Origin of the sequence: Bacillus sp. R45, from assembly GCF_021729365.1 — a bacterium.
Taxonomy (GTDB): Bacteria; Bacillota; Bacilli; order Bacillales; family Bacillaceae; genus Bacillus; species Bacillus velezensis.
On sequence record NZ_CP091421.1, the window covers coordinates 2386900 to 2499889 of the forward strand.

Consider the following 112990-nt stretch of genomic DNA (forward strand, 5'->3'; position numbering starts at 1 on the left):
CGTCGATTTCAATCGGATCACCGAGCGCAGTGCCCGTTCCGTGGGCTTCCAAGTAACTGACCGTTCTCGGGTGAATGTCTGTCCGTTTCAACGTCTCTGCGATCAGATCAAACTGCGCTTTCGGATTCGGCACCATATAAGCGTTTGTCCTGCCTGCTGCGTTCAGCATGCTTCCTTTGATAACGCCGTAAATATGATCGCCGTCTTTCTCCGCTTGAGCAAGCGGCTTTAACACAATCGCCCCTACTCCTTCACCGTCAACAAAACCGTCCGCCCTGTCTCCGAAAGATTTGCATTTATCACCGGGAGACAGCATTGAAAAAGCGGACAGCCGCTCATAGTGAGCCGGATCAACGATAAGATTGACTCCGCCGGCAATCGCTGTTTCACTCATTCCGCTCCGCAGGCTTTCTGCAGCGAGATGGACAGCTGTTAAAGAAGAAGAACAGGCTGTATCCACAGCCATACTCGGCCCTTGAAAATTGAACAAAAACGATACTCTGTTTGCGATAGACCAGTCGCTGGGAACTGTCGGGTAATTGCTGTTCATCACACCGACAAAGACTCCGATTTTCCGGCTGTCACAAAGCGTGGCCGGGGTGTACCCCGCATCTTCAATGCTTGAATAAGCAGTCTGCAGAAACAACCTTTCCTGCGGATCCATCCTTTCAGCTTCCGCGGGAGATATACGGAAAAACAGCGGATCAAATTTATCAATGTCATCGAGGAAACCGCCCCATTTTGAATAAATGGACCCCCATTTTCCGCGTTCCTCGTTATAAAACGTTTTCCAGTCCCAGCGATCTTTCGGCACTTCTGTAATAGAATGCCTGCCGGCTTTTACATTTTCCCACAGCTCATCAACGTGATCGGCGCCCGGATACCGGCCTGACAGACCGATGACAGCGATATCCTGGATATAGGGATCTCCGTTTGTCCTGCTTTCTTCCTCGTTTTGAGGAATTACATTCAGGTTATCTGTGTGATCAGACAGCTGCTCCTCACGCACACCCATCGCTTTCATAAATGCTCTCCGCTGAGAAAGAAGCAGGTAATCCGCGATTTCTTCTATCGTCTGATATTCAAAAAAGAGGGTGCTGGTCATTTGGTCAAACACGTTACGAAAAGCATTTGTGAGCCTGACGACCAGAATAGAATCCAAACCGTATGCGGTTAAGGAAACCGACGGATCCATTCTCCTGCTCGGAATCTTTAGCGTTTTTCCTATTAATTCCGTCAGATATGTGATGCCCCGTTCCCTTACGTTTGGAATCGGCGCGGCGCTTTCTGCGGGAGCCTGCATCCGTCCGGCGTTTTCGGAATGAGCCCGTCCATTCCCGAATTGCCGCTCGAGCGCTTCTTTACGGGAAGACAGAAAGTAATCAGCAAGCTCATCAATGGTTTGATATTCAAAAAACAAAGTGCTGCTGACAGAACCGAAGACGTCTTTTAACGCGTTGGTCAGTCTGACGACCAGTATGGAATCCAATCCGTATGCGGTTAAAGGTTCATGGGATAAAAGACGATGCGCCGGCACTTTAAGCGCTTCACCGATTACCTTCTTCATCAGTTCAACGCTTTTTTCTCTCAAGCTGAAATGCAATGTATCATCCGAAAGACCATCTGCGTCATACGGACGGCGCTCCGGTTTTTCTTCTGACGCCTGCGGGAGGGCAAGCCTGACCGTTCCGTCACTTTCAGCCGCTATAATCTGCTGGCCTAAGTCGTGTGCGGCTTCAGCCGGAAACAGAGGATGGACGAACCCTTCAAGTGAAAGCGCTTCCGACCAGCCGGCCGGCTCAACCCCCGGACAGCCCGGAATCCGTAAATCATGATCCTCATACAGCCACCAGCCTTCAAGAAGGCCGAACGTCACATGGTTGAATACGGTGCGGCTGTTGATCTCATTTATAAACAGCTGGCCGTTTTTTTGCAGCATTGCTTTCGCATGGCGCAGCGTAGAGCGGATATTTTTTGTCGCATGAAGCACATTGGTCGCGATCACTGCGTCATACGTGCCGATGTCCGGCGCTTCTGTTGATACCGGCTGCTCAGCGTTGAATATTTTATAAGTGACATAAGGATATTCCGGACCGAATATGTCTTCTGCATGTAAAAGAAATACTTTAGAAATATCTGTGAAACAATATTCGGCAATATGCGCTTCATACGGTTTCAATTTTCTCATGACCGCGGCGCTCGTCCCGCCCGTTCCGGCTCCGATTTCTAAAATGCGGATTTTCGCCTGCGGGTCTTTTTCCAGACGCTCCCGCAAAACTGCAATCAATGTGTCAGCAAGCTTGTCATTGAAAAAATCAGAAATGATATTATTGCGGTAAATGCCTTCCACAAGACGGAAGGAGGAGTCAGGGAACATCACTTCCGTTGCCGGAAGCTTACCGGTTAAAATGTCTGGAAGCACACGCAATGTCTCTTCTGCCAATCTGACATGCGCCCTCATGTCTTTCCGGCGCAGCCAAGTCTCTTTTTTCCGCTCCCATTCCTCCCACACCTCCCCTAGATCCGTTTTTTCCGGAGCAAGCGCTAATTCAGTCAGGAAGACAAAGCTCTCTTTCAGCCATCTGCTGTATTGTTCCGTTATGCCGGCAGCCGATTGAAATAACGGCAAAGTCTCATCAAGCCTTGCGCCCATCTCATAAAGGGTTGATACAAGTATTTTTTCAATGAGGGATTCCATCTCTCTCATGCAGCTCATGACATTTGATGCTTTTACCCGCTCAGCTTCGTCATTCTGCGTGATGTTAACCGCTAATTGTCCGAGTGCGGAAGGAATCTTTTCCGGATAAACCGTTACTTGTTCTTTCAGATCATCTTTCATAAAAACCGGATCTGTCGTTTTGATCAGCGCCAGCTGGTCATAAGGTCCCGAAAGCAGGGTTTCCAGCGTTTTCATCGCTTCGGGCGCCTCAATAGAAGCGATTCCGTCCCGCTCCATCCGTTTCCGGTATTGTTCTGAAGCGACAACGCCGACACTTCCCCAAAAGCCCCAATTGACAACCTTTACGGCATACGGCGCTTTTTGTGAGATCCGCTTAGCAAAAGCGTCTTTAAACGTGCACCCGGCGGCATAATTGCTCTGTCCCGGCGCTTTTTGAAACGACATCATCGAAGAGAAAAACAGCAAGAAATCCAGCGGTTCCTCTTCAGCTACCCGGGCAATCTGCAAGCTGACATCAGTTTTTGCAGAAAGTGAAGCGCGGAACTGGTCCTCTTCCATATTGGCAAAACTCCGGTCTGATAACACGATGGCGGAATGAATGATTCCGCGCACCTTTCCATGTTCCTTCACAATGGTGTCATACGCCCGCTTGAGAGAATCATAATCCGCAGCATCCGCGCTGAAATATTGCGGTGAGGGACCTAAAGCCGCAAGTCTTTTCAGCTTTCTTTCAATCTGTGTATCTTTTTTCCGTCTCCCGATCCAAGCAATTTTCGCCTGATAGGTCTGAATCATGTATTCAGTCCATACTTCTCCTATTCCGCCTGCTCCGCCGATAATCACATAAACCCCGCCGTGCCGGTATAATGAAGGCTCACCTGCATGAGGCTGGCAGACGGCCAATTGCTGGCGGTGCCACTGACCTGCACGAAAGACCCACGGATTTCCCTCGGGGTCCGCCGGTAAAGAGAAGATATCGGGAAGATGCCGGTCTCCCCTTTGAGATTCCAAATCAAGAAGCCGGATGCTCCAATTGCTGTGTTCTTTTGCGAGCGATCCCGCTAATCCGTGTATGCTTGCATGACTCGGATTGACCTCATCATGTTCATGAATCGGCTGTGCTTGAAACGTGCAGATTGTCAATGATAGTTGTTCCGTGTCAAAATTCAGAAGCAGAAGCGATTTTACCAGCCGGAAAAGCTGCATGACCCCGTGCTCCTGTCCGTCGGCCGTATCCGCATCATAAACGGATGGAATCGGATGATCCGGCGCCGCCCATATCATGTGTTGAAAAGAGCCTTGCGCTTTCAGTGTTTCAGCCATTTGTTCCGCGCTGTCCAAAGAAGTGATGTCCGGAAAACGGACATCGGAATACATCTCTTTCAAAGCCTGCTGAAAATCCGGCCCGCCCCCGATGACAATTATTTTTTCTTCACGCATGAAAGACATGCCGGTTTCCGGAATGGTGACGGTGTTCCAAACCGGTGTCATAAGCAATTCCGTTTCACGGCTTTTCTTCGGCATGACGCCGGCTTTTTGGTTAAACCCGGCGCTTTCCTGCACCTCTTTTATGATAAAATCTTTCACTGCCGCATGCAGCACGCCGCGCTCATCACAAATATGCAGGTCAAATTGGTGAACGGAGGCCGCTTTTACCTCCGCATGCACAAATACGGTTTTCGCTAACGGTTTAAAAAGCTGTATTTCTCCGAAGGAAAACGGTACGATAAGCGCAGGCTCTTTTTGAAATTGCAGCACATGCGCCATTGCAGTTTGAACAGCGCCATCCATTAAGGACGGATGCAGGATGTACTGTTTAAAATCCGCTTCCAAGTGTGACGGGAGCGTTAATTTGGCCAGTGCTTTCCTTTCTGTATAAGAGAATTCGCGGATGACCTGAAAACTGTCCTTTTGCACGATTCCCGCCTCAGAGAACGAGTGATAGATGTCTTTCGGCTCCGTTCTCTGCGTAAATGGCGCCGGAAGCTGAAAGACCGGGGCCTCAAACGACGCTCCATTTTCTTTACAAATCACTTCTCCTTGCGAAAAGAGAGTGCCGTCCGCTCCTTTTTCCTTAATGACATAGCTTATACGCTCTTTTTCCGCTTCAAACTCTATCATGACGGATCTTGGGTCTGTCCCTGTCACAATCGGCTCCATATACCACACATTTTGAAGAGAGACGACCGGGCGTTCTCCCCACAATGCCGCGCCGTATGCCGCCATTTCAAGATGACAGACTCCGGGGAGCACATATTTTTCGTTCACTAAATGATCTTTAAAGAAATATTCATCCTTGGAAAATATCTTTTGAAACGTCCCTTTCCGGGCGGATGAAACATTCTCATCAAGCAGCGGATGCAGCGCTTCACGCCTTTTGATAGATTGGGGCTTTTTCGTATACCGCTTTTTTTGGTCGGTCAGCCAGGACGTTTCCTTTAAAAACGGATACGTAGGAAGCGGAACTTTCTGATACGGCGTCTCCGGCTTTTTGAAACCTTGAAGGCCTTTGACCCACAGCGCGGCAAATTTTTCAGGATCTGAAACGGATTGGCCTGAAACGTCCGGCCGTCCGGGTGACGCTTTTCCGAAGTAAATATGCCTGCCGCCGCTGTGACCGCTCACAAAACCGTCCAATCGCTGTTTCAGCTCGGGAAGGGATGACGCAATGACAGCAAGCCGGAAGGAGAAAGGCTCTCTGCCTGACAATAGGGTGGCAGCGATATTTTCCAGGCTGTATCCGCCGGCAGAAGGCGAGTTTTCCAATCGGGCAAGAAAGGAGCTCAATTTTCCGGCATATTCTTTCAGCTGCTGTTCGGAATGTGCGCTTAGTACGACGGCATGCGGTTTTTGCTCAGTATTCCCGTCCGCTTGCCGTTTTGGCTGATAAGCACCTACGATCAGATGGGCATTAGAGCCTCCTGCGCCGAATGAACTGATTGCGGCGATTCTCGGTTTATCTCCTTCAGCCGGCCACGGCCGATTGTTTCGGACGACATAAAATGGCGAATCAGAAAAAGAAATCTTGCGGTTCAGTTCCTCGGCGTGCAGACTGGCGGGAAGCGTTTCATGTTTCATGCTTAAAAGCACCTTGATTAAACCGGCGATCCCTGCAGCCGCTTCCAAATGTCCGATATTGGATTTCACCGAGCCGATTCCGCAGTCATTTTTCTCATCGGTCTGTTTCTCAAATGCCATAGACAGACCGCGTATCTCAATCGGATCGCCGAGTGCCGTGCCGGTACCGTGAGCTTCAATGTAGCTGATATCCGCCGGACTTACCGCGGCTCTGTTTATAGCGGATAAAATCAGGTCCCGGTGCGCTTCCGGATTCGGCACCGTATACCCGGTCGTTTTGCCGCCGTGATTAGTGGCGGACCCCTTAATGACACCGTAGATGTGGTCGTTGTCCGCAATCGCTTTTTTCAATGGTTTTAACAAAACGGCTCCCGCGCCTTCACCGGGCACGTAACCGTCTCCGCCTTCACCGAAGCTGCGGCATTTTCCTTCAGAAGACAGAAAATGCGATTGGCTTAAAAACATGTATTTTTGCGGATGTAAGCTGAGGTTGACGCCTCCGGCAAGCGCCATTTCACAGTCGCCCGACATAATGGCCTGACAAGCCTGATGGACGGCGACAAGCGATGAAGAACACGCCGTATCAACAGCGATGCTCGGCCCATGGAGATCAAGAAAATAAGAAACCCGGTTCGGAATGCCCCAATATAAGGAGCCGGGGCCTTTATACTGATCTTTGAGGAAACCTTCTTCGTGTGCAATTAATGAATATTCATTCCAGGTCACTCCGGCGAATACACCGATTTGATCCGTCGGCCTCGCCGCCGGGTTCCCGTAACCGGCATCCTCCATCGCTTCCCAGCAGCACGTAACATACAATTTTTGCTGAGGGTCCATTAAATCAGCTTCCCACGGGGAAACAGAAAAAAACAGCGGGTCAAATCGATCCGGACGATCAATAAAACCTCCCCATTTACTGTATGACGCGTATTCTGCCGTTTTCTCTTCCGAGTAATAAGAGCTGTCCCATCTGTCCTCAGGGATTTCGGAGACACAATCTTTATTTTCCATTAAATTGTCCCAAAAATCATGCTGGTTTTCCGCTTTCGGAAACATCCCGCTCATTCCGATAACCGCAATATCAGAACTCCTGTCCGTTCCCGGTTCAGGCACCTTTTCAGCCGCCTGTACAGGAAGCACTTCTTCTTCCTGCCGGCTTCCCGTATCAGGCTCCGTTTCTTTGAATTCAAGAACGCTTTCGGGATTTCGTTTCTGCGCACTTAAAAACTCACTCAATTTCTCAATGTTCGGATATTCAAACAGCAGCGTTTCAGAAAGGCCGGTAAATTCTTTATGCAATATGGTCATGATTTCTTCACTGATGAGAGACGTCACGCCAAGAGTAAAAAAAGCGGTTTTATCTTCTGCTTCGGTCACCTCGGCACCCAGCTTTTCCGCTATTACCGTTCTTAAAAATTCGTTAATACATTTCATGAGGATACCATCCCTTGTACAAAAGAATTTTTCTGTGCTTTAACAAGTTAATCCGCCGTCTATTGCCATTGTCTGTCCGGTCATAAAGGACGATTCAGGAGAAAGCAGAAAACGAACGAGTCCGGTCATATCGTCTGTTTCGCCTAAACGCCCCATCGGCGTCCTTCTGATAATCTGCGATTTTTGTTTTTCCGGCATATTTTTCGTCATATCGGTGTCCACAAAACCGGGCGCAAGTGAATTGACACGGATTCCTTTGGACCCGAGCTCCCTGGCCAGGCTTCGCGTCAAGCCGTCAAGAGCCGCTTTGGATGCGCTGTAGACTGAAGTGCCTTTAAATCCTCTTGAACCGATAATGGAGCTTATGTTAACGATTGATCCGGAATTTTGTTTCAGCATGACCCGGGAAACGTTTCGGGTCAGCTTGATGACTGAACCGATATTCAGATTGAGGATGCGGTCAATGTCTTCATCATTGGTCAGGGGCAGCAGCTGATCAAGGTTCAAACCGGCGTTATTGACCAAGCCGTCTATTCTGGAAAACTTGCGGTATACTTGAAGAACAAACTGTTTCATGGCGGCATCATCCGCCGCATCCGCCGCTTCCCAATAAAAGCGGTCACGGTACTTTTCACTCTCTCTCAATGTGTTAATAAAATCAGATTCACTGCGGCTGAAAGCGGCTACTTTGTAATTCTCATCCAAAAGCGCCTGTACAATCGCTTTTCCGAGCCCCCGGCTACCTCCGCTGACGACCGCTACTTTTCCGTTATTCATATTTGCCTCCTGTTTTACACGTTTCTTATTTTTTTAAATCGGTCATTAGACAGTTTCCGATCTGTAACAGAGATGATCTGCGGTATCTGATATGGCTGCAGCTTCTGTCTGCAATGAGCTACGGCCCGCTTTCTGAAAGATTTGATATCTTCCTCTTTTTCAAGTACGGCCTCTGCCGCGACAATCTCGCCCGTAATCGGATTTTTTCGGCCCGTTATGAGAACATCCCGGACATTCGGTATCTCCAGAAAGACGCTTTCCACCTCTGCCGGAAACACTTTCTCTCCGCCCACATTAATGATTTCACTCTTTCTTCCGAGAATTCTTATATATTCGCCGTCTGTTTCCACCTGGTCACCGGTGTCGTACCAGCCGTCTTCATCGAAAGGTGAGGGTGCGTTTAAATAGCCGAGCATCGCCGACTCAGAACGGACCCAAAGCGTGCCTCCGGTAATTTTGGTCTCTGTTCCGGCACCGCCTACTTTCATCCAAGTGGATTGGCTGTCTTTTGATTTCGTTGAGAATATACCCAGTTCAGTTAATCCGTATGTTTGTTTCAGCCGTACATCCGGAAACAGCCGGTGAATGCCGCGCAGCGTTGATTGGGGCATCGGTTCTGTGCCGTAAGTGATCAGCTGGAGTGAAGACAGGTTATAGCCGGCATCCGCCTTGGACATCAGCAGCATGTTTAAAAAAGTAGGGGTGGCGGGGAGCACTTGGACAGCATATTTGTCGACCGCCTGATAAACGGACTCCGGCGTTCTGCTGTCTGATGTGACGATCGTTCCCCCGTTAAACAGAATCGCAAACAGCGTATTAATGCCGCCTATATGATCCAATTTCAGAAAAATGAGCGTACGCAGCGGTTTTCTCTTCGCCGTTTTGTATTTTTCAAGCAGCCGGCCGGCGCTTAACACGGATGCTTTGCTTTTGCCGGAGGTTCCCGATGTGAAAATAATAATGCCTGACTCCCCTTTCTCGCGCAGGTCATCAAGCAGAGGGTGAGAGGCGCTTTCAGAACCTTCACGAAGCGTCCAGCTGTCATTTTCATTTATTTCAATGATTTGATTCACTTTCGCGTCTTCAAACATATCGAGATGCTTTTCCCTTGATTCATTGCTGAGAGGGACAACGATATTTCGGTTTAACAAAAGCGCCATCAGCAAAAAAATGGCGTTCGGGGAATAATCCCCGATAAGCGCCACACATTCTCCTTCACGTATTCCGTTTTGTTCAAGTTCTTTCTGAAAAAAGCTGATTCGTGTCAGCAAATCATCATACGTAAAAGTCTGCCCTTTAAAAATGAGAAACTCACTGTCCTGCGTTTCCCTAAGCTTATCAGTCACCCAGCTGATATCTCCCCTGCTTTCTGTTTTCATGATTGAGCACTGTCCATGTATTTTTGATAAATATCACAAATGCTGCCGACGGTTGTAATGCTGGAAATCGTTTCTCCTTGGGAAAAAGGATCCACTCCGGTTTCCATCTCCATCTGTGCGACTAATTGAGCGATATCCAGTGATGAGAAGCCCAGATCCTCTATGACTCTCACATCATCTCCCGCTTCGACGGCCCGATATGACTGCTGTTCTTGAATATCCTGAATAATTTGAGCGATGATCTGCTTCATTTCCTTGGTTTGTTCCATTTGCTTTCAGCTCCATTCTTCATTTTATAAACTTCTGATGACCCGTTTATAATCCGGAATATGATCTTGTGAAGAGGTCGGCACCGCCAGCAGCTTATCCACCTTGGAAATGGCCAGCAATGTATGATTCCTTTTCATATAGACTTCAATCTGATAGCTGATTTTCGCCACTGAGATCATACCGAGGGACTCACCGTGAAAGTCGGGATCGCATTCTTCAATGTGTCCCGTCATATAAATATCAAGCTCTTCATCTGCAAAACAATTTCCGTAATAATACGTCTCTCTTTCAAGCAAAAATAAATGCCGCGCGATTGAAACCGGAAAACCCGGCTTCGACCGGCGCGTCATCCATTCAAATTCCGCCGCATCCATTATCTTGCTGAATTTCGCAAACACCATGGCATGCCCCGGCGCAGCATCCTGATCAACAGGAACCCGATATGAAACGGGGTCCGCTGTTTTGAGGTTTCCCGGCTTCATACCGAAAGCGTCCGTTCTGACTTTCTTTGACCGCATCAGCGCGTAAGGCGGCTTGGCTAGCTTAGAAAGTTCCGCAATACATTCAGCCTTCGGCGCTGAGACTTTGCGCGTCGAACCTTCTGTTTGTGTGACGTCAACGACAATTAAACTATTGGCTTTCATAGAAGGAAACCGTCCCCGGTCCCACTCGCTTTTATCAGAGCTGACCGCTCCTTTCGGCCCGAACAAATAATCAGATTCTAATATGGTTTCTCCAAACCGGGAGATATCGACTCCGACGGAAACCTCGTCCCATAATCGGTACTGATCAAGAGGCTTATCTGAAGGAACTTTGAGATGTGTCATAAAATAAGCCGGATACAAAATCAGCCCTTGGTGATCGGCCATCTGATCAGGCCGGAATCCCGTTCCGTCCGTTAAATGGTGACTGTGTGCATTGCCGAATAACAGCAGCAGCGCGTACTCATTCAAATTCCCTAATCCGACATGGCTCATCGTTAATTCATGATTTTCAATCAGCATGGTAGTCCTCCGCAGAAAAAATGTAATGTCTGGTCATACTCAGCCTGTAATCGATACCAGCCTTTGCGCAAGAAGGCCGGCTGTTTCTTCCATGAGCTGTTTGCCGATCAAGTCGACATGCCTGTTTCTCCAATTTTCAAGAGGGGTTCCTTTCACCCATTGATTAAACGCGCCGAGCGCAGGGCCGCAATGAATTTGGTAATCTATTTTACTTTCGCTTTTTCCTTCCAGAGCGAGCCTCGTCGTATGGGAAAAATACCATTTAAATACCATCGCCATTTTGTGTTTCGGATTCTGTTCGGCTTTGGCGATCTGTTCAGGAGATTTATCACGTTTCAACTGCTCATACACTTCCTCAAAACTGCGCTGGAAATACTTATCTTCAATTAATGTTTTCGTTTTTTCATCTATTTCATCTAAAGAATTGTATTGTCTGTACAAGTCAAAGAGTTTATTGGCTCTTGCCGGGAAAAACAGGCCTTTTTTCAGCACCTGCACCCTTGCTCCCGCTTCAAACATATCTCCCGCGGGAGCGTATGACGTATCCTGCACGTTCGCTTCCTGAAGCAGATCTTTCACTGAATCACTTGTCCCGGCTTCGACCGTGCATTGATTAATAGAACCGGTTCCGATAAATTCGGCGCCGAGCAGAAACGCGGCAGCAGCCGCTTCCGGAGTGCCGATGCCGCCCGCTGCGCCGATTCTTACTTTTTTCGCATAACCGTGCTTCTCCATCATGCGGTCTCTGAGTCTGATCATGGCAGGCATTAATGTATACGGAATCCCTTGGTCGGTATGCCCTCCTGAATCCGCTTCAACGCAAATGTCATCAGCCATCGGAATTTCTTTTGCAAGCGCCGCTTCCCCGGCTGTCAGCCGATTGTCAGACACAAGTCTTTCCAGCACATGAGCCGGAGCCGGATTCAGAAAGGCCTCAGCGACTTCAGGCCGGGATACTTTCGCGATGATTCTGTTTTGGACTGACACCGACCCGTCATGATTTCTGCTTAATCCCTTTGCCCTGTATATCACGAGAGCCGGGGTTATGCCCATAAATGCCGATGCTTCAATAAGGTGAATGCCGTTTTTTAAATATAAATCTATCATTCTGACTTCCTTGTCAGGTGACATCATATGATGAAGAAGATTCATTCCGAATGTTTCCCCTTGCCGCAGTGCAGACCGGATGGTTCCGATGGCCTGTCCGATCCGTTCGATACTCAATCCGCCCGTTCCGAAAAAGCCCAGCATTCCCGCTTTTGCCGCTTTAATGACCATCTGTTCCGAAGCAATTCCCCTGTACATGGAGCCCGTCATGTAAGCATATTGGATGTTATAATCTTTTTTAAAATCTTCGTTCCCTAATCTCATTCCCGCCGTTTTTTGGGAATCAGCTGCCGATGCTTTAACATCAGCAGTATCAGACTCTTCTTTCGGCATAGGTAATGGGACGGCATCTTTTTTAATCTGCCTCGTCAGTTTTGTCAGCACTTCCCCGGGCCCGACTTCTGCAATTTCATTATTTTCAAGTCCTATCAGACGGCGTATCGTGTCCGTCCACTTTACCTGATTGGTCATTTGCAAAGTCAGATTTGTTTTGATTTCATCATTCTTATAAGGTGCGGCATGAAGATTTGAGATCACCGGAAAACGAAGAGGCAAAAACGCCGTTTCTTCTAAATAATCCGCGAACTCTTTTTCAGCATCTTTCATATAGCGGGAATGGAAGGCGCCGCTCACATTTAAAGGAAGATACATTCTCACGCCGGCTTTTTCAAAGGCGGGGCCCGCTTTTTGAATGTCTTGTTTCGTTCCGGCGATCACAATTTGCGAAGGTGAATTGTGGTTAGCGATATCAATGCCGGTCAGATGATAATCGGATAGAACCTCTTTTACTTGTTCAGCCGTAAACCCCAAAACCGCCGCCATGCCTCCGGGAGCTGCCTTGCTCATGAGCTCCCCTCTTTTTTTCACAAGCTGCAAACCGGTCTTAAAATCAAAGCAGCCGGCCGCAAATAACGCATTATATTCTCCTAAACTGTGCCCTGCGGCGTAATCGGGCTCTCTGCCGGACTCTTTAATCTTCTTTAAATAACTGAGTGCACTTACCGTATATAACGCCGGCTGGGTAAATTGCGTTTTCCCCAGCTGATGATTCGGATCCTCCAGGCACAATTCTTCTATAGAGTAGCCTAATATGTCATCAGCCTGACGTGTCAGATCTTGAAATTCATCAAACAGCCCGGCTCCCATTCCTTTAAATTGAGAACCCTGCCCCGGGAACACAAACGTAAGCATCTTATCCTCATCCTTTCCCCATCGCCAATTTTGTACATCACATGTGGTTCTCCATACAAAAACGTCTCTTATTTCATATATTGACTGGTATAAACACCGCCATAAAAATAAAAACACAAACGCGTTTGCGATTCAGCACAGGTTTAAAAATCGCAAACGCATTGTGTTTTCCTTTTCTAACATAATTTATATTAAAACATCTTGCTTGTTTACTGAATGTTTCGCATGACAAGCTGCAGTGCCAATATGCCCGAAAACAGCCATGACGGCACACTTCTCCCTTATCATGTATATGTAGATATATACACTGCAATCATTTTTATAATCCCTATTTCCTCTTCAACGTGCCGAAACAGCGATTGAAATTTAATAGGTGCTTTACTTTAATTTAATAAATTTAACAAATAGTTGCTATTTAAAGAGAATAATATCAATTTATAGATAATAATGTCAAGGCTTTATTTCGTTATTTTCTGACATTTATTCCACAGTTTTATATTCGGTGGACAGTCGGCATAATTGTTTCGGGATAAATGTCAGATAATTCCCTGAACCCTTTTCATGTCAAAGAAAATTCATCGCCTCTCTGTCAATTGGGTCTATACTTATTTTTCATTTTCATATATTATGTAAAAAAAAGACGAATTAGAAAAATTTTTAATCACTTTAAATACTATCCATTAAATACTTTCTTTGTATAATAATTTCTTATTATTCTAAGGAGGATCCAGTCATGAAATGGTACGCACTTTTTGTAGAGTCGGGAAAAGAAGAAGCAGTTCAAAAATTTCTGCGTCTGCAGTTTGATGAGCAGGCTCTCTACTCAATCATACCCAAGAAAAAAGTCACAGAACGAAAAGCCGGAATTAAATACGAGGCACTCAAAAAGATGTTTCCGGGATATGTTCTGTTTAAAACAAAGATGACAGAGCGGACATTTCATAAAATCAAAGAACTCCCCATTTCATGCAGAATCGTGAATAACGGAGCATATTATTCCAAAGAGCGCAAAACCTATTTCACGACAATTAAGGATGAAGAAATCCTCCCTATTATCAGGCTGATCGGAGAAGGAGACACTGTAGATTATTCAAAAGTCTATATTGAAAATTCAAAAGTAACCGTTGCCTCAGGGCCTCTTAAAGGAATGGAAGGCATTATTAAAAAAATCGATAAAAGAAAAAGACGCGCCAAAATCTGCCTGTCTTTTATGGGGCTGGACAAAATGGTCAACGTCGGAATTGAAGTGCTCTCCAAACCCTAGCATTTCAAAAAAAGCATCAACAGCATGTGCCGTTGATGCCCTTTTTATATAAACAGACGAAAGCCCGACATCAAAATAACCCCGCTCACCATCGTCACGGTCAAATTTTTGTTTTCAAGGCATAGTTGACCTGAAGCCGGGCTGCGCCTATGAGACAAAATCACATTTAGGGGAATCATTTTAATCAAGAGCGGTGAATTGACGGTTGAGCTTCATGACGAAAAGCATGTGCTGACTTCGGGCGATGCCGCACAGTTATTTTCATTCCTCGGAACCGATGACATATTTATTGCTGGTCTATTATCCTGAACCGGCTTAAACGCATATCAGGCTTCTTCAGGCAGAAGCCTGATGGACCGCAACCCATTCTTGTATGCATTGAATCAGTTTCTGGACAGAAGGTGTCTGCGTCTCCTTTGCACGAGCTGTCAAAATGCCGAGCTGCCTGGAGACATACCGGTCGAACCGTTTGATGAGCACATCACCATCATTCACCAAAAGCTGCGGCAAGATGCTGATCCCCAGATTATTCCGCACCATTGCAATAATCGCTTCATCCCCTCTGATTTGATAAGCAACCCGCGGAGTGATCTTTTCTTCCTTTAACACTTTCAGCACATCAAAATGTGTCTCCGGATAAGGCACGATACATTTGACGGACTCCATGACATGTAACGGAACCGTTTCATATTGCGTCAATTCATGCTGCGGGCTCATCACCGCTACAATCGGGTCCTCGGCCAACGGGTAAAAATGCCACTTCTCGCTGTGGGATGTCCCAATCGCCGCATCAATCCGGTCATCTTTCAGCCATTGTTCCAGCTCAGTAGAATTTCCATCAAATAAATGCACCTTAATAGAAGGATACAGCTCATTAAATTCCCTCAAAATTTTCGGCAGCCATTTTACCGCCACGCTCGTAACAGTGCCGAGCCGGACTTCCCCTCTTTCTAACCCATTAATATTATCAACGGTTTGAGACAGTTTTTCATAGTTTTTTTGAATTTCCTTCATAATATGTAACACTTTCAAGCCATTTGCGGTGGGCCTCACTCCATGCCGCTGTCTGATCAAAAGCGGAAAACCGTACTCTTCCTCTAATTTACTGATCATTTGGCTGATGTTCGGCTGTGTGTAATTCAATATGGCAGCGGCTTGGGTCAGGCTGCCGCTTTCTACCGTTTTAATAAAGGCTAAATGCTTCTTTAAATCCAATCGGCTTCATCTCCCAGATATCATTCTTTATTATCCAATGCATTAGTTATATTTAGTTTACTTATACATCAATCAAAAATAAAATGGCAATGTCTCCATCATTATACTTGATAACAAACAGAAGGTGAGCGTTTCAGCATGAGTTTTCTCATTCAATTTTTTATCGGCGGCACCGTTATGGTGGCCACCGCGTATTTAAGCAAGTCGAAATACTTATTTTTATCAGGCGTTATCACATTGCTGCCGATCATGTCGTTACTGAATATTCACTTGCAGCTGAAAAATATGAGCCCCGACGATTTCAGAGCCGCTCAAAAAAACGGAATATTCGGTGCCTTCGGCGCAGTGATCTTCATCAGCAGTATTTTCATCCTGACAAACTGGATCAAAGGAGGCCACGCAGTCATCGGTGCGTTTCTCATCTATATTTGCTATATGATCGGCTGTAAATGCCTGTTATGAAGATACGGCCACGCTGTGTATAAAAAAATGCCCGTCCAGAACAATAAGAACGATCTGTTCAGTTGTGAGCAGTTTATATGACTGAATGATCATGAGTTGTTATAATCAATGTCTAAAAACATTCCGGGAGGCGAAATAAATGGCGAGAAAATTATTCACACCATGGACCGTTAAAGATGTAACGATCAAAAACCGTATTGTTATGGCACCGATGTGTATGTATTCCTCACATGAGAAGGACGGAAAACTGCAGCCTTTTCATATGGCGCACTACATATCGCGTGCAATCGGACAGGTCGGCCTGATTATCGTGGAAGCGACAGCCGTTAATCCTCAGGGGCGCATTTCCGATCAGGATTTGGGCATCTGGAGCGATGATCATATCGAAGGTTTTGCCAAACTGACGGAACAAGTGAAAGCGCAAGGATCTAAAATCGGCATTCAGCTTGCGCACGCCGGACGTAAAGCTGAGCTTGAGGGAGACATTTACGCTCCGTCAGCCATTCCGTTCGATGAGCAGTCCAAAACACCGGCTGAAATGACGACAGAACAAATTAAAGAAACCATTCAGGAATTCAAACAGGCAGCGGCGCGCGCGAAAGAAGCCGGCTTTGACATCATTGAACTTCATGCCGCACACGGCTACTTAATGCACGAATTTTTGTCCCCTCTGTCCAATCACCGTACAGACGAATACGGAGGCTCACATGAAAATCGCTACCGCTTCTTAGGCGAGACCATTGAAGCCGTCAAGGAAGTCTGGGACGGCCCGTTATTTGTCCGTATTTCTGCATCGGATTATACAGACAAAGGGCTGGACATTGCGGATCATATCGGTTTTGCGAAGTGGATGAAAGAACAGGGAGTCGACCTCATTGATTGCAGCTCAGGCGCACTCGTTCAAGCTGATATTAACGTCTTCCCCGGCTACCAAGTGAGCTTCGCGGAGAAAATCCGTGAACAGGCCGAAATTGCAACAGGCGCCGTCGGTTTGATAACGACGGGAACAATGGCCGAAGAAATTCTGCAAAACAACCGCGCTGACCTTATTTTTGTCGCGAGAGAACTTCTCCGCGATCCGCACTTTGCAAGGAGTGCAGCGAAGCAGCTGAATACTGAAATACCGTCACCGGTCCAATACGACAGAGCATGGTGATGAAATGACAGCCGGAGTTTTTCGATCCGGCTGTCTCTTTTTTTATTTTTCGAGAAACGATTGCCGAAGCTTCTCCGTCTTCCCTATAGAACCAATTAGAGGAGATGACTCCAATGAAAGCAGCATGGATGGAAAGGACATATCTGATTGACGGGTGTCCGTTTTATACGAAACACCGTAAAGGTGCCGGCGAAGTGACGATCGTCTTTGAAGCCGGCTACGGCACTTCTTCTGAAACATGGACATCATTACTCGCTGACATAGATGAAGAATTTGGGGTTTTCACATATGACAGAGCCGGAATCGGCAAAAGCGGACGAAGCCGAAACAAGAGAACGGCGGACCATATGGTACAGGAATTAAACGCTCTTCTTCTGAAGGCCGGCGTCAAGCCTCCTTACCTTGTCGTCTCGCATTCATACGGCACGATTATCAGCAGACTTTGGGCGAGCCGGAACCGCCGGGATATTCTCGGGATGGTGCTGCTTGATCCGGTTTCTGAGGATCAGGAGACGAAAGTGCTTCCGCTTCTTCCCGAAGAAATGAAGGCCGCCTATTTGAAACAGTTCAAATTGGAAGGATCACACGCGGAATTTTTAACGAGCCTTAGGCAGATCAAGCATCAGCAGATTCACTTCGGCGATATGCCGCTGTTGATTTTATCATCGGGAGAGCGGGATGAGCGCTTAAAGCACGCTCATGAACAATGGGTGAAACTGCACAGAAGCATGCTTGATGTCTCTTATCAAAGCGGATGGATTCAGGCCAAAAACAGTTCTCATGCCATTCATCACGATGAACCGCACATCGTCCACCTTGCCATTTATGATGTTTGGTGCGCGGTGCGCCAGCAAATGAATGCTCCTGCCTATCAGGCGGTAAACTGATAAAACAAAAGCCATTGTGCAACGGCACAATGGCTTTTGTTATCGTGATCTATTTGGTCTCACGATGCAAAGTATACTTTTTCAACCGGGGTGAATACTTTTTCATTTCTAACCGGTCCGGATTCGTCCGTTTGTTCTTCGTCGTGATATAATTTCTGTCCCCTGTCTCTGTACAGGCCAATGTAACATTCACACGCATCATTTTCACCCCTTATACAAATCGTAATTATTACGTTTTATTATATCTCATCAGAAAAAAATGTCAAGCGTCTATTTTTTAAGACCGCTCCACAGTGACCTCCATGAAGTCAAATGCGATCTTACTGTTTTCAAATACCGCTTTCGCCTCATGTTCGAGACGCTCTATCGGCGATTCACCCTGATACCTTGCGCTGATATGAGTTAAGATCAGCTGTTTGGCGCCTGCTTTTTTTGCCGTTTGCGCAGCCTGTTCTGTCGTCGCGTGATAATAATTATGTGCGAGCTTTGCATCTTCCTTGGCAAACGTCGCTTCATGAACAAGCACATCCGCATTGCGCGCAAGCTCCGTTACCCGCTCTGATGCCCTCGTATCCCCGGAAAAAGCGACGATTCTCCCTTTTTTCGGGGATTCCAGAAAATCCCGCCCGTTAATGATTCTGCCATCGTCAAGTGTGACCGTTTCGCCTTTTTTGAGTTTCTGATAGACGGGTCCGGGCGGGATATTCATTTCTTTCAATCTGCCGGCCTGCAATGCGCCGGGAATATCCTTTTCCTGAACCCGGTAGCCGAACGCTTCCACACCGTGAATGACGGATGCTGCGGTAACAATGAAGTGCTCATCTTCAAAAACCGTCCCCTCTTCGATTTCATGTACGGTAAGAGGATACGTCAGATGAGTCGCCGTCACGTTCAGGCTTGTTTCGATAAAGGCTTTAATGCCTTTTGGCCCGTAAATCGTCAGCTCTTCTTCACCGCCCTGAAATGAACGGCTCCCCAACAGACCCGGAAGACCGTAAACATGGTCGCCATGAAGGTGGGTGATGAAAATCTTTTCTATTTTCCTCGGTTTGATTGTTGTATGTAATATCTGATGCTGAGTGGCTTCTCCGCAATCAAACAGCCATACGGAACGCCTTTCTTCAAGAAGCTTCAGCGCGACGGACGTTACGTTTCTCGTCTTTGCCGGCATGCCGGCCCCCGTCCCTAAAAATAATAATTCCACAATGCTTCCTCCTAGATCTTTGTACTACTAAGGATACAGGATCAGACTGAAAATGTGAATTCACCCGGGCCTTCTCCGGCCTGATTAATTTTTTTCCGCAAACCGCAAAAAACAGGCTGAAATGTTTGCTTTCAATGAATTTTAGATTTAAAATGAAGGAAATATGCGGGGTTTTAAACCATGCTTCAGATAAAGTGAGGTACTCTAAGTGAAAACAAACGACAAACCAAAAGCAGTAATTGTAATATTTGGTGCCACAGGGGATTTGGCAAAACGAAAACTTTACCCATCCATTCACCGTTTATATAAAAATGGTCAAATTGGTGAAGAGTTTGCAGTTGTAGGTGTTGGAAGAAGACCTTGGTCAAACGAGGACCTCCGGGAAACGGTTAAAACGTCTGTTTCTTCTGCCGGGCAAAAAGACATAGACGATTTCACATCTCATTTTTATTACCATCCGTTTGATGTAACGAATCCGGGTTCCTATCAGGAGCTGAATGTCCTGCTTGATCAGCTTGAACATACATATGAAATCCCGAACAACAGAATGTTTTACTTGGCGATGGCTCCTGAGTTTTTCGGCACGATCGCAAAATCACTTAAAAACGAAGGTGTCACAGCGACAAATGGCTGGTCCCGTCTCGTCATTGAAAAACCGTTCGGCCATGACCTGCCGAGTGCGAAAGAGCTTAACAAAGAAATACGCGAAGCTTTCACGGAAGATCAAATTTACCGGATCGACCATTACTTAGGCAAACAAATGGTTCAAAATATCGAAGTCATCCGGTTTGCGAATGCGCTGTTTGAGCCGCTGTGGAATAACCGCTACATCTCAAACATCCAGATTACGTCAAGTGAGGATCTCGGCGTTGAAGACCGCGCGAGATATTATGAAAAATCAGGCGCACTCCGTGATATGGTCCAAAACCATATTTTGCAAATGGTCGCTCTCTTGGCGATGGAACCGCCGATTAAACTGAACACGGAAGAAATCCGCAGCGAAAAAGTGAAGGTGCTGAGAGCTCTCCGCCCTGTCGCTCCAAACGAAGTGAGTGACTACTTCGTCCGCGGACAATACCAAGCGGGAACGATTGACGGAAACTCTGTACCAAGCTATACAGATGAGCATAATGTAGCACCGGATTCCAATACGGAAACATTCGTGTCCGGAAAGCTGTTAATCGATAACTTCCGCTGGGCCGGCGTTCCGTTTTATATCCGCACAGGGAAACGGATGAAAGAAAAATCAACGAAAATCGTCGTTCAATTTAAAGACATTCCGATGAACCTTTATTACGGCAATGAAACGAATGTAAATCCGAACCTGCTTGTCATCCATATTCAGCCGGATGAAGGCATCACACTATATCTGAACGCTAAAAAATTAGGCGGAGCCGCTCATGCTCAGCCGATTAAGCTGGACTACTGCAGCAACTGCAGTGATGAAATGAACACACCGGAAGCCTATGAAAAATTAATCCATGACTGTCTGCTCGGTGATGCGACAAACTTTGCCCATTGGGACGAAGTGGCGCTTTCCTGGAATTTCGTCGATGCGATTTCCGAAACGTGGGCAGCCGACAAAACCCTTTCTCCGAATTATGAAGCAGGGTCAATGGGACCGAAAGCTTCGGACGATCTTCTTGAAAAAGACGGTCTCCACTGGTGGAATATATAAGAAAAAATTTAAAAACCGCGGCGCCGTTCATGACGGCCCGCGGTTTTTAATATCAGAAAAGCCCCCGCAATCAATGCGGGGGCTTCTTCATTACTTCATCCATTCAGTATGGAAAATGCCTTCTTTATCTGTGCGTTCATACGTATGCGCGCCGAAGTAATCACGCTGCGCTTGAATCAAGTTTGCAGGAAGCACTGCCGTACGGTAGCTGTCGTAATATGCAAGTGCGCTTGAGAACGAAGGTACCGGCACGCCTTGGGCTACGGCAAGTGAAATCACTTGGCGAAGAGCGCCTTGGTAGCTTTCTGCAATGTTTTTGAAGTAGCTGTCTAACAGCAGGTTGTCAAGCTCCGGTTCACGGTCATATGCGTCTTTGATCTTTTGCAGGAACGCCGCGCGGATGATACAGCCGCCGCGGAAGATCATCGCGATTTCACCGTATTTCAGATCCCAGTTATATTCTTCAGACGCGGCTTTCATTTGAGCGAAGCCTTGTGCGTAAGAACAGATTTTACTCATGAAGAGCGCTTTTCTGACCGCTTCAATCAGCTCTTCTTTATTTTCAGTGACCGGCTTAACGTCTGGTCCGGACAGAAGGCCGCTTGCTTTCACACGCTCTTCTTTCATTGCGGAAATGAAACGCGCAAAAACAGATTCAGTGATAATCGGAAGCGGCACGCCTAAGTCAAGAGCGCTTTGGCTTGTCCATTTACCCGTTCCTTTTTGGCCTGCTTTATCAAGGATGACGTCAACTAGCGGTTTGCCCGTTTCTTCATCTTTTTTAGTGAAAATATCAGCCGTGATTTCGATCAGATAGCTGTCAAGCTCTCCTTTGTTCCACTCAGCGAATACTTCGTGAAGCTCTTCGGCAGACAATCCGAGCACCTGTTTCAAAATGAAATATGACTCAGAGATCAGCTGCATATCACCGTATTCGATACCGTTGTGCACCATTTTCACATAGTGTCCCGCTCCGTCCGGGCCGATGTATGTCGTACAAGCTTCCCCGTCCACTTTAGCAGAAATGGCTTCTAAAATCGGTTTTACGAGTTCGTGCGCTTCCTTTTGGCCGCCCGGCATAATAGAAGGCCCTTTCAGCGCTCCCTCTTCACCGCCTGATACACCCGTTCCGATAAAGTGAATGCCGCTTTCGGCAAGCTCTTTGTTCCGGCGCTGTGTATCTTTATAGTATGTATTTCCGCCGTCAATCAAAATATCGTCTTTTTCCAGATGAGGAAGAAGAGATTGAATCGTCGCATCCGTTGCAGTTCCCGCTTTAACCATTAATAAAATTTTACGGGGTGTTTCAAGAGACTGGACAAACTCCTCAATGCTGTATGTACCGACAACATTTTTACCTTTTGCCTCTTCTAAAAACTCTTCCGTTTTGCTGCTTGATCTGTTGTATACAGACACAGAAAATCCCCGGCTTTCGATGTTAAGAGCCAGATTTTTACCCATTACCGCAAGACCGATAACTCCGATTTGTTGTTTTGACATATTCTAACGTCCCTTCTTCAAACGTTTAACCATTTTAAAATTTAAATTAAAATAAAATGATATTTATACTAAAGAAATTATCATACATAACCCCTTTTTTCAAGTTATTCACCTTTTCTTTTCATCCTGAAAAAAGTCTCTGTTAAAGCTCGTGCCCCTTGTTTTGCTTTCTTCTTTTTTTATAACGGCGCCTTTTCTGATCAGGTTTTGGCCGTACTTTTCATTCAGCTCGTTCATCATCTGAAAAATCGGCTCATCCTTTGCGTCCTCCTTGAATGAAAACAGATCAAGCTGTTTATACGCCTGCTGTTTTTCAACCAGTTCCGTCCCGGTGATGCCGAGAAGCCTTACCGGGTTTTGGTTCCAGTGCTTGTCAAACAGTTCCATCGCCGCTTCCATGATGTCTTTTTTCTGATCAGCCGGATTGCTGAGGGTCATGCTTCTTGTGACCGTTTTCCAATCCGCATACCGAATCATGATGAACAGCCGGCAGGCCATGACCTCCTTACGCTGGAGCCGTTCGCTCACAGACAGCGCAAGCCGGTCAAACACGCCCGTTAATTCATCCCAGTCAGCCGAATCATGCGACAGGGTGGATGAGTTGCCGACGCTTTTAAATTCATAAATCCGCTCGGGATTGACTTCTGCAGGATGGATGCCGTTCGCTTTATCCTTCAGCCTCGGGCCGTTTATGCCGAGAAGCGTTTTCAGCGCATGTTCATCTCCTTTTGCCAAATCACCGATCGTTTTGATGCCGAGCGTTTTTATTTTTTCCGCAGTTTTCGTTCCTATACCGTGCATCTCTTCTATCGGAAGAGGCCATAAGACGTCCGGCAGCTCTCTTTTTCTTAAAATGGTGATGCCGAGCGGTTTTTTCATGTCAGACGCCATTTTAGCGAGAAATTTATTCGGGGCGATGCCGATGCTTGACGGGAGCAAAAGCTCTTTTTGCAGTCTCGCCTGAATGTCTGCGGCTGTCTCATACGCCCTGTGTCTGTGCGGTGTGTCCGTAATATCCATGTATCCTTCATCAATAGAAACAGGCTCGACTAAATCCGTATACTCCCTCAGAATGCTGAACATTTCTTTTGACGAACTCCGATAGCGGTCAAAATTCGGAGGCACGACGATGAGTTCCGGACAGAGGCGTTTTGCCCGCCACACCGGCATGGTGGTCTTTACGCCCCGCGCTCTCGCTTCGTAGCTGCAGGTGACGATGATTCCTTTCCGTTCCTTCACGTTTCCGGCAACGGCGATAGGTTTTCCTCTTAAAGACGGATCATACGCCATTTCTACGGAGGCATAAAAACTGTTCATATCGATATGAAATATAATTCTCCCTTTTCCGGCCACTCCCGGCGCCTCCTTTCCTTTCATAGACAACCTTATATATATGTAGTAAAATAAGAGCTGAATGGATGTGATAAAATGATTCTTGAGTCAATGAATGACTTTTTATTTTTAGTCGATTTTTTCACAATTATTCTTCCCGCTCTGACCGCGATCGGCATCGCTTTTCTTTTGCGTGAGCGCCGCGCAGGCGAGCATTGGAGAACGAAACGAATAGATGAACATCAAGCAGTCGTTCAGCTGAACCGAACAGACTTTCTTATTATTATATATCATCGCATTACAACTTGGATACGTAAAGTCATCCGCATGAATTCACCGGCGAATGATGATGAAGATGTCAGCTTCCTCCTTTTATAACGGCAAGTGAAGATATAAAGGAGGAAACATAATTGTCTAAAACATATCAAAAGTGGATCGTATTGGGATTATTTTTTATCGTACTGTGCACAGGCCGCTCGGCTTTTGCGGCGACATCTCAGACTCAGACTCAGACGGGAGGCCTCGGGAATATCGGTTTTTTCCACGATTACCTGATCGAGCCGTTTTCGGCACTTTTAAAAGGGGTGGCGGGCCTGTTCCACGGTGAGTACGGACTGTCGATTATTCTGGTGACGATTATCGTCCGGATCGTTGTATTGCCTTTGTTTGTGAACCAATTTAAGAAACAGCGGGTGTTCCAGGAAAAAATGGCTGTGATCAAACCGCAGGTCGACAGCATTCAGGCTAAAATGAAACAAACGAAAGATGCGGAAAAACAAAAAGAACTGCAAATGGAAATGATGAAGCTTTACCGTGAGCACAATCTGAATCCGATGGCAATGGGATGTCTTCCGATGCTGGTGCAATTCCCGATTTTGATCGGTTTTTATTACGCCATCCGCTCAACGCCGGAAATTGCTTCACACTCATTTCTGTGGTTCAGCTTAGGGCATTCTGATATTCTTGTATCACTGTGCGCGGGGGCCATGTATTTCTTACAGGCTTATATTTCCCAAAAATTAAACGAGAAATATTCACCGGCTGCTCAAAATCCGGCCGCGATGCAGTCAGCAAAAATCATGGTCTTTATTTTCCCTGTCATGATGACCGTTTTTTCGCTTAACGTACCGGCTGCGCTGCCGCTTTACTGGTTTACAAGCGGACTGTTTTTGACAGTGCAGAACGTACTTTTACAGCAGACGCATCATAAAAAGAAACAGGCTGCGGCTCAGGCGGAGCCCGCCAAATCATAATACTGAAACCCTGCCGGAACCTATCCGGCAGGGTTTTTTCTTGTATCTGCAAAGCTTTAAGCCTAATATCATGAAGAATGAAAAAAGCACCCAATCAACTGGGTGCTTCGTTTTTAGTTGGCCGCTGTTTCGATAATGGCAACGACCATTTCTGCCGTTTTGACGAGCTCTTCAATCGGCATTTTTTCATTTTTCGTATGGATTTGTTCATAGCCTACTGACAGGTTGACTGTCGGAATGCCGTGGCCGGCAATGACGTTTGCGTCACTTCCGCCGCCGCTTGTCTGAAGTTCGCTCGGACGGCCGATTTTTGCCGCCGCTTTTTTCGCGACTTCCACAACCTGATCGCCGTCCTGATATTTGAAACCCGGATACATGACCGCGATGTCCACTTCCGCGCGGCCTCCCATCTCAGCTGCAGCAGATTCGAAAGCTTCTTTCATTTTCTGCACTTGCGCTTCCATTTTTTCAGGCACTAATGAACGCGCTTCAGCCAGAATATCAACCTGGTCGCAGACGATATTGGTTTGCGTGCCGCCTTCGAAACGGCCGATATTAGCCGTTGTTTCTTTATCAATACGGCCGAGCGGCATTTTAGAGATTGCTTTTGATGCGATTGTAATCGCGGAGATGCCTTTTTCCGGTTCTACTCCCGCATGAGCCGTTTTCCCGAAAATGGTTGCTCTCACTTTCGCTTGTGTCGGCGCGGCTACAATAATGTTGCCGACTTTTCCGTCTGAATCAAGCGCAAAACCGTATTTCGCGGTAATGTCTGAACGATCCATTGCTTTTGCCCCGACTAATCCCGATTCTTCTCCGGCCGTGATAATGAATTCAATGGTGCCGTGCTCGATGTTTTGTTCTTTCAGCACTTTAATGGCTTCAAACATTGCGGCAAGACCCGTCTTATCATCAGCGCCGAGAATCGTCGTGCCGTCGGATTTTACATAGCCGTCTTCCACAATCGGCTTAACGCCTTTGCCCGGAACAACCGTGTCCATGTGGGATGTAAAATAAATCGTATCCGCATCTTTTGTGCCCTTTAACGTACAGATTAAGTTGCCGGCTCCATGCCCCGTCACTTCTTTTGTATCATCTTCTTTTATGCTCAATCCTAAATCAGTGAATTTTTGTTTGAGCACCTTGCTGATTTCCGCTTCATGTTTTGTCTCTGAATCAATTTGAACGAGTTCAAGAAATTCTTCAAGCAGACGTTTTTCGTTTACCATTTTCAGTTCCCTCCGTTTAAAGCGGTATATTACCGTGCTTTTTTTTCGGTCTTTCCTCTTCCTTATGCGCAAGCATGTCAAATGCCTGAATCAATTTTTTCCTCGAGTCTTCCGGCCGGATGATATCATCCACCATACCGCAGGCAGCCGCTTTATACGGACCGGCGTTTTCCTTTTCGTATATGGCTTTTTTTTCGCGCTTCGTTTTCTCCGGGTCCCCAGAAGCCTGTATGTCTCTGCTGTATAAAATCGACGCCGCGCCTTCCGCTCCCATCACGGCGATTTCCGCATTGGGCCAGGCGAATACAAGATCTGCTCCGAGCCCTTTCGAATTCATGGCGACATAGGCGCCTCCGTAAGCTTTTCTGATGATGAGCGTCACTTTCGGCACCGCCGCTTCGGCAAAAGCATACAGCAATTTTGCTCCGTGACGGATGATTCCTGCATGTTCCTGCTGAAGGCCCGGAAGAAATCCCGGAACATCAGCGATCGTCAATAGCGGAATATGAAACGCGTCGCAAAAACGGATGAATCTCGACGCTTTGTCAGCGGCATCAATCGTGAGGCTCCCCGCCAAGTGTTTCGGCTGGTTTGCGACAACACCGACTGTACGCCGTCCGAGTTTCAGAAAACCGACAGCAATGTTTTTGGCAAAATACGGCTGAATGTCAAAAAACGTTCCGTCATCCGCCAGCTCTTTTATTACCTGTAACACATCGTAAGGTTTCGAACTGTCCGCGGGAACGAGGGTGTTTAATAACGGTCTGGCGTCTTCCTTTTTAACGGGTAGCGCCGTCTGTCCGCCGTGCGGGAGATAAGAAAGCAGGGTTTTCACAGCCGAAAGTGCCTCTTTTTCCGTTCGTGCGGAATAGTGGGCATTTCCGCTTATCACATTATGTATTCCCGCACCGCCTAAACTTTCCGCGTCAATCTGTTCACCCGTCACCTGTTCAATGACTTTCGGGCCTGTAATAAACATGTGCGACGTATGTTCCGCCATAATCACAAAATCCGTCAAAGCGGGTGAATAAACCGCACCGCCGGCACACGGCCCAAGAATGACAGAAATTTGCGGAATCACTCCCGAGTAAAGGACGTTGCGCCTAAAGATATGACCGTATCCATTTAATGATACCACACCCTCTTGAATTCTCGCACCACCTGAGTCGTTCAGCCCGATGATCGGGTTTTTGTTTTTCGCCGCCAGATCCATTACCGCCGCGATTTTTTCCGCATGCGTCTCGCCGAGCGTCCCGCCGAGTACGGTAAAGTCATGGGCAAACAAATACACGGGCCGTCCGTCAATTGTGCCGTATCCGGTAACAACGCCGTCTCCCGGAGCATTCTGGCACCCGGGCGTGCGGCTTTTGGCAAACGGCTGCAGCTCTGAAAAACTGTCTTCGTCCAATAGATAGTCAATTCTTTCTCTTGCCGTCAGCTTGCCTTTTTTGTGCTGTTTTTTATTTTTTTCCGCTCCGCCGCCGTTTGTTAAAAAGGAACGTCTTTCGTTTAAGTGTCTGATATGATCACTCATGTTCATCTTGAGTTTCTCCTTTTTCAATTGTTTCACAAAGCTCAATCAGGACGCCGTTCGCCTCTTTTGGAGAGAGAAATGCGATCTTCTTCCCGCCCGCTCCGTTTTGCGGTTCATGATGAAGCAAGGTCATGCGGCATGATTCAAGCTCCTTGATCGTTTCCTTCATATCGGCGCAGCGGAATGCCAAATGATGCAGCCCTTCGCCTCTTTTCTGTAAAAAAGAGCTGACGGGAGACGCGTCCGACAGCGGCTCAATCAGCTCAAGCTTTGTGCCTCCCGCTTCTAAAAAAGCAACTCTCACATTTTGGCCGTTTACCAGCTCGTCTCCCATATACGTAAGCCCGAGCATCCGTTCGTAAAATCCTCTCGCGGCTTCAATAGAGCTGACGGCAATGCCGACATGATCAAGTTTTTTCATAGCGCGGCCACCTGCTTTCCCCCATAGGATATGGCTTGTTCATATAAGCAAAACACGTTAAAATGGTAGACAGTAATCTTAAGGAGTGAAACAATGTCTCAAAAATTTATGAAAAGCGCCGTCATCGTCATTTTGGGCGTATTTATACTTTCAACCCTCCTCTCAGGCATTATGATGTATTTGCAGTAAAAAAGCAGGCGCCTCATTGCAAGGGGGTTTCCTGCTTTTTTATGAGGGCTTTCCGCTCTATTGCAATGTCCTCGAATGAGCGGTTTTCTTTTGTAATCAATACTTTCGTTCCGGGAGGGATAATCCGGAAAATACGGATGACATCCCGGTTTTTCATACGGATGCAGCCGTTTGATACAAACCCCCCGATCAGCTCTTCTCTGTTTGTTCCGTGAATGCCGTATATTCTGCCGTCGGTGCCTTTCGCATCAAAACCGATCCAGCGGACGCCGAGCGGGTTTTCCGGCGCGCCTCCCTCTACATTTTTCTTCCGGTAATACGGATTGACGGCTTTGACCGTTACCGTAAATTCTCCTTCAGGCGTCAAATCATCCGTTTTTCCCGTCGCCACCTGATAAATGCCTTCTATTCGGTTATCCTTTACAACAGCAAGCGCATTTGTGGCTTTATTGACGATAATATAAGGGTCACCCGGCAAAGGGTTCGCGCCAAGCGGCCAAAGCGGAGACAGCAGCAGGACGGCTGACAATAAAAAAAATCGCATGGGCTCCCCTCCTTTTTTCATTAGAATGACCAATGAAAGGAGGACTCATGCGATTGATCCATATGTTTTTTACAGCTTGATGCCTTTGAAATAACTTTTAATCACGAGATATTGTTCCATCTCACCGAGGAGGTGGAACAAAGCCGCCCGCGCTTCAAACTCCTCACGCGTTGCCGGGAGCGGCATTTCTTCAAATTCCGTTCTCATTTCTGCAAGTCTTTTTAAAAATTTATGAGCGGTATTGCCGGGATGAATGGCTTCCCTTAATTCATGGATGAAATGGGCGATTATTTTTCCCTGCTCCACCGTTATTGAAATAGAGGTAATCTTCGGCAGCAGCCGTTCAATGATTTCAAATTGTTTCTGCCTCATCTTAAAATAATGATAGTAGAGATTTTCATGGCGCAAAATATGATTCTGCACGTCCCGATAGGCGAGGTTTTTCGCCTCTTGAATCATCTGATGCGTCTCCGGTATTTCCTTCCCCGTCCAATCTTGCTCACCAGTTAACAAATACCGTTCGATTTCGGCGAAGATGACGGAAAAGTTGTCCTCGATTTTTTTCCTGTACGCTGCGAGTTTTCTGTCGAGGCTCGGCATATACAGATTCATTAACAGCGCGACGCCGATACCTACGGTGATCAGCTGGAACTCATTCCAGATAAACGCCATCGTAATGCCGCCGGACATATATAAATGAAGAATGATTACTGAGCTGGTGACGATCCCTTCATTTATTTTTAAAACGACTGTAGTCGGAATGAACAGCACCAGCAATATTCCGATCGCAAACGGATAATAGCCGATCAGTCCGAAAAAGACATATGAAAAGACGATCGCCAATAAACAGGCGGCAAATCGGGCCCACGAGGCCTGAAGCGACCGCTTTTGTGTAATCTGGATGCACAATATGGTGATGATTCCTGCGGATGCGAAGTTTTGCAGATGCAACAGCTGGGCTAAATAAATGGCCAGCGCCGTTCCAAGTGCGGTCTTTAGTGTCCGGTAACCGATTTTAAACATTGCTTGCTCCATTCTGTTTGTTTCTTTCTCAAAAAAAAGAAGAAGAGCATTCTTCTTCTTTTCTCACAGTTATATTTTATAATATTTTTTCTAAAAAGTCCTGTGCTCTTTTTGACTTCGGAGAAAGAAAAAATTCTTCCGGCTGACCGTCTTCCACGATCGTCCCTTCATCCATAAATAATACGCGGTCTGCGACTTCTTTGGCAAATCCCATTTCGTGCGTTACGATCACCATTGTCATGCCCGTCTGCGCGAGCTCTTTCATCACCTCAAGAACTTCTTTGACCATTTCCGGGTCAAGAGCCGAGGTCGGTTCATCAAACAGCATGATGTCAGGATTCATGGCAAGCGCCCGCGCGATGGCGACCCGCTGCTTCTGTCCGCCTGACAAACGGTTCGGATAGTCGTTCCGTTTGTCAAGCAGCCCGACTTTTTCAAGAAGAGCGCACGCCTTTTCCTCCGCATCCTTTTTAGACTCTTTCTTCACGCTGACCGGCGCGTATGTGATATTTTCAAGCACCGTTTTATGAGGAAACAGATGAAAATGCTGAAATACCATGCCGATATTTTCCCGCACTTTCAGTTTATTCGTTTTAGCTGCGGTGATTTCGTTTTCTTTAATGGCAATCGTTCCGCCGCTCGGGGTTTCCAGCAGATTTAAGCAGCGCAGAAACGTTGATTTGCCGGAACCGGAAGGGCCGATGACGGCGACGACTTCCCCTTCTTCGATCTGTGTTGAAATGTTTTTCAGTACTTCATGTTTCCCGAATGATTTTGACAGGTTGTCGACCTTAATCATTGGCTTTCAGCTTCCTTTCTACGCCTTTTCCGATGAATGCTAAGATCAAAACGAGCACGTAATAGATTAAGCCCGCCACAATAAGAGGTTCTAAATAGTTGTATGTTGCGGCGCCGGACTGGTAGGCCCGTCTCATAATATCGCCGAGACCGATTACCGTGACGATTGCCGATTCTTTCGTCAAGGTGATTAATTCGTTAATAATAGCCGGAGAAATGTTTTTAAACGCCTGCGGCAGCAGCAGATCTTTCATCATTTTTCCGTACGGCACGCCGAGAGCGACGGCAGCCTCTTTTTGTCCTTTGTCAATTGCGTTGATTCCCGCTCTGATAATTTCAGAGACGTAAGCGGCTGAATTGAGCGATAATGCGGTGACCGCCGCCCAAAATTGATCGATCTGAAAGCCGAGAAGCTGCGGCATACCGAAATAGATGATCATCAGCTGCAGCACGAGCGGCGTGCCGCGGAATATCGAAGTATAAAAATCCGCAATCCATTTCAGCGGACTGATCGTGCTGATTTTAAATAAGCTTAGCACGATTCCTAATACAAGACCGATGACCGCTGAAACGAGCACAATTTTTAATGTGACCGCAAGGCCTTCCAATATAAAAGGAATTTGGGGGATTGTCGCTGAGAAATCCAAATTCATACGTGTGATCTCCTTTGTCTTTATTCAAGATAAAAAGCTCAACGAAAAGTTGAGCTTTCTTTTATTTCTCGTTGGTGAACCATTTTTTCTTCAGTTTTTCGATTTCTCCGTTTTTCTCCATTTCTTTCAGCGCTTTGTTAAACTTCGCTGTCAGATCACTGTCTTTGCGGAACGCAATCGCGGAGCCCGATTCGTCTGATTTCGCATCTGCTGACGCAAAGCCCTGCAGATCGTTATTTGAACTGAAATAGCCTTGTGCTACGATGTCTTCGATAATCGCGGCATCAAAACGCCCGGATTTAATCTCTTCCGTTAAGTCTGAGATCCGGTTGCGGTCTTCGAGCTGAAAACCGTATTTCGAAGCGAGCTTCTTGCCTTTTTCCTCTTGAATGGAGCCGAGCTGAACACCGACGGTTTTTCCTTTCAGATCATTCAGGGATTTAATGCTGCTTCCCTTTTTCGTAACGATCATATTGTTAGCAGTATAATAAATATCAGAAAAATCAACTTGCTTTTTCCGTTCCGGCGTAGGTGTCATTCCAGATAAAATCATATCTACCTGCTTGGACTTCAAGGCTGTAATCAGGCTGTTGAAGTCCATGTCCTGCACCTCAACGTCATAGCCGGTCTTTTTGCCCAGAGCTTTTGCCAGATCAACGTCAAACCCGGTGATCTGATCGCCGTCTTTATATTCAAATGGTTTATAGTCAGCCGATGTACCCATAATCAGCTTGTTCTTTCCGCCCTCTGAGCCTGAATTGCCTGATCCGCAGGCGGACAGCGCAAAGGTGATACATGCGGCAGCTAATACCAACAGCCATTTCTTCATGATTCATTTCCCCCATATCTACTGATCTCTTAAAATTGAATATTTATTCGTTAACTTGTATTTTAAACACTTTTTAATTGTGATGCAATACTATTTTTGAAAAATATATTTTCCTTTCTCTGTTTATTATAGTCATTGTTTTTCCGATTAGTGACAGCTGAACGCCGGTGTATAAATATTTATATTTATACAGATTCCATATAAAAAACCCCGGAAGCGCTCGGCTCCGGGGTTTTTCTTTCACTTATACTTCTTCACAATATTCTTCAAATGCTTCCTGCAGTTTTGTGACGACGGCCATCGGCTCATGGCCTTCAATTTCATGGCGTTCCACCATTTTCATGATTTTCCCGTCTTTTAAAATGGCAAATGACGGAGAGGACGGCGGATAGCCTTCAAAGTATTCTCTCGCTTTGGCTGTCGCTTCTTTATCCTGTCCGGCAAATACCGTCACAAGCTGATCCGGGCGTTTATCGTAATGTACGGAATGGTACGCGGCAGGCCGTGCAATACCGCCTGCGCATCCGCACACAGAGTTGACCATGACGAGTGTGGTTCCTTTTTTTGAAAGCGCCTCGTCCACTTCCTCAGCGGTTTTCAGCTCTGTATACCCGGCGGCCGTGATTTCCTGACGGGCTTGACGCACGACATCATTCATAAATAAATTAAAATCCATATTCAACTGGGACCTCTCCTTTTTGATCATCTCTTCTTATGATAGCAAGGAACCTCACTATCGGCAAATGACACCGCTCATATCCAAATTGTTTTTTGTTCCTTTTATGTACCCGATGTAAGTTTATGACCTTTTAAAAACGGGAAACTTGTTAAAGAGATTGTCTGAAATAAAGGAGCAGTCGTATGAGCCAACGGAAAGCAGTATTAATTTATAACGGAAACGCCGGTCAAAAACAGATTGATAAAACGCTCGGCACGGTCGTCCCCATTTTGGCCCAGTCAGCTGACGAACTTTTGATTAAACCGACCAAACATCAGGATGATGCCCGTCAGTATTGTGAAAACCTCGACAGTTCAGTTGACCATTTATATATTTTAGGCGGAGACGGCACTGTGCATCAATGCATCAACAGCATCAGCAAGCTTGATCACAGGCCCGCTGTCGGCATTTTGCCGGGAGGAACGTGCAACGATTTCTCACGGGCGCTCGGCATCCCGCAAAACCTTCAAAAGGCCGCTGAAGCGCTCGCGGCCGGACATAAACGGATGATTGACGTCTGTAAAACGGATGACGGCTATTTTCTGAACTTCTGGGGCATCGGATTGATCACTGAAGCATCGAGCCATATCAATGAAACTGAAAAAGCATGGCTTGGTAAAATCAGCTACTTCACGAGCGCCTTGCGGACGATGACAAGCGCGAACCCGTTTCCTGTCAAATTGACAATTGACGGCGAGGTGAAAGAAGACGAAGCCGTAATGGTGCTTGTCATGAACGGGCATTATATCGGGACAAACAGAGTTCCCCTGCCTGATGCGAGCCTCCGGGACGGCTTAGCCGATGTGTTAATCTGCCGCAACACAAGCCTTGCCGCGTTGCGGGAGCTGATGACGATGGAGCAGGGTTCGTTTGATGATTTCGAAGGGGAGCTGTCCTATATTCAGGCCTCCAGGATTGAAATCGAAACCGGACGTGAAATGGACGCGGATACAGATGGCGAGGTATACGGAACAACGCCTTGTACGATCGAAGTGAAAACACATCATCTCACTATGCTTGTTCCCGAGGATTCACAATGAAAATAAAAAAACTCCTTTTGCCGCCCGGGCAAAAGGAGTTTTTTTTAATAGACTGAAGTATTTTCGTCAATGTTTTCTAGGATTTCTTTGACGCGTCCGAGGAAACGGCCGCATACGAGCCCGTCGAGCACTCTGTGATCTAAAGACAGGCAAAGATTAACCATATCACGCACTGCGATCATCCCGTTATTCATGACAACCGGACGTTTGACGATAGATTCTACCTGAAGAATCGCCGCCTGCGGATGGTTGATAATGCCCATAGATTGAACTGAGCCGAAAGATCCCGTGTTATTGACGGTAAATGTGCCGCCCTGCATATCTTCCGCGGTAAGTTTTCCGTTTCTCACTTTTTTCGCAAGGTCCGTTATTTCTCTGGCTATGCCTTTAATCGTTTTTTCATCAGCATGCTTAATAACCGGAACAAACAGCGAATCTTCCGTGGCAACGGCAATGGAGATGTTGATGTCTTTCTTTTGGACGATTTTGTCTCCCGCCCACATGCTGTTCATCTGCGGGAACTCTTTGAGAGCCTGCGCCGCCGCTTTTACAAAGAAAGCGAAAAATGTTAAATTGAAGCCTTCTTTTTGTTTAAATGAGTCTTTTATGCTGTTTCTGTACGCCGTCATGTTCGTGACGTCGACTTCCATCATCGTCCAGGCGTGCGGAATTTCTGTTTTGCTTTTATGCATATTGGCGGCGATGGCTTTTCTGACGCCTGTAACCGGAATTTCAATATCACCGGCTGACAGAGCTGGCGCCGGCGCTTGTTTTTGCTGTTGTTTCGGCGCTTGTTGCGTTGTTTGAACGGCAGCCGGCGCCGGTGCTTCCGACTTCTGCTGCATTCCCGAATCAATGATCTTTTGAATGTCTTTTCGCGTAATTCTTCCTCCTGCGCCCGTTCCTTCAACTTCTTCAAGCTGAATGCCGTGTTCTCCCGCTAATCTGAGCACGGCCGGCGAATAACGCGCTTTATTTGACTGGTCTTTACCTTGACGGTTTGCATCGGTGTCTGAAGGGGTATTCTGCTCTTCTTCCCGCTTCGGCGCCTCTTCGGTTTCCGTTTCTTCCGTTTCAATTTTGCAGATGATATCGCCGACTGTAAGAGTCTGGCCTTCTTCTCCTACAAGTTCTGTAATCGTACCGGTAAAAGAAGACGGCACCTCCGCATTCACTTTATCCGTCATGACCTCCGCGATGGGGTCATATTTATTCACTTGATCACCGGGGGATACCAGCCATTTGCTGATCGTCCCTTCCGTCACGCTCTCTCCGAGCTGAGGCATAGCCATTTGTTCAATCGCCATGTCAAAAACCTCCTTACGTCTTTAAAACTCCGCTAATTCTCTCATCGCGGCTTCCGCTTTGTCAGGATTCATCATGAAGTATTTTTCCATTGTCGGCGCATAAGGCATTGCCGGAACATCAGGGCCTGCAAGCCGCTTGATCGGCGCGTCTAAATCAAATAAGCAGTTTTCAGAAATAATAGCGGCGACCTCGCTCATAATGCCGCCTTCTTTCGTATCTTCTGTGATCAGCAATACTTTTCCCGTTTTAGACGCGGCTTCAATGATGGCTTCTTTATCTAACGGATAAACCGTACGCAAGTCTAATACGTGCGCGGAAATTCCGTCTTTTTCAAGACGCTCGGCAGCCTGCAGAGCGAAATGGACGCATAATCCGTACGTAATGACAGTAATGTCGCTGCCTTCGCGTTTTACATCCGCCTTTCCGATCGGAAGGACGTAATCATCAGCAGGGACTTCTCCTTTAATCAGGCGGTACGCCCTCTTATGTTCGAAAAACAGCACGGGATCTTCGTCACGGACTGCGGCTTTCAACAGCCCTTTTGCGTCATAAGGAGTTGAAGGCATGACAATTTTAAGACCCGGCTGGTTGGCAAAAATGGCCTCCACAGATTGGGAATGATACAACGCGCCGTGCACGCCGCCCCCGTAAGGCGCTCTGATGACCATCGGACAGCTCCAATCATTGTTTGAACGGTAGCGTATTTTGGCCGCTTCTGAAATGATTTGGTTGACCGCAGGCAGAATGAAATCGGCAAACTGCATCTCGGCAATCGGGCGCATGCCGTACATCGCGGCGCCGATTCCGACACCCGCAATCGCTGATTCCGCAAGCGGCGTATCCATCACCCGCTCTTCTCCGAACTGTTCATAGAGACCCGCCGTGGCTTTAAATACGCCGCCTTTTCTCCCGACGTCTTCCCCGAGGACAAAAACGCGCGGATCTCTTTCCATTTCTTCTTTCATAGCTGCATTAATACTGTCAATATAAGACATTACAGACATAAGTATTCCTCCCTACTTCGCATAAACGTGATCAAGCGTTGATTCAGGAGATGCGTATGGCGCTTTCTCCGCTTCGTCTGTCGCTTCGTTTACGATAGCCATGATGTCATCCAGCATGGTCTTTTCTTCTTCTTCACCTAGAAGCCCGGCTTCTTGCAAGTATGCTTTGTATAAAAGAAGCGGATCCTGTTTCTTTGCTTCTTCTACTTCTTCGCGTTCTCTGTAGCTGCTGTCGTCGTCATCACTGGAATGCGGCGTCAACCGGTAGGAAACCGTTTCTATTAATGTAGGTCCTTCGCCTTTAGATGCCCGTTCGCGCGCTTCTTTCACGGCCCGGTAAACTTCCAGCAGGTCGTTTCCGTCAACTGTGACTCCCGGCATGCCGTAGCCTGCCGCCCGGTCGGAAATATTTTCGCACGCCACCTGTTTGTCATACGGAACGGAAATGGCATACTTATTATTTTCACACATGAAAATGACCGGCAATTTATACACGGCGGCAAAGTTTGCCCCTTCGTGAAAATCTCCCTGGTTAGAAGAACCTTCTCCAAAGGTAACGAAAGAGACGATATCCTTTTTATCCATGCGTCCCGCAAGCGCGATTCCGACCGCGTGGGGAACCTGCGTCGTCACAGGGGATGAGCCCGTTACGATTCTGTTTTCCTTTTGCCCGAAGTGGCCCGGCATCTGCCTTCCGCCTGAGTTCGGATCAGCCGCTTTCGCAAAACCCGACATCATCAAATCCTTAGCAGTCATACCGAATGCAAGCACAACCCCCATATCTCTGTAGTACGGAAGCACATAGTCGGTATCGCGGTTTAGGGCATAGGCCGCGCCTACTTGAGCCGCTTCCTGCCCTTGACATGAAATAACGAACGGAATTTTGCCCGAGCGGTTTAAGAGCCACATTCTTTCGTCGATTTTTCTGGCTAACAGCATGGTTCTATACATTTCAACGGCTTCTTCGTCAGAAAGCCCTAATGCTTGATGGCGGTTTGTAGTCATTCAAACCCCTCCTTCTTTCCTTTTAAAAATGAATCGCGTTTCCGTCTGCGGCTAACGCAGCTTCTCCAATCGCTTCTGAAAGCGACGGATGCGGATGTATGGACTGGCCGATTTCCCAAGGCGTCGCGTCGAGCACCTTGGCAAGCCCCGCTTCAGAGATCATATCGGTGACGTGCGGGCCGATCATATGAACACCGAGAATATCATCTGTATTCCGGTCGGCGACAATTTTGACAAAGCCGTCGCTTTCTCCGTATACAAGAGCCTTTCCGATCGCCATGAACGGAAACTTTCCGATCTTAAGTTCATGTCCTTTTCGGGCAGCTTCTTCTTCTGTCAGACCGACACTCGCCGCTTCCGGATTTGAATAAATGCATTTCGGCACAAGAGCGGCATCAAGCGGAGCCGGATTAAGACCCGCCATATGCTCAACGGCAATGATGCCTTCACGGGAGGCCACATGCGCAAGCTGCAGACCGCCGACGACATCACCGATCGCATAAATATGCGATTCCTTCGTCTGTCCGGCTTCATTTACTATGATAGAACCGTTTTCCGCTGCAATGTCCGTGTTTTCAAGACCGATCCCTTCAATGTTCGGCTGGCGGCCGATGGAAACAAGCATTTGTTCGGCGTGATACGTTTCTTTTTTTCCATTCTTTTCAGCGGCAATTGAAACGCCATCCGCTTTTTCCAATGTATCCGGAAGCACTTTCGCACCCGTTACAATCTTAATTCCTTTTTTCGTTAACAGTTTTTCCATCTCGCTTGAGATATCACGGTCTTCAGTCGGCAAAATGCGGTCCGCATATTCAATCACAGTGATATTGACGCCGAAATCGTTCAGCATGGATGCCCATTCAATTCCGATGACACCGCCGCCGACGATCAACATGGATTGGGGCAGACGCTCAAGCTCAAGCGCTTCATCTGATGTCAGAATATATGTACCGTCTGCTTCTAAACCCGGCAGCATTTTCGGCCTTGAACCGGTTGCGATAATCAATTGTTTCGGTATCAGCATGTCGTTTTCTTCACCATTTGCGTATTCGACGGAAACCGTACCGGGAAGAGGTGAGAAGATGGAAGGGCCGAGCATACGTCCGTACCCGTTGAATACATCAATCTTCCCCTTTTTCATCAAGTGGGCGACACCGCCGGCCAGCCGGTCAACGATTCCCTGCTTTCGTTTTTGCACGCTGTCAAAGCGGAGGGAGACACCTTCCGTTTCAATGCCGAATGCTGCCGCTTCCTTTGCGGTTCGGTACACTTCCGCGCTTCTTAACAGCGCTTTACTCGGGATACATCCTTTATGTAGGCATGTTCCGCCGAGCTTTTCTTTTTCAACAACGGCCGTTTTTAAGCCGAGCTGGGCCGCTCTGATGGCCGCTACATAACCGCCTGTGCCGCCGCCCAGAATGACCACATCATATTCAGTCGCCATTTGTTTTCACTCCTTCGCCGATCTGATATTGCTTTGACTGCTCCTCACCGGCTAAAACCCGAAGCGCGCCTTGCGCGAGAGATTGCAGTTCATTTTCTCCCGGGTACACCAGTACATCCGAAATCCAATCTATGTACGATCTGATGGCGGATACGAAACTTTTCCCGTACGCCAATCCGCCCGTCAGGACGATAATGTCTACTTTTCCTTTTAATACGGCGCTTGCCGCCCCGATTTCTTTTGCTACTTGATAAGCCATGGCGTCATAAATGAGCCTCGCATGCTCATCTCCGGCCTGAATGCGTTTTTCCACCTTCACCGCGTCAGTTGTCCCCAGGTAGCCGGAGAGTCCGCCCGTGCCGACAAGTTTTTTCATCATATCGGCTTTTGAATACTTGCCGGAAAAACACATCTCCACCAAATCACCCGCAGGAACGGTTCCCGCACGCTCCGGGCTGAAGGGCCCTTCTCCGTGAAGCCCGTTGTTGACATCCGTCACCCGTCCGCAATCATGGACCCCGACTGTGATGCCGCCGCCCATATGAGTGACGATCATCTTCATCTGTTCATACCGTTTGCCGAGGGACGCCGCCGCATGACGGGCAACAGCTTTTTGGTTCAAAGCATGAAAAATGCTTTTCCGCTTGATTTCAGGCATCCCTGATACTTTAGCGAGCGGAGTCATCTCATCCACCACGACCGGATCGACGATATACGCGGGGATATTTAATCCGTCTGCTATTTCCCTGGCAATAATTCCGCCCAGATTAGAAGCATGCTGCCCGTTGTAGCCGTTTTTCAAATCAGTGATCATGGCGTCATTCACTTCATATGTGCCGCCCTCAATCGGTCTGAGCAGGCCGCCCCTGGCACAAACGGCATCAAACTTTGAAATGTTGATGCCCTGTTCGTGCAAAGACTCAAGAATGCTTATTTTTCGAAATTCGTATTGGTCGATAATGCCGTTAAATGCTTTCAGCTCTTCTTCGGGATGCCGCAGCGTCTTTTCAAAGATACAGCGTTCATTGTGAAAGACACCGATTTTCGTTGATGTTGAGCCTGGATTCAGAATGAGAATGCGTTTTTCCTGTTCGAACATTTTCATACCTCCAGATCAAATTCCTATCGTCTGCTTAATATACTTTGGCCGTTTTGCAGGAACTGGCTTCTTGAACGGCGCATGCGCTCAATTCGTTCCTCAGCCAGACGGTCGGCCGCTAAGTATGTCGGAATGCCGTCACGCGCGGAAATATCGAGCACCCGCTCAATGTTTGCATAGATGCCCTCAACCTTTTTCAACGCACGCTCAGCGTTGTAGCCGTAAAGCTCATCGGCCACATTGATGACGCCGCCTGCATTGATGACATAATCCGGAGCGTACACGATTCCCATTTCATGAATGGTATCGCCGTGACGTGTTTCTTTCAGCTGGTTATTGGCCGCCCCCGCAATGACTTTCGCCTTCAGCTGTTTAATCGTGTCATCGTTAATGACGGCGCCGAGAGCACACGGGGCATAAATATCGCACGCCTGTGAGTAAATGTCGCCGGGATCAACTGCGCGGGCGCCGAAGTCCTCAACGGCACGTTTAACAGATTCTTTATTGATATCGGTTACGATTAAAGAAGCGCCTTCTTCGTGAAGGTGGCGGCATAGATTGTAAGCCACATTTCCCACGCCTTGCACGGCAATTGTTTTACCTTCCAGTGAATCAGTGCCAAACGCCGCTTTCGCTGCGGCTTTCATCCCTTTGTAGACGCCGTACGCCGTAACCGGAGACGGATTTCCTGATGAACCGAATGCCGGAGAAATTCCGGTTACATAGTCTGTTTCATCATGAATGATGTCCATATCTTCAACGGTGGTGCCGACGTCTTCCGCCGTAATATACCTTCCGTTTAAGCCTTGGATGTAGCGGCCGAACGCGCGGAACATTTCTTCATTTTTATCTTTGCGCGGGTCTCCGATAATAACGGTTTTCCCGCCGCCTAAGTTTAAACCGGCAGCCGCATTTTTATAAGTCATGCCTTTTGCGAGTCTCAGTGCATCTTCAATCGCCGCTTCTTCACTGTCATATGTCCACATTCTTGTTCCGCCGAGTGCAGGGCCGAGCGTCGTATCATGAATCGCGATGATCGCTTTTAATCCGGATTGTTCATCTTGGCAGAATACCAATTGTTCGTAATCATAAGTCTCCATATATTTAAAAATTTCCATAGGTTCGTTCCTCCTACTGTTCTTGTGATGCGCAAATCGCAAGCGCAATTGAATACAGTTTATTTTCTGCGGTATCCGCTCTGCTCGTTAATGCAATCGGCGCTTTTGCACCGGCGATGACGGCAGCAACATTTGCTTTCGCAAAATAAATCATTGACTTATAAAGCATATTTCCGGCCTCGATTGAAGGAACCAAGAGAATATCCGCCTGGCCCGCTACGCTTCCGGAAATCCCTTTTTGCAGCGCAGCCGCTTGGGATACGGCATTATCCAAAGCAAGCGGTCCGTCCGCAATGCAGCCGGTAATCTGTCCTCTATTGCACATCTGGACGATCGCAGACGCGTTCAGCGTCGCCTCCATTTTCGGATTAACCGTTTCAATAGCCGCAAGGACTGCGGCTTTCGGCATAGGGTTCCCTACTGAATGTGCGACATGAACCGCATTTTGCAGAATATGCCCGAGTTCTTCAAGAGACGGGGCAATGTTCAGCGCTGAATCAGTCACATACATCAGCCGGTCATAGTCCGGCACTTCAAAAACGGCTACATGTGATAACACCCTTTTTGAACGAAGCCCTTCCTGGCGGTTTAAAACCGATTTCAGAAGAGTTGAGCTCGGGAGATTCCCTTTCATTAAAACGTCCGCCTCTTGTTCACGCACTGCGCGCACTGCTTTTGCCGCAGATTCTTCTGGTGAATCGGCGTGGATGATGTCAGCATTGAACTTCGGCTCATTTGCCAGAAGCTCTTTCAGCTTTCCGCTGTCACCCGTCAGTAAAAATCGTGCCGACAAGTGTTCTGCCGCCATTTTGACGGCGTGGATCACTTCTTTATCTGCTGCGTGGGCCACTGCAATGGTTTTTGCGTTTTTTGCCGCGGCTTTTTCAACTAGGTCTCTCAGCTTCATTTTGTACCACCTTTCTTGTGCGAATCCGCTTTTAACAATGCAAGTTCTGTGCCAAATATGCGAAAGGGTTTATTCCGGCTTTTTTCAAGAAAACATGCAGCTGTTTGCGCTTTCTCTGCAATTTATTGCATGCCGTCATTTGCAAGGCCGTACTTGTCCATTTTGTAGTACAGATTCCGAATGCTGACACCAAGCGCTTTCGCCGTTTTGGTTCGGTTGAATTTATGCTTTTCAAGCGTTTTTTGAATGATGTGCGCTTCAAATTTTTCAACAGCCTGAGACAGCTTTTCCCCTTCTACATCCGGAAAATCACTTTGGGTGCCGTTTTTGTCATTCAGCTCTGATTCGAAAACAGGCAGATGCTGCTGTTCGATCCGTTCCATATGCGGCTCTAAAAATATCATTGCCCGTCCGAGAACATTTTCAAGCTCCCGTACGTTTCCCGGCCAGCTGTAGGCTGATAAAGCTCGCAGCGCGTTCGGCGTGAGCCCCTTTACATTGCGGCCGTAATCCTGATTGATTTTTTCAATGAGCCGAATGCTCAGCGCTTCAATATCTTCTTTGCGCTGCCGAAGCGGCGGGATTGAGATCGGATAGCGGTTAATCCGGTAATACAGGTCTTCGCGGAACGCGCCTTCCGCCATGGCCTTTTCGATGTTGACGTTTGTCGCTGCGATAATTCTGACATTGACAGAAATCGCTTTTGCGCCGCCGACTCTAATAATTTCTTTTTCCTGCAGCACTCTGAGCAGCTTTGCCTGGGTGCTTTGGGTCAGCTCTCCGATTTCATCTAAGAAAATGCTGCCGTTATTCGCTTCCTCAAAAAGTCCTTTTTTGCCCCCGCGCCTCGCGCCCGTAAACGCGCCTTCCTCATAGCCGAAAAGCTCGGATTCAAGCAGGGATTCAGACAGGGCCGCACAATTGACCCGGATGAATTTATTGTATTTTCGGTCGCTTTCATTATGGATGGCGTGGGCGAAAAGTTCTTTCCCTGTGCCGGATTCTCCCCGCAGCAGAATCGTCGCCGGCGTTTTCGCCCCGAGCTTCGCCTGTTCAAGGGCGACCAGCATTTGTTCACTCGTGCCGATAATGTCGTCAAACGTGTATTTCGCTTCAAGCGTGCGGATGATCTGGCGCGCCCGATTCAGCTCAGCAGTCAGCGTTTTAATTTCTGACACGTCGTGGATGACGCCGACGCTGCCTTTTAAAATACCGTCCACAATAACGGGGGCAACATTTACGATGACATCCTTTTTATTGGGGCCGACCTTCATCCTCACACCACGCACGGGCCGCCTTGTCCCCAATACTTTCAGGTGCATGCTTTCCCCTTCCGAGATATCGGTGGAAGCGGGTTTTCCGATGACTTCGCTTTCTGACAGCCCGGTCATTTTTGTATACGCTTTGTTGATTAACATTCCGATGCCGTTTTCATCAACGACGGAAATGGCCTCGTCTGACGATTGAATAATCGCTTCAAGCATGGTGCGGATTTGTTTTAAGTTCGTGACCTCTTCCGCCAGTTCAACTGCGTCGGTGATGTCTTTAAACACGCATAACGCGCCGAGAAGTTTTCCGCCTTCATCAATGATCGGCAGTCTTGTCGTGACAATCTGCAGGTGCTTGCCGAGAAGCTGCTTCTGGTTATATTCCGGCTCTCTCGTTTCCAGAATCCGCGGCAGCTTTGTGTTCGGCACTACATCTTTAATTTGGCGGCCGATGACTTCCTCCCGTTTTCGGCCGACCATTTTTTCTGCCATCTGATTAAATAAAATGATCGTTTCGTTGACGTCTATAAAAATCATACCGTCGTGCGTTGAATTAAAAATCCGGTCATGCTTATACGTCTGCGACTTCAGCATTTGGATAAGCTGCTGTTTTTCCTCCATCAGCTGAAACACCATGTACGCCAATTTTCCCGGCATGACGATGGTTTGTTCTTTTTTCTCATGGAGCAGCTCATCCATGACCGCTTTATCGCCTGTTGTATGGATGATAATATCTATATCTTCAGTTATGTAGGGTTTCCAATCTGATGAGGTTGCAATTCCATATCTCCGGGCTTCTTGCAGCCCTTGCGCCTCCGGATCTTGATCAACCACCGCAATAATCCGGATCAGTTTTGTTTTCATCAAAATCTGTAGGAGCGCCGTGCCTCCTTTACCAGCACCTATAATCAGCACCTTCTGCATCCCGATACCCCTTTATATGAAAAAATTTGCACACCTGTATTTCCCGTTGCAATAATTTGCACAACCCCTATGTTACCACGTTTTGATCTCTTGACAAAATATTTTTTCGATTGGACAATAAAGGAAATCATATCGTAAAGGGGTTTTCTGAATATGAGCCGGCTTGTTGCGCTTTTGATTCTGGTCCTCCCCGGCGCTGTCGCGGCGCTCGGCATTAAACTGATGAGAGATGCATTATTCGGGCATGCGTTTTCCCCGTTTCCGTCCCTTTTTCTTCAGGGGGCGGCCGGATTGGCGTTTTTTTTGTTCGGCCTTTATGTTCTGGCCGGGTTTATTTTGTACAGAGATCGGAAACGCAATCAAGTCAGCCCGCGGTTCAGGAAAAAAAAGCTGTAAAAAAAGCCCTTGCAAAAAAGGGCTTTTTCAGTCGTCCGGCAGTATCGTTTTGGCAATGGATTGATCCAGTTCTTCATAGTCATCGTAAGCGATCGTTTCATATAATTCTTTTCTCGTCTGCATATCCGAAAGCCCCTCTTTTTGAGAGCCTTCTTCTTTCAGAAGGCGGAAAATACGCTCAAAAGCCTTGGCAGCCGTTCTGAGTGACGTGACCGGGTAAATGACCATCTGACAGCCCATATCGGAAAATTCATCAGCACTGTAATACGGCGTTTGTCCGAATTCAGTCATATTTGCGAGAATCGGCACACTGATTTGTTTGGAAAACGCTCTGAATTCACTTTCGGATTGGAGCGCTTCCGGAAAAACAGCGTCAGCACCCGCTTTTATATAAGCGGACGCCCTTTTTAATGCCCCCTCCAGCCCTTCCTGCTGTCTGGCGTCTGTTCTCGCAACAACAAGAAGAGTCGGCGCGGCCCGCTTGACCGCTTGGATTTTTTGCGCCATTTCTTCAATCGGCACGAGCTGCTTCCCATTCAGATGTCCGCATTTTTTCGGCAGGCGCTGATCCTCCATTTGGACGGCGGCCGCGCGCGCTTCATACATTTCTTTCGCCGTCCGGGCGGCATTCAGCACGCCTCCGAAACCCGTGTCAATATCGACAAGGACGGGCAGATCAGACGAGCGGACCAGATCTTTAACCCGTTCAGCCATTTCCGCCGACGTGATGATGCCTAAATCGGGCAGCCCTCTGCTCGCCGTGTAAGCCGCGCCTGATAAATAAAGAGCCGAAAAACCCGTTTTCTTGGCAATAAGAGCGGCCATCGCATCGTGAGCGCCGGGAATCTGCAATAGATCCGGCGCTGCCATCAGCGCACGGAACCGCTCTGCAAGCTCCTCTTGAGACGACTGCTTGCTGACGATCCACGTCATGTTTGTCACCCTCCTATTTTATATGAGAAATAAGTCCATAAATTCACTAACGCTGAGCTTCTGCATTCGGCCGCTATCTTTACAGGCCTCTTCGATTTTCCGCTGCTGCTTCAATGAAAAATGAGTGCTGATGTTTGCTGAAAACTTGGCAAGAATCTTCGGAACGGCTTCTTTTCTGCGGAACCGGTGCCCGAGCGGATATTCACATTCAATCCGTCCCGTAGCCGTGCCGTCTGTAAAATGCACCTGTACGGCATTTGAGATGGATCGCTTATTCGGGTCTAAGTAATCTTTTGAGTACGCTTTATGTTCCGTCACCTCCATTTTGCTCCGCAATGTATCAATTCGCGGGTCAGACGCCGTTTCCTCTTCATAATGATCCGCCGTGATATCTCCGAAAAGCAGCCCGATTGCCGTAATATACTGGAGGCAGTGATCCCGGTCAGCCGGATTGTGAAGCGGCCCTTTTTTATCGATAATCCGGATTGCCGACTCATGGGTCATAATCGTGATCCTGTCAATGTCTTCGATGCGGTCTTTCACCTCCGGATGAAGCCGGACCGCGCACTCCGCCGCTGTCTGGGCGTGGAATTCAGCCGGGTAGGATACTTTAAACAAAACATTCTCCATCACATAGGACCCAAGCGGGCGGGCAAGCTTCATTTCCTGCCGGTTAAATAATACGTCTTGAAATCCCCACCCGGATGCGGTCAGAGCCGTCGGGTACCCCATCTCACCTTTTTGCGCCATAAGGGCCAAATATACGCCTCTGCTCGTCGCGTCGCCGGCCGCCCATGATTTGCGTGATCCGGTGTTCGGCGCATGACGATACGTTCTGAGGCTTGAATTATCAATCCAAGCGTGAGATACGGCGTTATTGATTTCCTCTCTTGAGCCGCCCAGCATTTGTGCGCAAACAGCCGCAGTCGCCACCTTCACAAACAGCACATGGTCAAGCCCGACTCTGTTTAAACTGTTTTCCAAAGCGAGAATTCCTTGAATTTCGTGCGCTTTGATCATTGCGCAAAGCACATCACGCACGGTAAGCGGTTCTTTCCCTTCTGAAATCCGCACTCTGGATATATAATCCGCACAAGCCAATATGCCTCCGAGATTGTCAGACGGATGCCCCCATTCGGCCGCAAGCCACGTATCATTATAATCGAGCCACCTGTTGATACAGCCGATATTAAAGGCAGCCGTGACCGGGTCTAAAACAAAAGGCGTGCCCGGGACTCTGCTGCCGTTGGGCACGGAGGTTCCCGGGACAATCGGGCCGAGCAGCTTTGTACATTCGGGATAGCTGAGCGCCAAAATTCCGCAGCCTATCGTATCAAGAAGCACATGCCCTGCCGTAGTGAAAGCTTCCGAACTGTCAATCTCCTGATGGAGCACGTAGTCAGAAATCTCTTCGATTACGGCGTCCATTCGGCGGGGTTCTGTCATGTTTTCATCTTCCTTTCTCATCTGTTTACAGACGCGCTCCGGTATAGCGGACACGCGGGCGGAAAAGCCGGTTTCGGCTGTGCTGTTCAATGACGTGGGCGCACAGCCCGACCGTCCGTGCGCTGAAGAATATAGGCGTATACAGCGGGATCGGGATGCCGAGCATGTAATAAACCGGCGCTGCGTAGTAATCTAAGTTCGGATAAAGGCCTTTTTTCTCCCGCATGATGGTTTCTCCTGCTTCACACATATGATAAAGACGGAAATCACCTGAAAGATCAGACAGTTTTTTCAATGCTTCTTTCATCATGAGCGCCCTCGGGTCCATTTTTTTCATGTAGACACGGTGGCCGAAGCCCATGATTTTTTCTTTGTTTGCGAGTTTTTGAGTTAATAATTGTTTAAACCCGTCTGTATCCTTCGCTTCCTCAAGCATGTACATAACCGCTTCGTTCGCTCCGCCGTGAAGGTTTCCCTTAAGCGAGGCGACGGCTCCGGTCAGAGCGCCGTAAATATCCGATTGCGTCGAAGCAATGACACGGGCCGTAAACGTTGAGTTCGGCAATTCATGCTCACTGTATAAAAGAAGCGACCGGTCGAATATTTCTTCTTCCAAGGAGGACGGCGTTTTTCCGGTAATCATATATAAAAAGTTTGCGCTGTACGATAAGGTTCCGACAGGCGCTAAAGGCTCCAGTCCGTTGATGACTCGATAGCTGTTGACGGTCAGATTGGGCATTTTGCCTATCAGCCCGCGGACACGGTGCCGATTTACAGAAGAGGTGCGGTTATCAATATCCTTATCAAAGCCTCCAAGCGCGGACAAACCTGTCCTCAGTCCGTCCATCGGGTGAGTACGTTCGGGCAGCAGACGGCATATACGCAAGATTTCCTCGGGAAGGTGTCCGCCGCGCCGAACGTCTTCTTCAAGCGCCTTCTTCTCTTTCGCATCAGGAAGTCTGTCTTCCAATAAGAGATGAACAATGTCCATATAGCCGGCCGTTTTAGAAAGCTCAATCAGATCGTGGCCTTTGATTAAAATACTGCCCTGCTGTGTATCCAGGAAAGAAATCCCCGTTTCCACCGCAATGACGCCATCTAAACCGGGAGAATAAGATTCCATGGTTTCGCTCCTTTGCGCACTTTTTATTGAAGAAGATACTTAGAAATAATCAGCCTTTGAATCTCATTGGTTCCTTCATAGATTTGCGTGACTTTCGCATCCCGAAATAAACGCTCCGCGGGATACTCTTTCATATAGCCGTAGCCGCCGTGAATCTGCACAGCCTCCACCGCCGCTTTCATCGCCGCATCGGACGCGAATTGCTTCGCCATAGATGCTTCTTTTCCGCACTGAAGCCCTCGCTGATACAGGTCAGCCGCATGATAGACCAATAATTTGGCAGCTTCCGCATTCGTTGCCATGTCAGATAATTTAAATGAAACGGCCTGATTCGAAGAGATGGGTCTGCCGAACTGGCTGCGGGTTTTGGCGTACTCCACCGAGCAGCCGAGCGCCGCTTCGATAATCCCGAGCGCCTGAGCCGCTATGCCGATCCGTCCGACGGCAAGGTTTTTCATGGCGATTGAAAAACCCTCGCCCTCTTCGCCGAGCCGGTTTTCAATCGGAATTTCCGCTTGATCAAACTGCAATTCGGCAGTATTGGAACCTAACAATCCGAGCTTTTTTTCTTTTTTTCCGACAGAAAAACCGGGTGTGTTTTTTTCAACAATAAACGCTGAAATTCCCTTTCTCCCTTTACCCGGATCGGTTACGGCAAATGTCAGATACAGATCTGCCGCTCCGCCGTTTGTAATAAAGATTTTTGAACCGTTCAGAATATATGAACCGCCTTTTCGCACGGCTGTTGTTTTCAGGCTTCCCGCATCAGATCCGGAGTGAGTCTCAGTAAGCGCAAAAGCTCCAATATATTCGCCCGCTGCCAGCTTCGGAATATACGTTTGTTTTTGGGCTTCTGTCCCGAAATGCAAAATCGGGATTGTCCCTACCGATGTGTGGACGGACAAAATGACGCCGACGGCCGCGCTGACTTTTGATATTTCATGAATCGCTAAAATGTAAGATGTTGTATCAGCACCCGCCCCGCCGTAAGCTTCCGGGACGGGAATGCCCATCAATCCCGCTTCGCCCATTTTTTTAATCAGCCGCTCCGGAAATTCATCTGTTGATTCCATGAGCTCAACCATCGGTGCGATTTCCTTGCGGGCAAAATCACGCACCATTTTCCTCATCATGATGTGCTCTTCAGTAAAATGCATGGCTGCCGTCTCCCCTCATGATCTTTACGTCATCTGCCGTACTCATAAAAACCGCGCCCGCTTTTTTTGCCGAGCCAGCCGGCGCTGACATATTTTCTGAGCAGAGGGCATGGGCGGTATTTCGGATCTCCGAGCCCCGCGTAGAGAACCTCCATAATGGAAAGGCACGTATCCAGCCCGATGAAGTCAGCTAATGTTAAAGGACCCATCGGATGACGCATGCCGAGCTTCATCACCTCATCAATCGCTTCCTTTGAAGCTGCTCCTTCGTAAAGGCAATAAACGGCTTCGTTAATCATCGGCATTAATATGCGATTAGATATAAAGCCCGGGAAGTCATTGACTTCGACAGGGGTTTTATTCATCCGGACGGCAAGCTTCTTTACTGTTTCCGCCGTTTCTTCCGATGTGGCGAGTCCTCTGATGACTTCGACAAGCTCCATGACCGGAACCGGATTCATAAAATGCATGCCGATTACTTTTTCAGGCCTTTTTGTGGCCGCGGCAAGCTCCGTAATAGGAAGAGAAGACGTATTGCTTGCCAATACGGCATGAGGGGGACAGATTTTATCAAGTGTGTCAAACAATTCCGCTTTTGCTTTTTTGTTTTCGGCAATGGCTTCAATGATAAAATCAGCATCTCCCGCTTCTGTGAGCTCCGCCGGGGAAATACGGCTGAAAACGGCATCTGTCTCCTGCTGTGACTTCCGTCCTTTTGCCTGCTCTTTCTCCAGGTTTGTCTTTATGCGGTGAAGACCTTTTGTTACCGTTTCCGGCTCCCAATCGTATAACTTGACGGCAAACCCGGCTTCTGCAGCCGTCTGAGCGATGCCTGCCCCCATCTGACCGGCACCTGCGACCATGATTGTTTTCATCTTCATCCGGCGCTCCCTCCTTTGATCAGTACACCTCCAGCAGGACGGCATCTCCTTGAGCCGCTCCGCTGCATATAGCCGCTATGCCTAACCCCCCTCCGCGACGCTTTAATTCGTATATTAAACTCATGACGATTCTCGCTCCGCTTGCGCCGATCGGGTGGCCGAACGCGATTGCCCCTCCGTTTACATTCACTTTCTCCCGGCTGAACCCGGCTATTTTTTCACTCACGAGCACGACGGACGCAAATGCTTCATTTACTTCAAACAAATCAATATCGTCAACGGACAGTCCGGTTTTTTTCAAGAGCCGGCTGATGGCCTCTCCCGGCGCGCTTGCCAGCTCGGACGCTTCCAGTCCGACGGACGCAAAGCCAAGTATCGCTGCGAGCGGCCTGACATGCTGCTTTGCTGCTTTTTCCTCTGACATCAGCACAAATGCTCCGGCCCCGTCATTTACACCGGGAGCGTTTCCGGCTGTAACCGTTCCGTCGGCTGTGAAAATCGGCTTGAGCGCTGCGAGCTGCTCAAGGCTTGTATCAGGACGCAGCCCCTCATCCGCTTCAACGATATGCTGTTTGCCCTTTTTGCCGGTCCAGGTGACGGGGACAATTTCTTCACGCAATTTGCCCGCATCAGCCGCCTCAGCCGCGCGTTTCTGACTCAAAAGAGCGTAATGATCCTGTTCATCTCGGGAAATGCCGTACTTTTTGGCCGCAGTGCTTCCGTGGACAGCCATATGCACCTGGTCGAACGCACAGGTCAGCCCGTCATGAACCATTAAATCCTGAAAAACCCCGTCCCCCATCCTCACACCCCAGCGGCCGGCCGGAATGGCGTACGGAATGTTGCTCATGCTTTCCATTCCGCCTGCAATCAGCACGTCCGCGTCTTTCGCCCGGATCATTTGATCACAGATGGTAACGGCTCTGAGCCCTGATGCACAGACTTTATTAATGGTTTCAGCCGGAACAGACCACGGAAGCCCGGCATATCTTGCAGCCTGCCGTGCCGGAATCTGCCCGGCACCCGCCTGGACGACCATCCCCATCACCGCTCCTTCCGCTTCGCTTTCACTGATAGCGGCGCGCTTGATTGCTTCTTTTATGGCAATGCCGCCAAGCTCGGATGCCTTCACCTCTTTTAATGCGCCGCCGAATTTTCCGAACGGCGTTCTTGCCGCACTGACGATAACCGTTTTTCCCACAATTTTGCCTCACTTTCAATAAGATAAAAGATAACGCTTACACAAAACGCCCTGTTACAATATATGAACCGGCTGACCGAGTTATGAGTGCACCGCCTTTTTCCCGCCCATAAAAAAAGAAGACTGTCTGACCAGTCTTCTCAGCTGCGGCATTCTTCTTTTATAGAAACAGCCAGCTTTGGATAATCTGTAAAAATCGCGTCTATCCCCGCTTTCATCAGCCGCTTCATATCCTCAGGACGATTGACGGTGAACGGACGGAGCGCCGCTTGGTGTTTTGCAAGATGTGTGATCACTTCAGCGCTGACCGCCGGCGTGCCGAGCTTCGGGTGATAACCCGAAGCGGGAATGGCGGCAAGATAACGTTCAGGCCGGTACAGCACATCCATTGTCAGCACCGCCCGTTCAATTTCAGGCGCAAGGGCGTGGCACACCGCGAGACTCTCATGATTAAATGAAGAAAAAATAACGCGCTTTTCCAGTCCGTAATATCTGACTTTTTTGATCACTTCTTCTTCCATTCCTTCGTAACGGAATACACTGTTTTTCAGCTCAATGTTTATCAGAAAATCAGCACGTTCCGCAAAACGCAGCACATCTGACAAAAGCGGAATTCCGACACCTTTAAAAGAATCTTTCCATTTTCCGGCGGCATCGGCGGTTCTGATTTTGTCATACGCCGTATCTTTCACAAATCCTTTCAAAGATGTCGTGCGGTCGAGGGTTTCATCGTGAATGACCACGATCCGGCCGTCTTTTGTCATCTGTACATCAAGTTCAATTCCGTCAGCCCCGTCCTCAATCGCTTTTTTGAATGCGGGCATCGTATTTTCAGGGCAGTCGCCCGACGCCCCCCGGTGGGCAAAAATATTCGTCATATGTGTCACCTCAGATGTTTGTCATCGGTTTTCTCTATTATAATCGTTATGCACATCAGGAGGGCGCTATTTACACATATTTTATCATTACCGTCCGCTGTAATAGGTTTCGATTCCGTTTACAACGGCGTCCGCGGCGTGCTCTTGTCCGTTATCGCTTTTCAGCTTGTCCGCATCTTGAGGATTTGTGATAAAACCTAATTCAGCCAGCACACTCGGCATCTTTGAATATGTAATAACATAAAAAGGAGCTTCTTTTACGCCTCTGTCCCTCATCCCTAAAGACGTGACAAGCTGCTGCTGAATGTCGGAAGCAAGCCTTTCGCTGTCCGCTCCTTCATATGTCGAATTAAAATACGTTTCCGTGCCCGATGCCGTTGATACGGCTGAATTCGTATGGAGGCTGACGAATAAATCGGATTGGCTGGCGCTCGCTTTCGCCACCCGCTCGTCCAAACGTAAAAAAGTATCGTCAGTCCTTGAAGCTACAGGTTTTGCGCCTTCTGTCTCCAATTTGGCGATCACCTTGTTTGACACCGCTAAATTGATGTTTTTCTCAAGCAGTCCATTTCCGCCGGCTCCGCTGTCTTCTCCGCCATGTCCGGCATCGATATAGATGGTTTTCCCTTGCAAAGGTTCGGCTGCATAAGCGGACGGCGCAAGCAGAAGCAGAGCGGCACCGAAGGCAGCAGCGCTTTTTGTCAGTAAACCCACGTTTTTTTTCCTCCCCGTTTTCACATATCTGTTTCTTTTTTCAGTTTCTCAAGCCGTAATTGTCCGTTGCTCTCTTTTTTATAGGTGATTTGCACCGCCGTATGTTCAGGCAGAGACTGACATTCAAACCGCTTAGCGAAAGGCACCTTCACCTCTTGCCTTTCTCCGTCAATTTCGACCGCGATCGTATCGTTTCCGGCCGCTTTTATAAATGTTCCTTCCTGTGTAAATGACGGCGCCGCATCAGCCTCCGCGGTATACTCGCAGCCTGATAACAGCCATGCGGTGAAGATCAGAAGTATGGCAGACTTCACACAGATCACCTCACGTTTTCTCATTCGGCTTTATCTTTGAACAGAATGGCCGATTTGTAAAGGGAGCCTCCATTCCTCCAGCGTTTCTCCATCTTTGGAATGAAGGCTATCTGACCTGCTGTTTACCTGAACTTAGAAAGAAAACAAGCTGATCAGTCTATGAAAAAGGTTCTGTCTGAAGGCCGAATATGCAGAATTTAACGGAAACGGACGACTTTCTGTTCATTTTGAAAAAATATCAGATCGGCAAAAAAGAGAGCCGCGTCATGCACTCTCCCGAATAGAAACATTCATATTTATTTTGAGCTTTTCATAAAATGAACGGGACAACTTAAAAGAGCAGCGTATTGGCGGCAATGATGAGAATAATCACTCCGCTCAGCACCGTGCTGAACTGTCCGACGTGAAAAGAACCGATGCGCAATGAAGCGGCTTTTTTTCCAAGCGAGCAGCCGATCCATATGGTTAGAAAGCTTCCGACCGCCGCAGTAATAGAAATGGCAGCGGGAGAAAGCCCGATCAACCCCGCGCTTAATCCGTTGGTCAGCGCATTTGCGGATACGGCCACCCCGAGAACCATGGATTCCAATATACCGATTTCTCCCGAACCGTCGGCATCCGCTGCCTCCGGATTTTGCAGCAGACCGGCAAAACGGCCTTTTTTTCCTGACGCGCCAACACGCGCTGTTTTTCTCGGCACAGCCAGCAGAATGATGCGGATACCGATGACAGATAAAATAAACGCCGCCAGCAATACAGGAAGAAAGCCCGGTAAAACGGCTGAAATCCATTTGCCGAAATAAATTCCGATATAACTGAATACAAAACAGATAAAAGCGATCATCATATTTGACGCATGCGCTATTTTGATTTTTCTGATGCCGTATGACATCCCCACTCCTAAATTATCAATGCTTGAGGACACTGCCAAACCTAAAACCAATAACCAAGCCATGTTCGTTTCTCTCCATTCTTTGATGTCTTTTCAACATGTTGTGCCGTTGAATCTACACTATCCTATTCAGCAGCACAGAAAAGGTACCTTTTCTGCAAAAATTATTGATTGACGATCATCATTCCGGCGGAAACGAGGTGACACCCTTGACAGAAAATAAAAATAAGACACTGGGACCCCTTTTAAAATCACTGCTTGATAAGCACTCGCTCTCCATGAGAAAACTCGGCGCCTTAACAAACATTGATACGGCCACTATCTCCCGGATTATCAACGGCAAACAGAAGGCCAATTTAAAGCATCTTCAGGAATTTTCAAAACACCTCCGCACCCCGCTGGAGGAATTGCTTGAGGCGTCAGGCATAGACATCGGCCATGAAAAAGAAGCTGCGCCGCAAGACCCGATGCACGCGATTCAGGATATGCTGAATATGGCCGAGATGTTTGATCAGCCTTTTTCCCGGGAGCAAATTGAGCGCGAACTGACCAGATATGAACAATACGCCAAAACCCAGCAGGGCCATCGCCTGATTTGCGATGAGTTTCAAAAGAAAATGGACAATGAAGAAAGCGTCGGCCCTTTTATTGATCATTTGAAAAACATGCATCATCAGTATATGGATGAATCAACACCGGCTGAAGACCGCGCGATTCTCGGGAGCGCGCTGCTGTATTATATTTTAGCGACCGACGTTATCCCGGATTACATGTTTCCGATCGGCTACCTGGATGACGCCATCGCCGTTCAAATCGCTTTGAACCGGCTGAAAAAAAAGTAAAGGCGCTTAAAAAGCGCCCTTTTTGTGTTGAAAAATATGAAACACCGCATTACGGTTTTGTCAAAACAGAGACAGCTGTCATATGATACATCAACCTAACAAAAAGGAGGGTGTCTTCTATGGACAGCAACACAGTTGTGGCAGTGTGCGCTCTGTTAAGTGTTGTGATTCAGATCGGAACGATATTCGCCGCAGGAAAGTGGAAAAAAGAATAAACAAATTGACGGTTTTTTCGCACAAGCGTATGCTTATAAATAACCTTGTAAAAGATAAGAAAGAAGATATGCATATGAAAAAAATCATTCTCCTCTTCGCCGCCGCTGTCATATTCAGCTCGATCGGCCATCAAATTTCAGGAGGATATAAAGATCCTGAAAAGGAACGGAGAAAACCGTTTCATTCGTTTAAATGGTTCAGCCGGTCATAACCTCAGGAAGAAGAACAAGCAAAATAATTGCACACAATGAAAACATAAGCTAGAATACGGACGAGTTAAACTCCTAAGGAAGAAGGCGAAATGATGAAGCAAACTTATAAACCGCTGTTTGAACCTTTTACGTTCGAAAGCGGTGTCACTATACCAAACCGTATTTCAGTCGCACCGATGACACACTATTCATCAAATGATGACGGAACGATTTCCGACCGTGAATTAAGCTACATTACTCCCCGTTCAAAAGAAATGAGCATGGTCATTACGGCATGTGCAAACGTAACGCCGGACGGCAAAGCGTTTCCAGGCCAGCCCGGCATCTATGATGATTCTCACATTCCCGGCTTGAAAAAACTCGCTCAGGCGATCCAGTCTCAAGGAGCGAAAGCCGTTGTGCAGATTCACCACGGAGGCTTGGAATGCCCTCCTGAACTCGTGCCAAACAACGACGTCGTCAGTCCGAGCGGCTCAGAAGAAGACGGCAGACAAACGTCCCGTGCTCTCACAGAACAAGAAATTGAGCACATCGTGAAAGCATTCGGCGAAGCGACACGCAGAGCGATTGAAGCCGGCTTTGACGGTGTTGAAATTCACGGGGCAAACGGGTACCTGATTCACCAATTTTATTCACCGAAAACAAACCGGCGCACAGACCGCTGGGGCGGAAGCGATGAAAAGCGCCTTGCGTTCCCGCTTGCAGTCGTTGACGCTGTCAAACAGGCGATTGATACACACGCTGAAAATCCATTCGTTCTCGGCTACCGCCTGTCACCGGAAGAGCCGGAAACACCGGGGCTTACAATGAAAGAAACATTCATGCTCGCCGACGCGCTTGCAAAAGAGAACTTGGATTATCTGCATATTTCACTGATGGATGTCAATTCCAAAGCCCGCCGCGGCGCGGATACTTCACGGACCCGGATGGATTTATTAAACGAACGCGTCGGCCATAAAGTGCCGCTGATGGCCGTCGGTTCCATCTATACCGCGGACGAAGCGCTTGCCGTATTAGAAAGCGGAATTCCGCTGGTGGCTCTGGGACGTGTCATTTTGATTAACCCCGAATGGGCGGTGCTGGTCAAAGAAGGCCGCGAACAGGAAATCGAAAAAGCCATTCAGGCATCTGAAATTGAGAAATACCGACTTCCTGAACCGTTATGGGAAATGATTCAGAATACAGGCGGCTGGGTGCCGTTTGAAAAGTAGACTAAAAAACTGCCGGATGTCCGGCAGTTTTTTTGATTCACAAGTTTTTACCGCTTTGTTTACTCCTATTTCTAACACACAGCGTACATATAGTAAATAGATTAATAGAAAGGAGACCGTATATGATGGCTGGTTTCCCTATTACGATTAACAGTCTTTCCGGAAACGGGGTTGTCAATGTCGGCGGTGCGTTTTCGATAAGTCCTTTAACCGTATCAAAAACCGTCTACGGCTCAGGAGGGGGAAATACAGGTATGGTCCTGCAAATGAATCAATCCAGCACATCTCAATCTTCAAACTCTCAATACTCTGATCAAAATGTAACGAAAACATTATGATATCCGTATTTCCCTCCCTTTCCGGCTGGCAGCAGCCGGATTCTTTTTGCCGTTTTGTTTAATCTTATTCCATATCACAGCGTACATATAGTTAGTAGACTGTGAGAGAAAGGAGAAAAAATAGAATGAGCGGTTGCCCGATTACGATAAACAACGTATCAGGAAACGGAGTTGTCAATGTTGGCGGCGCCATATCCATCAGTCCGCTGACTGCATCAAAAACCGTTTTCGGTGCCGGAGGGGGAAATATCGGCATTGTCATTCAAAACAATGCTGTAAGCCAGTCCAAAATGTTTGAACATCAATTTTCAGATCAGAATATTGTAAAGTCATTGTAAGGGCCGCCATGCTGCCCTTACTGCATAAATAAAGCAGGCGCATGATTTCCCGAAAACTTGATATTAAACATCAACGATCACCTTTCCATGTTTTGAATGATTTCAGTTAAAGATGAATAGAATGCAGATTGAAAGCATGAGTACTGAATCTCATTAAGGAAAGAAGGAATCGTGATGAAAAAACTTTGCCGGGAAGTTTGGATTGAAGTTGACCTTGATGCGATAAAAAAGAACGTACGGGCGATCCGCCGCCATATTCCGAATACGTCTAAAATTATGGCCGTCGTAAAAGCGAACGCTTATGGCCACGGCTCTGTGGAAGTAGCGCGGCAGGCACTGGAAAGCGGGGCGAGCGAGCTTGCTGTCGCCAGCGTCGAAGAGGGAATTGTGTTACGGAGAGCGGGAATTAAGGCGCCTATTCTTGTGCTCGGCTTCACAGCTCTCAGCTGTGTGAAAAAATCTGCCGTTTGGAACATCACATTATCAGCGTTTCAGGTCAGCTGGATCAAAAAAGCGAATCGGATATTGGAAAAAGAAGCAGAGTCGAAACGGCTGTCCATTCATATCAATGTGGATACCGGAATGGGCCGGCTGGGTGTGCGCACAGAAGAAGATCTTTTAGCAGTGGTGAAAGCGCTCAAGTCGAGTACATACCTGTCATGGGATGGCATCTTTACACATTTTTCAACAGCGGATGAACCGGACACTGAGCTGACGATGCTGCAGCACGAAAAGTTTATCAGCTTTCTCCGCTTTTTAAAAAATCAAGACATTACGCTGCCTACCGTGCATATGTGCAATACAGCCGCCGCTATCGCATTCCCGGAATTCAGCGCTGACATGATCCGTTTAGGTATTGGGTTATATGGTTTATATCCGTCCGCCTCGATAAAGGAACTGAACCTCGTGGATCTCACGCCCGCACTAAGTTTAAAGGCGCGTATCGCTTATGTGAAAGCTATGGTGACAGATCCCCGGACCGTCAGTTATGGCGCCACATATATCGCCGAACCGGGTGAAATCATCGCGACGATTCCGATCGGCTATGCTGACGGTTACTCCCGCGCCCTGTCCAACCGCGGGTTTATTCTGCACCGCGGCAGACGGGTGCCGGTGGCGGGGAGAGTGACAATGGATATGATAATGGTCAGTTTAGGTGAGAATGAGGGCAAACAAGGAGAAGAAGTCGTCATCTACGGCAAACAACAAGGAGCCGAGATTTCCGTTGATGAAATTGCCGAAATGCTCGGTACGATCAGCTACGAAGTCCTGTCTGTGTTAAGCCGCCGCATCCCCCGCTTTTATTTCAGAGACGGCAAAATCATTAAAATATCAGCTCCGGTATTATACGTATAGACGGCAGTTCCCGTATTTATGTATAGAACAAGTACCGGCGTGAGTGGTTCCCATTGTTTTCGTCAGCAAAATCTCAAAACGCCTTCTCTTCCGCGTTCATGCACGGAATAGAAGGCGCAAAAAGACATTTAGCCAAAGGCTTGCGTTACGAAGCTTTATGCTCCAATCTCAGCTTGTCAGCAACCATCGCGATGAACTCTGAGTTGGTTGGTTTTGCTTTTGTCATGCTTACCGTATATCCGAACAGTGAAGAAATGGAATCAATATTTCCCCTGCTCCATGCGACTTCAATGGCGTGGCGGATGGCCCGTTCTACACGGCTTGCGGTCGTGTTGAATTTTTTGGCGATGTCGGGATAAAGGACTTTTGTGATGCTGCCGAGGAGTTCAATATCGTTATACACCATGGAAATGGCTTCACGCAAATAAAGATAGCCTTTGATATGGGCAGGCACACCGATCTCATGGATAATGCTTGTAATGCTGGCATCGAGATTTTTCCGCTTCGGCTCCGGCTGGCTGCGGATAATGCTGCTTTGCGCAGACGGCGCACGGTGTGTGACACTGCTGACATTTCCGCTTACCTGGCGGATATGGCCGACAAGGTTTTCCATATCAAACGGCTTCAGGATGAAATAGGATGCGCCTAAATCGACGGCTTTTTTCGTAACGTCTTCCTGACCGAATGCCGTCAGCATGATGACGTTCGGCTGCTTCTCAAGCTCTGATTCACGCAGACGCTCCAAAACCGCAAGTCCGTCCAGATGCGGCATGATAATGTCTAACACGAGCACATCGGGATTCTTATCTTTAAACAAAGAAAGACATTCCTGTCCGTTATAAGCAACGCCGATCACTTCCATATCATCCTGTCCCTCTATATATTCACTCAACAGGCTTACAAGCTCTCGATTATCATCAGCAACACAAACTTTAATTTTCTCCACGTTTCTTCCTCCCCCAATGTATTAACAGGACGCAACCCATTTGACTGCTATATGTTACATTCGACAAAACCACTACTTCCCCTTTTAAAAAATCCATATTTACCAATAATAGTGGTATATCTTTGTTTTTCTAGCATTTTCTAGGTTTTTCGACTAAAAATTAAGTTTGACAAATCAGGAAACGTGAATTTGTCGAAAAATCTTCATGTCTTATTTTACATGAATCCCGGAAAGAAGTGAAGAACGCATCACATAAAAAAACTGCCGGATCATCCGGCAGTCAGCTTGCTTTGTCTTTCCCGTAAACATCAACACCCGCTTCAGACAGCATCCATTCGATATGAACGCCATAGCCGCTTGTCGGATCATTGACAAATACGTGGGTTACGGCTCCGACGACCTTTCCGTTCTGGATGATCGGGCTCCCGCTCATCCCCTGAACGATTCCGCCGGTTCTTTTCAGCAGTTTCGGATCTGTCACTTTCAATACCATTCCCTTTGTCGCCGGGAATTTTTGCGGCGTGGTGCTGACGATTTCAATATCAAATTTCTCTACTTTATCGTTTTCGATAACCGTCAGCATTTGCGCAGGTCCTTTTTTTACTTCATTTGACAAAGCAATCGGAAGCGCTTTGTCGGAAATGTTGTTTTTAATCGGCTGATGCAGTGTCCCAAAAATGCCGAACGGGCTGTTGCGGTTAATATCGCCGATCGTTTTCCGTTCTGACGAAAACCTTGCCAGTTTTTCGCCTGGATTGCCGCCTTTTCCTTTTTCAATCGAGGTTACAGTAGAACGGACGATTTCTCCGTCTTCTACAACAATCGGTTTTTTTGTATCCATATCAGAGATGACGTGGCCCAATGCGCCGTATTTTTTTGTTTTCGGTTCAAAAAATGTCATGGTGCCGATGCCGGCTGCCGAATCACGGATATAAAGGCCGATTCGATATTTCCCCTCGGCTTCGTCCTTTGTCGGAATCAGCTTTGTTTTGATTTTTTGCTTATCGCGTTTCACCAATAAATCCAGAGATTCACCGGTTTTGCCCGCTTTTTGAATAAACGGGGCGATGTCGCTCATTTTTTCAATTTTATGTCCGTTCATTTTAATAATGATGTCGCCAGATTCAATACCCGCTTGTTCTCCCGGAGACTTTTTCCCATCCTTTGTCATCACCTGGTGAAAACCGACGACCAAAACACCGACTGAATGCAGTTTTACACCGATGGACTGTCCGCCCGGAATGACCTTCAATTCAGGAAGGACACGCACTTTCGTTTTTTTAATGGGAAATCCGGCAAGATCATATACTACTTCTGACCTGCCTTGTGTTTGCCCTGTTATGTTTGCATGACCGTGCTCTTCTTTCAGCGTAAAGGCTTCTGATAATTCGCCCTTTTCAGCGCTTATTGATGCATTGACCGGAACGGCCTGTGTCTGGTTTTCAAAGACGCTCATTTCTGACGGTATCAGTAAATATTCTTTAAACGGCTTAAAAAAGCCTACACTTAGTAAAGAAACAAGGAGAATTACACCTATTGCTTTCCTCATGTTATCGTGCATTCATTCCTTCACTCTCCTCGCTCCTATCCCACACCACTTTCTTTTTCTGCTACATCTATACTTTTGCCTTCCTGCGCTTGATTTATAACCGGCATACGAAGAAAAACATTGGATACACTGTTAGAGAAATGGAACAAAAAAATAAGCTGCCTGTATCAGCAGCTTATCCTGTCGTTTTTACCTGTCCGGCCTGTTTTAAAAGCTCTTGTGCATGCCGTTTTGTCAGATCGGTCACTTCAACACCCGCAATCATGCGGCCGATTTCCGCTACCTTATCCTGCTTGGAAAGCGGCGTGACATGCGTTGTCGTCCGTCCGTCTTTGAATTCTTTTGCGATCAGAAGGTGCGTATCCGCCATAGCGGCAACCTGCGGCAGGTGTGTAATGCAGAGCACCTGTGAACCGGTCGATACTTTATGGATTTTTTCCGCGATGGCTTGGGCAACCCGCCCGCTTACACCGGTGTCCACTTCGTCAAAGATGATGGAGGTGACATCCTGTTGGGAAGAAAAAATACTCTTCATCGCCAGCATCACCCTTGAAAGCTCGCCTCCGGAAGCGACCTTTGACAGCGGTTTTAAAGGCTCACCGGTGTTTGTTGAAATTAAAAACTTCACAAGGTCGATCCCCTTTTGGGTAAGCTGCACGGGCTGCCCGTTAACAACCGGTGCTTCACTGGCTGACGGATCGGTTTTCACGAGAAATTCCGTATCAAACGTTGATTTGCCCATATACAGACTTTGTAATTCCTGATGAATCGCTTCCGCCAGTTTCTTGGCCCATGCTTTTCTGATTTTTGATAAATTGGCGGCTTCTACGGCCACATCTTTGCCGACCGACTCCAATTCCTTCTTCAGGGCTTCAAGGTGGCTGTCGCGGTTCTCGATTTGATCGATTTCCTCTTCTATTTTGGAGCCGTATTCCAAAATGTCTTCTACCGTCGCTCCGTATTTGCGCTTCAGCTGTTTGATCTCATTTAAACGGGTTTCAATAAAATTCAGCCGTTCCGGGTCATATTCCAGATCATCTAACAGATTGCGCATTTGAAAGGTTGCATCCTCCAGCAGATAATAGGAACTTGACACACTTTCAGACAGCTTTTGCAGCGGTTCATTGATATCCGAAATATCTTCAAGCTGGGCAGAGGCCATTCCGACCCAGTCAAGCCCCCCCTGCTCGCTGCGGAGCGCATTATAGGCGTTTTGCAATGATTCATAAATTTTTTCAAAGTTGGATATCTGCTTCCGCTCTTCCTGAAGAAGTTCGTCTTCATTCAATTCAAGCTTCGCCGACTCGATTTCTTCAAGCTGAAATTGAATCAGGTCTAACCGATGCGCCATTTCCTGCTCGCTTTCTGACAGCTTCTTCACTTTTTTGAGCAGCTTCATATAACGCTCATAGCCTTCATGGTAAGCCTGAAGCGCGGATTCGGCCTCAGCGCCCGCAAATTTATCCAAAAGCTCCAAGTGTTTGTCGTCCTCCATTAACAGCTGGTTATCATGCTGTCCGTGAATATCTAATAAAAGTCTGCCGATTTCCCTTAAAGCCGCAATCGTCACTAATTTTCCGTTGACACGGCAGACGCTTTTTCCTCCGGCATTGATGTCCCTTCTCATGACAATCATGTCGTCAGATGCGTCTATTCCCTGCTCACGGCATACTTCAAAAACGGGATGACCGCTGTCCAATAGAAACAGTCCTTCAAGCTCGGCCTTTGTTTCACCGTAACGGACAAATTCAGACGAGCCGCGTCCGCCGACTAATAGGGAAACGGCGTCTATAATAATTGACTTGCCGGCCCCTGTTTCTCCCGTCAGGACGGTGAGCCCCCGTTCAAACGAAATCGTCAGTTCCTCTATAATGGCAAAGTTTTTTATTGATAGTTCAGCTAACAAACAGCATTCCACCTTTTATCTGATAATTACGCTACAGCAGCTCCAAAAGACGGCTTTGTACGCCTTCCGTATCTTCAGGCGTCCTGCAGATGATTAAGATCGTGTCATCTCCGCAGATCGTGCCCATGATTTCTTCCCATTCGAGATTATCCATCAGAGCGCCGATTGCCTGAGCATTCCCCGGCATCGTTTTTAATACGATCATATGGCTTGCTGAGTCAATTTTTACGAACGCATCCATTAACGAACGCTTCAGTTTTGACAGCGGATTGAACCGCTGATCCGCCGGCAGGCTGTATTTGTAGGAGCCGTTGTTCGTCGGCACCTTTACGAGATGCAGCTCTTTAATGTCTCTGGAGACAGTCGCCTGGGTTACCTTATATCCTTCTTCTCTCAGCATGTCAACTAAGTCATCCTGCGTTTCAATCTCATGGCTTGTAATAAGCTCTCTGATTTTTATATGCCTTTGGCCTTTTGTCATGTAAGCACCTCTGTTTTCAAGCTGTTCTTGTCATTATGTTAACCGCTTCTTGATAAAAAGTACATGATGGCAGAAAAAAGGAATAATAGCCCCCTATTATTCCGGTACATCTGTCTTTTTGGCTTTTAATGTCTCATGTGCTTCGCGGACGATACGGAGAATATCTTCTTCCGGCAGTTCAGCGCCGTTTCCGTCTTCTCCGCCCCATTCCAGATGAAGCAGAAACTCAATATTGCCGTCTCCCCCTGTAATCGGTGAGAAGGACAGTCCTTTCACTGTATATCCTTCAGAAGCGGCAAATTGATTCATGCGGCGGAGAACGTCAGCATGAACGCCGGGATCTCTGACAATGCCTTTTTTTCCGACGGATTCCCGTCCGGCTTCAAATTGCGGCTTCACCAGTGCGATACAATCGCTCCCCGGTACAAGCAGCGTTTTTAAAACCGGCAGAATGAGGCGGAGTGAGATGAAAGAAACATCGATTGTCGCAAATTCCGGCAAACCCTCTGTGAAATCGGAAGGCTCGGAATAGCGGAAATTCGTCCGTTCCATGACGACGACCCTCTCGTCCTGTCTGAGCTTCCAAGCAAGCTGATTATAGCCGACATCCACTGCGTAGGACCGCTCAGCTCCGTTTTGGAGGGCGCAATCCGTGAATCCCCCTGTAGACGAGCCGATGTCAATCATCGTTTTGCCTTTTACCGAGACAGGAAACACTTCCAAGGCTTTTTCAAGTTTTAATCCGCCTCTGCTGACGTATTTAAGAGGGTTTCCTTTTACCGTTAACGGAAGATCCCGGGCGATTTTTTCACCCGGTTTGTCCAATCGGTTTTCATTTGAGTATACGATGCCCGCCATAATGGCGCGTTTCGCTTTTTCCCGCGTTTCCGCAAGGCCTTTTTCTACAAGAAGTACATCTAATCGTTCTTTTTTTGCTGTCATGATCCAATTCCTTTATGTGTCTTCGGCGGCATCAGCAGTTTTATCCGATTCATAACCTCAGCCTTCGTGAGACCGATTTCTTCAAGCAGGGCGGTTACGCTGCCGTGTTCAATAAACCGGTCTGGGATGCCCATTCTGTCAATCGGTGTATGATACATGCCGAGGTCATGAGCGTATTCAAGAATCGTGCTGCCGAATCCGCCTTCAAGCACGGCTTCTTCTATCGTTAAAATCGGCAGACCTTCATTAAGAATGGCCTTCATCATTTGTTTATCAATCGGTTTTATGAACCTCGCATTCACGACACGCACGGACAGGCCTTCTTTTTGCAGTTCTTCAGCCGCTTCCAGCGCCATTTCAATGGTCGTACCGAATGTTAAAATGACCGCGTCTTTTCCGGGACGGAGCACTTCCCATGTTCCGATCGGGATGGTTTTCAGCTCTTTATCCATCTTTACGCCGAGCCCGTTTCCGCGCGGGAAGCGCATCGCAATCGGACCGTCCTCATAATTAAGGGCTGTATTGACCATATGGCGGCCTTCATTTTCATCCTTCGGCATCATTAAAACGAGGTTCGGTATATGCCGCAAAAAGGCGATGTCAAAGACGCCTTGATGCGTCTCCCCGTCAGCGCCGACCAAACCGGCGCGGTCAATGCCGATAAATACATTCGCGTTTTGACGGCAGATATCATGGACGACCTGATCGTACGCCCGCTGCAAAAAGGTCGAATAAATCGCAAGAAACGGCTTCATACCCTGAAGCGCCATTCCCGCGGCCATTGTCGCTGCATGCTGTTCTGCGATTCCGACGTCAAACATGCGCTCAGGAAATTCTTTCGCAAATCCTTCAAGCTTAGAGCCGACCGGCATAGCCGGTGTAATCGCGACAATTCTGTCATCCTCGCGCGCCAGCTCCTGCACGGTGCCGCTGACAAGTCCGCTCCATGAAGGCGCCGCGGCTTTCGGCTTGACGAAATCACCCGTATTGATTTTATAAGGACCCGTTCCGTGCCATGTGCCGATTGTGTCGGTCTCAGCCGGTTTATAGCCTTTGCCCTTTTTCGTAATGACATGCAAAAGGACAGGACCTTTCGTTTTTTTGGCGTATTGCAGGTTTTCAAACAGTTCGTGGTAGGAATGACCGTCAACAGGGCCTAAATACGTAAAGCCCAGCTCTTCAAAAAACATGCCTGACACAAGCATATATTTTAAGCTGTCTTTTATCCGTTCCGCTGTGGCGGCCAATTTTCCGCCGACGGCCGGGATGCGCTTAAATAAATATTCAAGCTCGTCTTTTACCCATTGATATTTGCCGGCCGTGCGAAGCCGTCCCAGCATAGAATGAATCGCCCCGACATTCGGCGCAATGCTCATCTCATTATCATTCAGGATGACGATCATATCTTTTTTCTCATCACCGATATGGTTCAGCGCTTCGAGCGCCATTCCTCCGGTTAAAGCGCCGTCTCCGATAATCGGGATGATATATTCTTTCGATCCTTTAATATCACGGGCGGCAGCCATTCCCATAGCGCCTGAGAGCGATGTTGAGCTGTGGCCTGTTTCCCATACGTCATGTTCGCTTTCGCTGCGCTTCGGGAAACCGCAAAGCCCTTTATATTGGCGCAAGGTTTCAAACTCCTTGCCGCGCCCGGTTAACAGTTTATGAACATAGGACTGATGTCCGACATCCCATAAAAATTTATCTTTCGGACTGTCAAATTCTTTGTGAAGCGCAATTGTCAGCTCGACAACCCCGAGGTTCGGCCCGATATGGCCGCCAGAGGCAGACAGCGATGTGATGAGGAAATTGCGGATTTCCTCACTCAGCTCTTCCAGCTGTTCAATTGACATCTTTTTAAGAAATGACGGGTCCTGTATTGATAAAAGATCCAAAGCGGATCAACTCACTTTCAGCATGAATTTCTGCAAATTAAACAATGTCTTTTTGAAAAAAGAAAAAGACTCCCTTTGTATTTTCATCGAAACTGCTTACATTTTACCATAGGAGCGGCAGCCCCTTCAAATCAGGACCGTTTTTAATGATCTCTCGCCGCGATTAAATCACAGAGGTCATGCAGCAGTTCTTTCTGAAGAGAAAGGCCGCTGATGATCCGTTTCGCCTCGCTGATATGATACGCCAGCTTCTCTTTCGCGCCTTCAAGCGTTAAAAGCGACGGATACGTTGACTTTTCATTCGACGTGTCTGAGCCGACCGGTTTGCCGATCTTCTCCTCATGCCCTTCAATATCAAGGATGTCATCTCTGATTTGAAATCCGATGCCGATATGGCTGCTGAACAGACGCAGCTTTTCGACTTCATCCTCCGGCGCATCTGCCAAAATGGCGCCCGCCGTCACAGAAAAACCGAGGAGCTTGGCCGTTTTCCGCTCGTGGATGGATTCCAGCTCCTCAAGCGTTATCCGCTTTTGTTCCGCTTCCATGTCGGCAGCCTGCCCGCCGACCATTCCTTCCGTTCCTGCCGCGCTGATCAGCTCATCGACGAGACGGAGCCGTTTTTCTGCTGAAACCGCCTCAGACACGTGGGATGTGATCAATTTAAAGCTTTCTGTCAGAAGCCCGTCTCCGGCCAATACGGCTGCCGCTTCTCCGAAGACTTTATGGTTTGTGGGCTTTCCCCGGCGCAGATCATCATCGTCCATGCAAGGAAGATCATCATGGATTAAGGAATACGTATGAATCATTTCGACAGCGCATCCGACCGGAATCCCGTCTTTTTCATCTTTTCCGTAAGCATTCAGAACGGCTAAGACGACGAGGGGGCGCAGCCTCTTTCCGCCCGCTTCCAAAGAATACAGCATAGATTTTTTGAGGATTTCAGGCATCGCAAGCCGTTCCGTATACAAAGAAAGCTGCTGTTCAATCAGTTTTTTGCGCGATGCTAAAAATGCGTCCAGTTTATTTGTCACCTTCGTCTTCCTCCTGAACGCTGAAAGGTGCAAGTTCGCCGTTATCTTTTAAAATAAAGTCCATTTGCTTTTCGACATGCTGAAGCTTTTCATGGCACATTTTTGAAAGGGCCATCCCTTCCTGAAAATAATTAATCGCCTGCTCAAGCGGCACGTCTCCTTCTTCAAGCTTTGCCACAATACCTTCAAGGCCTTTCATCGCCTCTTCAAATGTCAGCTCTTCACTTTTTTTGGTTTCTGTCATTTTCGTTCGCCTCTCTTTTGCAATACTTCACACGTCAGAACGCCGTCTGTCATCTTTACTTCAAGCGTATCATTTTGTTCCACTTGATCAACGCTTTTGATCAGCTCTTTGTCTTTATAGGCCAGACTGTATCCTCTCTCCATCACCTGAAGGGGACTTAATGCATTCAGTTTACCAAGAACCGTCTGAAACTGCGAATGAAGCTGCTTCAGCTGGACATTCATGCTTCGGGCGAGCTGATTTGAGCGCTCCTCGTACCGTTTTTTCGCCTGTTTCAGCTGGGTTTCAGGGTGGAGCGCCGTTAATCTGTACGTATTCCGCTCCAGCTGCCTTTGTTTCCTGTCCGTAAGCCCTGTGAGCTGTGATTGGAACTGCTGATACAAAAGATCAAACTGCTGTTCCTTTTGGGTATACAATCGTTTCGGAAAACGGAACGCGTAGGATGACTGGAGCGATTGAACCCGTTCTTTTTTCTTGCTGATATGCTGCTGCATCGCTCTTGTCAGCCGGACTTCCGCCGTTTTTGTCCGTTCCATTAAGTCCGTCGTGTGCGGGACGGCGATTTCTGCCGCTCCTGTCGGCGTTGCCGCCCGGATATCCGCGACGAAATCACTGATTGTAAAATCCGTTTCATGTCCGACGGCTGATATAATCGGAATGGCGGAAGCAAAAATCGCCCGGGCCACGATTTCTTCGTTAAATGCCCACAATTCTTCGATCGAGCCCCCTCCCCTTCCGACGATCAGGACGTCACACATTTTTTGTGCATTGGCTTCTTCAATGCGCTTCACAATCGATCTGCTGGCATTTTCACCTTGAACGAGCGCGGGAAGCACAATGACTTTCACAAGGGGGTATCTTCTTTTGAGTGTGGTAATGACGTCTCTGACGGCTGCTCCCGTCGGTGACGTGACGACCCCGATCGTGGCCGGAAAAGCGGGGATGGCCTGCTTATGCCGGTCATCAAACAACCCTTCGCCGGCAAGTTTTTTCTTTAATTCTTCATATGCTAAGTAGAGCGCCCCCACACCGTCCGGCTGCATTTCTTTCGCGTACAGCTGATAGCTTCCGCTCGGTTCATAGACGGAAATGCCGCCTCTTACGATGACCTTCATTCCGTCCTCGGGCTTAAACGCAAGCCTCGAACTTTGTCTTTGAAACATGACGGCCTGCATGCGGGCATGCTCATCTTTTAATGTAAAATAGATGTGGCCTCTCGTATGAATTTTAACATTGGAGAGCTCACCCTTAATCCAAATGTCTTCAAGATGAGGGTCCACATCGAATTTTCGTTTAATGTATTTGGTCAGCGCGGAAACCGTGACATATGCCGCTTCACTCACATCCTGCACTCCTTTCATAAAGGCTTTTTGCCCTAAACTAAGAAAACCCGCTCTGGCTGAAAGGAGCCTTAAGAAGCGGGTATCGTGCTCATTGTCACACTTTTTGTGACTGTCTCCGGTTATCTATGATAACGTACGTCTGGCAGATTTAACAGTATTATGCGCAAGCATTGTGATGGTCATCGGACCTACTCCGCCCGGCACCGGCGTAATGAAAGATGCTTTTTCTTTCGCTTCATCAAACTGAACGTCTCCGCAGAGTTTTCCGCTTTCGAGACGGTTGACGCCGACATCAATGACAATGGCGCCCTCTTTGATTTGATCGGCTTTGATGAAATTCGCTTTACCGACCGCTACCACAAGAATATCTGCTTTTTTCGTATGCTCAGACATATTTTTCGTGCGGGAATGGCAATATGTGACGGTCGCGTTTTCGTTCAGCAGCAGCTGGCCGACCGGTTTACCGACAATATTGCTTCGTCCGACTACAACAACTTCTTTGCCGGAAAGATCTACGTTCGTCTTTTTCAATAACTCGACAATTCCGTGCGGCGTGCATGGAAGAAATGTATCTTCGCCAAGCAGCATTTTCCCGACGTTGAGAGGGTGGAAACCGTCAACATCCTTATCGGGAGAGATCCGCTCGATTACGGCTTTTTCAGAAATATGATCCGGAAGCGGCAGCTGGACGAGAATGCCGTGGAATTCCGGATTTTGATTATACTGATCAATCACTGTTAAAAGCTCCGCCTCGGTTAAGCTTGAGTCAAAGCGGTCAAGCTTAAATTTCATTCCCATTGTTTCAGCGGCTTTTTTCTTGCCTGTCACATATGAAACAGAAGCGGGATCGTCTCCGATTAAAATGACCGCCAAACCGGGCACTACGCCTTGTGCTTTCAGCTCTTCTACTTCTTTTGCCAATTGTTCGCGTTTTTCTTTAGCCGTTTCTTTTCCGTCGATGATTGTTGCAGTCATTTTCTTTCCTCCTATGATTCGATATCAGTTTTAATGTTAGAAAGAACCCCGTTTACGAATTTTGCAGCTTTATCGTCGCCGAACCGTTTTGCCAGCTCGATTGCTTCGTTTAATGACACGTTAGCAGGAATGTCGTCAGTATAAACCATTTCATACACCGCCAGACGCAGGATCGCGCGGTCTACGTTTGCAATCCGGTCAAGCTTCCAATTGACGAGATGGCCGGAAATCATTTCATCAAGCTGAACCTGATGTTCGATCACTCCGTACACCAGCTGTTCAAAGAAGGCATCTGTTTTTTCACCATCAAGCGCGTGCTCAATGGCCTCGTTCGGTGCAATATCGCTGACATCAATCTGAAAAAGTGCCTGCAAAGCTTTTTCTCTAGCTGTTCTTCTTTTCATTTTCTTTCTCCTTCAGATCCGCTTTATCCGCTTGTCGTTAAGCTTAAAGAGATCATAACATATTTTTTTCTCAATCGCATGTCGAAATTTAGGTTTTTTCACCCTAATGCCGAATATTTTCACAAACCGTATTAATTTCATTCGGATTTCACAGCATGAAGAAACTCGGCTGCCGTTTGTAAGCCGGCTTTCTTCATGCCTGAAATGACGGGAAACGTATAAAAAACCAAAGGGCTGCCCATCCCCTTGGTTTTTATACGCTCATTACATTTCTTCGTCGATTTCGACTTCTTGGGCTTTCGTGTCAAATTGAATGCCGACGATATGAATATTGATTTCATTAATGGTCAGAGACGTCATGTTTAATAAGGTTTGGCGGATATTCTCCTGAACGCTTGCCGCCACTTTCGGGATCGAGATCCCGAATTGAACGACGCAATAGACGTCGATGGTAATCCCGTCATCGGCTAAATCGACCTTTACGCCTTTACCGTGATTGATTTTGCCGAAGCGTTCTACGACGCCGGTGGCGAAATTGCCGCGCATTTCAGCAACTCCTTCAACTTCGGAAGCGGCGATGCCGGCAATGACTTCAATGACCTCAGGAGCAATTTCAACCTTGCCTAAATGAGCCTCGTCATGATCCATTTTAAGCACACTGTTGTCTTCCATTCAATTCACCTCCCGCAAAAATTATGAGCCCATTACATCATATGTTTCTAAAAACTTTGTATTAAACTCTCCGCTGACAAATGTTTCGTGTTCAAGCAGTTTCAGATGGAACGGAATCGTCGTTTCAATACCTTCAATCACGAATTCGCTCAGCGCGCGTTTCATCCGTGCGACTGCCTCATCACGCGTTGTTCCGTATGTGATGACTTTAGCAATCATACTGTCATAGTACGGCGGGATCGAATAGCCGGGATATGCGGCTGAATCCACGCGTACGCCGAGTCCGCCCGGCGGCAGGTACATGTTAATTTTACCGGGTGAAGGCATGAAGTTTTTCGCAGGATTTTCAGCATTGATGCGGCATTCAATCGCCCAGCCGTTAAATTCAACGTCTTCCTGTCTGAGCGAAAGCTCCTGTCCGGATGCCACTTTGATCTGTTCTTTGATCAGATCCGTTCCCGTCACCATTTCTGTGACAGGGTGCTCTACTTGAATACGCGTGTTCATTTCCATGAAGTAGTAGCGCTGTTCTCTGTAGTCATAAATGAATTCTACTGTGCCGGCTCCCGTGTAACCGACGGCCTTCGCTGCTTTTACCGCAGCTTCGCCCATCTGCTCCCTGATTTCAGAATCAAGCGCAGGTGACGGTGACTCTTCAAGAAGTTTTTGCAGACGTCTTTGGATAGAACAGTCACGCTCTCCGAGATGGATCGTGTTTCCGTAATTATCCGCAAGCACCTGAATTTCAACATGGCGGAAATCTTCTATGTACTTCTCGATGTACACACCCGGATTTCCGAATGCCGTAGCGGCTTCCTGCTGGGTAATCTCAATGCCTTTGATCAGTTCTTCTTCTGTGCGTGCGACCCGGATGCCTTTTCCGCCTCCGCCCGCAGTGGCTTTTATAATCACAGGATACCCAATTTCACCTGCAAGCGAAACCGCTTCTTCGGTATTTTTTATGATTCCTTTTGAACCGGGCACAATCGGCACGCCCGCCAGTTGCATCGTGTCGCGCGCGATATCTTTTGTTCCCATTTTTGAAATGGCGTCAGCCGTAGGGCCGACAAACGTTATGTTCAATTCCTCGCACAGCTCGGCAAAGTCGGCGTTTTCAGCTAAAAACCCGTATCCCGGATGAATCGCATCCGTGCCGGTCAGCTTTGCGACGCTGACGATGTTCGTTACATTTAAATAGCTTTCTTTTGATGTTTTCGGCCCGATACAAAAAGCCTCATCGGCCATTTGGACATGCAGGGCGTCTTTATCTGCCTCAGAATAAACGGCTACAGTTTCAATGCCCAGCTCTTTGCAGGCCCGGATGATTCTGACGGCGATTTCTCCTCGGTTGGCGATCAATAGCTTTTTAATCATAATAGCAGGTCTCCTTACTCAGCTTTTACAAGAAATAGAGGTTGTCCGTATTCGACCAGCTGGCCGTTTTCAACTAACACTTCAACGATTTCTCCTTTTACTTCGGCTTCAATCTCGTTAAAGAGTTTCATTGCTTCTACGATACAAACAACTGTATTTTCGCTCACTTTTGAACCTTGGTTTACGTAAGGGCCGGCTTCCGGCGATGAAGAAGCATAAAACGTTCCGACCATCGGAGACGTAATTTTGTGTAGGTTTTCGTCTTGTTTCGGCGCTTCCTGAACAGGAGCGGCTTCATGCGCTTCCGGTTTTGCAGCCTGCGGAGCAGGTGCGTAAGCGGCGGGAACGGCTTGAGCTTGTCCCGTTACATTCACTGCCGGCGCTTCATTTTTTTTCAGTTTGAGGCTTACGCCTTCGATTTCGTAAACGAATTCGTCGATGGAAGATTCATCGATTCTTTTTATCAGTTCATGAATTTCGTTGATTTTTAACATCAGTTTCCACTCCTATGTATAAAAAATAGAAATTTATGGGTTGCTACTAAAAGTACATACTATGTTTATCTTACAGGAGCGCTTGTGTAAATTCAACACTGATCTAAAATGACATCAGAAAAGCCCGCAGCGGGTGCGGGCGGTGGAGATCTCTTATTTTGTCGGTTCAAACGTGACGGCGACGTCTTTCATCGTCTTGATTTCTTTTTCCACCAGGTCAATGATAGCGGAAGCTTTTGCGTTTGAATGTTTGTCAGACATGACCGTAATGTTGATTTTGTCTCCTTCAGCATCCACGAGCGCATCTTTGTAGCCTTGTGTTTTAATCAGCGTTTCCAGCTGTTTTTCCGTCCCTTCAGCATTGCTCAGCGCCGTCATTTTATCGTAGGCTTCGCTTTTTTCCTTTGCGGTCGCATCATCGCTTGAAACAATGCTGTTTAACTGTTCCCTTTCTTTGCTTCTTGCGTCTTCAAGTTCCATGCGGTATGCGGTAAATAAGTTTTCATCAGCTGTTTCTGTAGCGACCGATCCGTCTTTGTCCGATGCTTCGGCTGATGTTTCTTTATCCTCTTTTGCGCCTTTAGAATCTTTCGTTCCTTTTGTTCCGTCTTCTTTATCCGTGCCGCTTCCGTTCTTATCTTTCGTTTCAGGAGCCGGCGTTTTTTCAGTTGCCACTTCTCCGCTGCTTTTTTCGCTTTTCATCTGCACGGCATTTTTGCTTTCCGGCGACATAATATAATAAACACTTAATACCACGACGAGACTGAGCATTGTTAAAAGCCAAACCGTTTGTTTTTTCAGCATGATTTATGAATCCTCCTTGATTTTTTTAGGGGCAACCGCTACACGGTAGCTCGGAACATCAAGCACCCTTGTGACGGCATCAATGATGGTTTTTTTTATTTGAACGTTGTCCACTCCCTGAGCGACAACGAGTACACCGCGGATATCGGGCTTTTTCGTCTGGACGACGACCGGGGTTTCCTGATCCCCGTTTCGAATCATGACAATTTGTTCTTCAGAGGTTTGATCGGTTACGCTTCTTTTGCCGCCTTCTTTATCGGTTTCTTCGGTGGTGGTGTCTTTTTTCGTTTTATTTTTCTCAAACACTTTCAAAGATGTTGCGTCTACGTTCACGACAATTGATACATCCTCCACGCCGATAATCGTTTCAAGGATTTCTTTCAGCTGGTTTTCATAGTCTCTTTCATAATCATCGATCGTGTTTTTGGCGCTGCTGTCTTTCGATGCCTTAAAAACGGGTGCGCTTTTTTGCCCGCTTTTGTCTTCCGTTCGGCCGGACATGACGGTCTGCGCCGCTTGGTCCTTCCCGGTTTTCTCCGGTGAAGAGAACAGCTGGCTCACCAGCATAAAAGATACTCCGAGCACAAACACGAACAGAAAGTAATGATATTTTGTCAGTTTTGGTTTTTCTCCGTCTTTCGCCTGTCCGATCATCAGCTGTTTTTTGAGTATGGTCCATAGTCCGTTTTTATTCATGGCCGTTTTTCTCCCCGCCTTCCATATAAACCGTAATTTTCTCACTGCCGATTTCCCATATATCCGCAAGTTTTTCTTTGATGTCTGCGGCCTCTTTTTTTTCGGCTGCGCCTTCCGGTTCGTATTTGCGGTCTGTGCGGATGTCGATCGGTGCGACGGTTTGCACGGTTTTTTCAGAAGATGGGGCCATATACACGCTGATCGTTTTTACATCTTCTTCTGAACGAACCTGTTCTTCCGCTGTAAGGCGGATGTCGTCTATTTTGTATTCGTCATGACTGAACATCTCCTCCGCTTTCTTTTTTAGTTGGACAGCCATTTCTTCTAAAACATATGCGCGGTTTGATGCTTGTATTTCTTTTTTTTCTGATTTGATTTGATTTTTTATATCAGCGGATTGAGATTGCTCTTGTTTTGTCAAATAATCGAAGATGATTTCCGGGTCTGTTTTGAAAAGTTTGAAGATCGGGTTGAGCATGACAATGATTAACAGCAGGCTGACAACCATCTTGGCGTATTTTTGCATACTGGAGCTGGGCAGCAGCATGTCGATGACGATGGCGAATAAGATAAACAAAATAATGCTTGTCAGCCATTCTGTTAAAAAGCTCATATCCAATGGGCCTCCTTTATTTCATCATCATGGTGAGGTTGCCTGCTGTAATAATGACTGTAATACTGAGGAAAAACATGAGAGAGACGATGGCGAGCGCCGCGAAAATATACAGCACGCTTCGGCTGATGACGCCGAGGCACGTAATGACGGGCCCGCCTCCGAGCGGCTGCAGAATAGCGGCCGCGAGCTTATAAATAAAAGCGAGCGAGAGCACTTTGATCGCCGGAAACGCGGAGATGCAGATCAAAATTCCGACTCCTAGGATTCCCACGGTGTTTTTTAATAGGAGCGATGCGCTGATGACCGTATCCGTCGCATCCGTAAACATCCGGCCGAGCACGGGAATAAAATTGCCTGTGATAAATTTTGCAGTCCTGAGCGTAATCCCGTCCGTCACGGCAGCCGAAGCCCCCTGTACGGAGATGACGCCGAGAAACACGGTGAGAAATACGGCAAGCGCGCCGATCGCGATATTTCTGAGCAGATTGGCAAGCTGCGTGACTTTATATTGATCCGTCATCGTGCTGACGATGCTTAAAATCGCTGACAGGAAAATAAGCGGCATGACAATGTTTTGAATGAGAAGGCCGCTCGTATTCATCAGAAATAAAATAACGGGGTGAAAAAAAGCTGCGGAGACGGCTCCCCCGGAAGACGCCAAAAGCGCGAGTAAAAGCGGGATGAGTGCGAGAATGAAACTTGTCATCGTCTGGATCGCTTCACTGGCATAATTGACGGCAACATGAAAGCTGTTTAAAGCGAGAATAATCAGCACCATGTAGACGATTGCATAAGCCACTTTGCTGACAGTGCTCTGCTGAAACGCATTTTGCAAAAGCTGCAGAATGACACAAAAAATGGTGAGAAGAATCAAAGTTCCCAGAAGCTTTCCGTTTGCGAGCACTTCATGAAACAAGTATGAAAATAAAGCCTTCAGCCATGCCTCCGGCGAGAACGTTTTTTCACCGTTAATAAAGTCGATGATGCTTCCCTTTTGGCTTTCAGGCAGAAGACCGCCGTATTCTGTCATGATGTCGTCCCAAAACTTTCCGATGCCTTCTGTTTTCAGCGCTTCGGCCTGCTTTTTCGCCACTTCATCAGCGGATTCTTGGTGAACTGCGGTTTCCTGCGACGCACCGTCTGTTCCGGCAGCTTGTACACATTCAGTCTGAAAAAATAAGAGGATGAACAAAAAAGCCCCCGCCCACCGAAAGCGCTTCATTTTTTGTGCCCCCCTTTCTATTTTATTGATGATCAAGAAGGAATAAGTCCGAGAATCGTTTCAATAATGACGGTGAGTATCGGCACGGCCATTACCAGTATCAAAATTTTTCCGGCCAGCTCTATTTTCGAAGCAATCGCTCCCTGGCCCGCATCCTTTGTCAGCTGCGCACCGAATTCAGCGATGTAGGCGATGCCGATAATTTTTAAAATGGTTTCCACATAGACCATATTGACATTTGCATTGACGGCTATTTTTTCTATCATTCTGATAATGTCGTAAATCTGATCGATGAGATAGAGAAAGATCACGCAGCCGCTGAAGACGACAATCATAAACGCGAAAGTCGGTTTCTGTTCTTTTACGATCAGGGAGAGAAATGTGGCGATCAGGCCTAAACCTACAATTTGAACAATCTCAATCTGTAAGCCCCCCTATCCTTGGAATAGAAACACAGCTTTGATCTTTTTGAACAGGTCATCGACAATCGTCGCCACCATAAATAAAATATAGATAAAGCCAAGCAGCGTCACCCATTGGGCGTATTCTTTTTTTCCCATTTGGTCAAGTATGGTGTGCAGAAACGCAACCACGATACCGACTCCGGCGATTTGAAAAATGACATTTACGTCGACTCCCATTTTATGTTTGCTCCCCTCATGTTTACATCAATAGAAGAATGAGTAACAGTCCGGCTAAAAATCCTAAGCTTTTCACCATTTTTTCATTTTTCGCCTGCGCCCGTCCGGCATCCGCTTCCGCCGCTTCCAAATGTGTAAGCGCAAGCTTGATATGTTTCTGCTGAGAAACACGGTCATGGAGCCCGAGCGTCTCTCCGAATTGCTTCAGCACATCGTATTCGCTTTTTTTCATCGCCATGGAGGGCCAGTTATGTTTCAAGCTCTGTTCCCAGGCCGTTTTGGCGGAATCGCTTCCCTGCTCAAGCCTCCTGCTGAAAGCTTGAAACAATGACGATACAGGCTTGGAAAGCTGTGCGGCGATTTGTCCCGAAGCTATGTGCAGCGGCGTATGCCCGAACATGATTTCCGCTTCAAGCGATTGGAGCGCCGCGCGCAGCTGACGGATCTGTCTCGGCCTTTCAATATACATTTTGGCGATCTCAAATCCCGTCCATGTCGTCGCCGTCAGAATGAACACGGCACCCAAAAGCTTCAGCATGTCATCACGCTTTCAGCATGCGGAACAGGTTCCCCGTCCTTTCCGTACATCCTGCTGATCGTTCCCGGACCGCGGCGTCTTGACAGTTCAATATACCGGTCAAACACGTTTTCCTCCCAAAGCATTTTCAGCGACGGCCTCTTGACCAAGTCTTTCATATTCCATCCGTGCGCAGAGACGATAACGGATACGCCCGCATGGAGCGCCTCCAGCAGCGCTTGTGAGTCTTCCATTCTCCCGATTTCATCCACAATTATGACATCAGGACTCATAGAGCGGATCATCATCATCAGCCCTTCCGCCTTCGGACAGGCATCAAGGACATCGACTCTGCGGCCGAAACTGTGCTGGGGAATGCCCCGCAGGCAGCCGGCAATTTCCGACCGTTCATCTACGATACCTGTCTTTTTTGCCGGAATGCGTTTTGATCCGGTGCTGGAAAGCCGGGCCAAATCACGAAGCAAGGTCGTTTTCCCCGTTTGCGGAGGACCGATGATCAGCGTGTTCAGCCAGTTTTCTTTCCATAAGAAAGGAATGAGCGGTTCTGCGATCCCCAGCTTCTCCCGGGCGATTCGGATATTAAAAGAAGTAATATCCCGGAGTCCTTTGACGGCTCCGTTTTCGACGATGACTCTTCCGGCCAGCCCCACACGGTGGCCTCCTCTGATTGTGATGTATCCTTTTTTCAGCTCTTCTTCCAGCGTGTACATACTGTAATTGCTGAGCCGGCTGAGGATCAGCTGTGCGTCGCCGGCCGTACACACATATGACAAATACAAAGGTTGTCCTTTTTGGATCAGTTCAACCGGCCTGTCGACCCGGATTCTGATTTCTTCTGTATCCCGCCTCGCTTCTTCGGGCACGGCGGAGATGGCATCTCTCAATAATTCAGGGAGAACCTCTGTAATTTCATTCAATAGAGTCTCCTCCTTTTTACCGATTGGCTTCTTTAAAATGTATGATCCGGGACAGACTTTATGACACCCCGGCCCTCTATTTATGCACACCGGCCAAAATCAGCACCACCCCCGCAAAAATCAATATTAATTTTGCATATGAGAGCTGTCCGGCAATCTGATAAATGCCGATCGTCATTGTGATGATAAAGATCAGAGGGCCGACGATTGCCAAAATACTATTCACCACAACCGCTTTTCTGATGTCGTTTGTCAAAAGCATGATAATAGCGGCAGATAATTCAATGAGCGAGGACAAAACTCGTAAACCGGCCATCGTTAAAACAGTAGAATTGATTGAACCGAACAAAAATTTCATTGCAATCCCCCAACTTCAAGCATTTTGTTACACTATATGCTCTAGCTGACGGAAGTAGTCTCACTATTTTCATATAGAAGAAAGATTCTGAGGCAGAACGCAAAAAAAGCCTGCCCCGTAAAAGGAGCAGACTCCGAATTTCTTTAACTACGCTCTTGACACGTAAGAACCGTCTGATGTATTTACAACCAGCGTATCGCCTTCGTTCACGAAGAACGGTACGTTTACGACAAGGCCTGTTTCCGTTTTGGCAGGTTTCGTGCCGCCTGACGCCGTGTCGCCTTTAATTCCCGGCTCTGTTTCAACAACTTTCAGTTCAACTGTGTTCGGCAGTTCAATACCGAGCGTTTCAGACTGATACATCATAATATGCACAGACATATTTTCCAGAAGGTATTTCAATTCTTCTTCGATTTGGTTTTCGTTCAATTCAAGCTGTTCATATGAGCTTGTATCCATGAACACGTGCTGATCGCCGTTGGCATAAAGATACTGCATCGTTTTTGTTTCGATTTGAGCTTTCGCGACTTTTTCACCTGCACGGAATGTTTTCTCCTGAATAGCGCCCGTGCGCAGGTTACGCAATTTAGAACGGACAAATGCCGCTCCTTTTCCCGGTTTTACGTGCTGAAAGTCAACGACGCGCCAAATGCCGCCGTCTACTTCAATCGTTAGTCCTGTACGAAAATCGTTAACTGAAATCATGTTTGATGTCCTCCTATATTCCGATCACAAAATAATTAATTCTTTAGGGGAATGCGTAATTGTCCGGTTGCCGTCCTCAGTGATGATGATATCATCTTCGATTCTTGCGCCCCCGACTTCCGGTATGTATATGCCCGGCTCAACCGTTACCGCCATGCCCGGCTCAAGAACGGCCGATGACCTGAAAGACAGCCCCGGTGATTCATGGACTTCCATTCCGAACCCGTGTCCTGTCGAATGGCCGAAATACTGTCCGTAGCCTTTTGCGGTGATATGATCCCTCGTCAGGGCATCCGCTTCTTTTCCCGTCATGCCGGGTTTAATATGCAGGACACCAAGCGCTTGGGCATCGTATACGACCTGATAAATCTCTTTCAGTTTATCACTTGGCTCTCCGACCGCGACGGTGCGTGTGATATCAGAACAATAGCCTTTATAATAAGCGCCGAAATCGAGCGTGACCAAGTCTCCCTTTTCAATCAATTTGCCGCTTGCCACTCCGTGGGGAAGGCTGGATCTGACTCCCGAGGCGACGATCATATCAAAGGAAGAGCCGTCTGCTCCTTGACGTCTCATATAAAATTCAAGCTCGTTTGCAACTGAAATCTCTGAGATGCCCGGTTTGATAAACGTCAGAATATGTTCAAACGCATCATCCGCAATCTTCGCAGCTTCCTCTAATATCTTAATCTCTTCACTTGACTTAATCAAGCGCAACTTTTCAACGGAATCCGCGACGGGAACCATCTCCGCTTCCTGCAGCACCGCTTGGTAGGATGCATATGTTCCGTACGTCATGCTGTTTTGCTCGAAGCCGAGTTTTTTAATGCCGTACTCAAGAATCGTATCCGCAGCCGTTTGGATTAAGCTTCCGCCGTGCTCGATAATGTCAAAACCCTTCACTTGCGTCTTCGCCTGCTCGGTGTAACGGAAATCCGTGATAAATGCCGCACGTTCTTTCGATATGACCGCAAGGCCTGACGAACCCGTAAATCCCGTCATGTACTGCAGATTGGCGGAGCTTGTCACCAACATTCCGTCTATATCCAGCTGACCGAAAAGATTTCGCAATTTCTCAAGTTTCATTCCCTTTCTCCTCCTCGCCGATTCTTGACTGCCGCCTGACAACGCGGGAGCATCCCCGCCCGGTTTTCAGCATAAAAAATGTTCACTTCTCGTGAACATTTTACCATACCGGACAGGGATTATACACTTATTCACTTGTTGCCGAGCGCCCTTGCAAGCTTGTCTGACGTAAGTTCATTGTAGTTGAAGGAAATTGAGTAGCCGACAAACAAACCGTACAGAATGTAAAGGCAAAGCGTCGTCACGATTGTATCTGATTTCAATTCAGTGACGGATTTCACATCTTCGAAAATCGGATTGAATAAGAAAAAAACCGCACACCATAAAATGACGCCGTACACCATCCCCGGCCACATGGTTTTAAAACGCTTCAGGCAGACGAAATAAATAAACGCCCCGGCAATTGAAATGAATCCGATGACAACGATGCTGACCATCGTGCCCAGCCATTGTTTTTTCCATTCTCCGATCATAAACGGCTGAAGAATCATGTTGGGGCTGATCTCTGAAAAATGAAAGACATACCCGAGATAGCCGATCAAACTCCAAAATACACCGCCGGCAAATCCGATACCGCAAATTCTGCCGGTAAATGAAACAGGCTGCTGATCATCATCCTGCTTCTTTTTTTCTTCCTGTTCTGAATGTTTTTCGCTTGTCATCATGGCACCTCCAGTCATAGACTGCCCAAAAATTGAAAAGTCATAAAAAGCTGCGCCATATTTTCATTCAATGAGTAAAATCTAAAGAAACGGGGTATACTGCATGTAGAAAAAGCATTGATTTTCCGGCTGTCTAACTAGAGGTTTACCGCGGTTTCCTGTACAATAGAGTGAAAGGAAATGGTTAGTAAATCCTAAGAAAACAGGCAGGTTGATAAACAATGTCCAAACAAAAAACGCCCCCTGCATACGGCGGGCAGGCTGTCGTTGAAGGGGTAATGTTCGGCGGCAGAAAAAATTATGTTACCGCCATCCGCAGGAATGACGGAAGCATTGATTTTTTCAAGCTTCCGAGAGTGCCGAACGCCAAGCTTTCGGCTTTAAAAAAGATTCCTTTTTTGCGGGGAATCGTCGCCATCATTGAGGCGAGCGCCAACGGCACAAAGCATTTAAACTTTTCCAGCGAACGTTACGGGCTTGATCCTCAGGATGACGCCAAGCTGGAGCAGGAAGATAAGAAGGGTTCCGGCTTATCGATGTTTTTCAGCCTGGCGGTGATCGGCGTTCTGTCGTTTTTGTTCAGCAAATTCGTTTTTACGCTCGTCCCGGTCTTCTTAGCGGAGCTTGTAAGGCCCGTATTTTCCTCAGACGCCGCGCAGATCGGAATCGAAAGTCTGTTTAAGCTGATTCTGCTTCTCGGATACATTTATTTTTTATCAATGACGCCGTTAATTAAAAGAGTGTTTCAATATCATGGAGCCGAACATAAGGTCATAAACTGTTATGAACAGAATTTGCCAATTACAATAGAAAATGTTCAGAAACAGTCACGGCTTCATTACCGTTGCGGTTCAAGCTTTATTTTATTTACGATCATTGTCGGCATGTTCGTCTATTTACTCGTTCCGACAGATCCGCTTTGGGTGCGGATTTTAGACAGGATTGCGCTTATACCGGTCGTTCTCGGCATCTCCTTTGAAGTGCTCCAGCTGACGAACAGAGTACGGAATATCCCCGTTTTGAAAGTGCTCGGTTATCCCGGCCTGTGGCTGCAGCTTTTAACGACAAAGGAACCGGCGGATGACCAGGTCGAGGTTGCCATAGAAAGCTTTAACGAGCTTCTCAGACTGGAAGACATTTCAGAACAGAGCGAAAAGCCGTCTCACAACGTAATCTGAACCGTTACCGTTATTATTTTGGAGGTGGGCAGTTATGAATCATCGTGTACAACCTTTTTTTGCTGTATTGATAGCGCTTGGCGCATTCGGTTTCATTTATGCGGCGGTAACCAACCCCGGGCAGATGATTTCAAGAGCAATCACCGTTATTATCGCAGGCATTATTATTTATTTTATCGTGAGGACGGTCCTGAACCGACGCACCGGCCGTGACGGAACCGCTTTCAAAAAAGCGGCCAGACAATCGCGGCTCCGAATGAAGGAGCAAAAAGCGAAGCACCGCGCCGGACACAGAGGCCGGGTCAGCCATTTGCGGAGCGTGCCGAGCAGCAGCAGACCGAAGCCGATGATTCTTAAGAAAAAAAGCCAGACCCAGCTTACCGTCATAGAAGGCAAAAAGAATAAAAAGAAAAACAGAGCGCTTTTTTAATAGCTCCATTGCTTCAAAAATTGCTCTGTTCTGCTTTTTCCTAGCTCAATGAGAGCTAGTTTTTTTTGCGGTGTGAGATGAAACTCCGTCGCCATCACATGTTCCACTGGAATAAAAATAATATTCTGTTCGTACTTTGTCGCGATATGCCTGGCATCATGAGCGTCTTTCATCGTTTCAAACAAAGCCCCGAACAGCTCAAAAGCGTTGCGGATTGATTTTTTCGGGCGCTCTTTTTCGTTGGGCGAAAGCGAAATTCCGATGACCGGCCGTTTGCGTTCTTTTGAATACAGCCAAATCGGGAAATTGCTTAACACGCCGCCGTCAACGACCGTTGAGGTGCCTTTTTCGGTCTTCAGTTTTATCGGTTCAAAAAAATAAGGAATGCTGCAGCTCATTCTGACGGCTCTGGCAACCGGGAACATCTCCGGATTTAATCCGTAGCGGGGAAGATCGTCAGGAAGCACGATCATCGTTCCGTTCGTCAGATCTGAAGCGATGAGACGGAGCGAGCCTTTTTTCAAATCGCCGAACGCGATGATGCCCTTCGCTTTTAATTTATCCGCAATCCACTTTTCCAGCATATCGCCTCTGTATAGTCCGAGGCGCCAATATATCGACACCCACTGCAGGATTTTCAGCGGGAGAAATGAGTATCTCTGATCAAGCAATTGCCTTCCGTCCACCTCATCTATGATGGAATGAACCTCTCTGCTCGTATAGCCCGCAGCGATAAATGCGGCAATAATCGCGCCGGCGCTTGTTCCGGCGAGCCTTTCAAAGCGAAAGCCCTTTTCTTCCAGCGCTTCATAAGCGCCGGCAAGCGCCACCCCTTTTATCCCCCCGCCCGAAAATACGCCGTCAATCTGCATAGCGCGCCCTCTCCCTTCCATCTCAAGGTGTATTATTATTTTAAGAAACGGCTGGGCGAAATAGACCAAAGAATGAAGACATTAAAAAAAGGGCGCCCCATTTCGGGCTGCCCTTTATTCACCGGAATTTTCGGTTTTTTTCTGTACGGATTTCAATTCTTTTTTCCGGCTTTCGTCATCTTCAAAATACTGAACGAGGTCGCCGATGCGGTCAATGCTGTTCCAGCTCAGATGATGTTCGATTCCTTCAACATCATTGTAAATCTTCTCTTCATCAACACCAATGATTCTTAAAAACTGCTCAAGCAATTCGTGTCTGTATACGAGCCGTTTGCCGATCTTTTTACCTTTTGACGTCAATACGAGCCCGCGATATTTTTCATAAATCAAATACTCGTCTTTATCTAGTTTTTGAACCATTTTCGTTACAGAGGAGGGGTGGACTGCCAAAGCTTCCGCGATATCAGAAACCCGTGCATATCCTTTTTCTTCTATCAGCATATAAATCTGTTCAATATAATCTTCCATACTTGGTGTTGTCATAAGTAACCCTCCCAAAAAGCACCTTAACTTTATAAACCATTACAAGTTTACACTAACGGTCATGAAAAAACAAGGATGCTTCCGGTCTGTCAAGCCTTATCAGCGCTTATAATTCCATTCATCAGACGCGTATTTCGTCTCAGCCAGCTCATTGACAAATGCAAGCTCTTCAGACGTGAGTGTATAAGGCTCAAGATGAATGTTCAGCCCTTCCTCAAAACCAGCTTTAAAAGCGATTCTGGCCTCATCCATCGTTACCCGTTTCGGCGCTAAGGCGTTGATGGCTACCGCTTTGTTTTTGAAATTCCGCTGCATGCGCTCACGGACTCTGTCGCTCGGATATAAAAACAGATCAAACAGCTTATCCTCATCAATGTCAAGCAGGATGGAACCGTGCTGAAGAATGACGCCTTTTTGGCGTGTCTGTGCGCTTCCGGCAACTTTCCGTCCTTCGACGACCAGCTCATACCACGAAGGGGCATCAAAGCAGACGGACGAGCGCGGATTTTTCAAGCTTTCTTTTTCTTTCTCCGTTCGCGGAATCGCAAAGCAGGCATCAAGTCCAAGGTTTCTGAATCCCTGCAGAATACCTTCTGAAATCACCCGGTACGCCTCTGTCACCGTGGCCGGCATTTCCGGGTGATCCTCTGAAACGATTACGCTGTATGTCAATTCTTTATCATGCAGAACACCCCGTCCGCCTGTCGGTCTTCTGACAAACCCGAGGCCGTGTTTATGTACTGCGTCAAAGTTAATTTCCTTCTTAATATTTTGAAAATACCCGACAGACAAAGTTGCCGGATTCCAGCCGTAAAAACGGATCACCGGAGGAATTTTTTTTTGGCTGTGCCAATATAAAAGCGCTTCATCCAGCGCCATGTTAAATGCCGGGCTTTCATTCCCTGAGTCAATAAACCGCCATGTTTCTTTTTCCATACACTGAACCCTTCTTTATCGTTTTAATAAAACCAGTTTAACAAACTGCCTTGAAAATGAAAAATATTTCGTTTCATTAAGGATGACAATCGCTTCATGCTTTACTATAATAGTATTTGTCCCAAAACGTCCGGTAAGCCTTGTTTTCAGGAAGCAGGGTTTTGATTTTATAAGCTAAAGGAGTAGAATTGCATTGTCTAATATGATTGCTTTAATTATTGTTGCGGCGTTTATCGTTTATATGATCGTTTCGTACTTTTACCAACAGCGTTTAATGAAAACACTTACGGAAGAGGAATTCCGCGCGGGCTACAGAAAAGCGCAGCTGATTGACGTCCGTGAACCGAATGAATTTGAAGGCGGCCATATTCTCGGCGCGCGCAACATTCCGCTGTCACAGCTGAAACAGCGCAAAAGTGAAATCCGTCCTGATAAACCCGTTTATCTGTACTGCCAAAACAATGTCCGCAGCGGACGCGCGGCACAGACGCTCCGCAAACACGGCTGCAAAGATATTTACAACCTGAAAGGCGGATTTAAAAAATGGGGCGGAAAAATTAAAGCAAAAAACTAATCATGAAAAAAGAGCTGTCCGTTTTATACGGAAGCTCTTTTTTTATACCGTGTCAGCGGCTGACGTCAGGTGTACGTTCGTATTTTAAAACCGGCTTTCTTGCCGCCTTGGTTTCATCCATTCTTTTGACAACTGTTGTATGCGGCGCCTCCTGAACGATTTCAGGCGATTCCTCCGCTTCCCGCGCAATTTGAATCATGGCATCTATAAACGCATCAAGCGTTTCCTTCGATTCCGTTTCCGTCGGTTCGATCATGATGCTTTCTTCAACATTGAGAGGAAAATACACAGTCGGCGGATGATAGCCGAAATCCAAAAGCCGTTTGGCAATATCAAGCGTTCTTACGCCGAGCTTTTTCTGCCTTCTTCCCGATAACACAAATTCATGCTTGCAATGACGGTCAAACGGGAGATCATAATAAGGCGCGAGTCTTCTCATCATATAATTTGCATTTAAAACCGCGTTTTCGGTCACAGCTTTTAAGCCGTCAGGCCCCATGGAACGGATATACGTGTAGGCTCTGACATTAATGCCGAAGTTGCCGTAATAAGGTTTTACGCGCCCGATCGACTGCGGCCGGTCATAGTCAAAAGTCAAACGGCCCTCTTTTTTCGTGAGAACGGGTTTCGGCAGATACGGAATGAATTCTTTTTTCACTCCGACCGGCCCTGAGCCCGGTCCTCCCCCGCCGTGCGGCCCGGTAAATGTTTTATGCAGATTAAGGTGAACGACGTCAAATCCCATATCTCCCGGTCTTGCTTTACTTAAAACGGCATTTAAATTCGCTCCGTCATAATAAAGCTTTCCGCCGGCCTGATGGACGATTTCAGCCATTTCCGTAATGTTTTCTTCAAATAACCCGAGGGTGTTCGGATTCGTCAGCATCAGCGCCGCTGTTTCTTCGTTTACCGCTCTTTTCAAATCTTCAATGTCAACCAGCCCGTGCTCATTTGACTTAACGGTAATCGTTTCAAAACCGGCGACCGTGGCGGATGCCGGATTCGTACCGTGGGCTGAATCAGGGACAATCACCTTCGTCCGTCCGAAGTCTCCCCGCGCTTCGTGGTAGGCGCGGATCATCATCAGGCCGGTCCATTCGCCGTGAGCGCCCGCCGCAGGCTGCAGCGTCACCTCGTCCATGCCCGTAATCTCCTCCAAGTGTCCGCTTAAATCGTATAAAAGCTCAAGCGCCCCCTGAACCGTGTCCTCGTCCTGAAGCGGATGAATAGCGGAAAAACCTGCGAACCGGGCAATCTTTTCATTTAATTTCGGATTGTATTTCATCGTACAGGAGCCGAGCGGATAAAAGCCTGAATCAACTCCGTGGTTCCTCTTGGAAAGAGCGGTATAATGCCGCATAATATCGAGCTCTGATACTTCCGGCAGCTTTGCGTCTTCATCGCGGATATAGTCACCGGGAAGAAGGCTTTCAAGCTCTGTTTCCGGCACATCAAGCTCCGGAAGGCTGTAACCGACACGCCCTTTGCGGGACATTTCAAAAATAAGCGCCTGATCTTGATTATTCATGTTGATCCCCCAATCCCGCAATAAGCGAATCGATCTCTTCTTTCGTTCTCAGCTCTGTGACGGCAATCAGCATATGCTGATCCAGTTCCGGATACGCAAGACCTAAGTCATATCCGCCGATGATGCCGTCTTGCAGGAGCCGCCGGTTTGCTTCCTTAACGGGAAGATTCAGCCTGACGGCAAATTCATTAAATATCGGGCCGTCAAAAGCTACGTGCAAGCCGGCTTTTTCCGCTTGGCGTCTCGCGTAATCAGCTTTCAATATATTTTGGCGGGCCATGTCTTTGACGCCGTTTTTTCCGAGCGCCGTCATCGCGACTGAAGCCGCTAAAGCATTCAGCGCCTGATTTGAACAAATGTTAGACGTGGCTTTATCTCTTCTGATATGCTGCTCGCGCGCCTGAAGGGTGAGAACAAAACCTCTTCGCCCGTTTTCATCCTCCGTTTGGCCGACAAGCCGGCCCGGCACCTTTCTCATCAGTTTTTTCGTTACTGCAAAATAGCCGCAGTGCGGGCCGCCGAACGCCGCAGGTATGCCGAAAGGCTGCGCGTCTCCGACGACAATATCAGCTCCGTATGTCCCGGGCGGTGTCAAAATACCGAGCGCGAGCGGGTTTGAAGAAACAATCAGCTGGCTGTTTCCTTTATGTGCGAGCGGCTCAATGTCCTTTAACGGCTCGATTTGTCCGAAGAAGTTCGGATACTGAACGATCACGGCGGCCGTCTCATCACAAACGGCATGTTCCAATGCTTCAAGATCTGTGACGCCGTTTTTCGCGGGCACCTCTACAACCTCAATATATTGGCCCTTTGCGTATGTTTTCAAAACATCCCGTGATTCCGGATGAACGGCTGCGGAAATGACGATTTTTTTCTTTTTCGTATGTCCCGACGCAAGCATCGCCGCTTCCGCAAGCGCCGTTCCCCCGTCGTACATAGAGGAGTTTGCGATATCCATTCCCGTTAATTCACAGATCATCGTTTGAAATTCAAAAATCGCCTGCAGCTCCCCTTGTGAGATTTCAGGCTGGTAAGGCGTATATGCCGTGTAAAACTCTGATCGGGATATCACATGATCGACGATGACCGGCTGGTAGTGATCGTACACTCCTGCGCCCAGAAAAGACGCATATGTAACAGCGTCCTTATTTTTCGCCGCAAGCTTTGTCAGCTCTCTCGTCAGCTCCGTTTCAGATTTTGCTTTTTTAATTTGGTAGTCTTTTTGAAACCTCACATCTTCCGGAATATCGGCAAACAGTTCATCAATTGTTTCTGCGCCGATGGCTTTCAGCATTTCTTTTTTATCCTGTTCTGTCGCGGGCAAATATCGATGCTTCATATGACTCTCCTTTTTCAGCTCTGTTTTGGACGTTTATAAAACGGTGTGCGGACAATCTTCGCTCTTACCGTTTTTTTACGGATTTCCACTTCTACTTCCGTTCCGACTTCACTGAATTCCGTTTTGATTAAGGCAAGGCCGATATTTTTCTTTAAAGTCGGAGATTGCGTGCCTGTCGTGACTTCCCCGATCGGAACACCGTCTTTTTTCACGGCGTACCCGTGTCTCGGAATCCCTTTTTCAATCATCTCAAGTCCGACCAGCTTTCGCGGGGCTCCTTTTTCTTTCTGTTCACGCAATACAGATTTCCCGAAAAAATCGGAATCTTTCTTGTGTTTCACGGCAAATCCGATTCCGGCTTCAATCGGTGTAATATCTTTCGTTAACTCCTGACCGTATAAAGCAAGCTTCGCTTCAAATCTCAGCGTATCACGGGCGCCGAGGCCGCACGGAACGAGGCCTTCATGCTCTCCCGCTGCAAGTATCTCCTTAAATAGATGAACCGCATCTTCATTGCGGCAATATAACTCAAACCCGTCTTCACCGGTATAGCCCGTTCTTGAAAGCAGGACTTGGCATCCGGCAACGTCCGCCTCGTCAATAAATGTAAACGGCTTTAAGGAGGACAAATCACATTCAGTCAGCTTCGCAAGAACCGTCTGGGCATTCGGCCCCTGAACGGCAAGCAGTGAAATCCGGTCAGACTGATTCGTCAGCGTGACGTCGCCTTCCGCATGTTCCGTCAGCCAGGCGATGTCTTTTTCAATATTAGACGCGTTTATCACGAGCAGATAGCAGCTCTCGCTTTTCTGATAGATCAGCAAATCATCGACCGTACCGCCGTCAGGATAACACATGGCGGTATAAAGCGCGTTTCCCGGCTTTAAATCGGCAACGTCATTTGTCATCATTTTTTGCAGAAAAGACAGGGCGTCTTTACCGGATACTTCAACTTCCCCCATATGAGACACATCAAACAGGCCCGCTTTTGTGCGGACGGCTTCATGCTCCTCTTTAATAGAAGAAAATTGAACCGGCAGCTCCCATCCTCCAAAATCAATCGTTTTTCCGCCGTATTCTTTATACACGTCATAAAGCAGTGTTCGTTTCAGCATCATCTTCCCCCTTCAGTCATTGGCGCATTGTAAAAACATATAAAAAAGGACAGAGAAACACCTCATGAAAATGAAGGTTTCTCTGTCCCGGCACCTGAAAGTTTACTTTATGAACATATCATAAAGACGTCCCCTTTGGTGGCCTGCTTCTTCTAAGTGCAGACACTCTCCAGAGTTGCGTCGAGCAAGAGTTCTTTTGCCTGAGAGATTCACTCCGCAGTTTGCTCCTTCGGCGCCCGGACGCCCATCTTTCGTCCGAGTCTCTCCCCTTGCTGTCATTCGCTCATATTTACCAATTTTATGGACATACTAAAGCAATATCTTTTAGTGAAATCATTACTTATATCCTACCACCCTCATTTACGTCCGGCAACAAAAATTATGATAAATCAGTTTTTTAAAAGAAAGGCGGTTTTGTTACATATGACAGCAGAGATCATATTTGATGCAAACTGGCCGGGAGAGTTTTCTGAGCGGCTGAAAACGGACGGTCCCTGGTCAAATTGGGAGCTGTACAAACTGTCGGCTGAAGTCCAGCAGACCCTTGCCATTCCTGAATTTGAAGGGTTGAGAGCTCCTTTATACCTGCCCGATTTCACTCCGCTTCCCCATCAGCTTGAGGTCGCGCAGAAAGTCGTTGAAAAAATGAACGGCAAGGCGATTTTGGCTGATGAAGTGGGGCTCGGAAAAACGGTGGAAGCGGGCCTGATTTTAAAAGAATATATGATTCGCGGGCTGGCCAAAAAAATCCTGATTCTTGTGCCGGCATCACTCGTTTCCCAGTGGGTGAAAGAGCTTCAGGAGAAGTTTTTAATACCCGCTGTTGAACAGAAGAAAAGCTATGTGTGGGAACAGTGCGATATCGTCGTTTCTTCTATTGATACGGCCAAACGCTCCCCTCACAAAGACATTGTCCTTTCTATTCCGTATGATCTCGTCATTATTGACGAGGCGCACAAGCTCAAAAACAGCAAAACGAAAAATTATGAATTTGCGAGAAGTCTTGTGAAGAAATACTGCCTGCTTCTGACGGCGACGCCGATTCAAAACCGGATCGAAGAAATCTTCAATTTAGTGTCACTGTTAAAGCCCGGCCATTTAGGAAATGAAAGCGGATTTCAAGAAACCTTCAATCAGAAGGACGGGATTGACGCTCATGAGCATTTGAAAGAACTCGTCAATAAGGTGATGATCCGCAACACGCGGAGCGACACCGGCCTTACATGGACGAAGCGCCACGTGGAAACAGTGCCGATCACCTTTTCACCGACGGAACAGGCGCTTTACGATGACATTGCCGCACTGAAAAACGGCACGGAAAAGCCCGCCAGCGCATTTTCCATTATGACGCTGCAAAGAGAGTGCTGTTCAAGCAGAGAAGCCGTGTATATGACGCTCAAAAAAATGCTTGACCAAAAAGACAAACAAGCGCCCGCATTCGATGAACAGACGATCGCTAATTTAATGGACCGCATCAATCAAGTCACGCAAAACTCAAAAGCGATTCAAGTTGTTGACTTGATCCAAAAGATTAATGATAAAGTCATTATTTTTACTGAATACAGGGCGACACAGATTTACCTGCAATGGTTCCTTCAGCAGAACGGCATAAGCTCCGTTCCGTTCAGAGGCGGATTTAAACGCGGAAAAAAAGACTGGATGAAGGATCTCTTCCGCGGCAAAGTGCAGGTGCTGATCGCTACAGAAGCCGGAGGCGAAGGGATCAACCTGCAATTCTGCAACCATATTATCAATTATGACCTCCCGTGGAACCCCATGCGGCTTGAACAAAGAATCGGAAGGATTCACAGACTCGGTCAGGAAAGAGATGTCCATATCTACAATATGGCGACAAAACATACGGTGGAAGAGCATATCTTAAAACTTCTGTATGACAAAATTCATTTATTTGAAAATGTCGTCGGAGAATTAGATGACATTTTAACAAAAATCAAAGTGAGCAATTTTGAAGACCATTTGCATGATATTTTATGCCATTCGCTGACAGAGGAGGAAATGAGAATCAAAATGGACAATCTTACCTCTTTTCTGTCGTATGGTACGGAAAAACCCGCCAGAAAAAAAGGCTCTTAAAAAGGAGGAAGCGCGACATGAGACAGCAGGAGGTTCACCAATTTTTACTGCGCTTTTTTGAAGCGAACCACTGCCCGATTACAGAACACGGGCCGGGTTTTATGACGGTTCAGTTGACGGTCGAGATGGACAAACAAATTATGAACCGTCCGTTTTATTGGCATTGGCGTGAAAAAACGGGCGGCGAACCGAACCCGATGAAGATTACGTTCATCACTGATAAAGAAACGGCTCCAGAGGATATGGACGGCGAGTTTATTTACTTTGGAGCCCCGCGCCTCTTTCAAATCTTTCAAGCAGTTAAACAAAATGGGAGATTTACAAGAATATATGAGAAAATTGTATCAGCCGGAGCCAGAGTGCCGCTTCAGCCCTGGCTTGGATTAAATGTAGTGATTTCATACCAATCCGACATGAAAAAAGACAGACTTTTGTCTTTAGGACTGCATCTTGTTTCTGGAACAATTATAGAAGGGTTTCAGCAGAAGCTTGCACCGCTTCCGCTGACCTCGCAAATATCAGACTATTGCTTTACCATATCGCCGATGATTAAGCCGGAAAGCGGGATTAAAAGGATGGAGCATTACTTAAAAGACGCTGCCGCCAAAGAGCCGTCAGACTGGGCTGACAGCGCGATCGCCAGATGGAAAAAGGACCTCAGGCTGCTCGATCAGTTTTATGAGCAGACAGAAGAAAAACCTGAGGAATACCATTTGGAAAAACAAGCGCTGAAAGCCTTATATCAGCCGAAAATTCACATTCAGATCGAAAACGGCGGTTTATTTTTCCTGCAAAGTAATTTTTCTGGATAAGCGTTATCCATTCGACACCTTTCCCGTTTTTTCTGGAAATTCTATATTATAATAAAAGTATATAGAAAAAATTTCTGGCGTTTCGCATGCGATGAATCACTTCCAGACATGTAAAGATAAGGTCATGGGCGGATTGGCTGAAATACATAAACAAGTATTTTAGGAGGAGAAAATGCATGAAAAATGCAAAAATGGAATTTTCGCAATTAGATAAGGAATGGGTTGAGCTGATATTAGAAGCCCAAAAAGCAAATATCAGCCTAGAAGAAATACGCAAATACCTGCTTTCGCATAAAAAGTCTTCTCAACATATCCAGGCAGCCAGAAGTCATACCGTAAATCCTTTCTGAATGTGCTATAATATCACAAGGAAGGTGATGACATTGATTGGCCAGCGTATTAAACAATACCGAAAAGAAAAAGGCTACTCACTATCAGAACTAGCTGAAAAAGCTGGGGTAGCGAAGTCTTATTTAAGCTCAATAGAACGAAATTTACAGACGAACCCCTCCATTCAATTTCTCGAAAAAGTCTCCGCTGTTCTGGACGTCTCGGTTCATACTTTACTTGATGAAAAACATGAAACCGAATACGATGGTCAATTAGATAGTGAATGGGAGAAATTAGTTCGCGATGCGATGACATCCGGGGTATCAAAAAAACAATTTCGTGAATTTTTAGATTATCAAAAATGGAGAAAAGCGCAAAAAGAGGAGTAGTGCCGCCATATGTGCACAACTCCTCTTTTAACTGTCCGACTTTCGGATTAGTTTTTATCCTCACTGTGAGCCTTTTCATTTTCCTTGACGTAACCGTCTTTATCCGTATGATCTTTCTTAATGGTCAAGCCGTTCCATTGCGTGGCTTCAAAAGAGAATTGAAGAGAAATCGCATTGCCTTGGAACTTGTTTTGCACATTTAATCCGTCCGCAGTTTTTGCGGTGTCATTTTTAAATTGGATTTCCATTCTCACCTGGTCATAATCAGCAGGCGTTTTCGGAACTCCGTCGTACTCAGGAGCTGTTTTGCCGTTAATGGTTGCCACATTGACTTTTCCGCTCTCGCTCAGGAATTTCGGATCAATGTGCTTGCTGATCGCTTCGGCAGCTGCTTTATCCTGCTTTGTTGACATTAAGTATAAGTCTTTCAGGCTGGCCGCCTTTAAAATGATATTTTTAGGATAGCCGTTGCCCCCTTCTTTACCGACTGTCAGAACCGTAATTTCAAACTGGCTGAGGAAATCCTCCGCAGATTCATTGCCTTTCTTTGCTCCTTTAAAGTCAGTAAAATTCAAAGCCATCAGCACTTCTTTAATGGCAAGTGAACCGTTGTTTCTGAATTCAAAATCTTTCGTCAATTTATCACCTGGTTTTAAGTTTGACAAATTGACATTGGCTGATTGTTCTTTAGCCGATAAATCAAGTGTTCCTGACGCAAATGTAGCGTCCGTCGACTTCACATCATTAAATGCGGCCCATGTGCCTCCTCCTACTAATGCTAAACCGAGTGCGGCAGAGGCAACGCCCAAGCTTAATTTCTTTTTCATACCCATGTTTGTACTCCCCTTACTTTTTATTTTTTGTTATCAAATCCTGTCGCCAGGTTGCAACCGTATTCATGTGGAGATGGTTCCCTTTTTCGCATGTTCTTCCAGCGCTTTCGTTTTCCGCTCAATATCGCGGAGGGCGCTGACGATGACTGTTATTGAGTAAATCAAAAGCATGACGCCGGGAACGATTAACAGAATCGCCGTTCCGATCGGCTGGCTTGCCAAATGTATGACATATCCCGCATACGGAAGCTGATATCCCGTATACTGGGCCGCCACTTTTTCAGCTTGAACGGGGGCGGCATCCGGGGCGGCATTATGGTCCCCTTTTGTCTCAAACAGCAGGTTCCCGTCCTTTTTTGTGATCCCGATTATTCTGTGTGTGACGGCTGTTCCGTCATCTTGCGTAAAGGTGATCACATCCCCTTTTTTTAAGTCATTCACGTCAGAAATTTTCTTTACCGCTATGAGCGAACCCGTCTTAAATTCCGGGTCCATTGAACCCGACAGCACGGATTTCAGCGTATAGCCGAAGATGGCCGGCTCACCCCCGGAAGCCCGGGTCGAAATCACCGTTAACGTCAGCACAATAATCAGGCTGAAGATGACGGCATACAAAATATTACTGATCAGTTTCAGCGTTTTTTTCATGTTCTTCCCCGCTTTCTTTTACCGGCTCAGCCGGCTCTTTCTCCGTTTTCTTCAGATCGGAAACGGTTGCCTGTTCCCGGCATTTGACGAGTTTCATCGGTTTTGACCACTCAAATTGTTCTTCGTCCGCCGGATACCCTTCAGGCTTGTAAATCTTGAATGCGTATATGCCCGGCTGCAAAGACCGCTTTGACTCAATTTTATAAATCGTTTTGCTTTTTTTATCAGTAATAAGCCCTTTATCCACAACATTGCCGTTTCGTAAAGGCTGCTGCTGAGAAGCGATTTTATGGAGCTCCCATTTCCAGTCAGAAACAGTCCGCTCTTTTCCCTTATTCTCCAGCTCGGCATAGAGTTGAAGCGGCGCACACACGGTGCCTGACGTATCAGTTTGATTTGTTATATGTAAATCACTCTGATCCCAGCGTTCGTCATAACGGCAATCGTCATCCGTATATTGAAAATCTCCGCACGTTTGAACCAGGAGACTGAAGCTTTTCACATCATTGAAGGAGGAACTTGTATCACCTGTGAACTGAGCACATATCGTCACGGACAGGCAAAAAATGAACGAAAGCCGTAAAAATAGCATCATCCGCCATCTCACCTTGCCCTTTTTTTCCATTCGCAACAATCGGAACATGCCTTACCCCCTGTAAAACTGTTAATAAATATGACAATCGTTCTTTTTAAAGAACTTCATGAACAAAGTATAATCAAGGATTATCGTCTTGAAAAATGTCAAAATCGGTCAATTTGTTCGTTTTTGAGAATGGTATCTTTCAAAAACATCGTTTTGCTTCAAATTACACACCTTTTTGGAATTTTTTCTAATAAAACGTGAGAAAATAACGAGGTGCCTAGCACAAAATGGAAAGTATATACAGCGAAAGGACGAAGAATGATGATCACACAAAGTCTGATTTGCCTTTCTCTTCTTGTTTTCGGGGTTTCAGGAACAGCTCAGGCGGAAACGGTGCCTTATTATGCTGTTCACCATAAATCAAAATGGGAAAAGTTAGCAGAAAAAGAAGCTAAAAAAAGATATCCGCTCGCCCAAACGTTATTTATTCAAAAGGTGTGGGACCGGAAAAGAACGGACGAAGCAGTCAAACAATACCACTTGACATTGCGGGATGGCGCAAAAGAATTTGGTGTGTTTGTTACGATTTCTTTTAATCCCTACAGCCAAAAGGTAAATAAAATTGCCGTCATTGAGGAATACCAATAAGGCCCTCCTGATACAGGAGGACCTTTCGTGTGATTCGCTTTATTTTTTCCGCTGCATCCACAGCTTAAAACTGTACGGCAATATTCCGAACCAGTGCTGAGAAGCCGGCACTTTCTTTTCTTTCCGCACTTCTTTTCGCTCTCTCCGTTCCTGTTTCGGCGTATCGAAATATTTAACGAATTGCTCAGTCATATATTTTACATAATCATTTGTTTTCACGGCTCTCACCTCATAGTGCTGTCTTTACTATGAAGTGTTGTCCCGCCGCCTCTTTTTTATACTTCCGTCCATTGAATCAGCTGTTTCTTCTTCTGATCGAACAAAAGGTGAGCCTCCCGTCTCGTGCCTGACACTGTTTCGGCCTGAATTGTAACCTGAACCGTTTCCCGGCGATTACTCCCGGTGATGCGGAAGGAAACAGTTCCGTACGGAAAACGCTGTGTACCAGTTTGGACCTTTTGTCCCTGTGTCATATGGCGGCTTGACAGCAGCGCGCCGTTTTGGAGCAGATTCTCTCCGATCCAGTACTCCCCGGCCTCTTTCGCAAATGTTTTTCGGGTGATGAAATCAGATGAAGTATAGCTGATGACAAGTAAAACTGCGGCAGAAACAAACAGAACCGCGGGATAGATAAAACCGTCAGATTTGTACATTTAATCACCTTTTAAAGAGCTGTAAACCGGAATGACCGCCTGATTCTTTTTACCTGTAACGCTTGAGATCTCTAATAAGAGCAGGCCGTTTTTCACATCAGCCGTTAATGATGCCGCGTTTTGCAGGATCGGCACGTGGCCTTTTCCGTTTACTCTTTTCCTTATCATCTTATGATAAATTTCAAAACGCACTTCTTCGCCCCCTGTTTTCCGGCATGCTAACGCCAATCCGCCGTCCGCCGGCTTCACAGTCTCAGCCTGTTTACATTCGTTCATGATCTGCTGAACGGCAATTTGATGCTCCCGGCTGTCTAATCCGCCGTTATCGGTCCGGTTTGATAAAAACAGATGTAAAATCGGGCCCAGGGTGCCTGATAGGAAAAGACAGACTGCCAAGGAGAACAAAACATTAAGAAGCGTAAAGCCAGTCTGTTTTGAGAATGCTGAGGCACATTTCTTTTTCGCCGCGGTCAGCCGCACACACTTTGTAATACTCACCATCCCCCTTCCACTTCACACCGGGAGACGGCGGCTTTTTTCCGGTCATCATATAAGTGCTGATATGTTTCTGAAGAAGCTGATACGCTTCCTGGCGATCTTCTATTTTCAGACCATCTGTCAGCATGCCTGTCCAGACCGGAATGATAGACGTCATAAGGAACAGCCAAATGGCCATTGCTGATAGTGTTTCAATAGTAGAGAACCCTTTATTTCCGTTTAGCATGGACATTTCCGCTCCCTAAGTAAACTGTGATCTCATAGGTGAACCCGGCGCTCTTCAATCGAATCTTTCCTCCCGAATTCGGATGGCCTTTTTCGTTAAATTCAAGGCTCTCCGGTAAAGTCACAAGTGTAATGTGAAGCGAATCAAAAGAACGCTCGACAATCCTTCCGGCTGACTGCAGTTTGTATTTATGCTCTCTTGGAAGAAAAGTGATTTTTGTTCTTTTATGTTCTGCGATAGCCGTTTCCTGCGCAAGCTGAATATCTTTTTGAAGCTGTTCTGTTTTTTGCCGCACGGCAAGGTGGGTGCAGACCGGCGGAACCGTCGTGAACAAAACCGTCAGCAGGACGGACGCCAGGCTTAACACAATCAGGCTTTCAAGAAGGGTAAACCCGTTTTCTGTCCGCCTGTTATTGTTCAACTGTAACTTCTCCGCCACTAATTAAGATCTGTTTACCATTCGGGCAGGCTGTATTCTTTTTGATATACCCCTCTGATTGTAAATCGTTCATATCCGGCATTTTACCTTCATGGTCGATTTCGTACGCCGTCACTTGGGCTTTCACCATATTCTGCAGTCCTTCACAGCCTTTATGCTGAATGCTTTGATTATGTTTTGTAACGTTAGGAATGGTGATTAAAAGCAGAATGGAAACGATAAATAAAACGATCAGCATTTCAATTAAAGTAAATCCATCTTGATTTTTCAGACGAAGCACTCCCTTACATTTGGTTCATCATCTGGTACATCGGCATCAGCATTGACATGTAGACAATTAAAATCATACCGGCCACAACACCGTAAATGACAGGCTGGAGAATGCCGGTATACTTCGCCGCGTTTTGTTCAAGACGCTCCATCATAAACTGGCTGTACGTATAAAGTTCGCGGTGAAGCAGGCCGTTTGCCTGTCCGTGGCTGACTGCAGCCGCAAGATCTTTTTCATAACACGGATGCCCGGAAAGAGCGGATTCTATGGTTTCTCCGGCTTTCAGACGTGTAATGAGCATCTCTGCTTCTTCACGATAAAAAGGCAGAAAAGATTGTTCTTTAAAAGCTGTTAAGCTGTCATAGATAGAAAGGCCGGATTTCAGAAGACTGCTGAGCTGTAAAGAGAAAAAGTAGCTGTTAAAAAGAACGGCCGCTTTTCCCAAGAGGGGTATTTTCACAACAATGAGCATTTTATCTTGCGGGGATTTTTTCTTACATAAGAACCAAACGTACAAAAACAAGCAGAAAGCGGCGGACAGCGCCAGTGCGCAGGCTTCATGAAAATGCCGAAAAAATGCAAAGATGAAAGCAGTCGCACCGGATGTATTCATATTCATTGATTGATAAATCCCAGAAAACTGCGGAATAATTAAACTTTGCAGGATATAAAACATGACACAGACGGAAGAAATTAAAAACATCGGATACCGGAGCATTTTTTTGATTTGATTCGTCTGCATGAGCTTTCTCTGTAATAATTCGCCGCTTTGTTTCATCGCCCCCGGCAATTCTCCGTGTTTCTCTGCGAAATAGCAGATAGAGACGGCTTCTTTATGAAAAGACAGTGCCTCAAGCACTTCGTAAAACGCATCACCTTCCCTCAGCCGGCGGATTCCGTCCGTCAGCTCTGCAAGCTGACGTTTATGCAGCTGGAGTTTCAGCAGTCTGAGCCCTTCAATCAGACTGTATCCTTTTTCCGTCATTTCACCGAGCCTTTTCAAAAAAGCCGCTTGATCCTTCAACGGCCAGGTTCGTTTAATCCGCTTCATGATACACCCACCGATCGTAATTGTCGGTTGTGACATAGCCGAGCGCGATTCCTTTTCTGATCAGCCTGCGGAGCGTCTGATATTGAAAATTGGCGTGCTCTCCCTTTGCTTCCTGAAAGCATTGGGTGAGGTTTTTCCCGTAGAGCAGTTCATAAATGCCCGCACGGCGGGTCTGCCTGTACATCCGGCAGTACACGGAACAGTTTTCCTCTTTGCAGAACGGACATGTTAAATCAACCAGACGCTGAGCGGCAATGGCAATGACGGTTTGTTCAATTTCTGTCATGTTCACCCCAAACTCCAGCAGCCTGTATATGGCGCCCTTAGCATCTCTTGTATGCAGGCTTGAAAGAACGAGGTGTCCCGTCATGGCCGCGCGGACTGCGATTTCAGCCGTTTCGGCATCTCTGATTTCCCCTAAGATGATCATATCGGGATCATGTCTTAAAATCGCTTTTAAACCGGCGGAATATGTGACTCCGGCTTTTTCATTCACCTGAACTTGCAACACATCCTCATCTCTTGTTTCTACGGGGTCTTCAAGCGTGACAATCCGCCGGTTGAAATGCCGTTTTGCATAGTTGACAAGCGAGTAAAGAGTGGTCGTTTTTCCAGAGCCGGTCGGGCCGGTAAACAGAAGCAGGCCGTGTGAATGCTTCAGAAAGGACAATAGTGCGGCGCCCGCCCCCCGAAATAAGGACAGTTTATCCAGAGGGGGAATCTGCCGCTTAGGCAAAAGCCTGATGACAAGACTTTCATCATTCATTGTCGGCAAGGTTGACATTCTCAAATGAACGGTTTCCGTCGGAAGCGGCAGAGACAATGACCCGTTTTGCGGCTTACGTCTTTCTCCTATATCCATGGCCGATAAAAACTTGAAATGAGAAATAAGCCTTACGCATTCCTCTTTTTTTAAGACTCTTTTTTTCACAAGAGCATGGCCGATGCGAAAATGAATGAAAGCATCCTTTTCTCTCGGCACAATGTGTATATCTGAAGCCCTTGCCGTATAGGCCTCGTTTATGATGTTCCTGCTGTATGTTTCAATATTTTTCACAAGACTTCCCTCCTTCCGCACGTATTGTAAATCAGATACACAAAAGCCAACAAAGGAGAGATTATGCGTTTTACACTGTGTAAAACGCAAAAAAATAAAAAATAAGCCCCCTGACATTGATTTACTGAATGAAATCCGGAACCATTCGGCCATTTTCAGCCATCAGCCATCAAAAAAGCAGGCGTATGCCTGCTCTTCTTAGCGTTTCTTTTCTTTCCGCAAATATTTTTTTTGATGCTCCCTCAAAATGTCCCCTGTCCAGCCTTTCTGCCGCAGATAAATATAAATCAGCAGGGTTGATACAATAATGAGCACGATGGAACAGATATACGCATATTTCCAATGAAGCTCCGGCATGTTATCAAAGTTCATCCCCCAGAGAGCTCCAAGCGCCGTCATCGGTGTAAAGAGAGTTGTAAAGATCGTCAAGGCTTTCACAATTTCATTTCCTCTTTGGGAGGTAATGACTTCCTCGGCGTGCAGCAGATTGCTCAGTTCCTGATCAAACTCATTGATATATGTAATCCCTCTTTCCATCTTATGATGAGCTCTGAGGTAATCTTTCTGCCTGTCATTTTTCGGAAGAAACGCTTCTTTTAAAGCCATTTCCACTTTTTTAGCCCCCAGTGTAAGGCCTTTCCAAATGAACAGCTCATGGCGCAGTTTATGCACATTTTCCAAGATTCCTTTGCTGTTGTCATCATGAATCTGCCATTTCAGCGTCCGCTGCTTGACTTCAAATTCATCCAGTCCGATCAGATAGGAATTCATCAGCTCTCCCAGCAGAACAAAAAAGCCTTCAATCGGATTTTCACAGGTTTGAATCTGCTGTGTGGCATGCTTTTCTTTTACACCGCGCAGCAGCGAAAAATCAAAATTAATCGTAAAAAAGAAGTCTCTCGTAATATAAAAGTGAAATACGGTATGGTTTTTTTCATCATCTAATCCTTGATGATAGATTAAAGATCCGAAAACCGCTTCATTATTCTGATCATTTGTATCTGAGCGCAGAAAGTTTATATGATTTTCATGTTCAAACCACTTTTCGCATTGCGGCCAGTGATTGTGATGGATCATTTTTTTCGCTTCCGTTTTTTCATGCGGACCGAGCTGGTACCACAGCCAGTCCGCACCCGAATGTACCTTCATCTCTTGTCATCCTCCAGTATCGCTTTCTTGTTTTATTACCGTAAATGAGGCGGGCTAAACCAGGTTCGATGTTTGAGCAGCTTTCTACAGTGGTATTATTCCGAAAAAAGGGAGGTGCAAGCCTTCCTTCGCGGAAGGCGTTACATTGTATATCATCAAACTATCCGCCATCGTACTATTTATATTATTAACGGCATGTTTTGTCGCCATAGAGTTTTCAATCGTTAAAGCAAGGCGCTCCCGTATTAATCAGCTCATTGAGGAAGATGTAAAAGGAGCAAAAGCAGCCAAGCATGTCATTACACACCTCGATGAATATTTATCGGCGTGCCAATTGGGCATCACCGTCACCGCTTTGGGGATCGGCTGGCTGGGTGAACCGACAGTCAAAGCAATGCTTCAGCCGTTATTTTTAAAGACCGGAGTTCACGAAGCGGTTGCCCAAGTACTGTCATTGATCATCGCCTTTCTGCTGGTTACATATGTGAATGTCGTCATCGGCGAACTCGCCCCGAAAAGTTTTGCTATCCAAAAAGCCGAGCGGATTACACTTTTGTCTGCCAGACCGATGATTTTGTTTTATAAGTTAATGTTTCCGTTCATCTGGCTGCTCAATCATTCCGCCCGCCTGATTACCGCCCTGTTCGGCTTAAAGCCTGCTTCCGAACATGAAATGGCTTATACGGAAGAGGAATTGCGGGTGCTCCTTGCCGAAAGCTATCGAAGCGGCATGATCAAAAAAAGTGAGCTGCATTACGTAAATAACATTTTCACATTTGATAAGCGCACTGCCAAAGAAATTATGGTGCCCCGGAATGAAATGGTGAGCCTGCCGTTAGACAGCGGATCGGGACATATGCTCCGGGACATTATCAAAACAAATAAATATACCCGGTATCCCGTCGTAAAAGGAGATAAAGATCATGTAGTCGGCATCATCAATATAAAAGAAGTTTTATTCAGATTCCTGTCAGAAGGAGCGGCGTTTACAAAACACGAACTCAGCCCTTACATTCAGCCGGCGATCCATGTGATTGAGACGATTCCGATTTATCAATTGTTCGTTAAAATGCAGCGGGAACACGCCCATATGGCCATTCTCATTGATGAATACGGCGGAACCGCGGGGTTAGTAACGGCGGAAGATATCATTGAAGAGATCGTCGGCGAAATCCGCGACGAATTTGATACAGACGAAATACCTTCCGTTCAAAAGCTTGGGAAGAACCGCTATCTCCTGAACGCCAAATTGCTGATCAGTGACGTCAATGATTTACTCGGAACAGAGATTACGGCTGATCAAGTCGATACACTGGGGGGCTGGTTTCTTACTCAGCATATTGACGCGAAGCCCGGGAGCACCATTGATTTTGAAGGCTACACATTTACGGTAAAAGAAATCGACAGCCATCATATCATGACGATTGAAGCTGACAAAGCTGAATAGCTGAGGGAGAAATCCCTCCCGGCCATTCAGCTTTTTATCATCTTAATGATTCTTTTACGATAAATCCGTTTTTTGCCAGCGCCTTCGCCAGACTCTGCTCCGTTTTCACCTGAGAAAAATCGATGCCGAGCTTCACGACGGTCTGCGCGATTTCCGGCCTGATGCCTGAGATTGTCGTTTCTATGCCGAGAAGTTTTGTGCTGTCAATCACTTTGAAAATCTGATAAGCGACCATCGTATCCACAATCGGCACACCTGATATATCTAAAAATAAATAAGAAAGCCGGAGTGAAGAACATTGGTCAAGCACCGATTCCAAAATCATTTTTGCCCGGTAGGTATCAATTTCGCCGACAAGCGGCAAAATTCCAATACCGGCGGCAATCGGCATAATCGGCGCGCTCAGTTCGTTAATCATTTCCTTTTGGGCGTTTAATTGTGTAACCGTCACTTTATAATATTCCTCTGTAAATACTTCAATCATATGGTCAATTGCTTTGTTCAGCTTCTCTCCCCAATGGAATACCGCATTCGCCCCGGGCTTCTCAGACATCGTTTCGCAGCATGTCTGTATACGGTTCCAGACCAATCTCCGGAATTCTTTAAAGCTCGTGACGCTTTCATAGACCGGTACTTCATGGACGGCCCGGTCCCTTGCGAACTGAAGCGCCCACTTTGTCAGCTCCTCTTCTCCGCCTTCTTTTTCCGATAAAATGCCGGCAACGATTTCAATTAACAGACGGTGCTGCATTTCCGCTTTCTGATCATCTGAAGGCCGCCCCGATTTTGGTATGAGCAGCCACTGGCGTGTGATTTCACCTGATTCTTCAATTAAGGTTCGAGATAATGTTTCATTCAAATGTTTCACGGGTCTCCTCCATTCAAATTACTTTGTATGTATAAATCGGCGCCGGACGCACATACTGTAATTACATCCGATGGGCTATAGCCAAGCGGTAAGGCAATGGACTTTGACTCCGTGATCGTTGGTTCGAATCCAGCTAGCCCAGTCCCGCAACCGCAAAAAACGAAGATTAGCTGATAAATTTGATCAGCGGATCTTCGTTTTTCTCTTATGATACAGATTGATGTACCGTTTTTTTCTTCGTCAGCTTCATCAGTTCTCCCGGATTGTATCCGATAACGAGCTTATTGCGATCGATCAGAATCGGACGCCGCAGCAGTTTCGGCTTCTCAGTCAAAAGCTTCAGCACTTCATTTACAGTCATTTCTTCAATGTTGAGGTTGAGGTTTTTAAATGTTTGGCTTCTCGTCGCCAATATTTCATCAATTCCTTCGGTCGTTAATGATAAGATCTGTTTCAACTCATCAATTGTCGGTGTCTCCCTGAATAGATGTCGCTCTTGAAAGTCAACATTGTGGGCTTTTAACCAATGTTTCGTTTTTCGGCATGATGTGCAGCTCGGGTATGAATAAAAAATAAGTTCTTTCATTTTTAAAAATTCCTCCCTCGGATAATCCGTCTCTTTGTTAACATAAGTACCCTGAACTTTTTTTCCCTAAACGTATTTCAAAAAGATTTTTCGGATCTTTTTTAGAGAACGGCATAAGATATAAAACACAGGGAAAGACATAAATTCCACAATAAATATAATCATGAAAATGTTTACATTTTGAGTGCCGATCTATTATAATAAACTTCAGATAGACTCTCGGGAGGGGATAAGGAATGAATCGCATGTTCCGGGTGTTAGGATTTTGGACGGGGATATTTGCAGTCATGTTTTTTCTAGGGGGCATGAAAGACGCTTCTCTTTTGTTTTTTGGACAGACGATCTTTTTCGTATTTCTTTCTTATTTGAATCTGACTGAGCGGATGTATATTTATATTTTCGGAGCTTACTTAACCGTATTTTTCGCCGGATTTACATACTACTCTATTTTTATTATGACACCGGGCGGCGGAACCCACTGAACAGAAAAAGACAGACCGATTATGGTCTGTCTTTTTTCATTTACAGTGAAAAACCATTGATAAACGGGTTTCGCTCCTGCTCTGTCTGGATGTCCGTTTCCGGCCCGTGCCCGCTTAATACAAGTGTATGTCCGGGAAGCGTGAGCAGTTTTTGATGAATGGAATCAAGCAATACGTCCTGACTTCCGCCGTGTAAATCAGTTCGGCCGATGCCTCCCTGAAAGAGCACATCACCTGAAATCACCAGATCCGCGTCCTTCACATAATAAGAAACGCTTCCCGGTGAATGTCCCGGCGTAAACAATGTCTCCAAATGGAAAGGCCCGATGTCCAAAATGCCGTCGCCTTCGATGAGCCGTTCGGCGGGCCGTGCCGTTACGGCAATGCCCCGCAGTATGCCTGATCCGTTTAAGGAAGAGTCCTCCAGCCACTTTTCTTCCTTTTTGTGAAGATAGACGGGAACATCCCATCTGTCTCTTACTTCGTCAAGTGCGCCGATATGGTCAAAATGGGCGTGCGTCAGTAAGATGGCCAGCGGCTTCAGATTGTTTTCTTTTATGTAATTGTTGATTTTGTCCGCTTCCCCGCCCGGATCAAAAATAAGACAGGACTGATCCTCACTGACAAGAAAATACGCGTTTGCCTGAATCGGCCCGGCCGGCATTCGTCTCCATTTCACTTTCATCACCTCTTTATGTATATGCCCTTATTATGAAGGTTTTCTGCGGAAGATTCAATGAATGCGGCCGGGAAAACGCTATCGACAAACAAAATGAAAACGGTTAAAATGAAATGGAAAGATTTTCAGGTTCCAATGACAAAGGAGGAGCATGATGTTACTTGTTATAATCTTCGGCCTTGTCGCATTATTAGCTGTATTAGGAGTCCTGCGGGCTGTCAGACAGAGAAATATCCTGGGATTTTTGTTAGCCGCCGCCACCCTGGGTGTGTTTGGCTGGTTTACCGTAATGACCGTTGTAACCAGCGGCTATCCGACTGCACATTAAAAGCCTGTATCCAATGGATACAGGCTTATTTTTTATTGCTGCAAATGTTTGCTGACACTTTTGATTTTGCTCTCCAGCGTCGTTTCTTTATCACGTCTGTCATCAATGCGGATATTTGTCGCCACTCTGTGCAGCCCTTTTTGGAACGGGGCTTCGTGAATATCCTGAATGACTGCGAATAAGTCGCTCAGCTCACCTTCAATCAACGTGTTCATCGGCGTGAGCTGAAATTTGATTTTGCCGGCAGCTTTGTAACCCTCCAAAATGTTTTGCACATCCGCTACATACTCACTGACGCTCGGTGTTTTTGTTCCGATCGGAATGATTGTGACATCTGCAATTGCCATTTGGTTCAAACTCCTTTTTCATTTGTTATGATTGGTTCTGTCATGCCTGTTTTCAGTGATATCAGACGGTCATACGTAAAGCCGTATAAAGCGTATTCCCCGTTCGGAGAGATCTGAATCGGCTCCATTTCCGTGTTTTTGAGCACCGTCCGCTCCCGTTCGTCTCCTAAGTCAAAGCTGATCAGATTGTAAGAGCGGCCTTCAGGCTTAAATATGTAAAACCGCTTGTGTGTCTGATCGTAATCATATTCCATCGGCGCGAAGCTCTCATACTTTTTTTGGAGAGGAAAGCGGTGTGTCACGGATGCCGGCTTTTGGAAAAGGAACTCGCCGTCTCCGTCCGATTGATCCGTTGGTCTGACGGCAATCGTCATGCCCGGGCGGGAATCAGTCCAGATGACGTGATGAAGCACTCTTTTTTCTTTTTTCGTCTGCAAGTCATAAGAATATAAAGGACCCTCTTCCTCCGTTTTTCCTTGCTTGATATATTGGAATTCATCAGTGGAGGTCCAATGGACAAAAGGGGCCTGAACGGGACTCTTTTTTAAAATGCCGTTGTTCATATCGGCCGTATAGGCTGTGAAGTCCCATGTTTCAGTAAAAACGGTAATCATCATTTGATACGGGTCATACGGATTCCAAGCCGTCTCCAGCTCATAAGAGTTAAAGGCTTTGTGATAAAGTCTTTTCCCCTGCTTGTTCATAAGCACAAGCTCAGTCTGACCGCTGCTTGTCACCTGTACGAGAATCAGCTGTTTTTTCCGGCTGATCTTTACATTGACAATATTGCCCTTTGTTTCATAGAGCCGTTCGGATTTTCCGCTGAAAAGATCATATTTCATCAGCTGATGATGTGCTGTATACAGAATTGTTCTGTTATCCAGCCATCCTTCCGTTTTTTCCGCTTCCTTTTTACTGAGCGGAACGATTTTCTGTTCTGCCGATTTTGCCGAAACGCCTGTGTCTTGCTGCTGATGAGATGGTTCACAGGCCGCTAAACACAGAACGAATGCGGACAGCAGAACACAAACCAAGTATCTCATCAGCCTTCCCTCCATTCTTTTCTATTGTCCCATATTTGTTTATGTAAACAAATGAGAAATTTCACAGATGTCTCAAAAAACAAGCGACCTCCACAAAATACCTTCCGTCGCTTGATAAATATCAGCAAACTGATGAAAAGGCAAAGGGTTTTTTCCCTTCCCGAGCTCAATGGTATAGCCCTCTTTTCCATACTGCTGTATAAACCAATCCCTAAAACCGGCATGGCTGTCAATGGTTTTAACGCCTTGATAGCGGTTTCCGCTTATCGCTTCAAACTCCCGAATCATCTGGGATGATTGCTCCGATTCACATCCTTCGTATCCCCAGTAAATCTCTTCTCCCTGCGTATGAAGCGCGATCAGCCGGTCAGGCGGCTGTTCCGTTATCAGCCGGTGCATCGCCTGCGCCTCCGGTTCAGTGAGCGGCGCCGTTCCCGGAAAATCACGGTATGAAGGGGCTTTCGGTTTGCGCCTTTGTTCAATATCCCAATTGGATGGGAAATGTTTATTTAAATCCACACCGTTTATATTCGCCTTCCATTCGCGGAAATCCGGGCGGCGCTCATTTAATTCGTTGAGGAATTCATTTTTTTCTGATAAATCTTCACATCCGTAAAGTACGAGATCAACACCGTCGGGATTTACGAGCGGAACGAATGACAATGATGTCCGGCTGAATATATCAAGCACAGACTGCCCGAAAACGGTTTTATTTTCGCATAATGCCGCGCAATATTCTTTACACCATTTAAGCGCGACCGAGGTGGTGATCCATTCATTGGCATGAAATGAGGCGTTTACATGGACTTTTCTTTCGGCCGTATCCGCACCTATTTTCAGCTCATAAAGCGGCTTTCCCAATACGGAACTGCCGATTTTACGGCATGTGACAAACGGAAAGACATCCGTTATTTTCTCAATTTCTTCATAAACCGATTCGGAGCCGTACACCTTTTCTTCCTTCACCCATTGATCAGCGGAAAGAACGCTTTCACAGTGCCGGATGTATCGTGAAAGCCCGCTCAGCGTCTCAAGCGGCGGACCCTCTGACTGCCCGCTCACGGCAAAGCCGGGACAAAATAATTCATCGCTTTCCGCCGTTTTATCAGCGGCTTTCAACAGTTTTTCATCAATTGAAAGCACCTTTGCAATATCTTTCATATGCTGTTTCAATTCAGGTTTGACACGAATTCCCGCCATGTTCATCCCCCTTTTTTAAAAACTATATGACAGGGGAGATAAAAAAAGAAAGCCGCCCGCGATATGGGCAGGCAGACTTTCTTCAGCAGTTTTGATGTTTGAGCCATTCATTTTTGGCAATCCACGCCCCGCCGATGACTCCGGCGTCATTTCCAAGTGCCGCAATCGAAATATCGGCCGCTTCCGCAGAACGCGGGAACGCGGTGATTTTGAAGGTCTCTTCCACTTTTGACCGCAGGATTTCACCCGCTTTAGACACGCCTCCGCCGAGCACGATTTTTGTCGGATTCATGGCGCTTGCCAGATTTCCGAGCACGAGGCCTAAATGTTTTGCGACATAATCGACGACTTCAAGCGCGGTCTTATCCTGCTGTTTAGCTGCTTCGAACACGTCACGTGCCGTCAGATCGCGCACTTGTAAGAGCGAAGAGTCGGAAACCGCCGCAAGCTTTTCTTTCGCGATGCGGACGATGCCGGTTGCGGACGCAATCGTTTCGATGCAGCCGGATTTTCCGCAATTGCACGGAGCTCCTCCTTCCGGAATACTGCAAATATGACCGATTTCTCCGCCGGCCCCGTTTTTACCGTGAACGATTTCTCCGTTGACGATGATGCCTCCGCCGACTCCGGTTCCGAGCGTCACTAAAATGACATCTTTGGCCCCGTCACCTGCACCCTTCCACATTTCTCCGAGCGCCGCGATATTGGCATCGTTTTCAATGACGGCCGGAATACCCGTTTCCGCCTCGAGATGGTCTTTCAGCGGATAGTTTTTCCACCCCATATTTGTCGTCTCATAGACCATTCCCGTCGTCATTTCCACAGGTCCGGGCGCTCCCATTCCGATCCATTTTACAATCCGTTTCGGCTTGTTCAGTTCTTCCAGCTTCTGATCAAGCGCTTTGGCGATCGTGACCGTAATTGTGTTTCCTGATTTATCGGTCGGAACTTCCCATTTATGCTGAATTTCACCGTACATGTTGATAAAGGCCAGCTTGATGGTTGTTCCGCCAAGATCAATCCCCGCAAACCATGTATCTTCCATAATAATCTCCTTTTCTTATTAAAATCCTGCTGTGTTAACTGCCTCTGATCCGCTCCGATTCTCTCTGAAGAACTCCGGCGGCTTTTTGCCATAAATCTCTTTCAATCACGTTTGACAAGTACATTTCCTTTAATTCATCTTTCATAAAGTCAATTTCGGCTTGTCTGTCACCGAAATAAACAATATGTCCGAATGACTTAAACAGCTGCTGCACGTCATAAAATGAATTCATCTTCTTCACCATTTCTATTCTTCTTAGTATAAGCGTATTTCATCACTGATCCGGGCGTCAAGCAAAAACGATTGGAGAAAATATCCTTGTATTATTTTCATAAATTGTATATTCACAATTGTAAAAAAACACTCATTTATGCGTTTTTCTGTTACAATACTTTCGTGCCCAAAAGCACAAAAGGATTAAAGTTTGATGGGGTGTTGTTTTGAAACAAGAAAAAAGGCTGACGTTCATCTCAGCCATCAGTTTATTTGTCTTGATGTTAGCAGTCATTATTTCCTGCCTGTTTTTCTTTCATACAGAGCCGCATATGCCGCTGTTCTTTTGCGTCATTATTCTGTCTCTGGCAGGTTTGTGGCTCGGTTTCTCGTGGGAGAGTCTTGAAAAAGGAATTGTCAGCGGATTGAAAAACGGTGTGCAGCCGATTATCGTGCTGGCTTTGATCGGCGTGCTGATCGGCGCCTGGATGTACAGCGGCGCCATTCCCACCGTCACCGTTTACGCTTTGTCAATTATACAGCCGAGTCAGCTGCTTTTGACCGCATTATTTTCCTGCATGATTATCAGCACGCTTGTCGGCTCAAGTCTGACAACTGTCAGTACAATCGGCGTCGCGCTGTTAGGGGTAGCAAGCGCGGCGGGAGTTCCGCTCGAATGGACGGCGGGAGCAGTTATTTGCGGAGCTTGTTTCGGTGATAAAATGTCACCGATGTCCGACACGACGAATTTTGCCGCCGGAATCGGCGAAATTCCGATTTTTAAGCATATTCGCCATATGATGGGCACCACCGTTCCGGCACTGCTGATCACGATCGTTCTTTTTTATATTCTCGGTTCATCTGTTTCAATAAATGCCGCTTCAACGCAAAATATTGAGGCGGTCATTTCCGGAATAAAAGAGGCCGTGCACGTTACGCCTTGGTCGCTTCTTTCACCTCTGTTAGTGATCATTTTAGCTGTGAGACGGGTTTCCGTGATTCCGGTGCTTACCGCCGGTATTATTTCCGCAGGGCTTCTGACTGCTGTTTTTATTCCTGACAGCAGCATTCAAGGATTTATATCCGCCCTGCAAAGCGGGACGGCGTTTAAAACCGGCGACCAGGCTGTGGCCAGCATTATCAACAGAGGCGGGCTCCAATCGATGATGGGATCAGTCTCTCTGATTATGATCGCCTTTGCGCTCGGCGGCCTGATGGAAAAAACGGGCCTGATCGCGGCGCTGCTTCAAGGATTGATAAAAGGCGTGCATACGAAAGGACGTCTTGTCATGGCGACCGTCTTCTCAAGTATAGGCGTAAACCTTGCGACAGGTGAGCAGTATTTGTCGATCTTAATTCCGGGTCAATCTTATAAACCTTTATATGACAAGCTCGGCATTAAGCGGATTCACCTTGCGCGGTCGCTTGAGGACGGCGGAACTTTGATCAACCCGCTGATTCCCTGGGGAGTAAGCGGCGCTTTTATGGCAAGCGCATTAGGGGTTTCCGTCGTCGACTACCTGCCGTTTACCTTTTTCCTGTACATTTCTCCTATAATCTCAATTCTGCTCGGTTTCCTGAAAAAAAGCTGACAATACGAGAAAACCTGCCGTTTTTTACCGGCAGGTTTTCTTATGCAAAAAATCCCGCTTAAAAAACGGGATTTGTTTAAAATGCCTGCTGAATGAATTTGTTTCTGATAAACGGTATTTTTAAAAAGAAATGAATGAATGTCCGTCTGATCCCCGGCTGGCTGAGCACGCTGTTCATCAGACGGTAGCGGTTTTGGTAAACGGCTAAAACAGATACGGCGCATAATGAGTAGATCAACAATTTTTTCATCTTATCCCTCCTGCCCCTATCGTTTGTCAAACAGCGAGAATTATTCCGGTGCAAAAAGTTTTTTATGCGATTAAGCGATGGTTTCAGATTCAGTCACGATCATATCGACCGGAATATCGTGGGGCATGCGGGGAATGCGGTCTGTCAGCTGGCAGTCAAAGAGAAGCGACACGGTACGGCCTTTATAACCGGACAGGTACCGATCATAATATCCTCCGCCGTATCCGATTCTGAAGCCTTCCCGGTCAAAAGCCACGCCGGGCACAATCACAAGGTCAATGTCATTTTGGGCGGCTTTTTCCGTCAGACTCTCGATCGGTTCGCTGAGGCCCGCATATACGGTTTCCAGCTGATCATACGCAGAAAATGTACGGAACTCCATTGCTCCCGTCTGCGGAAAGCATTTTGGGATACAGACTTGTTTTTTCTCTTGCCAGGCCTGTTCAATAATCGGCCGTGTCGGAATTTCCAGGCGTGTCGAGATGGTAACGGCGATCACGCGGGCCTGTCTCCATTCTTTTAAAGAAAACAGCGTTTCACGCATGCTGCGGCATTTTTTCTCCCATTCACTTTCTGTCATGTCAGAAAGCTTTGCTTTTATATGGGTTCTGATTTGTGCTTTCACGTTTCTCAAACCTCCCTGAAAGACAAAAAAGCCAGAACTTTATTGAAAGCTCCAGCTTTTTCCGCTGTGTTAAACAGCTTATTTTGTTTCACGGTGTAACGTAGATTTTTTATCACGTGGGCAATATTTTTTAAATTCAACGCGGTCCGGATTGTTGCGTTTGTTCTTTTTAGAAATATAGTTACGCTCACCACATTCAGTGCAAGCCAAAGTAATATTAACGCGCATTATTTTCCCTCCAAACTAAATATCATTTACTTATTCAGACTTATATATAATACCACTATAATGGACGGAATGCTAGAGCTGATTTACATGAAATGTTGTTTAAGTGCAGAAAACATCAGTTTACGCTTCTGATCCTCTGAATGAGCTTGCGTCAGAAGAAGGAAAAATATGACGAAACAGGACAAAAAAGGGCTTTCTGATACGAAATCTATAGAGAAATAACCGTTTGCTCCCCGAGTAAAAAAGATTTTCCGACAAAATTCCGTTTTTTTCTCTATTTCCTTTAGAATGGCGGCGTTTTATGGTATAAAAAAGAAGGGCAAATTAATAATAGAAGGTGATGAAACGTGGAAATTGCTATTATTGCGTTGTTTATCGTCAGTATAGCGCTTATTGCATTCTCATATTCTCAAAGAGATCCGATGAAAGACGTGGAACAGGAGCTAGAAACGCTTCAGCTTTCCGCCATGCAGGAAATTTACAAGTTGAAAAAGAAAATGACGGTGCTTGAAGAAGAATTGCTGGAAACCAACCTCGTGATCCGCAAAGCCAAAAGCAGCGGCATTAACCAAAAAATCGCCAAACAAATCATTTCAAAATATAACAACGGAATGTCTGCGGAAGCCATCGCAAAAGCGGAGCACGTGTCTGTCGAGGACGTCAATACCATTATTAAAGATAATGAGAAGGTGCTCGTATGACAAAACGGGGCATTCAGGCTTTTGCAGCAGGCATGATTTTAGCGACGGCCGTTCTCGCCGCTGTCTTCTATTTGACTGACCATGACCAGGCAGCCGCCGTTAAAACCGAAAAAACAGCATTGACAGAAAAAGAAGTAAACAGCTACCTCGACGATCAGCACAAAGTCTCCGTCAACCGGGATGACTATCAAAAACTGCTTGATTCTAAAGAAAAATCGTTAAACAACGACCAAAACACAGACGCCAAAAAGAAAAAAGTAACATACAAACTGACGATTA

At 46.9% G+C, this 112990-nt stretch carries 123 protein-coding genes, 1 tRNA gene and 1 riboswitch (2 of these 125 running past the window's edge); of the genes, 31 read left to right on the top strand and 93 right to left on the bottom strand.

All coding sequences use genetic code 11. From position 1 onward, the window contains the following. The 6 genes in view from L3V45_RS11570 to fabD are tightly spaced (at most 39 nt apart) and all read right to left on the bottom strand, a layout consistent with a single transcriptional unit that may run on beyond the window. Positions 1-7192: the 5' portion of a type I polyketide synthase gene (locus L3V45_RS11570; RefSeq protein ID WP_236837006.1), read on the bottom strand. 5390 nt of this gene lie to the left of the window's left edge; the window shows 7192 of its 12582 coding nt (coding positions 1-7192); it begins with the start codon at positions 7190-7192; the stop codon falls past the left edge of the window. Between the two features lie 39 nt (positions 7193-7231). Continuing rightward, positions 7232-7969 (bottom strand): SDR family oxidoreductase, encoded by a 738-nt coding sequence (locus tag L3V45_RS11575; RefSeq protein ID WP_003153268.1) that lies wholly within the window; start codon positions 7967-7969, stop codon positions 7232-7234. Positions 7970-7983: 14 nt separating this feature from the next. Continuing rightward, positions 7984-9348, bottom strand: coding sequence for a long-chain fatty acid--CoA ligase (locus L3V45_RS11580; RefSeq protein ID WP_003153266.1), 1365 nt, complete (start codon positions 9346-9348; stop codon positions 7984-7986). Continuing rightward, positions 9345-9617 (bottom strand): acyl carrier protein, encoded by a 273-nt coding sequence (locus L3V45_RS11585; RefSeq protein WP_003153264.1) that lies wholly within the window; start codon positions 9615-9617, stop codon positions 9345-9347. Before L3V45_RS11585 ends, L3V45_RS11580 begins: the two co-directional genes overlap by 4 nt. A 24-nt stretch (positions 9618-9641) precedes the next feature. Next, the gene (locus L3V45_RS11590) at positions 9642-10622 is read right to left on the bottom strand and encodes an LnmK family bifunctional acyltransferase/decarboxylase (RefSeq protein ID WP_003153260.1); all 981 of its coding nucleotides are present in this window, start codon (positions 10620-10622) and stop codon (positions 9642-9644) included. 39 nt (positions 10623-10661) lie between these two features. Continuing rightward, the gene (fabD, locus tag L3V45_RS11595; RefSeq protein WP_079004979.1) at positions 10662-12920 is read right to left on the bottom strand and encodes an ACP S-malonyltransferase; all 2259 of its coding nucleotides are present in this window, start codon (positions 12918-12920) and stop codon (positions 10662-10664) included. Between the two features lie 733 nt (positions 12921-13653). On the opposite strand from fabD, the gene loaP reads away from it, so the two are divergent. Next, entirely contained in the window at positions 13654-14184 is a 531-nt protein-coding gene (gene loaP / locus L3V45_RS11600; RefSeq protein WP_003153257.1) for an antiterminator LoaP, read from the top strand. A gap of 336 nt (positions 14185-14520) precedes the next feature. Here the strand turns inward: loaP and L3V45_RS11605 are convergent, their stop codons facing one another. Next, the gene (locus L3V45_RS11605) at positions 14521-15399 is read right to left on the bottom strand and encodes a LysR family transcriptional regulator (protein WP_236837007.1); all 879 of its coding nucleotides are present in this window, start codon (positions 15397-15399) and stop codon (positions 14521-14523) included. Between the two features lie 138 nt (positions 15400-15537). Here L3V45_RS11605 and L3V45_RS11610 point away from each other — a divergent pair, with 138 nt between their 5' ends. From L3V45_RS11610 to L3V45_RS11620, 3 genes are all read left to right on the top strand, one after another. Beyond that, positions 15538-15861: a GlpM family protein gene (locus L3V45_RS11610; RefSeq protein ID WP_236837008.1), complete on the top strand. Its 324-nt coding sequence runs from the start codon at positions 15538-15540 to the stop codon at positions 15859-15861. A gap of 139 nt (positions 15862-16000) precedes the next feature. Beyond that, complete coding sequence (gene namA / locus L3V45_RS11615; protein WP_003153250.1) at positions 16001-17017, top strand: NADPH dehydrogenase NamA; 1017 nt, start codon at positions 16001-16003, stop codon at positions 17015-17017. A 113-nt stretch (positions 17018-17130) separates the two neighbouring features. Beyond that, positions 17131-17904 carry an alpha/beta fold hydrolase gene (locus L3V45_RS11620; RefSeq protein ID WP_007408397.1) on the top strand — a complete coding sequence of 258 codons (774 nt, stop codon included), beginning with the start codon at positions 17131-17133 and terminating at the stop codon, positions 17902-17904. Positions 17905-17953: 49 nt separating this feature from the next. Here L3V45_RS11620 and rpmG (L3V45_RS11625) read toward each other — a convergent pair whose 3' ends face one another. Together rpmG (L3V45_RS11625) and rnz are read right to left on the bottom strand one after the other, a co-directional pair. Then, a complete protein-coding gene (gene rpmG, locus L3V45_RS11625) occupies positions 17954-18103 on the bottom strand; it encodes a 50S ribosomal protein L33 (protein ID WP_003153246.1) in 150 nt (49 codons plus the stop codon). A 78-nt stretch (positions 18104-18181) separates the two neighbouring features. Next, entirely contained in the window at positions 18182-19108 is a 927-nt protein-coding gene (gene rnz / locus L3V45_RS11630; protein WP_003153244.1) for a ribonuclease Z, read from the bottom strand. Between the two features lie 208 nt (positions 19109-19316). Here rnz and zwf point away from each other — a divergent pair, with 208 nt between their 5' ends. Continuing rightward, positions 19317-20786 carry a glucose-6-phosphate dehydrogenase gene (gene zwf, locus L3V45_RS11635; RefSeq protein ID WP_003153243.1) on the top strand — a complete coding sequence of 490 codons (1470 nt, stop codon included), beginning with the start codon at positions 19317-19319 and terminating at the stop codon, positions 20784-20786. A gap of 90 nt (positions 20787-20876) precedes the next feature. Here the strand turns inward: zwf and gndA are convergent, their stop codons facing one another. Together gndA and L3V45_RS11645 are read right to left on the bottom strand one after the other, a co-directional pair. Continuing rightward, positions 20877-22286 (bottom strand): NADP-dependent phosphogluconate dehydrogenase, encoded by a 1410-nt coding sequence (gene gndA / locus L3V45_RS11640; protein ID WP_003153241.1) that lies wholly within the window; start codon positions 22284-22286, stop codon positions 20877-20879. Positions 22287-22394: 108 nt separating this feature from the next. Continuing rightward, on the bottom strand, positions 22395-23639 hold the full coding sequence (locus L3V45_RS11645; protein ID WP_003153240.1) for a DNA polymerase IV: 1245 nt from the start codon (positions 23637-23639) through the stop codon (positions 22395-22397). A gap of 75 nt (positions 23640-23714) precedes the next feature. On the opposite strand from L3V45_RS11645, the gene L3V45_RS11650 reads away from it, so the two are divergent. Continuing rightward, complete coding sequence (locus L3V45_RS11650; protein WP_003153239.1) at positions 23715-23996, top strand: hypothetical protein; 282 nt, start codon at positions 23715-23717, stop codon at positions 23994-23996. A gap of 32 nt (positions 23997-24028) precedes the next feature. Beyond that, the gene (locus L3V45_RS11655; protein WP_236837009.1) at positions 24029-24871 is read left to right on the top strand and encodes a membrane protein insertase YidC; all 843 of its coding nucleotides are present in this window, start codon (positions 24029-24031) and stop codon (positions 24869-24871) included. A gap of 113 nt (positions 24872-24984) precedes the next feature. On the opposite strand, the gene L3V45_RS11660 is transcribed toward L3V45_RS11655, so the two are convergent. Genes L3V45_RS11660 through mce form a run of 3 tightly spaced genes read right to left on the bottom strand, consistent with a single transcriptional unit; the run spans position 24985 to position 28055 of the window. Then, complete coding sequence (locus L3V45_RS11660) at positions 24985-26100, bottom strand: M20/M25/M40 family metallo-hydrolase (RefSeq protein ID WP_236837010.1); 1116 nt, start codon at positions 26098-26100, stop codon at positions 24985-24987. A 16-nt stretch (positions 26101-26116) separates the two neighbouring features. Beyond that, a complete protein-coding gene (locus tag L3V45_RS11665) occupies positions 26117-27640 on the bottom strand; it encodes an acyl-CoA carboxylase subunit beta (RefSeq protein WP_003153236.1) in 1524 nt (507 codons plus the stop codon). Next, positions 27627-28055, bottom strand: a complete 429-nt coding sequence (gene mce / locus L3V45_RS11670; protein ID WP_003153235.1) for a methylmalonyl-CoA epimerase — start codon at positions 28053-28055, stop codon at positions 27627-27629. The genes L3V45_RS11665 and mce overlap by 14 nt, the downstream gene beginning before the upstream one ends. Positions 28056-28148: 93 nt before the next feature. On the opposite strand from mce, the gene prli42 reads away from it, so the two are divergent. After that, on the top strand, positions 28149-28244 hold the full coding sequence (gene prli42, locus L3V45_RS11675) for a stressosome-associated protein Prli42 (protein ID WP_021734205.1): 96 nt from the start codon (positions 28149-28151) through the stop codon (positions 28242-28244). Positions 28245-28257: 13 nt separating this feature from the next. Here prli42 and L3V45_RS11680 read toward each other — a convergent pair whose 3' ends face one another. The 6 genes from L3V45_RS11680 to brxB all read right to left on the bottom strand — a co-directional run bounded on the left by L3V45_RS11680 (position 28258) and on the right by brxB (position 32773). Next, the gene (locus tag L3V45_RS11680; RefSeq protein ID WP_014305372.1) at positions 28258-28788 is read right to left on the bottom strand and encodes a L,D-transpeptidase; all 531 of its coding nucleotides are present in this window, start codon (positions 28786-28788) and stop codon (positions 28258-28260) included. A 69-nt stretch (positions 28789-28857) separates the two neighbouring features. Next, complete coding sequence (locus L3V45_RS11685; RefSeq protein WP_003153231.1) at positions 28858-29811, bottom strand: aromatic acid exporter family protein; 954 nt, start codon at positions 29809-29811, stop codon at positions 28858-28860. A 76-nt stretch (positions 29812-29887) separates the two neighbouring features. Then, positions 29888-30610 (bottom strand): arginine ABC transporter ATP-binding protein ArtM, encoded by a 723-nt coding sequence (locus L3V45_RS11690; protein ID WP_014305373.1) that lies wholly within the window; start codon positions 30608-30610, stop codon positions 29888-29890. After that, positions 30603-31262, bottom strand: coding sequence for an arginine ABC transporter permease ArtQ (locus L3V45_RS11695; RefSeq protein ID WP_003153227.1), 660 nt, complete (start codon positions 31260-31262; stop codon positions 30603-30605). Before L3V45_RS11695 ends, L3V45_RS11690 begins: the two co-directional genes overlap by 8 nt. 61 nt (positions 31263-31323) lie before the next feature. Beyond that, entirely contained in the window at positions 31324-32091 is a 768-nt protein-coding gene (locus L3V45_RS11700) for an arginine ABC transporter substrate-binding protein ArtP (protein WP_003153224.1), read from the bottom strand. 244 nt (positions 32092-32335) lie between these two features. Further along, entirely contained in the window at positions 32336-32773 is a 438-nt protein-coding gene (gene brxB / locus L3V45_RS11705; protein ID WP_003153223.1) for a bacilliredoxin BrxB, read from the bottom strand. A 179-nt stretch (positions 32774-32952) separates the two neighbouring features. Here brxB and L3V45_RS11710 point away from each other — a divergent pair, with 179 nt between their 5' ends. Beyond that, positions 32953-33849, top strand: a complete 897-nt coding sequence (locus tag L3V45_RS11710) for a YegS/Rv2252/BmrU family lipid kinase (protein WP_014305375.1) — start codon at positions 32953-32955, stop codon at positions 33847-33849. Between the two features lie 44 nt (positions 33850-33893). Here L3V45_RS11710 and L3V45_RS11715 read toward each other — a convergent pair whose 3' ends face one another. From L3V45_RS11715 to L3V45_RS11750, 8 genes are all read right to left on the bottom strand, one after another. Then, positions 33894-35156 carry a dihydrolipoamide acetyltransferase family protein gene (locus L3V45_RS11715; protein ID WP_236837011.1) on the bottom strand — a complete coding sequence of 421 codons (1263 nt, stop codon included), beginning with the start codon at positions 35154-35156 and terminating at the stop codon, positions 33894-33896. 21 nt (positions 35157-35177) lie between these two features. Continuing rightward, on the bottom strand, positions 35178-36161 hold the full coding sequence (gene bfmBAB / locus L3V45_RS11720) for a 3-methyl-2-oxobutanoate dehydrogenase subunit beta (RefSeq protein ID WP_003153216.1): 984 nt from the start codon (positions 36159-36161) through the stop codon (positions 35178-35180). Positions 36162-36173: 12 nt separating this feature from the next. After that, complete coding sequence (locus L3V45_RS11725) at positions 36174-37166, bottom strand: thiamine pyrophosphate-dependent dehydrogenase E1 component subunit alpha (protein WP_003153214.1); 993 nt, start codon at positions 37164-37166, stop codon at positions 36174-36176. A gap of 22 nt (positions 37167-37188) precedes the next feature. Further along, positions 37189-38610 (bottom strand): dihydrolipoyl dehydrogenase, encoded by a 1422-nt coding sequence (gene lpdA, locus L3V45_RS11730; RefSeq protein ID WP_003153212.1) that lies wholly within the window; start codon positions 38608-38610, stop codon positions 37189-37191. Beyond that, the gene (gene buk, locus L3V45_RS11735; protein ID WP_088005421.1) at positions 38600-39715 is read right to left on the bottom strand and encodes a butyrate kinase; all 1116 of its coding nucleotides are present in this window, start codon (positions 39713-39715) and stop codon (positions 38600-38602) included. The genes lpdA and buk overlap by 11 nt, the downstream gene beginning before the upstream one ends. A 17-nt stretch (positions 39716-39732) precedes the next feature. After that, entirely contained in the window at positions 39733-40827 is a 1095-nt protein-coding gene (gene bcd / locus L3V45_RS11740) for a branched-chain amino acid dehydrogenase (RefSeq protein ID WP_003153209.1), read from the bottom strand. A 13-nt stretch (positions 40828-40840) separates the two neighbouring features. Next, positions 40841-41734, bottom strand: coding sequence for a phosphate butyryltransferase (gene yqiS / locus L3V45_RS11745; protein WP_188155683.1), 894 nt, complete (start codon positions 41732-41734; stop codon positions 40841-40843). 122 nt (positions 41735-41856) lie between these two features. Beyond that, entirely contained in the window at positions 41857-43926 is a 2070-nt protein-coding gene (locus L3V45_RS11750) for a sigma-54 interaction domain-containing protein (protein ID WP_003153205.1), read from the bottom strand. Between the two features lie 153 nt (positions 43927-44079). Here L3V45_RS11750 and L3V45_RS11755 point away from each other — a divergent pair, with 153 nt between their 5' ends. Next, a complete protein-coding gene (locus tag L3V45_RS11755; RefSeq protein WP_007408378.1) occupies positions 44080-44322 on the top strand; it encodes a DUF2627 domain-containing protein in 243 nt (80 codons plus the stop codon). Between the two features lie 27 nt (positions 44323-44349). On the opposite strand, the gene prpB is transcribed toward L3V45_RS11755, so the two are convergent. The 10 genes from prpB to ytaF form a co-directional block, all read right to left on the bottom strand. Beyond that, complete coding sequence (gene prpB, locus L3V45_RS11760; RefSeq protein WP_057080493.1) at positions 44350-45255, bottom strand: methylisocitrate lyase; 906 nt, start codon at positions 45253-45255, stop codon at positions 44350-44352. Positions 45256-45273: 18 nt separating this feature from the next. Next, positions 45274-46701: a bifunctional 2-methylcitrate dehydratase/aconitate hydratase gene (locus L3V45_RS11765; protein WP_014305382.1), complete on the bottom strand. Its 1428-nt coding sequence runs from the start codon at positions 46699-46701 to the stop codon at positions 45274-45276. Between the two features lie 25 nt (positions 46702-46726). Then, a complete protein-coding gene (gene mmgD, locus L3V45_RS11770) occupies positions 46727-47824 on the bottom strand; it encodes a citrate synthase (protein WP_015388027.1) in 1098 nt (365 codons plus the stop codon). Between the two features lie 23 nt (positions 47825-47847). Beyond that, positions 47848-48981 (bottom strand): acyl-CoA dehydrogenase, encoded by a 1134-nt coding sequence (locus L3V45_RS11775; RefSeq protein WP_236837012.1) that lies wholly within the window; start codon positions 48979-48981, stop codon positions 47848-47850. Between the two features lie 29 nt (positions 48982-49010). Further along, on the bottom strand, positions 49011-49862 hold the full coding sequence (locus L3V45_RS11780; protein WP_024085587.1) for a 3-hydroxybutyryl-CoA dehydrogenase: 852 nt from the start codon (positions 49860-49862) through the stop codon (positions 49011-49013). Positions 49863-49881: 19 nt separating this feature from the next. Beyond that, complete coding sequence (locus L3V45_RS11785) at positions 49882-51063, bottom strand: acetyl-CoA C-acetyltransferase (RefSeq protein ID WP_024085588.1); 1182 nt, start codon at positions 51061-51063, stop codon at positions 49882-49884. A 140-nt stretch (positions 51064-51203) separates the two neighbouring features. Then, a complete protein-coding gene (locus tag L3V45_RS11790; protein WP_236837013.1) occupies positions 51204-51941 on the bottom strand; it encodes a glycerophosphodiester phosphodiesterase in 738 nt (245 codons plus the stop codon). A gap of 87 nt (positions 51942-52028) precedes the next feature. Beyond that, positions 52029-52655, bottom strand: a complete 627-nt coding sequence (locus L3V45_RS11795) for an N-acetylmuramoyl-L-alanine amidase family protein (protein WP_007612483.1) — start codon at positions 52653-52655, stop codon at positions 52029-52031. 20 nt (positions 52656-52675) lie between these two features. Further along, positions 52676-52993: a hypothetical protein gene (locus L3V45_RS11800; protein ID WP_041481880.1), complete on the bottom strand. Its 318-nt coding sequence runs from the start codon at positions 52991-52993 to the stop codon at positions 52676-52678. A 307-nt stretch (positions 52994-53300) separates the two neighbouring features. Next, positions 53301-53924, bottom strand: coding sequence for a sporulation membrane protein YtaF (ytaF, locus tag L3V45_RS11805; RefSeq protein ID WP_046341382.1), 624 nt, complete (start codon positions 53922-53924; stop codon positions 53301-53303). Positions 53925-54070: 146 nt separating this feature from the next. Between ytaF and L3V45_RS11810 the strand changes: the two genes are divergently transcribed. From L3V45_RS11810 to alr, 6 genes are all read left to right on the top strand, one after another. After that, complete coding sequence (locus L3V45_RS11810) at positions 54071-54703, top strand: helix-turn-helix domain-containing protein (RefSeq protein ID WP_014418348.1); 633 nt, start codon at positions 54071-54073, stop codon at positions 54701-54703. Positions 54704-54992: 289 nt separating this feature from the next. Further along, positions 54993-55130, top strand: a complete 138-nt coding sequence (locus L3V45_RS11815) for a hypothetical protein (RefSeq protein WP_014470646.1) — start codon at positions 54993-54995, stop codon at positions 55128-55130. 93 nt (positions 55131-55223) lie between these two features. After that, positions 55224-56342 carry an NADH-dependent flavin oxidoreductase gene (locus L3V45_RS11820; RefSeq protein WP_046341490.1) on the top strand — a complete coding sequence of 373 codons (1119 nt, stop codon included), beginning with the start codon at positions 55224-55226 and terminating at the stop codon, positions 56340-56342. 125 nt (positions 56343-56467) lie between these two features. Continuing rightward, on the top strand, positions 56468-56680 hold the full coding sequence (locus L3V45_RS11825) for a spore germination protein (protein WP_003153183.1): 213 nt from the start codon (positions 56468-56470) through the stop codon (positions 56678-56680). A gap of 125 nt (positions 56681-56805) precedes the next feature. After that, on the top strand, positions 56806-57018 hold the full coding sequence (locus tag L3V45_RS11830) for a spore germination protein (protein WP_014305392.1): 213 nt from the start codon (positions 56806-56808) through the stop codon (positions 57016-57018). A gap of 174 nt (positions 57019-57192) precedes the next feature. Continuing rightward, positions 57193-58374: an alanine racemase gene (gene alr / locus L3V45_RS11835; RefSeq protein WP_015388018.1), complete on the top strand. Its 1182-nt coding sequence runs from the start codon at positions 57193-57195 to the stop codon at positions 58372-58374. Between the two features lie 145 nt (positions 58375-58519). Here alr and spo0A read toward each other — a convergent pair whose 3' ends face one another. The 26 genes from spo0A to L3V45_RS11965 form a co-directional block, all read right to left on the bottom strand. Then, complete coding sequence (gene spo0A / locus L3V45_RS11840) at positions 58520-59320, bottom strand: sporulation transcription factor Spo0A (protein WP_003153177.1); 801 nt, start codon at positions 59318-59320, stop codon at positions 58520-58522. A 280-nt stretch (positions 59321-59600) separates the two neighbouring features. After that, positions 59601-60881: a SpoIVB peptidase gene (gene spoIVB, locus L3V45_RS11845; RefSeq protein ID WP_007408360.1), complete on the bottom strand. Its 1281-nt coding sequence runs from the start codon at positions 60879-60881 to the stop codon at positions 59601-59603. A gap of 163 nt (positions 60882-61044) precedes the next feature. After that, entirely contained in the window at positions 61045-62775 is a 1731-nt protein-coding gene (recN, locus tag L3V45_RS11850) for a DNA repair protein RecN (protein ID WP_003153174.1), read from the bottom strand. Between the two features lie 31 nt (positions 62776-62806). Beyond that, on the bottom strand, positions 62807-63256 hold the full coding sequence (ahrC, locus tag L3V45_RS11855; protein ID WP_003153173.1) for a transcriptional regulator AhrC/ArgR: 450 nt from the start codon (positions 63254-63256) through the stop codon (positions 62807-62809). A 96-nt stretch (positions 63257-63352) separates the two neighbouring features. After that, positions 63353-64198, bottom strand: a complete 846-nt coding sequence (locus L3V45_RS11860; protein ID WP_015388017.1) for a TlyA family RNA methyltransferase — start codon at positions 64196-64198, stop codon at positions 63353-63355. Further along, positions 64195-66096 (bottom strand): 1-deoxy-D-xylulose-5-phosphate synthase, encoded by a 1902-nt coding sequence (gene dxs, locus L3V45_RS11865; RefSeq protein WP_044053456.1) that lies wholly within the window; start codon positions 66094-66096, stop codon positions 64195-64197. The genes L3V45_RS11860 and dxs overlap by 4 nt, the downstream gene beginning before the upstream one ends. A gap of 143 nt (positions 66097-66239) precedes the next feature. After that, on the bottom strand, positions 66240-67130 hold the full coding sequence (locus L3V45_RS11870; protein WP_014305396.1) for a polyprenyl synthetase family protein: 891 nt from the start codon (positions 67128-67130) through the stop codon (positions 66240-66242). Next, on the bottom strand, positions 67120-67374 hold the full coding sequence (locus L3V45_RS11875; RefSeq protein WP_007408352.1) for an exodeoxyribonuclease VII small subunit: 255 nt from the start codon (positions 67372-67374) through the stop codon (positions 67120-67122). The genes L3V45_RS11870 and L3V45_RS11875 overlap by 11 nt, the downstream gene beginning before the upstream one ends. Then, entirely contained in the window at positions 67371-68717 is a 1347-nt protein-coding gene (gene xseA, locus L3V45_RS11880; protein WP_003153166.1) for an exodeoxyribonuclease VII large subunit, read from the bottom strand. The genes L3V45_RS11875 and xseA overlap by 4 nt, the downstream gene beginning before the upstream one ends. 123 nt (positions 68718-68840) lie before the next feature. Then, entirely contained in the window at positions 68841-69692 is an 852-nt protein-coding gene (folD, locus tag L3V45_RS11885; RefSeq protein WP_007408350.1) for a bifunctional methylenetetrahydrofolate dehydrogenase/methenyltetrahydrofolate cyclohydrolase FolD, read from the bottom strand. Positions 69693-69703: 11 nt separating this feature from the next. After that, positions 69704-70096 carry a transcription antitermination factor NusB gene (nusB, locus tag L3V45_RS11890; protein WP_003153163.1) on the bottom strand — a complete coding sequence of 131 codons (393 nt, stop codon included), beginning with the start codon at positions 70094-70096 and terminating at the stop codon, positions 69704-69706. Positions 70097-70360: 264 nt separating this feature from the next. Next, positions 70361-70768, bottom strand: a complete 408-nt coding sequence (locus L3V45_RS11895; RefSeq protein ID WP_003153156.1) for an Asp23/Gls24 family envelope stress response protein — start codon at positions 70766-70768, stop codon at positions 70361-70363. Between the two features lie 21 nt (positions 70769-70789). After that, positions 70790-72142 (bottom strand): acetyl-CoA carboxylase biotin carboxylase subunit, encoded by a 1353-nt coding sequence (accC, locus tag L3V45_RS11900; RefSeq protein WP_003153154.1) that lies wholly within the window; start codon positions 72140-72142, stop codon positions 70790-70792. Between the two features lie 14 nt (positions 72143-72156). Further along, the gene (accB, locus tag L3V45_RS11905) at positions 72157-72636 is read right to left on the bottom strand and encodes an acetyl-CoA carboxylase biotin carboxyl carrier protein (protein WP_003153152.1); all 480 of its coding nucleotides are present in this window, start codon (positions 72634-72636) and stop codon (positions 72157-72159) included. 153 nt (positions 72637-72789) lie between these two features. Then, complete coding sequence (locus tag L3V45_RS11910) at positions 72790-73440, bottom strand: SpoIIIAH-like family protein (protein WP_014305399.1); 651 nt, start codon at positions 73438-73440, stop codon at positions 72790-72792. A gap of 3 nt (positions 73441-73443) precedes the next feature. Then, positions 73444-74136 carry a stage III sporulation protein AG gene (gene spoIIIAG / locus L3V45_RS11915; protein WP_003153148.1) on the bottom strand — a complete coding sequence of 231 codons (693 nt, stop codon included), beginning with the start codon at positions 74134-74136 and terminating at the stop codon, positions 73444-73446. Further along, the gene (gene spoIIIAF / locus L3V45_RS11920; RefSeq protein ID WP_015388014.1) at positions 74129-74749 is read right to left on the bottom strand and encodes a stage III sporulation protein AF; all 621 of its coding nucleotides are present in this window, start codon (positions 74747-74749) and stop codon (positions 74129-74131) included. Before spoIIIAF ends, spoIIIAG begins: the two co-directional genes overlap by 8 nt. Before the next feature lie 16 nt (positions 74750-74765). Further along, on the bottom strand, positions 74766-75974 hold the full coding sequence (spoIIIAE, locus tag L3V45_RS11925; RefSeq protein ID WP_003153145.1) for a stage III sporulation protein AE: 1209 nt from the start codon (positions 75972-75974) through the stop codon (positions 74766-74768). Positions 75975-76006: 32 nt separating this feature from the next. Beyond that, positions 76007-76396 carry a stage III sporulation protein AD gene (gene spoIIIAD / locus L3V45_RS11930; protein WP_071392571.1) on the bottom strand — a complete coding sequence of 130 codons (390 nt, stop codon included), beginning with the start codon at positions 76394-76396 and terminating at the stop codon, positions 76007-76009. Positions 76397-76408: 12 nt separating this feature from the next. After that, positions 76409-76615, bottom strand: coding sequence for a stage III sporulation protein AC (spoIIIAC, locus tag L3V45_RS11935; protein WP_003153142.1), 207 nt, complete (start codon positions 76613-76615; stop codon positions 76409-76411). Between the two features lie 22 nt (positions 76616-76637). After that, a complete protein-coding gene (gene spoIIIAB, locus L3V45_RS11940) occupies positions 76638-77153 on the bottom strand; it encodes a stage III sporulation protein SpoIIIAB (protein WP_003153126.1) in 516 nt (171 codons plus the stop codon). After that, on the bottom strand, positions 77147-78070 hold the full coding sequence (gene spoIIIAA / locus L3V45_RS11945) for a stage III sporulation protein AA (protein WP_236837014.1): 924 nt from the start codon (positions 78068-78070) through the stop codon (positions 77147-77149). Before spoIIIAA ends, spoIIIAB begins: the two co-directional genes overlap by 7 nt. Positions 78071-78146: 76 nt before the next feature. After that, entirely contained in the window at positions 78147-78428 is a 282-nt protein-coding gene (locus tag L3V45_RS11950) for a YqhV family protein (RefSeq protein WP_003153124.1), read from the bottom strand. Between the two features lie 147 nt (positions 78429-78575). After that, positions 78576-79133, bottom strand: coding sequence for an elongation factor P (gene efp, locus L3V45_RS11955; protein ID WP_003153123.1), 558 nt, complete (start codon positions 79131-79133; stop codon positions 78576-78578). A gap of 24 nt (positions 79134-79157) precedes the next feature. After that, positions 79158-80219 carry a M24 family metallopeptidase gene (locus tag L3V45_RS11960; RefSeq protein WP_003153122.1) on the bottom strand — a complete coding sequence of 354 codons (1062 nt, stop codon included), beginning with the start codon at positions 80217-80219 and terminating at the stop codon, positions 79158-79160. A 131-nt stretch (positions 80220-80350) separates the two neighbouring features. Beyond that, entirely contained in the window at positions 80351-80881 is a 531-nt protein-coding gene (locus tag L3V45_RS11965) for a YqhR family membrane protein (protein ID WP_003153121.1), read from the bottom strand. 221 nt (positions 80882-81102) lie between these two features. On the opposite strand from L3V45_RS11965, the gene L3V45_RS11970 reads away from it, so the two are divergent. Both L3V45_RS11970 and L3V45_RS11975 read left to right on the top strand, forming a co-directional pair. Next, a complete protein-coding gene (locus L3V45_RS11970) occupies positions 81103-82059 on the top strand; it encodes a DUF1385 domain-containing protein (RefSeq protein WP_003153120.1) in 957 nt (318 codons plus the stop codon). Positions 82060-82093: 34 nt separating this feature from the next. After that, positions 82094-82489 (top strand): SA1362 family protein, encoded by a 396-nt coding sequence (locus L3V45_RS11975; RefSeq protein ID WP_003153119.1) that lies wholly within the window; start codon positions 82094-82096, stop codon positions 82487-82489. Here the strand turns inward: L3V45_RS11975 and L3V45_RS11980 are convergent. From L3V45_RS11980 to L3V45_RS11990, 3 genes are all read right to left on the bottom strand, one after another. Next, positions 82486-83361, bottom strand: a complete 876-nt coding sequence (locus L3V45_RS11980; protein WP_003153118.1) for a patatin-like phospholipase family protein — start codon at positions 83359-83361, stop codon at positions 82486-82488. The genes L3V45_RS11975 and L3V45_RS11980 overlap by 4 nt on opposite strands. A gap of 114 nt (positions 83362-83475) precedes the next feature. Then, a complete protein-coding gene (gene mntR, locus L3V45_RS11985; protein ID WP_003153116.1) occupies positions 83476-83904 on the bottom strand; it encodes a transcriptional regulator MntR in 429 nt (142 codons plus the stop codon). Positions 83905-84003: 99 nt separating this feature from the next. Next, entirely contained in the window at positions 84004-84840 is an 837-nt protein-coding gene (locus tag L3V45_RS11990; protein WP_003153114.1) for a lipoate--protein ligase family protein, read from the bottom strand. Between the two features lie 193 nt (positions 84841-85033). On the opposite strand from L3V45_RS11990, the gene L3V45_RS11995 reads away from it, so the two are divergent. Beyond that, a complete protein-coding gene (locus L3V45_RS11995; protein ID WP_007408335.1) occupies positions 85034-85414 on the top strand; it encodes a rhodanese-like domain-containing protein in 381 nt (126 codons plus the stop codon). 52 nt (positions 85415-85466) lie between these two features. Here L3V45_RS11995 and gcvPB read toward each other — a convergent pair whose 3' ends face one another. Genes gcvPB through gcvT form a run of 3 tightly spaced genes read right to left on the bottom strand, consistent with a single transcriptional unit; the run spans position 85467 to position 89396 of the window. Then, on the bottom strand, positions 85467-86942 hold the full coding sequence (gene gcvPB, locus L3V45_RS12000; RefSeq protein WP_057080487.1) for an aminomethyl-transferring glycine dehydrogenase subunit GcvPB: 1476 nt from the start codon (positions 86940-86942) through the stop codon (positions 85467-85469). Beyond that, the gene (gcvPA, locus tag L3V45_RS12005) at positions 86935-88281 is read right to left on the bottom strand and encodes an aminomethyl-transferring glycine dehydrogenase subunit GcvPA (RefSeq protein WP_057080486.1); all 1347 of its coding nucleotides are present in this window, start codon (positions 88279-88281) and stop codon (positions 86935-86937) included. Before gcvPA ends, gcvPB begins: the two co-directional genes overlap by 8 nt. Positions 88282-88295: 14 nt before the next feature. Continuing rightward, positions 88296-89396, bottom strand: a complete 1101-nt coding sequence (gene gcvT / locus L3V45_RS12010) for a glycine cleavage system aminomethyltransferase GcvT (protein WP_095315606.1) — start codon at positions 89394-89396, stop codon at positions 88296-88298. Between the two features lie 178 nt (positions 89397-89574). Further along, positions 89575-89675, bottom strand: a riboswitch (glycine riboswitch). A gap of 144 nt (positions 89676-89819) precedes the next feature. Here gcvT and L3V45_RS12015 point away from each other — a divergent pair. The 4 genes from L3V45_RS12015 (at position 89820) to sinR (ending at position 93021) form a co-directional block, all read left to right on the top strand. Then, complete coding sequence (locus L3V45_RS12015; RefSeq protein WP_003153107.1) at positions 89820-91490, top strand: DEAD/DEAH box helicase; 1671 nt, start codon at positions 89820-89822, stop codon at positions 91488-91490. Between the two features lie 17 nt (positions 91491-91507). Beyond that, positions 91508-92302, top strand: a complete 795-nt coding sequence (locus L3V45_RS12020) for a YqhG family protein (protein ID WP_014305407.1) — start codon at positions 91508-91510, stop codon at positions 92300-92302. 176 nt (positions 92303-92478) lie between these two features. Continuing rightward, entirely contained in the window at positions 92479-92652 is a 174-nt protein-coding gene (sinI, locus tag L3V45_RS12025; RefSeq protein WP_003153105.1) for an anti-repressor SinI, read from the top strand. A gap of 33 nt (positions 92653-92685) precedes the next feature. Further along, on the top strand, positions 92686-93021 hold the full coding sequence (gene sinR, locus L3V45_RS12030) for a transcriptional regulator SinR (RefSeq protein ID WP_003153104.1): 336 nt from the start codon (positions 92686-92688) through the stop codon (positions 93019-93021). A 47-nt stretch (positions 93022-93068) separates the two neighbouring features. Here the strand turns inward: sinR and tasA are convergent, their stop codons facing one another. The 3 genes from tasA to tapA all read right to left on the bottom strand — a co-directional run bounded on the left by tasA (position 93069) and on the right by tapA (position 95145). Next, positions 93069-93854, bottom strand: coding sequence for a biofilm matrix protein TasA (tasA, locus tag L3V45_RS12035; RefSeq protein ID WP_236837015.1), 786 nt, complete (start codon positions 93852-93854; stop codon positions 93069-93071). A gap of 63 nt (positions 93855-93917) precedes the next feature. Next, on the bottom strand, positions 93918-94502 hold the full coding sequence (gene sipW / locus L3V45_RS12040) for a signal peptidase I SipW (RefSeq protein WP_012117977.1): 585 nt from the start codon (positions 94500-94502) through the stop codon (positions 93918-93920). Next, on the bottom strand, positions 94474-95145 hold the full coding sequence (gene tapA / locus L3V45_RS12045; protein ID WP_234949395.1) for an amyloid fiber anchoring/assembly protein TapA: 672 nt from the start codon (positions 95143-95145) through the stop codon (positions 94474-94476). The genes sipW and tapA overlap by 29 nt, the downstream gene beginning before the upstream one ends. 258 nt (positions 95146-95403) lie before the next feature. Between tapA and L3V45_RS12050 the strand changes: the two genes are divergently transcribed. After that, positions 95404-95733 carry a DUF3889 domain-containing protein gene (locus tag L3V45_RS12050; RefSeq protein WP_003153097.1) on the top strand — a complete coding sequence of 110 codons (330 nt, stop codon included), beginning with the start codon at positions 95404-95406 and terminating at the stop codon, positions 95731-95733. 39 nt (positions 95734-95772) lie between these two features. Here L3V45_RS12050 and L3V45_RS12055 read toward each other — a convergent pair whose 3' ends face one another. The 9 genes from L3V45_RS12055 to L3V45_RS12095 form a co-directional block, all read right to left on the bottom strand. Then, positions 95773-95952, bottom strand: a complete 180-nt coding sequence (locus tag L3V45_RS12055) for a YqzE family protein (protein WP_003153093.1) — start codon at positions 95950-95952, stop codon at positions 95773-95775. 56 nt (positions 95953-96008) lie between these two features. Beyond that, positions 96009-96386 (bottom strand): competence type IV pilus minor pilin ComGG, encoded by a 378-nt coding sequence (gene comGG, locus L3V45_RS12060; protein WP_003153092.1) that lies wholly within the window; start codon positions 96384-96386, stop codon positions 96009-96011. After that, entirely contained in the window at positions 96387-96782 is a 396-nt protein-coding gene (gene comGF / locus L3V45_RS12065) for a competence type IV pilus minor pilin ComGF (RefSeq protein WP_003153090.1), read from the bottom strand. A gap of 13 nt (positions 96783-96795) precedes the next feature. Then, on the bottom strand, positions 96796-97110 hold the full coding sequence (gene comGE, locus L3V45_RS12070) for a competence type IV pilus minor pilin ComGE (RefSeq protein WP_003153089.1): 315 nt from the start codon (positions 97108-97110) through the stop codon (positions 96796-96798). After that, complete coding sequence (comGD, locus tag L3V45_RS12075; RefSeq protein ID WP_003153088.1) at positions 97094-97531, bottom strand: competence type IV pilus minor pilin ComGD; 438 nt, start codon at positions 97529-97531, stop codon at positions 97094-97096. The genes comGE and comGD overlap by 17 nt, the downstream gene beginning before the upstream one ends. After that, entirely contained in the window at positions 97521-97829 is a 309-nt protein-coding gene (gene comGC, locus L3V45_RS12080) for a competence type IV pilus major pilin ComGC (RefSeq protein WP_003153087.1), read from the bottom strand. Before comGC ends, comGD begins: the two co-directional genes overlap by 11 nt. Positions 97830-97833: 4 nt before the next feature. Then, positions 97834-98871, bottom strand: coding sequence for a competence type IV pilus assembly protein ComGB (comGB, locus tag L3V45_RS12085; RefSeq protein WP_063174751.1), 1038 nt, complete (start codon positions 98869-98871; stop codon positions 97834-97836). After that, a complete protein-coding gene (gene comGA / locus L3V45_RS12090; RefSeq protein WP_003153083.1) occupies positions 98858-99928 on the bottom strand; it encodes a competence type IV pilus ATPase ComGA in 1071 nt (356 codons plus the stop codon). Before comGA ends, comGB begins: the two co-directional genes overlap by 14 nt. 198 nt (positions 99929-100126) lie before the next feature. Continuing rightward, the gene (locus tag L3V45_RS12095) at positions 100127-101077 is read right to left on the bottom strand and encodes a magnesium transporter CorA family protein (protein WP_003153082.1); all 951 of its coding nucleotides are present in this window, start codon (positions 101075-101077) and stop codon (positions 100127-100129) included. 145 nt (positions 101078-101222) lie between these two features. Here L3V45_RS12095 and L3V45_RS12100 point away from each other — a divergent pair, with 145 nt between their 5' ends. Then, positions 101223-102524 carry a hemolysin family protein gene (locus L3V45_RS12100; RefSeq protein ID WP_003153081.1) on the top strand — a complete coding sequence of 434 codons (1302 nt, stop codon included), beginning with the start codon at positions 101223-101225 and terminating at the stop codon, positions 102522-102524. 37 nt (positions 102525-102561) lie between these two features. On the opposite strand, the gene L3V45_RS12105 is transcribed toward L3V45_RS12100, so the two are convergent. Further along, positions 102562-103392 carry an STAS domain-containing protein gene (locus L3V45_RS12105; RefSeq protein WP_003153080.1) on the bottom strand — a complete coding sequence of 277 codons (831 nt, stop codon included), beginning with the start codon at positions 103390-103392 and terminating at the stop codon, positions 102562-102564. Positions 103393-103463: 71 nt separating this feature from the next. On the opposite strand from L3V45_RS12105, the gene L3V45_RS12110 reads away from it, so the two are divergent. Continuing rightward, positions 103464-103534: transfer RNA gene (locus L3V45_RS12110), tRNA-Gln, on the top strand. A gap of 63 nt (positions 103535-103597) precedes the next feature. On the opposite strand, the gene L3V45_RS12115 is transcribed toward L3V45_RS12110, so the two are convergent. Further along, positions 103598-103978: a Spx/MgsR family RNA polymerase-binding regulatory protein gene (locus L3V45_RS12115; protein ID WP_003153079.1), complete on the bottom strand. Its 381-nt coding sequence runs from the start codon at positions 103976-103978 to the stop codon at positions 103598-103600. Between the two features lie 236 nt (positions 103979-104214). Here L3V45_RS12115 and L3V45_RS12120 point away from each other — a divergent pair, with 236 nt between their 5' ends. Continuing rightward, complete coding sequence (locus L3V45_RS12120) at positions 104215-104460, top strand: DUF2626 domain-containing protein (RefSeq protein WP_003153078.1); 246 nt, start codon at positions 104215-104217, stop codon at positions 104458-104460. A 40-nt stretch (positions 104461-104500) separates the two neighbouring features. Here L3V45_RS12120 and L3V45_RS12125 read toward each other — a convergent pair whose 3' ends face one another. Continuing rightward, positions 104501-105139, bottom strand: coding sequence for an MBL fold metallo-hydrolase (locus L3V45_RS12125; RefSeq protein ID WP_025852931.1), 639 nt, complete (start codon positions 105137-105139; stop codon positions 104501-104503). Between the two features lie 154 nt (positions 105140-105293). Here L3V45_RS12125 and L3V45_RS12130 point away from each other — a divergent pair, with 154 nt between their 5' ends. After that, a complete protein-coding gene (locus tag L3V45_RS12130) occupies positions 105294-105467 on the top strand; it encodes a DUF2759 domain-containing protein (protein ID WP_076984120.1) in 174 nt (57 codons plus the stop codon). Positions 105468-105499: 32 nt separating this feature from the next. Here the strand turns inward: L3V45_RS12130 and L3V45_RS12135 are convergent, their stop codons facing one another. The 5 genes from L3V45_RS12135 to L3V45_RS12155 form a co-directional block, all read right to left on the bottom strand. After that, complete coding sequence (locus L3V45_RS12135) at positions 105500-105814, bottom strand: MTH1187 family thiamine-binding protein (RefSeq protein WP_003153073.1); 315 nt, start codon at positions 105812-105814, stop codon at positions 105500-105502. Positions 105815-105819: 5 nt separating this feature from the next. Further along, entirely contained in the window at positions 105820-106857 is a 1038-nt protein-coding gene (locus tag L3V45_RS12140; RefSeq protein WP_139885318.1) for a YqgU-like beta propeller domain-containing protein, read from the bottom strand. 72 nt (positions 106858-106929) lie between these two features. Next, on the bottom strand, positions 106930-108057 hold the full coding sequence (locus L3V45_RS12145; protein WP_139885319.1) for a M14 family metallopeptidase: 1128 nt from the start codon (positions 108055-108057) through the stop codon (positions 106930-106932). A gap of 82 nt (positions 108058-108139) precedes the next feature. Further along, entirely contained in the window at positions 108140-109102 is a 963-nt protein-coding gene (gene glcK / locus L3V45_RS12150; protein ID WP_003153068.1) for a glucose kinase GlcK, read from the bottom strand. A gap of 34 nt (positions 109103-109136) precedes the next feature. Beyond that, complete coding sequence (locus L3V45_RS12155; protein WP_003153065.1) at positions 109137-109346, bottom strand: YqgQ family protein; 210 nt, start codon at positions 109344-109346, stop codon at positions 109137-109139. Between the two features lie 196 nt (positions 109347-109542). On the opposite strand from L3V45_RS12155, the gene nhaC reads away from it, so the two are divergent. Further along, on the top strand, positions 109543-110907 hold the full coding sequence (nhaC, locus tag L3V45_RS12160) for a Na+/H+ antiporter NhaC (RefSeq protein ID WP_015387998.1): 1365 nt from the start codon (positions 109543-109545) through the stop codon (positions 110905-110907). 76 nt (positions 110908-110983) lie between these two features. Here the strand turns inward: nhaC and L3V45_RS12165 are convergent, their stop codons facing one another. The 3 genes from L3V45_RS12165 to rpmG (L3V45_RS12175) all read right to left on the bottom strand — a co-directional run bounded on the left by L3V45_RS12165 (position 110984) and on the right by rpmG (L3V45_RS12175) (position 112010). Then, complete coding sequence (locus L3V45_RS12165; RefSeq protein ID WP_003153061.1) at positions 110984-111157, bottom strand: hypothetical protein; 174 nt, start codon at positions 111155-111157, stop codon at positions 110984-110986. Between the two features lie 70 nt (positions 111158-111227). After that, positions 111228-111782, bottom strand: coding sequence for a 5-formyltetrahydrofolate cyclo-ligase (locus L3V45_RS12170; RefSeq protein ID WP_236837016.1), 555 nt, complete (start codon positions 111780-111782; stop codon positions 111228-111230). A gap of 78 nt (positions 111783-111860) precedes the next feature. Continuing rightward, entirely contained in the window at positions 111861-112010 is a 150-nt protein-coding gene (rpmG, locus tag L3V45_RS12175) for a 50S ribosomal protein L33 (protein WP_003153056.1), read from the bottom strand. Positions 112011-112357: 347 nt separating this feature from the next. Here rpmG (L3V45_RS12175) and L3V45_RS12180 point away from each other — a divergent pair, with 347 nt between their 5' ends. Then, on the top strand, positions 112358-112711 hold the full coding sequence (locus L3V45_RS12180; RefSeq protein WP_003153047.1) for a hypothetical protein: 354 nt from the start codon (positions 112358-112360) through the stop codon (positions 112709-112711). After that, positions 112708-112990 carry the 5' portion of an endolytic transglycosylase MltG gene (locus tag L3V45_RS12185; protein WP_003153042.1) on the top strand. The gene runs 182 nt beyond the window's last position, so 283 of the gene's 465 nt are visible here — the first part of the coding sequence; its start codon is at positions 112708-112710; its stop codon lies off the right edge, out of view. Before L3V45_RS12180 ends, L3V45_RS12185 begins: the two co-directional genes overlap by 4 nt.

Bases quoted from the DNA above. Each gene is read 5' to 3' on its own strand.
- L3V45_RS12015 (WP_003153107.1), top strand. From the start codon at position 89,820: ATGACAGCAGAGATCATATTTGATGCAAACTGGCCGGGAGAGTTTTCT.
- L3V45_RS11970 (WP_003153120.1), top strand. From the start codon at position 81,103: ATGTCCAAACAAAAAACGCCCCCTGCATACGGCGGGCAGGCTGTCGTT.
- alr (WP_015388018.1), top strand. From the start codon at position 57,193: ATGAAAAAACTTTGCCGGGAAGTTTGGATTGAAGTTGACCTTGATGCG.
- L3V45_RS11680 (WP_014305372.1), bottom strand. From the start codon at position 28,788: ATGCGATTTTTTTTATTGTCAGCCGTCCTGCTGCTGTCTCCGCTTTGG.
- L3V45_RS11820 (WP_046341490.1), top strand. From the start codon at position 55,224: ATGAAGCAAACTTATAAACCGCTGTTTGAACCTTTTACGTTCGAAAGC.
- bfmBAB (WP_003153216.1), bottom strand. From the start codon at position 36,161: ATGTCTGTAATGTCTTATATTGACAGTATTAATGCAGCTATGAAAGAA.
- mmgD (WP_015388027.1), bottom strand. From the start codon at position 47,824: ATGGAATCTTATTCTCCCGGTTTAGATGGCGTCATTGCGGTGGAAACG.
- gcvPA (WP_057080486.1), bottom strand. From the start codon at position 88,281: ATGAAGCATCGATATTTGCCCGCGACAGAACAGGATAAAAAAGAAATG.
- L3V45_RS11780 (WP_024085587.1), bottom strand. From the start codon at position 49,862: ATGAAGATGAAAACAATCATGGTCGCAGGTGCCGGTCAGATGGGGGCA.
- L3V45_RS11575 (WP_003153268.1), bottom strand. From the start codon at position 7,969: ATGAATAACGGAAAAGTAGCGGTCGTCAGCGGAGGTAGCCGGGGGCTC.
- sinI (WP_003153105.1), top strand. From the start codon at position 92,479: ATGAAAAATGCAAAAATGGAATTTTCGCAATTAGATAAGGAATGGGTT.
- tasA (WP_236837015.1), bottom strand. From the start codon at position 93,854: ATGGGTATGAAAAAGAAATTAAGCTTGGGCGTTGCCTCTGCCGCACTC.
- spoIIIAE (WP_003153145.1), bottom strand. From the start codon at position 75,974: ATGAAGCGCTTTCGGTGGGCGGGGGCTTTTTTGTTCATCCTCTTATTT.
- bcd (WP_003153209.1), bottom strand. From the start codon at position 40,827: ATGGAAATTTTTAAATATATGGAGACTTATGATTACGAACAATTGGTA.
- comGB (WP_063174751.1), bottom strand. From the start codon at position 98,871: ATGAAGCGGATTAAACGAACCTGGCCGTTGAAGGATCAAGCGGCTTTT.
- L3V45_RS12135 (WP_003153073.1), bottom strand. From the start codon at position 105,814: ATGGCAATTGCAGATGTCACAATCATTCCGATCGGAACAAAAACACCG.
- yqiS (WP_188155683.1), bottom strand. From the start codon at position 41,734: ATGAAGCTGAGAGACCTAGTTGAAAAAGCCGCGGCAAAAAACGCAAAA.
- nusB (WP_003153163.1), bottom strand. From the start codon at position 70,096: ATGAAAAGAAGAACAGCTAGAGAAAAAGCTTTGCAGGCACTTTTTCAG.
- L3V45_RS11950 (WP_003153124.1), bottom strand. From the start codon at position 78,428: ATGAAATTTTTGTTCGGTTCAATCAATTCTACTGTTTTAACGATGGCC.
- L3V45_RS11710 (WP_014305375.1), top strand. From the start codon at position 32,953: ATGAGCCAACGGAAAGCAGTATTAATTTATAACGGAAACGCCGGTCAA.
- L3V45_RS11765 (WP_014305382.1), bottom strand. From the start codon at position 46,701: ATGACAGAACCCCGCCGAATGGACGCCGTAATCGAAGAGATTTCTGAC.
- L3V45_RS11875 (WP_007408352.1), bottom strand. From the start codon at position 67,374: ATGACAGAAACCAAAAAAAGTGAAGAGCTGACATTTGAAGAGGCGATG.
- efp (WP_003153123.1), bottom strand. From the start codon at position 79,133: ATGATTTCAGTTAACGATTTTCGTACAGGACTAACGATTGAAGTAGAC.
- L3V45_RS12120 (WP_003153078.1), top strand. From the start codon at position 104,215: ATGAATCGCATGTTCCGGGTGTTAGGATTTTGGACGGGGATATTTGCA.
- spoIIIAC (WP_003153142.1), bottom strand. From the start codon at position 76,615: ATGGGAGTCGACGTAAATGTCATTTTTCAAATCGCCGGAGTCGGTATC.
- L3V45_RS12020 (WP_014305407.1), top strand. From the start codon at position 91,508: ATGAGACAGCAGGAGGTTCACCAATTTTTACTGCGCTTTTTTGAAGCG.
- spoIIIAB (WP_003153126.1), bottom strand. From the start codon at position 77,153: ATGCTGAAGCTTTTGGGTGCCGTGTTCATTCTGACGGCGACGACATGG.
- lpdA (WP_003153212.1), bottom strand. From the start codon at position 38,610: ATGGCGACTGAATATGATGTGGTCATTCTGGGCGGCGGCACAGGCGGT.
- L3V45_RS12115 (WP_003153079.1), bottom strand. From the start codon at position 103,978: ATGAAAGAACTTATTTTTTATTCATACCCGAGCTGCACATCATGCCGA.
- L3V45_RS11895 (WP_003153156.1), bottom strand. From the start codon at position 70,768: ATGGAAGACAACAGTGTGCTTAAAATGGATCATGACGAGGCTCATTTA.
- spoIVB (WP_007408360.1), bottom strand. From the start codon at position 60,881: ATGCACGATAACATGAGGAAAGCAATAGGTGTAATTCTCCTTGTTTCT.
- L3V45_RS11660 (WP_236837010.1), bottom strand. From the start codon at position 26,100: ATGGTAAACGAAAAACGTCTGCTTGAAGAATTTCTTGAACTCGTTCAA.
- L3V45_RS11975 (WP_003153119.1), top strand. From the start codon at position 82,094: ATGAATCATCGTGTACAACCTTTTTTTGCTGTATTGATAGCGCTTGGC.
- accC (WP_003153154.1), bottom strand. From the start codon at position 72,142: ATGATTAAAAAGCTATTGATCGCCAACCGAGGAGAAATCGCCGTCAGA.
- L3V45_RS11860 (WP_015388017.1), bottom strand. From the start codon at position 64,198: ATGACAGCAAAAAAAGAACGATTAGATGTACTTCTTGTAGAAAAAGGC.
- prpB (WP_057080493.1), bottom strand. From the start codon at position 45,255: ATGACGTGGATCGTCAGCAAGCAGTCGTCTCAAGAGGAGCTTGCAGAG.
- L3V45_RS11825 (WP_003153183.1), top strand. From the start codon at position 56,468: ATGGCTGGTTTCCCTATTACGATTAACAGTCTTTCCGGAAACGGGGTT.
- L3V45_RS11815 (WP_014470646.1), top strand. From the start codon at position 54,993: ATGAAAAAAATCATTCTCCTCTTCGCCGCCGCTGTCATATTCAGCTCG.
- L3V45_RS12050 (WP_003153097.1), top strand. From the start codon at position 95,404: ATGATGATCACACAAAGTCTGATTTGCCTTTCTCTTCTTGTTTTCGGG.
- L3V45_RS12145 (WP_139885319.1), bottom strand. From the start codon at position 108,057: ATGGCGGGAATTCGTGTCAAACCTGAATTGAAACAGCATATGAAAGAT.
- glcK (WP_003153068.1), bottom strand. From the start codon at position 109,102: ATGGAAGATACATGGTTTGCGGGGATTGATCTTGGCGGAACAACCATC.
- gndA (WP_003153241.1), bottom strand. From the start codon at position 22,286: ATGTCAAAACAACAAATCGGAGTTATCGGTCTTGCGGTAATGGGTAAA.
- L3V45_RS11620 (WP_007408397.1), top strand. From the start codon at position 17,131: ATGAAAGCAGCATGGATGGAAAGGACATATCTGATTGACGGGTGTCCG.
- loaP (WP_003153257.1), top strand. From the start codon at position 13,654: ATGAAATGGTACGCACTTTTTGTAGAGTCGGGAAAAGAAGAAGCAGTT.
- L3V45_RS11960 (WP_003153122.1), bottom strand. From the start codon at position 80,219: ATGAAACTTGAGAAATTGCGAAATCTTTTCGGTCAGCTGGATATAGAC.
- mntR (WP_003153116.1), bottom strand. From the start codon at position 83,904: ATGACAACACCAAGTATGGAAGATTATATTGAACAGATTTATATGCTG.
- L3V45_RS11700 (WP_003153224.1), bottom strand. From the start codon at position 32,091: ATGAAGAAATGGCTGTTGGTATTAGCTGCCGCATGTATCACCTTTGCG.
- L3V45_RS11800 (WP_041481880.1), bottom strand. From the start codon at position 52,993: ATGAGAAAACGTGAGGTGATCTGTGTGAAGTCTGCCATACTTCTGATC.
- L3V45_RS11685 (WP_003153231.1), bottom strand. From the start codon at position 29,811: ATGTTTAAAATCGGTTACCGGACACTAAAGACCGCACTTGGAACGGCG.
- L3V45_RS12140 (WP_139885318.1), bottom strand. From the start codon at position 106,857: ATGAGATACTTGGTTTGTGTTCTGCTGTCCGCATTCGTTCTGTGTTTA.
- L3V45_RS11980 (WP_003153118.1), bottom strand. From the start codon at position 83,361: ATGCAGATTGACGGCGTATTTTCGGGCGGGGGGATAAAAGGGGTGGCG.
- prli42 (WP_021734205.1), top strand. From the start codon at position 28,149: ATGTCTCAAAAATTTATGAAAAGCGCCGTCATCGTCATTTTGGGCGTA.
- L3V45_RS12095 (WP_003153082.1), bottom strand. From the start codon at position 101,077: ATGAAGGTACATTCGGGTGCGGACTGGCTGTGGTACCAGCTCGGTCCG.
- L3V45_RS11790 (WP_236837013.1), bottom strand. From the start codon at position 51,941: ATGACGAATATTTTTGCCCACCGGGGGGCGTCGGGCGACTGCCCTGAA.
- L3V45_RS11725 (WP_003153214.1), bottom strand. From the start codon at position 37,166: ATGACTACAAACCGCCATCAAGCATTAGGGCTTTCTGACGAAGAAGCC.
- gcvT (WP_095315606.1), bottom strand. From the start codon at position 89,396: ATGCTGAAACGAACACTGCTTTATGACGTGTATAAAGAATACGGCGGA.
- L3V45_RS11990 (WP_003153114.1), bottom strand. From the start codon at position 84,840: ATGGAAAAAGAAACATGGCGGTTTATTGACTCAGGGAATGAAAGCCCG.
- L3V45_RS12165 (WP_003153061.1), bottom strand. From the start codon at position 111,157: ATGAAAAAATTGTTGATCTACTCATTATGCGCCGTATCTGTTTTAGCC.
- L3V45_RS11965 (WP_003153121.1), bottom strand. From the start codon at position 80,881: ATGACAAGCGAAAAACATTCAGAACAGGAAGAAAAAAAGAAGCAGGAT.
- rpmG (WP_003153056.1), bottom strand. From the start codon at position 112,010: ATGCGCGTTAATATTACTTTGGCTTGCACTGAATGTGGTGAGCGTAAC.
- folD (WP_007408350.1), bottom strand. From the start codon at position 69,692: ATGACTGCAACAATCATCGACGGAAAAGAAACGGCTAAAGAAAAACGC.
- spoIIIAF (WP_015388014.1), bottom strand. From the start codon at position 74,749: ATGAGCTTTTTAACAGAATGGCTGACAAGCATTATTTTGTTTATCTTA.
- buk (WP_088005421.1), bottom strand. From the start codon at position 39,715: ATGAAAATGTTCGAACAGGAAAAACGCATTCTCATTCTGAATCCAGGC.
- namA (WP_003153250.1), top strand. From the start codon at position 16,001: ATGGCGAGAAAATTATTCACACCATGGACCGTTAAAGATGTAACGATC.
- gcvPB (WP_057080487.1), bottom strand. From the start codon at position 86,942: ATGAATAATCAAGATCAGGCGCTTATTTTTGAAATGTCCCGCAAAGGG.
- L3V45_RS11610 (WP_236837008.1), top strand. From the start codon at position 15,538: ATGAGTTTTCTCATTCAATTTTTTATCGGCGGCACCGTTATGGTGGCC.
- L3V45_RS11695 (WP_003153227.1), bottom strand. From the start codon at position 31,262: ATGAATTTGGATTTCTCAGCGACAATCCCCCAAATTCCTTTTATATTG.
- L3V45_RS11755 (WP_007408378.1), top strand. From the start codon at position 44,080: ATGAGCCGGCTTGTTGCGCTTTTGATTCTGGTCCTCCCCGGCGCTGTC.
- L3V45_RS11585 (WP_003153264.1), bottom strand. From the start codon at position 9,617: ATGGAACAAACCAAGGAAATGAAGCAGATCATCGCTCAAATTATTCAG.
- L3V45_RS11715 (WP_236837011.1), bottom strand. From the start codon at position 35,156: ATGGCGATTGAACAAATGGCTATGCCTCAGCTCGGAGAGAGCGTGACG.
- rpmG (WP_003153246.1), bottom strand. From the start codon at position 18,103: ATGCGTGTGAATGTTACATTGGCCTGTACAGAGACAGGGGACAGAAAT.
- comGE (WP_003153089.1), bottom strand. From the start codon at position 97,110: ATGCTAAACGGAAATAAAGGGTTCTCTACTATTGAAACACTATCAGCA.
- L3V45_RS11750 (WP_003153205.1), bottom strand. From the start codon at position 43,926: ATGCAGAAGGTGCTGATTATAGGTGCTGGTAAAGGAGGCACGGCGCTC.
- L3V45_RS11775 (WP_236837012.1), bottom strand. From the start codon at position 48,981: ATGCATTTTACTGAAGAGCACATCATGATGAGGAAAATGGTGCGTGAT.
- L3V45_RS11650 (WP_003153239.1), top strand. From the start codon at position 23,715: ATGATTCTTGAGTCAATGAATGACTTTTTATTTTTAGTCGATTTTTTC.
- mce (WP_003153235.1), bottom strand. From the start codon at position 28,055: ATGAAAAAACTTGATCATGTCGGCATTGCCGTCAGCTCTATTGAAGCC.
- ytaF (WP_046341382.1), bottom strand. From the start codon at position 53,924: ATGGCTTGGTTATTGGTTTTAGGTTTGGCAGTGTCCTCAAGCATTGAT.
- fabD (WP_079004979.1), bottom strand. From the start codon at position 12,920: ATGCTTACGTTTGTGTTCCCGGGGCAGGGTTCTCAATTTAAAGGAATG.
- L3V45_RS11690 (WP_014305373.1), bottom strand. From the start codon at position 30,610: ATGATTAAGGTCGACAACCTGTCAAAATCATTCGGGAAACATGAAGTA.
- spoIIIAG (WP_003153148.1), bottom strand. From the start codon at position 74,136: ATGAATAAAAACGGACTATGGACCATACTCAAAAAACAGCTGATGATC.
- ahrC (WP_003153173.1), bottom strand. From the start codon at position 63,256: ATGACAAAAGGCCAAAGGCATATAAAAATCAGAGAGCTTATTACAAGC.
- L3V45_RS12130 (WP_076984120.1), top strand. From the start codon at position 105,294: ATGTTACTTGTTATAATCTTCGGCCTTGTCGCATTATTAGCTGTATTA.
- L3V45_RS12155 (WP_003153065.1), bottom strand. From the start codon at position 109,346: ATGGTGAAGAAGATGAATTCATTTTATGACGTGCAGCAGCTGTTTAAG.
- L3V45_RS11910 (WP_014305399.1), bottom strand. From the start codon at position 73,440: ATGCTGAAAAAACAAACGGTTTGGCTTTTAACAATGCTCAGTCTCGTC.
- L3V45_RS11590 (WP_003153260.1), bottom strand. From the start codon at position 10,622: ATGCTGATTGAAAATCATGAATTAACGATGAGCCATGTCGGATTAGGG.
- accB (WP_003153152.1), bottom strand. From the start codon at position 72,636: ATGTTAAAAATCAACGAAATTCATGAACTGATAAAAAGAATCGATGAA.
- L3V45_RS11830 (WP_014305392.1), top strand. From the start codon at position 56,806: ATGAGCGGTTGCCCGATTACGATAAACAACGTATCAGGAAACGGAGTT.
- tapA (WP_234949395.1), bottom strand. From the start codon at position 95,145: ATGTTCCGATTGTTGCGAATGGAAAAAAAGGGCAAGGTGAGATGGCGG.
- L3V45_RS11665 (WP_003153236.1), bottom strand. From the start codon at position 27,640: ATGAACATGAGTGATCATATCAGACACTTAAACGAAAGACGTTCCTTT.
- L3V45_RS11580 (WP_003153266.1), bottom strand. From the start codon at position 9,348: ATGAAAACAGAAAGCAGGGGAGATATCAGCTGGGTGACTGATAAGCTT.
- comGG (WP_003153092.1), bottom strand. From the start codon at position 96,386: ATGTACAAATCTGACGGTTTTATCTATCCCGCGGTTCTGTTTGTTTCT.
- sipW (WP_012117977.1), bottom strand. From the start codon at position 94,502: ATGAAAAAAACGCTGAAACTGATCAGTAATATTTTGTATGCCGTCATC.